Source organism: Tistrella mobilis (assembly GCF_039634785.1).
Taxonomy (GTDB): domain Bacteria; phylum Pseudomonadota; class Alphaproteobacteria; order Tistrellales; family Tistrellaceae; genus Tistrella; species Tistrella mobilis.
Genome location: NZ_JBBIAB010000004.1, coordinates 1 through 115,343, shown reverse-complemented (window position 1 = coordinate 115,343; position 115,343 = coordinate 1). Strand labels below are relative to the sequence as shown.

The 115,343-nt window shown below is 69.0% G+C and carries 96 protein-coding genes, 2 tRNA genes, 1 pseudogene and 1 riboswitch (1 of these 100 running past the window's edge); of the genes and pseudogenes, 61 read left to right on the top strand and 38 right to left on the bottom strand.

Features of this window, described 5'->3' with window-relative positions:
* Positions 1 to 235, top strand: the end of a protein-coding gene (locus tag WI697_RS07030) for an AraC family transcriptional regulator (protein WP_345957947.1). Its footprint begins 770 nt before the window's first position; 235 of the gene's 1,005 nt are visible here — the last part of the coding sequence; its start codon lies beyond the left edge, outside the window; its stop codon occupies positions 233 to 235.
* Here WI697_RS07030 and WI697_RS07025 read toward each other — a convergent pair.
* From WI697_RS07025 to WI697_RS07000, 6 genes are all read right to left on the bottom strand, one after another.
* Positions 225 to 1,133, bottom strand: a complete 909-nt coding sequence (locus WI697_RS07025) for a cation diffusion facilitator family transporter (protein ID WP_062763769.1) — start codon at positions 1,131 to 1,133, stop codon at positions 225 to 227. The genes WI697_RS07030 and WI697_RS07025 overlap by 11 nt on opposite strands.
* 204 nt (positions 1,134 to 1,337) lie before the next feature.
* On the bottom strand, positions 1,338 to 3,014 hold the full coding sequence (locus tag WI697_RS07020; protein WP_345957946.1) for a glycoside hydrolase family 17 protein: 1,677 nt from the start codon (positions 3,012 to 3,014) through the stop codon (positions 1,338 to 1,340).
* 83 nt (positions 3,015 to 3,097) lie between these two features.
* Positions 3,098 to 4,171, bottom strand: coding sequence for a threonine-phosphate decarboxylase CobD (gene cobD / locus WI697_RS07015; protein ID WP_345957945.1), 1,074 nt, complete (start codon positions 4,169 to 4,171; stop codon positions 3,098 to 3,100).
* On the bottom strand, positions 4,168 to 5,640 hold the full coding sequence (locus WI697_RS07010) for a cobyric acid synthase (RefSeq protein WP_345957944.1): 1,473 nt from the start codon (positions 5,638 to 5,640) through the stop codon (positions 4,168 to 4,170). Before WI697_RS07010 ends, cobD begins: the two co-directional genes overlap by 4 nt.
* Before the next feature lie 18 nt (positions 5,641 to 5,658).
* On the bottom strand, positions 5,659 to 7,554 hold the full coding sequence (locus WI697_RS07005; protein ID WP_345957943.1) for a TonB-dependent receptor plug domain-containing protein: 1,896 nt from the start codon (positions 7,552 to 7,554) through the stop codon (positions 5,659 to 5,661).
* A 105-nt stretch (positions 7,555 to 7,659) separates the two neighbouring features.
* Positions 7,660 to 7,881: riboswitch (cobalamin riboswitch) on the bottom strand.
* Positions 7,882 to 8,047: 166 nt separating this feature from the next.
* The gene (locus WI697_RS07000; RefSeq protein ID WP_345957942.1) at positions 8,048 to 8,635 is read right to left on the bottom strand and encodes a PRC-barrel domain-containing protein; all 588 of its coding nucleotides are present in this window, start codon (positions 8,633 to 8,635) and stop codon (positions 8,048 to 8,050) included.
* Positions 8,636 to 8,957: 322 nt separating this feature from the next.
* Between WI697_RS07000 and WI697_RS06995 the strand changes: the two genes are divergently transcribed.
* Complete coding sequence (locus tag WI697_RS06995) at positions 8,958 to 9,692, top strand: SIMPL domain-containing protein (RefSeq protein WP_296711796.1); 735 nt, start codon at positions 8,958 to 8,960, stop codon at positions 9,690 to 9,692.
* 8 nt (positions 9,693 to 9,700) lie between these two features.
* The gene (gene hrpB, locus WI697_RS06990) at positions 9,701 to 12,295 is read left to right on the top strand and encodes an ATP-dependent helicase HrpB (RefSeq protein ID WP_345957941.1); all 2,595 of its coding nucleotides are present in this window, start codon (positions 9,701 to 9,703) and stop codon (positions 12,293 to 12,295) included.
* 22 nt (positions 12,296 to 12,317) lie between these two features.
* Here the strand turns inward: hrpB and WI697_RS06985 are convergent, their stop codons facing one another.
* Positions 12,318 to 12,719, bottom strand: a complete 402-nt coding sequence (locus tag WI697_RS06985) for a rhodanese-like domain-containing protein (protein ID WP_062761001.1) — start codon at positions 12,717 to 12,719, stop codon at positions 12,318 to 12,320.
* A gap of 115 nt (positions 12,720 to 12,834) precedes the next feature.
* Between WI697_RS06985 and WI697_RS06980 the strand changes: the two genes are divergently transcribed.
* The 6 genes from WI697_RS06980 to WI697_RS06955 all read left to right on the top strand — a co-directional run bounded on the left by WI697_RS06980 (position 12,835) and on the right by WI697_RS06955 (position 20,500).
* Positions 12,835 to 13,704, top strand: coding sequence for a LysR substrate-binding domain-containing protein (locus WI697_RS06980; RefSeq protein ID WP_345957940.1), 870 nt, complete (start codon positions 12,835 to 12,837; stop codon positions 13,702 to 13,704).
* 114 nt (positions 13,705 to 13,818) lie between these two features.
* Entirely contained in the window at positions 13,819 to 15,216 is a 1,398-nt protein-coding gene (locus WI697_RS06975; protein ID WP_345957939.1) for an amidase, read from the top strand.
* Between the two features lie 130 nt (positions 15,217 to 15,346).
* Entirely contained in the window at positions 15,347 to 16,624 is a 1,278-nt protein-coding gene (locus tag WI697_RS06970) for an imelysin family protein (RefSeq protein ID WP_345957938.1), read from the top strand.
* A gap of 139 nt (positions 16,625 to 16,763) precedes the next feature.
* Positions 16,764 to 18,275, top strand: a complete 1,512-nt coding sequence (locus tag WI697_RS06965) for a di-heme oxidoreductase family protein (RefSeq protein WP_345958106.1) — start codon at positions 16,764 to 16,766, stop codon at positions 18,273 to 18,275.
* Positions 18,275 to 19,351, top strand: coding sequence for an imelysin family protein (locus WI697_RS06960; RefSeq protein WP_345957937.1), 1,077 nt, complete (start codon positions 18,275 to 18,277; stop codon positions 19,349 to 19,351). Before WI697_RS06965 ends, WI697_RS06960 begins: the two co-directional genes overlap by 1 nt.
* A 15-nt stretch (positions 19,352 to 19,366) precedes the next feature.
* The gene (locus tag WI697_RS06955) at positions 19,367 to 20,500 is read left to right on the top strand and encodes a DUF1513 domain-containing protein (protein ID WP_345957936.1); all 1,134 of its coding nucleotides are present in this window, start codon (positions 19,367 to 19,369) and stop codon (positions 20,498 to 20,500) included.
* A 103-nt stretch (positions 20,501 to 20,603) separates the two neighbouring features.
* On the opposite strand, the gene WI697_RS06950 is transcribed toward WI697_RS06955, so the two are convergent.
* From WI697_RS06950 to WI697_RS06930, 5 genes are all read right to left on the bottom strand, one after another.
* Entirely contained in the window at positions 20,604 to 20,894 is a 291-nt protein-coding gene (locus WI697_RS06950; RefSeq protein WP_014744887.1) for a putative quinol monooxygenase, read from the bottom strand.
* Positions 20,895 to 21,018: 124 nt separating this feature from the next.
* Positions 21,019 to 21,693, bottom strand: a complete 675-nt coding sequence (locus tag WI697_RS06945; RefSeq protein ID WP_345957935.1) for an HAD family hydrolase — start codon at positions 21,691 to 21,693, stop codon at positions 21,019 to 21,021.
* Positions 21,694 to 21,875: 182 nt separating this feature from the next.
* Complete coding sequence (gene mmsB / locus WI697_RS06940; protein WP_014744889.1) at positions 21,876 to 22,775, bottom strand: 3-hydroxyisobutyrate dehydrogenase; 900 nt, start codon at positions 22,773 to 22,775, stop codon at positions 21,876 to 21,878.
* A 107-nt stretch (positions 22,776 to 22,882) separates the two neighbouring features.
* Positions 22,883 to 24,034, bottom strand: a complete 1,152-nt coding sequence (locus WI697_RS06935; protein ID WP_345957934.1) for an isobutyryl-CoA dehydrogenase — start codon at positions 24,032 to 24,034, stop codon at positions 22,883 to 22,885.
* 97 nt (positions 24,035 to 24,131) lie between these two features.
* The gene (locus WI697_RS06930) at positions 24,132 to 25,628 is read right to left on the bottom strand and encodes a CoA-acylating methylmalonate-semialdehyde dehydrogenase (protein ID WP_062760986.1); all 1,497 of its coding nucleotides are present in this window, start codon (positions 25,626 to 25,628) and stop codon (positions 24,132 to 24,134) included.
* Positions 25,629 to 25,855: 227 nt separating this feature from the next.
* On the opposite strand from WI697_RS06930, the gene WI697_RS06925 reads away from it, so the two are divergent.
* The 12 genes from WI697_RS06925 to WI697_RS06870 all read left to right on the top strand — a co-directional run bounded on the left by WI697_RS06925 (position 25,856) and on the right by WI697_RS06870 (position 41,017).
* Positions 25,856 to 26,767 (top strand): LysR family transcriptional regulator, encoded by a 912-nt coding sequence (locus WI697_RS06925; protein ID WP_345957933.1) that lies wholly within the window; start codon positions 25,856 to 25,858, stop codon positions 26,765 to 26,767.
* A 134-nt stretch (positions 26,768 to 26,901) separates the two neighbouring features.
* Positions 26,902 to 28,182 carry a NupC/NupG family nucleoside CNT transporter gene (locus WI697_RS06920; RefSeq protein WP_372097457.1) on the top strand — a complete coding sequence of 427 codons (1,281 nt, stop codon included), beginning with the start codon at positions 26,902 to 26,904 and terminating at the stop codon, positions 28,180 to 28,182.
* 148 nt (positions 28,183 to 28,330) lie between these two features.
* Positions 28,331 to 28,431: transfer RNA gene (locus WI697_RS06915), tRNA-OTHER, on the top strand.
* Between the two features lie 94 nt (positions 28,432 to 28,525).
* Positions 28,526 to 30,553: a B12-binding domain-containing radical SAM protein gene (locus WI697_RS06910; protein WP_345957932.1), complete on the top strand. Its 2,028-nt coding sequence runs from the start codon at positions 28,526 to 28,528 to the stop codon at positions 30,551 to 30,553.
* A gap of 161 nt (positions 30,554 to 30,714) precedes the next feature.
* Positions 30,715 to 31,755, top strand: a complete 1,041-nt coding sequence (locus WI697_RS06905; RefSeq protein ID WP_345957931.1) for a phosphotransferase family protein — start codon at positions 30,715 to 30,717, stop codon at positions 31,753 to 31,755.
* A 51-nt stretch (positions 31,756 to 31,806) separates the two neighbouring features.
* Positions 31,807 to 32,583, top strand: a complete 777-nt coding sequence (locus tag WI697_RS06900; protein ID WP_345957930.1) for an SDR family NAD(P)-dependent oxidoreductase — start codon at positions 31,807 to 31,809, stop codon at positions 32,581 to 32,583.
* 11 nt (positions 32,584 to 32,594) lie between these two features.
* Positions 32,595 to 33,071 carry an acyl-CoA thioesterase gene (locus WI697_RS06895; protein WP_345957929.1) on the top strand — a complete coding sequence of 159 codons (477 nt, stop codon included), beginning with the start codon at positions 32,595 to 32,597 and terminating at the stop codon, positions 33,069 to 33,071.
* Positions 33,068 to 34,072, top strand: coding sequence for a zinc-dependent alcohol dehydrogenase family protein (locus WI697_RS06890; RefSeq protein ID WP_345957928.1), 1,005 nt, complete (start codon positions 33,068 to 33,070; stop codon positions 34,070 to 34,072). The genes WI697_RS06895 and WI697_RS06890 overlap by 4 nt, the downstream gene beginning before the upstream one ends.
* Positions 34,073 to 34,113: 41 nt before the next feature.
* On the top strand, positions 34,114 to 35,763 hold the full coding sequence (locus WI697_RS06885) for a class I adenylate-forming enzyme family protein (RefSeq protein ID WP_345957927.1): 1,650 nt from the start codon (positions 34,114 to 34,116) through the stop codon (positions 35,761 to 35,763).
* Between the two features lie 126 nt (positions 35,764 to 35,889).
* Positions 35,890 to 36,498 carry a TetR/AcrR family transcriptional regulator gene (locus WI697_RS06880; RefSeq protein WP_014744900.1) on the top strand — a complete coding sequence of 203 codons (609 nt, stop codon included), beginning with the start codon at positions 35,890 to 35,892 and terminating at the stop codon, positions 36,496 to 36,498.
* 90 nt (positions 36,499 to 36,588) lie between these two features.
* On the top strand, positions 36,589 to 37,737 hold the full coding sequence (locus WI697_RS06875; protein WP_082828135.1) for an efflux RND transporter periplasmic adaptor subunit: 1,149 nt from the start codon (positions 36,589 to 36,591) through the stop codon (positions 37,735 to 37,737).
* Positions 37,738 to 37,792: 55 nt separating this feature from the next.
* On the top strand, positions 37,793 to 41,017 hold the full coding sequence (locus WI697_RS06870; protein ID WP_345957926.1) for an efflux RND transporter permease subunit: 3,225 nt from the start codon (positions 37,793 to 37,795) through the stop codon (positions 41,015 to 41,017).
* A gap of 113 nt (positions 41,018 to 41,130) precedes the next feature.
* On the opposite strand, the gene WI697_RS06865 is transcribed toward WI697_RS06870, so the two are convergent.
* Positions 41,131 to 42,210: a zinc ABC transporter substrate-binding protein gene (locus tag WI697_RS06865; protein ID WP_345957925.1), complete on the bottom strand. Its 1,080-nt coding sequence runs from the start codon at positions 42,208 to 42,210 to the stop codon at positions 41,131 to 41,133.
* Between the two features lie 109 nt (positions 42,211 to 42,319).
* Between WI697_RS06865 and WI697_RS06860 the strand changes: the two genes are divergently transcribed.
* The 4 genes from WI697_RS06860 (at position 42,320) to WI697_RS06845 (ending at position 45,731) form a co-directional block, all read left to right on the top strand.
* The gene (locus tag WI697_RS06860; RefSeq protein ID WP_345957924.1) at positions 42,320 to 42,877 is read left to right on the top strand and encodes a transcriptional repressor; all 558 of its coding nucleotides are present in this window, start codon (positions 42,320 to 42,322) and stop codon (positions 42,875 to 42,877) included.
* Positions 42,874 to 43,749, top strand: coding sequence for a metal ABC transporter ATP-binding protein (locus tag WI697_RS06855; protein ID WP_345957923.1), 876 nt, complete (start codon positions 42,874 to 42,876; stop codon positions 43,747 to 43,749). The genes WI697_RS06860 and WI697_RS06855 overlap by 4 nt, the downstream gene beginning before the upstream one ends.
* A gap of 18 nt (positions 43,750 to 43,767) precedes the next feature.
* Positions 43,768 to 44,568 (top strand): iron chelate uptake ABC transporter family permease subunit, encoded by an 801-nt coding sequence (locus WI697_RS06850; protein WP_062760964.1) that lies wholly within the window; start codon positions 43,768 to 43,770, stop codon positions 44,566 to 44,568.
* A gap of 122 nt (positions 44,569 to 44,690) precedes the next feature.
* Positions 44,691 to 45,731 carry an alpha/beta hydrolase gene (locus tag WI697_RS06845; protein WP_345957922.1) on the top strand — a complete coding sequence of 347 codons (1,041 nt, stop codon included), beginning with the start codon at positions 44,691 to 44,693 and terminating at the stop codon, positions 45,729 to 45,731.
* Positions 45,732 to 45,757: 26 nt separating this feature from the next.
* On the opposite strand, the gene WI697_RS06840 is transcribed toward WI697_RS06845, so the two are convergent.
* The 4 genes from WI697_RS06840 to WI697_RS06825 all read right to left on the bottom strand — a co-directional run bounded on the left by WI697_RS06840 (position 45,758) and on the right by WI697_RS06825 (position 49,810).
* Positions 45,758 to 46,582, bottom strand: coding sequence for an ABC transporter permease (locus WI697_RS06840; RefSeq protein WP_345957921.1), 825 nt, complete (start codon positions 46,580 to 46,582; stop codon positions 45,758 to 45,760).
* A complete protein-coding gene (locus WI697_RS06835) occupies positions 46,579 to 47,463 on the bottom strand; it encodes an ABC transporter permease (RefSeq protein WP_041604866.1) in 885 nt (294 codons plus the stop codon). The genes WI697_RS06840 and WI697_RS06835 overlap by 4 nt, the downstream gene beginning before the upstream one ends.
* Positions 47,456 to 48,553: an ABC transporter ATP-binding protein gene (locus WI697_RS06830; RefSeq protein WP_062760958.1), complete on the bottom strand. Its 1,098-nt coding sequence runs from the start codon at positions 48,551 to 48,553 to the stop codon at positions 47,456 to 47,458. The genes WI697_RS06835 and WI697_RS06830 overlap by 8 nt, the downstream gene beginning before the upstream one ends.
* A gap of 81 nt (positions 48,554 to 48,634) precedes the next feature.
* Complete coding sequence (locus WI697_RS06825) at positions 48,635 to 49,810, bottom strand: extracellular solute-binding protein (RefSeq protein WP_296711889.1); 1,176 nt, start codon at positions 49,808 to 49,810, stop codon at positions 48,635 to 48,637.
* A 515-nt stretch (positions 49,811 to 50,325) separates the two neighbouring features.
* On the opposite strand from WI697_RS06825, the gene WI697_RS06820 reads away from it, so the two are divergent.
* Entirely contained in the window at positions 50,326 to 51,180 is an 855-nt protein-coding gene (locus tag WI697_RS06820; RefSeq protein ID WP_051045321.1) for a universal stress protein, read from the top strand.
* Positions 51,181 to 51,200: 20 nt separating this feature from the next.
* On the opposite strand, the gene WI697_RS06815 is transcribed toward WI697_RS06820, so the two are convergent.
* Positions 51,201 to 52,478 (bottom strand): MFS transporter, encoded by a 1,278-nt coding sequence (locus WI697_RS06815; protein WP_345957920.1) that lies wholly within the window; start codon positions 52,476 to 52,478, stop codon positions 51,201 to 51,203.
* 218 nt (positions 52,479 to 52,696) lie between these two features.
* On the opposite strand from WI697_RS06815, the gene WI697_RS06810 reads away from it, so the two are divergent.
* Entirely contained in the window at positions 52,697 to 53,434 is a 738-nt protein-coding gene (locus WI697_RS06810; protein WP_296711899.1) for an HAD family hydrolase, read from the top strand.
* A gap of 9 nt (positions 53,435 to 53,443) precedes the next feature.
* Here the strand turns inward: WI697_RS06810 and WI697_RS06805 are convergent, their stop codons facing one another.
* From WI697_RS06805 to WI697_RS06770, 8 genes are all read right to left on the bottom strand, one after another.
* Positions 53,444 to 54,238: a prepilin peptidase gene (locus WI697_RS06805; protein ID WP_062760952.1), complete on the bottom strand. Its 795-nt coding sequence runs from the start codon at positions 54,236 to 54,238 to the stop codon at positions 53,444 to 53,446.
* A gap of 38 nt (positions 54,239 to 54,276) precedes the next feature.
* Positions 54,277 to 54,948: an ABC-type transport auxiliary lipoprotein family protein gene (locus tag WI697_RS06800; protein ID WP_014744916.1), complete on the bottom strand. Its 672-nt coding sequence runs from the start codon at positions 54,946 to 54,948 to the stop codon at positions 54,277 to 54,279.
* Complete coding sequence (locus WI697_RS06795) at positions 54,941 to 55,939, bottom strand: MlaD family protein (protein WP_345957919.1); 999 nt, start codon at positions 55,937 to 55,939, stop codon at positions 54,941 to 54,943. The genes WI697_RS06800 and WI697_RS06795 overlap by 8 nt, the downstream gene beginning before the upstream one ends.
* Before the next feature lie 18 nt (positions 55,940 to 55,957).
* The gene (locus WI697_RS06790) at positions 55,958 to 56,809 is read right to left on the bottom strand and encodes an ABC transporter ATP-binding protein (protein WP_062760946.1); all 852 of its coding nucleotides are present in this window, start codon (positions 56,807 to 56,809) and stop codon (positions 55,958 to 55,960) included.
* Between the two features lie 4 nt (positions 56,810 to 56,813).
* Positions 56,814 to 58,007, bottom strand: coding sequence for an MlaE family ABC transporter permease (locus WI697_RS06785; protein WP_345957918.1), 1,194 nt, complete (start codon positions 58,005 to 58,007; stop codon positions 56,814 to 56,816).
* A gap of 125 nt (positions 58,008 to 58,132) precedes the next feature.
* Positions 58,133 to 59,668: an AMP-binding protein gene (locus tag WI697_RS06780; protein ID WP_345957917.1), complete on the bottom strand. Its 1,536-nt coding sequence runs from the start codon at positions 59,666 to 59,668 to the stop codon at positions 58,133 to 58,135.
* 44 nt (positions 59,669 to 59,712) lie between these two features.
* Positions 59,713 to 60,528 carry an enoyl-CoA hydratase-related protein gene (locus WI697_RS06775; protein ID WP_345957916.1) on the bottom strand — a complete coding sequence of 272 codons (816 nt, stop codon included), beginning with the start codon at positions 60,526 to 60,528 and terminating at the stop codon, positions 59,713 to 59,715.
* Between the two features lie 58 nt (positions 60,529 to 60,586).
* A complete protein-coding gene (locus WI697_RS06770; protein WP_345957915.1) occupies positions 60,587 to 61,273 on the bottom strand; it encodes a GntR family transcriptional regulator in 687 nt (228 codons plus the stop codon).
* A gap of 220 nt (positions 61,274 to 61,493) precedes the next feature.
* On the opposite strand from WI697_RS06770, the gene WI697_RS06765 reads away from it, so the two are divergent.
* The 11 genes from WI697_RS06765 to WI697_RS06715 all read left to right on the top strand — a co-directional run bounded on the left by WI697_RS06765 (position 61,494) and on the right by WI697_RS06715 (position 72,305).
* Positions 61,494 to 62,009, top strand: coding sequence for a TRAP transporter small permease subunit (locus WI697_RS06765; RefSeq protein ID WP_345957914.1), 516 nt, complete (start codon positions 61,494 to 61,496; stop codon positions 62,007 to 62,009).
* Positions 62,006 to 63,292, top strand: coding sequence for a TRAP transporter large permease (locus WI697_RS06760; protein WP_062760934.1), 1,287 nt, complete (start codon positions 62,006 to 62,008; stop codon positions 63,290 to 63,292). Before WI697_RS06765 ends, WI697_RS06760 begins: the two co-directional genes overlap by 4 nt.
* A gap of 78 nt (positions 63,293 to 63,370) precedes the next feature.
* The gene (locus WI697_RS06755; RefSeq protein WP_345957913.1) at positions 63,371 to 64,414 is read left to right on the top strand and encodes a TRAP transporter substrate-binding protein; all 1,044 of its coding nucleotides are present in this window, start codon (positions 63,371 to 63,373) and stop codon (positions 64,412 to 64,414) included.
* Positions 64,398 to 65,633, top strand: coding sequence for a CaiB/BaiF CoA transferase family protein (locus tag WI697_RS06750; protein ID WP_345957911.1), 1,236 nt, complete (start codon positions 64,398 to 64,400; stop codon positions 65,631 to 65,633). Before WI697_RS06755 ends, WI697_RS06750 begins: the two co-directional genes overlap by 17 nt.
* A gap of 49 nt (positions 65,634 to 65,682) precedes the next feature.
* Positions 65,683 to 66,477, top strand: coding sequence for an enoyl-CoA hydratase (locus tag WI697_RS06745; RefSeq protein WP_062760930.1), 795 nt, complete (start codon positions 65,683 to 65,685; stop codon positions 66,475 to 66,477).
* Between the two features lie 109 nt (positions 66,478 to 66,586).
* Positions 66,587 to 67,561, top strand: coding sequence for an alpha/beta hydrolase (locus WI697_RS06740; RefSeq protein ID WP_345957910.1), 975 nt, complete (start codon positions 66,587 to 66,589; stop codon positions 67,559 to 67,561).
* A 7-nt stretch (positions 67,562 to 67,568) separates the two neighbouring features.
* The gene (locus WI697_RS06735; protein ID WP_345957909.1) at positions 67,569 to 68,096 is read left to right on the top strand and encodes a hypothetical protein; all 528 of its coding nucleotides are present in this window, start codon (positions 67,569 to 67,571) and stop codon (positions 68,094 to 68,096) included.
* A gap of 34 nt (positions 68,097 to 68,130) precedes the next feature.
* The gene (locus tag WI697_RS06730) at positions 68,131 to 69,543 is read left to right on the top strand and encodes an amidase (RefSeq protein WP_345957908.1); all 1,413 of its coding nucleotides are present in this window, start codon (positions 68,131 to 68,133) and stop codon (positions 69,541 to 69,543) included.
* 158 nt (positions 69,544 to 69,701) lie between these two features.
* On the top strand, positions 69,702 to 70,640 hold the full coding sequence (locus WI697_RS06725) for a glutathione S-transferase family protein (RefSeq protein ID WP_345957907.1): 939 nt from the start codon (positions 69,702 to 69,704) through the stop codon (positions 70,638 to 70,640).
* 100 nt (positions 70,641 to 70,740) lie between these two features.
* Positions 70,741 to 71,349, top strand: coding sequence for a 2-hydroxychromene-2-carboxylate isomerase (locus tag WI697_RS06720; protein WP_345957906.1), 609 nt, complete (start codon positions 70,741 to 70,743; stop codon positions 71,347 to 71,349).
* Positions 71,350 to 71,471: 122 nt separating this feature from the next.
* Entirely contained in the window at positions 71,472 to 72,305 is an 834-nt protein-coding gene (locus WI697_RS06715; RefSeq protein ID WP_296711956.1) for an aldo/keto reductase, read from the top strand.
* Positions 72,306 to 72,360: 55 nt separating this feature from the next.
* Here the strand turns inward: WI697_RS06715 and WI697_RS06710 are convergent, their stop codons facing one another.
* Positions 72,361 to 73,020, bottom strand: coding sequence for a nitroreductase (locus tag WI697_RS06710; RefSeq protein ID WP_345958105.1), 660 nt, complete (start codon positions 73,018 to 73,020; stop codon positions 72,361 to 72,363).
* Positions 73,021 to 73,246: 226 nt separating this feature from the next.
* Between WI697_RS06710 and WI697_RS06705 the strand changes: the two genes are divergently transcribed.
* The 6 genes from WI697_RS06705 to WI697_RS06680 all read left to right on the top strand — a co-directional run bounded on the left by WI697_RS06705 (position 73,247) and on the right by WI697_RS06680 (position 80,591).
* Positions 73,247 to 75,190, top strand: coding sequence for a sensor histidine kinase (locus WI697_RS06705; RefSeq protein ID WP_345957905.1), 1,944 nt, complete (start codon positions 73,247 to 73,249; stop codon positions 75,188 to 75,190).
* A gap of 128 nt (positions 75,191 to 75,318) precedes the next feature.
* The gene (locus WI697_RS06700; protein ID WP_345957904.1) at positions 75,319 to 76,953 is read left to right on the top strand and encodes an ABC transporter substrate-binding protein; all 1,635 of its coding nucleotides are present in this window, start codon (positions 75,319 to 75,321) and stop codon (positions 76,951 to 76,953) included.
* Positions 76,950 to 77,996, top strand: coding sequence for an ABC transporter permease (locus tag WI697_RS06695; protein WP_345957903.1), 1,047 nt, complete (start codon positions 76,950 to 76,952; stop codon positions 77,994 to 77,996). The genes WI697_RS06700 and WI697_RS06695 overlap by 4 nt, the downstream gene beginning before the upstream one ends.
* Entirely contained in the window at positions 77,993 to 78,910 is a 918-nt protein-coding gene (locus WI697_RS06690) for an ABC transporter permease (RefSeq protein WP_345957902.1), read from the top strand. Before WI697_RS06695 ends, WI697_RS06690 begins: the two co-directional genes overlap by 4 nt.
* Positions 78,907 to 79,773, top strand: coding sequence for an ABC transporter ATP-binding protein (locus WI697_RS06685; RefSeq protein WP_345957901.1), 867 nt, complete (start codon positions 78,907 to 78,909; stop codon positions 79,771 to 79,773). Before WI697_RS06690 ends, WI697_RS06685 begins: the two co-directional genes overlap by 4 nt.
* The gene (locus WI697_RS06680; RefSeq protein WP_062760918.1) at positions 79,770 to 80,591 is read left to right on the top strand and encodes an ABC transporter ATP-binding protein; all 822 of its coding nucleotides are present in this window, start codon (positions 79,770 to 79,772) and stop codon (positions 80,589 to 80,591) included. The genes WI697_RS06685 and WI697_RS06680 overlap by 4 nt, the downstream gene beginning before the upstream one ends.
* On the opposite strand, the gene WI697_RS06675 is transcribed toward WI697_RS06680, so the two are convergent.
* The 5 genes from WI697_RS06675 to WI697_RS06655 form a co-directional block, all read right to left on the bottom strand.
* Positions 80,525 to 82,840: a molybdopterin-dependent oxidoreductase gene (locus WI697_RS06675; protein ID WP_345957900.1), complete on the bottom strand. Its 2,316-nt coding sequence runs from the start codon at positions 82,838 to 82,840 to the stop codon at positions 80,525 to 80,527. The genes WI697_RS06680 and WI697_RS06675 overlap by 67 nt on opposite strands.
* A gap of 63 nt (positions 82,841 to 82,903) precedes the next feature.
* Positions 82,904 to 83,923 carry a M14 family metallopeptidase gene (locus WI697_RS06670; protein ID WP_345957899.1) on the bottom strand — a complete coding sequence of 340 codons (1,020 nt, stop codon included), beginning with the start codon at positions 83,921 to 83,923 and terminating at the stop codon, positions 82,904 to 82,906.
* Complete coding sequence (locus tag WI697_RS06665; protein ID WP_345957898.1) at positions 83,920 to 85,893, bottom strand: TRAP transporter permease; 1,974 nt, start codon at positions 85,891 to 85,893, stop codon at positions 83,920 to 83,922. Before WI697_RS06665 ends, WI697_RS06670 begins: the two co-directional genes overlap by 4 nt.
* Positions 85,894 to 85,972: 79 nt before the next feature.
* The gene (locus tag WI697_RS06660) at positions 85,973 to 86,941 is read right to left on the bottom strand and encodes a TAXI family TRAP transporter solute-binding subunit (protein ID WP_345957897.1); all 969 of its coding nucleotides are present in this window, start codon (positions 86,939 to 86,941) and stop codon (positions 85,973 to 85,975) included.
* Between the two features lie 137 nt (positions 86,942 to 87,078).
* Positions 87,079 to 87,846, bottom strand: a complete 768-nt coding sequence (locus WI697_RS06655) for an IclR family transcriptional regulator (RefSeq protein ID WP_345957896.1) — start codon at positions 87,844 to 87,846, stop codon at positions 87,079 to 87,081.
* Between the two features lie 196 nt (positions 87,847 to 88,042).
* Here WI697_RS06655 and WI697_RS06650 point away from each other — a divergent pair, with 196 nt between their 5' ends.
* Positions 88,043 to 88,963 (top strand): DMT family transporter, encoded by a 921-nt coding sequence (locus WI697_RS06650; protein ID WP_296711991.1) that lies wholly within the window; start codon positions 88,043 to 88,045, stop codon positions 88,961 to 88,963.
* A gap of 45 nt (positions 88,964 to 89,008) precedes the next feature.
* Here WI697_RS06650 and WI697_RS06645 read toward each other — a convergent pair whose 3' ends face one another.
* From WI697_RS06645 to WI697_RS06635, 3 genes are all read right to left on the bottom strand, one after another.
* Positions 89,009 to 89,515, bottom strand: coding sequence for an acetone carboxylase subunit gamma (locus WI697_RS06645; protein ID WP_062760906.1), 507 nt, complete (start codon positions 89,513 to 89,515; stop codon positions 89,009 to 89,011).
* A 100-nt stretch (positions 89,516 to 89,615) separates the two neighbouring features.
* Positions 89,616 to 91,934 (bottom strand): hydantoinase B/oxoprolinase family protein, encoded by a 2,319-nt coding sequence (locus tag WI697_RS06640; protein WP_014744947.1) that lies wholly within the window; start codon positions 91,932 to 91,934, stop codon positions 89,616 to 89,618.
* 50 nt (positions 91,935 to 91,984) lie between these two features.
* Positions 91,985 to 94,162 (bottom strand): hydantoinase/oxoprolinase family protein, encoded by a 2,178-nt coding sequence (locus WI697_RS06635; RefSeq protein WP_062760902.1) that lies wholly within the window; start codon positions 94,160 to 94,162, stop codon positions 91,985 to 91,987.
* Positions 94,163 to 94,477: 315 nt separating this feature from the next.
* On the opposite strand from WI697_RS06635, the gene WI697_RS06630 reads away from it, so the two are divergent.
* Positions 94,478 to 96,412, top strand: coding sequence for a sigma-54-dependent Fis family transcriptional regulator (locus tag WI697_RS06630; RefSeq protein WP_345957895.1), 1,935 nt, complete (start codon positions 94,478 to 94,480; stop codon positions 96,410 to 96,412).
* A gap of 7 nt (positions 96,413 to 96,419) precedes the next feature.
* Here the strand turns inward: WI697_RS06630 and WI697_RS06625 are convergent, their stop codons facing one another.
* On the bottom strand, positions 96,420 to 96,896 hold the full coding sequence (locus WI697_RS06625) for a cysteine hydrolase family protein (RefSeq protein WP_345957894.1): 477 nt from the start codon (positions 96,894 to 96,896) through the stop codon (positions 96,420 to 96,422).
* 101 nt (positions 96,897 to 96,997) lie between these two features.
* On the opposite strand from WI697_RS06625, the gene WI697_RS06620 reads away from it, so the two are divergent.
* Both WI697_RS06620 and WI697_RS06615 read left to right on the top strand, forming a co-directional pair.
* A complete protein-coding gene (locus WI697_RS06620) occupies positions 96,998 to 97,951 on the top strand; it encodes a cation diffusion facilitator family transporter (protein ID WP_345957893.1) in 954 nt (317 codons plus the stop codon).
* Between the two features lie 147 nt (positions 97,952 to 98,098).
* Complete coding sequence (locus WI697_RS06615; RefSeq protein WP_345957892.1) at positions 98,099 to 99,913, top strand: AMP-binding protein; 1,815 nt, start codon at positions 98,099 to 98,101, stop codon at positions 99,911 to 99,913.
* Between the two features lie 13 nt (positions 99,914 to 99,926).
* Here WI697_RS06615 and WI697_RS06610 read toward each other — a convergent pair whose 3' ends face one another.
* A complete protein-coding gene (locus WI697_RS06610) occupies positions 99,927 to 100,733 on the bottom strand; it encodes a thioesterase II family protein (protein WP_345957891.1) in 807 nt (268 codons plus the stop codon).
* Between the two features lie 116 nt (positions 100,734 to 100,849).
* Positions 100,850 to 100,923 (bottom strand) — tRNA-Gln (locus WI697_RS06605).
* 287 nt (positions 100,924 to 101,210) lie between these two features.
* On the opposite strand from WI697_RS06605, the gene WI697_RS06600 reads away from it, so the two are divergent.
* The 13 genes and pseudogenes from WI697_RS06600 to WI697_RS06540 all read left to right on the top strand — a co-directional run bounded on the left by WI697_RS06600 (position 101,211) and on the right by WI697_RS06540 (position 114,968).
* Positions 101,211 to 102,533, top strand: coding sequence for a Ppx/GppA phosphatase family protein (locus tag WI697_RS06600; protein WP_345957890.1), 1,323 nt, complete (start codon positions 101,211 to 101,213; stop codon positions 102,531 to 102,533).
* 49 nt (positions 102,534 to 102,582) lie between these two features.
* Positions 102,583 to 103,401 (top strand): RlmE family RNA methyltransferase, encoded by an 819-nt coding sequence (locus tag WI697_RS06595; protein ID WP_062767897.1) that lies wholly within the window; start codon positions 102,583 to 102,585, stop codon positions 103,399 to 103,401.
* Between the two features lie 249 nt (positions 103,402 to 103,650).
* Positions 103,651 to 105,108: an IMP dehydrogenase gene (guaB, locus tag WI697_RS06590; RefSeq protein WP_062767895.1), complete on the top strand. Its 1,458-nt coding sequence runs from the start codon at positions 103,651 to 103,653 to the stop codon at positions 105,106 to 105,108.
* Positions 105,109 to 105,236: 128 nt separating this feature from the next.
* Entirely contained in the window at positions 105,237 to 106,589 is a 1,353-nt protein-coding gene (locus WI697_RS06585) for an RsmB/NOP family class I SAM-dependent RNA methyltransferase (RefSeq protein ID WP_345957889.1), read from the top strand.
* Between the two features lie 95 nt (positions 106,590 to 106,684).
* Positions 106,685 to 107,359: a hypothetical protein gene (locus WI697_RS06580; protein ID WP_345957888.1), complete on the top strand. Its 675-nt coding sequence runs from the start codon at positions 106,685 to 106,687 to the stop codon at positions 107,357 to 107,359.
* Entirely contained in the window at positions 107,356 to 107,991 is a 636-nt protein-coding gene (locus WI697_RS06575; protein WP_345957887.1) for a hypothetical protein, read from the top strand. Before WI697_RS06580 ends, WI697_RS06575 begins: the two co-directional genes overlap by 4 nt.
* Positions 107,992 to 108,073: 82 nt before the next feature.
* Positions 108,074 to 108,523, top strand: coding sequence for an MgtC/SapB family protein (locus tag WI697_RS06570; RefSeq protein ID WP_345957886.1), 450 nt, complete (start codon positions 108,074 to 108,076; stop codon positions 108,521 to 108,523).
* 207 nt (positions 108,524 to 108,730) lie between these two features.
* A complete protein-coding gene (locus WI697_RS06565; protein WP_345957885.1) occupies positions 108,731 to 110,422 on the top strand; it encodes a uracil-xanthine permease family protein in 1,692 nt (563 codons plus the stop codon).
* Between the two features lie 82 nt (positions 110,423 to 110,504).
* A complete protein-coding gene (locus WI697_RS06560; protein WP_345957884.1) occupies positions 110,505 to 111,362 on the top strand; it encodes an alpha/beta fold hydrolase in 858 nt (285 codons plus the stop codon).
* Positions 111,363 to 111,464: 102 nt separating this feature from the next.
* A complete protein-coding gene (locus WI697_RS06555; RefSeq protein ID WP_345957883.1) occupies positions 111,465 to 112,541 on the top strand; it encodes a DMT family transporter in 1,077 nt (358 codons plus the stop codon).
* A 124-nt stretch (positions 112,542 to 112,665) separates the two neighbouring features.
* Entirely contained in the window at positions 112,666 to 114,213 is a 1,548-nt protein-coding gene (gene guaA / locus WI697_RS06550) for a glutamine-hydrolyzing GMP synthase (RefSeq protein WP_345957882.1), read from the top strand.
* A gap of 292 nt (positions 114,214 to 114,505) precedes the next feature.
* Positions 114,506 to 114,655 (top strand): annotated as a pseudogene (locus WI697_RS06545) (Arm DNA-binding domain-containing protein); the annotation flags it as partial.
* Positions 114,582 to 114,968: a gamma-glutamylcyclotransferase gene (locus WI697_RS06540; RefSeq protein ID WP_345957881.1), complete on the top strand. Its 387-nt coding sequence runs from the start codon at positions 114,582 to 114,584 to the stop codon at positions 114,966 to 114,968. The pseudogene WI697_RS06545 and the gene WI697_RS06540, both read left to right, overlap by 74 nt.
* The last annotated feature ends 375 nt before the right edge of the window (positions 114,969 to 115,343 follow it).

Genomic DNA, 115,343 nt, shown 5'->3' with positions numbered 1-115,343 from the left:
GGGATTCGTGGCGCGCTTCGGCTGCACGCCCCATGACTATGGCAAGCGCCACCGCATGCAGGCGGCCCGGCGGATGATCCGCGAGGGCCGCCATGGTCTGGTCGACGTGGCGGCCCTGGTCGGATTCTCAGGCCAGGCGGCGTTCGGCCGGGCCTATACCGCCTTTTTCGGCCATCCGCCGGGCGCGGACAGGCGAGCGGGCGTGGACGGGCGAGGGCGTGCGATCAGGCCATGACGTGATGGCCGGCCGGCTGCGGCACCAGAACGATTTGCGCGCCCGGCAGGGCCTGGGTGAGGGCGGCGCGCATCCGGTCCAGGATGCCGGCGATCTGCGAGAAGGGGCGGTCACCTTCGAAGGTCAGCGTGATCTCGACCTCGGCACCATTGCCGAGCCGGCGGCTGCGGACCCGGATGATGTCGTCATATTCGTCGAAGAACTGCGCCAGGACCTTGTTGATTTCCATCTGCATCGGCTCTGCCAGAGAGCGGTCGAGCAGGTCGGGCATGGCTTCCTTGAGCATGCCATAGGTGGTGGTGAGCATGATGACGGCAACGACCGTCGAGCCGACGATATCGGCCCAGTAGGACAGCATCATGTCGCCGGCCAGCTGGTCCAGCGCCACGCAGCCGACCACCACCACCGAGCCGATGGTCTTGGCGATCCGGGCGCGATATTGCGACACCACGATGATCGAGGCGCCATCGCGGGCCGCGCGGCGCAGCGACAGCATCTGGGCGGTGTTCAGAAACAGGTTGAAGGTCACGAAGAAGGTGGCGAGATAGGCGGCATTGCCGGTTTCCGACGCTGCCGGCACCTTGGTCGCGATCTTGTAGATGATGAAACAGGCCGCCACGACCAGCATCATCGCGATCAGGATGGAGACCGCCTGTTCCAGCTTGGCGGTGCCGTATTCGAAATTGCCGGTGCGGCGGCGGTTGATGTTGCGCAGCGTGGCATAGGATACCAGCCCCACGCAGATCAGCAGCGTGCCGCGCACGCCGTCGGCGATCATGGTGAGCGAGCCCGACCAGATCGCAACCGCCACGAACGGCCCGCAAAGGGCAAGGTCTGCCAGAACTGCGATCGCAACCGCGCGTTCGCGTGCCCGCTCGGCTGGCGACATGATAGACATACTGACGTCTCCCGGTGAACGGGTCGTTGTTCTTCCGGCCGCCAGGGGATGCCGATCCCCACCGGCAGACCCCTGCGGTGCCGGCGAACCGGCCCCGGCGGATGGCCCCCCTGCCATCCCAACCGATGATGCGTCAAAAGGCGCGGTGGGCGAAAGCGCGAAGTGCGACGGGTTGATGACTGTTTCCCGCCCGGCGGGTGCGGCTCAGACGCTGTCGGACTGGCTGCGGCGCGGCGCCACGGCAACCGCCGCGGCAAAAACCAGGCCGATCAACGCCCAGAGATGCGCCTCGCCATTCTCGGGCCCTTCGCCGATGGCGACCGCAAGCGCGCCGCCGCCGATCATCAGCGCCAGCAGCGCCTCTTCGATCTTCAGCCGCAGCCGCGGTGTGCGCGCGCGGCCGGCCACCGGCATCAGCGCATCCACCGCCCAGCCGATCGCCGGGATCAGGAAGGTGACGATCGGGAAGTCCCGATAGCGCGGGTCGAGGGCGAGACCGATCATGGCGATGGCGACGGCCACCGCTGCCAGACCCTTGAGCAGGCCGAGGCGCAGCCCGCGGGGGCCGTCGCCCGCGCCCAGCCAGTCGATGCCGAGCGGGCGGCGCAGCGCGCGCAGCACCTCGATCACCGGGGCCGGCTGGATCCGGGCTTCGGCCGGCCCGGCCCAGCGGCGCGCCAGCACCACGGCGGTGACCGCCGAGACCAGCCAGAGGCCGATGCCGATCGCCCATTCCACCGGGCCGCGATTGACCAGCGACAGATGATCGATCGAGAGCAGCAGCGTGGCGCCGGCCAGCTGGGCGGCGGTGACCGCCGATACCCAGCCCGCGATTTCGCGGCCCAGATGCTCGTCGATTTCGTGATCGGGGATCCGCCGGCCGGCGGCGATCATCAGCAGGCCGGCAACCAGGATGCCGCCGGCCGCCAGCCAGTGCCAGTTCGGCATCTCGACCACCGGGCCGGTCAGCGGGAATTTCTGCTCGCGATATTCGTCGACCAGGCCCCAATGGCCGCCGACCGTGCCTTCCTGCACCCGTTTCCAGGGCTGGTCGAACGCCTCGATCAGGTTGTAATCGACGCCCAGATTGCGGGCGAGGGGGATGAAGTCGCGGATGAAGCTCGCCTGATTGACCAGGCTCGGCACCGCAGGGCCGCGGGTGCGGCCTTCGCTGGGCCAGCCGGTCTCGCCGATCATGATCGGCTTGTTCGGGAAGGCGGCCTTGACCTCGTCGATGATCCGGCGGAGATGCGCCATGGCATCGTCGATCGAGACGGGCTCGTCTTCCCAATAGGGCAGGATATGGACGGTGACGAAATCGACCTCGTCGGCGAGGTCGCGATTCTTCATCCAGAATTCCCAGACATCGGCATAGGTCACCGGCTTGTCGGTGCGCGCCTTCACCTCGCGGATCAGCTTGCGCAGGTTCTCCGGCGACTGTTCCCGGCGCAGCAGCACCTCGTTGCCGACGATGACCGCCTTGACCGCCTGCGGATTGCGCGCGACGACGTCGAGCGCCGCGTCGATCTCCATCTGGTTGTTCTGGGGATTGGCGCCGATCCAGATGCCCTGGAGCACGCTCATGCCCAGCTGGGCGGCCTGCACCGACACCTCTTCCAGCCCCTGGCGGGCGGAATAGAGCCGCACGCAGTCGGTGACCGATTTCAGGATCGCCATGTCCTCGGCGATCTGCTCGGGCGGGGCCACGAAGCTTTCGTTATGGGGCGTCTGGCGGCCCCGGAAGGGGGCATAGGAGGTGCAGGCGACGTGAGCGTTGGGAACGTCCGGCAGCTCCACGGGCGCATTCGCCCATGACCAGAAGCCCCAGGCGATCGCGGCGGTGACGACAAAGGCGACCAGTCCGATCAGGCGCGACGACATCGCTCGGCAGTTCTCCTAAAGGGCGGGGGCAGGACCGACCATGCGCCCCGACCGAACATCGTTAGCCGAAACCGGGTGTCTTGTCAGCCTTCCGTGTGTGACGCGGCATCGGCGAGCGCGCCTTCCAGCCGCGCCCATTCGCCGGGGCGGCCGTGCGCGTCGTCTTCGGCCGGGATGCCGAAGCGCAGCCAGCCGGCCTGGGCCGGGAGGGTGACGGGGCCCGGCCAGTCGCGGATCAGGATGCCGTGGCGGGTGGCGATCCGGTCCAGGATCGCCGCCGCCCGCGCCCGGCTGCCGGCATCGACGGTGACGAAAAGATCGGTCTGGCCAACCGGGACAAGGCCTCTGCGATGAAGCAGGCGCGAGAGCCGGTCGGCCCCTGCGGCGAGGCGGGCCCGGGTCCCGGTGATCCAGGCCGTGTCGTCATAGGCGCGTGCGGCCACCGCAAGTGCCGGGCCCGAGACGGCCCAGGGGCCCAGATGATCGGTCATGCGCAGGGCGGTTGCCGGATCCGCGATCGCAACACCCAGCCGCAACCCCGCGAGACCGAAGAATTTTCCGAAAGAGCGCAGCACCACCAGCCCGGGCCCGGCCAGATCGGCGACCGAGGCATCGGGCGTGATCTCGGCGAAGGCCTCGTCGACCACCAGCCGGCCGCCGCGATCGGCCATCAGCCGCGCCAGCCGGCGCAGCTCGTCGCGGCCGGTCACCCGGCCGTCGGGATTGTTGGGGTTGACGATCAGCACGGTGTCGATACCGGGTGCCGTCAGCCGGTCGGGATCGGTTTCGACCATAACGGCATGGCCGGCGCGTTCCCAGGCAGGCCCGTGCTCGTTATAGGTGGGGCCGAGCACGGCGACCCGACCCCGGGGCACGGCGAAGGGCAGGGCCTGGATCAGCGCCTGCGATCCCGGGCCGGCACAGAGATGGTCGGGGCCGGGGGCGCGGTAGAAGCGGGCGGCGGCATCGAGGCAGGGGCCGATCAGGTCGCCATCGGGCAGCCGCGTCCAGGCATCGGCCGGGATATCTCTTGGATCAAAGGGATAGGGGTCGCGGTTGATGCCGGTGCTGAGATCGATCCAGGGCCTGGGCGCCGCGGGATGGCTGGCCGCCATGGCTGCAAGCCGGCCGCCGTGATCGCGGTGCGCGGCGGTCATGGCAGCACCGGCCGGGCTGCGGCCGCGAACAGGGCCTCGATGTCGAGTGCCGCTTCCAGATGGTCGGCGAGGGCATCGAGGGCGGCCTCGACCGACGCCTCATAGTCGACCGGCACCGGCCGGCGGCCGGTCAGCGCCTCGATCAGGGCGGCGCGATAGCCGTCGGCGCCGAACAGGCCGTGGAGATAGCAGCCGGCGACCCGGCCGTCATGGCCGGTGGCGCCGTCGGGGCGGCCGTCGGCCAGACGCAGCATCGGCCGCGCCGTGCCGGGGCCGGTGGTGACACCGACATGCATTTCATAGCCGCGCACGGCCGCGCCGGTGGTGATCTCCGTACCCGTGGTCTCGATCAGCGCCTTGTCGCCGCCGAGCCGGGTTTCGACGTCGAGCAGGCCGAGGCCCGGCACAGCGCCCGCCGGCCCCTCGATGCCGTCCGGATCCTCGATCACCCGGCCCAGCATCTGATAGCCGCCGCAGATGCCGATCACCCGGCCGCCGCGGCGGACATGGGCGGCAAGGTCGACATCCCAGCCCTGGGCGCGGAAGAAGGCGAGATCGGCGATCGTCGCCTTGCTGCCGGGCAGCACGATCAGATCGGCCACCGGCAGGGGCTGGCCGGGCGGCACCATGGTCAGCGCCACCTGCGGTTCCAGCTTCAGCGGATCCAGATCGTCGAAATTGGCGATGCGGGCGAACATCGGCACGGCGATCTTCAGGCCCCCGGGCCCCGGATCGCGCGGCGTGTCCAGCGCCACCGCATCTTCGGCCGGCAGCCGCGCCGCGGCGGGCAGCCAGGGCACCACCCCGAAACTCTTCCAGCCGGTGCGGGTCTCGATTTCAGTCAGGCCGCCGTCGAACAGGCGGACATCGCCGCGAAACCGGTTGATGATGAAGCCCTTGATCAGCGACAGCTCATCTTCCGGCAGAAGCGCATGGCTGCCGACCATCTGGGCGATCACCCCGCCGCGATCGATGTCGCCCACCAGCACCACCGGCGCCCTGACGCGGGTCGCGAAGCCCATATTGGCGATGTCGCCGGCGCGCAGATTGACCTCCGAGACCGAGCCCGCGCCTTCAATCAGCACCAGATCGGACCGGGCGGCGAGACGGGCGAAGCTTTCCAGCACCTTCGGCATCAGCCGGTCGCGCCAGCCCCGATATTCGGCGGCGCGCGCCGTGCCGGCCATGCGGCCCTGCACCACCACCTGTGCGCCGATATCGGTCTGCGGCTTCAGCAAGACCGGGTTCATGTCGACCGAAAGCGGCACGCCGGCGGCACGGGCCTGCAGTGCCTGGGCGCGGCCGATTTCGCCGCCATCGGCGGTGACGGCGGCATTGTTCGACATGTTCTGCGGCTTGAACGGCAGCGCCTTCAGCCCGCGGCGCACCGCGATGCGGGCAAGCCCCGCCACCAGCAGCGATTTGCCGACGTCGGATCCCGTGCCCATCACCATCAGGCAGCTTGCCATCGGCGGCGTCTCCCAATGTCAGAAGGCGACCCGCAGGCCGAGATAGAGGCTTCGACCAGGGGTGGCGTAGCCGTCCACTTCCTGATAGTCCACGTCGAAGACGTTGTCGAGCCGGGCATAGGCGGTGACCGCGTCGGTCAGGCGGTGGTCGCCATTGATCCCCATGATGGTATAGCGGCGGATCTTGGTCGGCCGGCTGGCGGAATTGACCTGGGCGCCGACATGGGATGCCTCGATGCCGATCCGGGTGCCGTCCAGCGGATAGACATCGGCGGCGGCGAACAGGGTGTGGCGCGGACGGCGCGGCAGGGCCGCGCCGGTCTCCAGATCCGTCGTCTCGAGATAGGTATAGGCCGCCTGAAGCGTAAGCCAGTCGGCCGGCACCGCCTTCGCCGTCGCCTCCAGCCCCTCGGTGCGGGCGCGGGCGGTGTTGCGGTAGCGGCTGGCGGCGGAATCGAAGCTCAGCATATTGCGGATGTCGTTACGGAACCAGGTCAGCCCCAGGGTCAGCGCGTCGTCGACGAGGCGCTGTTCGATGCCGATATCCCAGCCCCGGCTTTTCTCCACCTCCAGATCCGCATCGCCATAGGTCGGGTGATAGAGCTGGTAGAGCGACGGCGCCTTGGAGCCGGTGCCCCAGCTGCCGCGCAGCGTGGTGCCGGTGCCAGGCACGATCCAGGCGCCGGTGAAGCGCCAGGTGGTGTGGGCGCCGAAGGCCGAATGATCGTCGCGGCGGACACCGGCGGTCAGATAGAGCTGGTCCCAGAGCCCGGCCCGGTACTGGCCGAAGATCGCGGTGGTATCGGCATCGGCCGAGAGCGTGTTGATCACCGGATCACCGGCCGCCTTCGCATCGCCGATCGAGGCGGCCTCGTGCTCGCGCGAGAGGCCGATGGTGGCCACGTCGTCATGGCCGTCGACGGTGATGTCGGTCTGATTCTCGATCCCGGTCCGCCGGCCGTCGAAATCGGTGCGGACCGAAAAGCGCGAGGTCGGGTCCTTCGAACTGCGGTCGAGCCGCGAGCCCGAGAGGGTGGTGCGGTTTTCAACCCGGCCGTCGAACAGGGTAGCGATGGCGGTCACCCGGCCGCTCAGGCTGTCGGCCTCGTTCTCGCCCGGTGCCTCGGGCTTACGCGACGGGTCGAAATCGGCCGAGGTGCGGGCGGCCGTGCCGGTGGCCTCGATCGCGAACTGGTCGCTCAGGGTCAGCCCGCCGCTGAGGCCGATCTGTGTGCCGGTGAAACCGTCATCCTCGCGCCCGCCTTCCAGGCGCGAAAACCCCTCGGTGCGGAAGTCGACGATGGAGACGGCGCCGTCCCAGCCTTCGCCGGCACCGCGCAGCGCCGCCGAATGCCGCCGGCTGCGATAGGCACCGTATTCCGCCGAGGCATCGCCCTCGACGCCGGTGCCGCCATTGCGCAGGCCGCGACGGGTGACGATGTTGACCACCCCGCCCATGGCATCGGCGCCGTAAAGCGCGCTCTGCGGGCCGCGCAGCACCTCGATCCGGTCGACATCGTCGGCGAGCAGCCGGCCGAGATCGAAGGCCCCGCTGGCGCTGGCCGGGTCGTTCACCTCCACCCCGTCGATCAGGATCTTGGTCTGGCTGTCATCGGTGCCGCGCAGCCTGAGATTGGTCGCGGCACCGGGGCCGCCGGTGCGGCTGAACGACACGCCGGGCGCGCGGCGCAGCGCATCGACCACGAAGACGGTGCCGGCACGGCGCAGCTCCTCGCCGTCGATCACCGTGACCGAACTGCCGACGGTGGCGGGGTCGACGGCCGTGCGGGTGGCGGTCACCACCAGCGGTGTCAGGGTCTGACGGGTTTTTTCGTCATCGGCGAATGCCGGGACGGCACCGGTGGTGGCGGCAAGGGCGGTGCCGAGCAGAAACAGGCGGACGGCGGCGGTCATGGGTCTGGCGTGGTCCCGCGATGGCTGGCGCACCGACGCGAACGGGATGGCCGGCACCTGTCCGGATCTCCCTGCCGCCGGTCATGCCCGCCCGACGACCGCGCGATACGCGGGGTGGCGACGGCAGGTCTCCTGGCTCGCGGGTCCAGGCCCGGACCCCCGGCCTTCCCGGCCTGTTACCGCCAGTGGCTGTCATGGGGGTGGGCTCACCGCCTACAGTTGCGGGTACAGCCGCGGCCTGGGCGCCCTGGCGCCGCACCGCGTTCCCTCTTCGCCGGCCGCCTTTCCGGGGAAAGGCGGCACGGAACCGTCGCCCCGCACCATAAAGACCGGGATGCCCCGGGGCAAGCGGCACGAAAGAAGGGCGCCATCCTCGCGGGGGGAGGATGGCGCCCGAAGTGATCAGGCAGGGAGACGTTCGGGAGGAAACGTCGGTGGTCCAGGGGAAGACCGTCGTCAGTCAGTCATGGTCGTCGTTCACGGTCGGCCCGGATCAGCCGCCCGAGGGGGCGGTGGTGGGGGCGGGGGTGGTGCTCATCGGCTGGGCGCCGGTGGCGGCATCAGCATCGCTCTTCACGGCTTCCTGCGACTTGAAGGCCGGCATCTGCTCCAGCTGCTCGGGCGTCACCGAGGCGACCAGGGCCTGTTCGGCCGGCTCTGCCTTCAGCTGATCCCAGGGCACCATCACTTCCTTGGCACCGAAGCCCAGCACGCCGCCATAGGCGAGCACCGCATGGGTGATCTGACCGTCGGTGCCGAAGATCACGCCCTGAAGCTCGGCAACTTCCTCACCATCCGGGGTCCGGACGACGGTGTCGCTGGAGAGCAGGGTATCCGAGGGCTGCGGATCCTCGGCCTCGGCCGTGTCACCACCGCTGGCCGGCGGGGTTGCGGGCATCGCACCCGACGGGGCCGCCGCGCTGCCGGCACCCATACCGCTACCGGCCGGGGCCTGCTGTTCCGTGGGGGCCGCACCCGGCGAGGCGGCCTGTGCCAGTGCGCTGCCGGCCGCGAGGGGGACGGCGCCCAGACCGACGATGATCGCAAGAGCCGAGGTCGTGCCGCGCATGGACTTGAACATGGTCAATTACTCCTGTGTTCGGCGATCCGGCAAGTTCTCTTGCCTTCTCCAATGATCTGGGAACTTGAGCGAAAATTGTTAAGTGCTGCGCTGTGGCATAATCATGTGAGGTTTGGTCTTCGAATACTGGTAGAAGATGATGAAGCAGCCCCCGGCTGTGAGCGGGCGATGTCAGAAGGGCCGGATCGGGCCTCCCCCGTGTCGGCATGGTGTCGCGGCCGTGCTTGACGCAGGCCGCGGCGCGTCGCAGGCTCCGGCGCAGGAGGGACGACGGCTGCCCGCAACCCCCGCGGGGCCGAATTTCTGCGCAGGAGATCTGCCGATGCGTATGGACGTTCTGGGACTGGCCGGTGCCGCGGTGATCGCGGTGGGCATTGCCGCCGGCGGCTGGCTGGTCGGCCAGGGTGTGGTCGAGGCGCGGCTCGGCAACCGCACCGTCCAGGTGAAGGGCCTGGCGGAGCGTGAGGTGAAGGCCGACCTGGCGGTCTGGTCGCTGCGCTATGTCGCTTCCGGCAACGATCTGAACGAGGTGCTGGGCCAGCTGAAACGCGATACCGAGACGGTGAAGCGCTTCTTCACCGATGCCGGCCTGCCGGCCGAGACGATCGAGATGCTGAGCCTGGAGGTGACCGACCAGAACGCGCAGCTCTATCGCTCGGGCCCGGTCGAGGTGCGTTATATCGTGGCGCAGACGGTGTCGGTGCGGACCACCGATGTCGACAAGGTTGAGGCCGCATCGCAGAAGGTGGGCGATCTGGTCGAGGCCGGGGTGGTGCTGTCCAACGACATGGGCGCCTGGGGCAGCGGCCCGTCTTATATCTTCACGAAGCTCAACGATCTGAAGCCCGGGATGATCGCCGAGGCGACCGCCAATGCCCGCGACGGTGCCGCGCAGTTCGCGACCGACAGCGGCAGCCATGTCGGCGCGATCCGCAATGCCTCTCAGGGGCTGTTCCAGATTCTGCCCGCCACCGACATCCCGAACATGCCCGAGAACCGCCAGGTGACGAAGACGGTGCGGGTGGTGACGACCATCGACTTCTTCCTGGAAGACTGACCCCCGCCTTGACGTCGGACGCGCCCCTGCCTGATTTCTCACTGCCCGACCGGATCGCCCGTGCGATCCGGTCGCTGCCCGTGGCGGAGCTTGCCCGCCCGATCCGCGAGGCCCTCCATCAGGGCCGCGATCTGGTGATCGAGGCGCCGCCGGGTGCCGGCAAGACCACCGCGGTGCCGCTGCTGCTGCTGGATGCCCCCTGGGCGGCAGAGGGGCGCATCCTGATGCTGGAGCCGCGCCGGCTGGCGGCACGCGCCTCGGCGGCACGGATGGCCGCGATGCTGGGCGAGGCGGTGGGGGAGACGGTGGGCTACCGGGTCCGGCTGGACCAGAAGGTCGGCCCCCGGACCCGGATCGAAGTGGTGACCGAGGGCATCTTCACCCGCCGCATCCAGGGCGACCCTGAGCTTCAGGGCGTGGCGGCGGTGATTTTCGACGAAATTCACGAACGCAGCCTGGACGGCGATCTGGGCCTGGCGCTGGCGCTGGAGGCGAAACAGGCCCTGCGCCCCGATCTGCGGCTGATCGCCATGTCGGCGACTCTGGATGCCGAACGGGTGGCGGCGCTGATCGGTGGGGCCGAACGGCTGCGGGCCGAGGGCCGGATGTTCCCGGTGACGGTGATCCATGACGACCGCCGGCCGGAGCTGCGCGACCTGGCCCCCGCCATGGCGGGGGCGGTGCGGCGGATGCTGGCGGCGGAGCCGGGCGACATCCTGGCCTTTCTGCCGGGGGCCGGAGAGATTGCGCGCACCGCCGAACTTCTGGCCGGCGCCGGCGGGCCCGCGGTCGATATCCTGCCGCTGGCGGGTGAGCTGACCGCCGAGGCGCAGGACCGGGCGATCCGGCCTTCGGCGCCCGGGCGGCGCAAGGTGGTGCTGGCGACCGCGATCGCCGAGACCAGCCTGACGATCGAAGGCGTGCGCGTGGTGATCGATGGCGGCTTCGCCCGCCGGCCGCGTTTCGACCCGTCGACCGGCATGAGCCGGCTGGAGACGATGCGGGTGTCGCGCGCCGAGGCCGAGCAGCGCCGCGGCCGCGCCGGCCGTGTCGCCGAAGGGATCTGCCTGAGGCTGTGGCCCGAGGCGGAGACCCGCGCCCTGGCGGGCTTTGCCGCCCCGCAGATCACCGTCGACGACCCGGCGCCGCTGGCGCTGGAACTGGCGGTCTGGGGCGTGGACGATACCCGCGCCCTGGCCTTTGCCGACCATCCCCCGGCGGCCGCCTGGGGCCAGGCGCGGGAGCTGCTGGGCCGTCTGGGGGCGCTGGACGAGGCCGGGCGCGTGACCGGCCATGGCCGGGCGATGGCCGAGCTGGGCCTGCATCCGCGGCTTGCCCATCTGGCGATCGAGGGGGCCAGGCGGGGGGCCGGGCGAGAGGCGGCGCGCCTGGCCCAGATCCTGGCCGAACGCGACCCGTTCAAGCGCGCCCGCGCCGATGCCGATCTTGCCCGGCGCTTGACCCTGGTGGCGGAAGGCCGCGACCCGATGGGCGGTGCCGATGGGGCGGTGGTCGACCGTGGCACGCTTGCCCGGCTGCGCGATGGTGCCCGGGCGCTGGAGCGGCGACTGCCGAAGCCGCAGGTGCCGGATGGGGCGGAACCGCCCTCGCTTGGCCAGCTGGTGGCGCTGGCCTATCCCGAACGGCTGGCGCAGGCGCGCGGGCGCGATGCGGTGTTCCGGCTGATGGGCGGCGGCGGTGTCGCGCTCGACCCTCTGGACCCGCTGGCGGCGGAAGACTGGCTTGCGGTCGCAACGACCGGCGGTGGTGTCCAGGGTGGGGGGGGCGCGCAGGGTGGGGGCGACGTTCGCGCCTTTCTCGCCGCCCGGATCACCCCGGCTGAGATCGTGGAGAGCTTTGCCGACGAGATCCGCACGGTGGACCGGGTGGAATTCGACCAGCGATCCGGCGGCCTGGTGGCGGCACGCGAACGGCGGCTGGGCCAGCTGGTCATCGATGCGAAGCCGCTGGCGAAGCTTGCGCCCGAGCATCATGCCGCGGCGGTGGCCGAAGGGGTGCGCGGGCTGGGCCTCGATCGGCTGGACTGGAGCGAGGCGGCGAAGGCGCTGAGGGCCCGTATCGCCTTCCTGGCCCGGATCGACGGGCCCGGGGCCGGCTGGCCGGATGTGTCGGATGACGGCCTGCTGGCGAGGCTCGACGACTGGCTGGGGCCGGATCTGGGGCGGGTGCGGCGGCTGGACGATCTTGCCCGGATCGACCTCAAGGGCGCGCTGCTCAGGCTGCTGGACTGGCGCCAGCGCAGCCGGCTGGATCAGGCGGCGCCGGAGCGGGTGACCGTACCGTCGGGCCGCAGCCATGCGGTGGACTATGCGAGCGATCCGCCGGTGCTGGCGGTGAAGCTGCAGGAGATGTTCGGCGCGGCCGAAGGCCCGCGGGTCGCCGACGGCCGGGTGGCGCTGCTGGTCCACCTGCTGTCGCCGGCGGGCCGGCCGGTCCAGGTGACCGCCGACCTCGCCGGCTTCTGGACCGGCAGCTACGCCCAGGTCAGGTCGGAGCTGCGCGGCCGCTATCCCAAACATCCCTGGCCCGAGGATCCGACCGGTGCGGTCGCGACCCATCGGGCCAAGCCGCGCGGCAGCTGAGCCGCGCGCGACCCGGGACGGATCAGCCCTTGGCCGGCCGGGGCACCACCGGCGCGCCCGCGGCCTTCCAGCCGCCGAAGCCGCCTTCCAGATGGGCGACGGGTTCAAGCCCCATCTGCTGCAGGGTGTCGGCGGCCAGCGCCGAACGCCAGGCGCCGCCGCAATAGAGCACGAAGCTCTTGCCCGAGGCGAAGACCGGCTTGTGATAGGGGCTTTCGGGGTCGACCCAGAATTCCAGCATGCCGCGCGGGGCGTGGAAGGCACCGGGGATCATGCCCTCGCGCTCCAGCTCGCGGACGTCGCGGATGTCGACGAACAGGGTGTCCGGGTCGTCGAGCAGGGTTTTGGCCTCGTCGATCGGGATGGTGCGGATGCGGGCGGTCGCCTCGTCCACCATCTGCTTCACGGTCTTCTTCAGCGCCATCGGGGGATCTCCTGGTGTTTCCGTGCCCGCAGCATAGCCCGTCCATGCCCGGCCGGGCTTCGATAAACCGACGGGCGGTGCTAAGGTCCGGGGATCCTGCATCCGGATGCCGCCGATGAAACCCCTGCCGCCCTTCCGATCGATCGAGGCCTTTGCCGCCGCCGTGGAGCTGCGGAGCCTGACCGCGGCCGCCGAGGCGCTGGGGCTGTCGCTGCCCGCACTCAGCAGGCGGATCCGAATCCTGGAAGAGCATCTGGGCGCGCCGCTGCTGGAGCGGCTGCCGCGCGGCGTGGTGCCGACCGCCCGGGGGGCCGCCTATGCCGCCGAGCTGCTGCCGGCGCTCGATGCCCTGCGCCAGGCGACCGAGCGGGCGCGTCAGGCCGATCGCCGGGCGGTCAGGATCAGCCTGATCCCGACCCTTGCGATGACCTGGCTGCTGCCGCGGCTGCCGGGCTTTCAGGTGGCCCATCCGGGCATCCGGCTTGATCTGCACGGCTCGGCCGACTGCGTCGAGCCCGGCGCCGGTGTCGCCGATCTGGCGCTTCGCCTGGGCGAGGGCGGCTGGCCGGGGGTGATGCGGGTGGCGTCGATGCCGCTGCATCTGGTGGTGGTGGCGAGCCCCGATCTGCCTTTGGGCCAGCCGCAGGATCTGCTGCATCTGCCGCTGCTGGGCCCCGCCCACCGGCCCGAATTCTGGCCCGAATGGGCGCGGGCGATCGGCATCGACCCCGCCCTGTTGCCGCCGGTGCGGGGCTTCGACAGCCTGCAGATGCTGTATGAAGCGGCAGCCCATGGGCTGGGTGTGGCCATCGCGCTGGATCACCTGGTGCGGCCCTGGATCGAGAGCGGGCGACTGGTGGCGCCGCTGGATCATCGGGTGGCGAGTTCGCGCGGCATCCATCTGCTGACCGCCAGCCGGCCGGCACCGCCGGTGCGGGTGGTGCGCGACTGGTTACGGGCGGAAATGACGCGCAGCGCCGCCTGAGCGGCCGGGCGCCTTCAGCTTTCCGGAAGGCCCGCGGCCGCAAAGCGAATTGTGGCGACATATGGCGGGGCCCAGGATCGGCAGGCCGTGACCACCTGCCCGGGAGCCCCCGCCATGGACGCCACCGATCTCTGTTTTCTGGACGCGACCGCGCTCGCCGCGATGATCCATGCCCGCGAGGTCTCGCCGGTCGAGGTGGTCGCGGCCCATCTGGAGCGGATCGCGCGGGTCGATCCGCTGCTGGGGGCCGCCGTCGAGGTCATGGCCGAGGCGGCCGGCGCCGCCGCCCGTGCCGCCGAGGCGGCGGTGATGGTGGGGGAGGCGGCAGGGCCGCTCCACGGCGTGCCGTTCTCGATCAAGGATTGCATCGACACCGCAGGCGTACCGACCCGGCGCGGCTCCAGGCTGTTTGCCGACCGGGTGCCCGGCCGTGATGCGACCGTGGTGGCGCGGCTGAAGGCCGCGGGTGCCATTCCGCTGATCAAGACCAATCTGCCCGAATTCTCGTACTGGACCGAGACCGACAACCCGTTGTCGGGGCCGACCCGCAACCCCTGGGACAGGCGCCGCATCCCCGGCGGATCGAGCGGCGGCGAAGCGGCGGCGATCGCGGCCGGGCTGTCGCCGCTGGGGCTGGGCAGCGATGTGGCGATCTCGGTACGCGGGCCCGCGGCGATGACCGGCATCCTGGCGCTGAAGGCGACCCATGGCCGGATCCCCGTCACCGGTCACTGGCCGGGGCTTCGGCGCTGGTGGCATGTCGGACCGATGGCGCGCAGTGTCCGCGACCTCGCGCTGGCGCTCGATCTGCTGGCGGGGCCGGATGGTGCCGACGGCTATGCGGCACGGGCGGCACCCCTGGCACGCGGCGACGCCAGCAGCCTGCGGATCGGCTGGATGGCGGCAGAGGGCTTCGGGCCGGTGGATCCCGAAATCGTCGCCGCGGTCGCCCTGGCCGCCGAAGCCCTGGCCGCGGCCGGACACCGGGTGGCGCCCGCCGGCATTCCGGCGCTGGCGGAGCACGACTGGACGGCGGCGAGTGCGGTGCTGCACGCGCCCGAGATCGGCCCGCTCTTCCGGGCGGTGGTCGGCGGGCGAATGGACGAGGTGCATCCGGTGATCCGTCATGTCATCACCCGGCCCGAGCCGTCGCTGGCGGATTACGTCGCCGCGGAACAGGCGGTGCAGGGGCTGCGGGATGACTTTGCCGGCTGGTTCGGGGCCCATGATCTGCTGCTCTGCCCGGTGTTGCCGGTGACGGCACCCTATCCGGGGCAGGTCGGGTACGAGGTGGCGGGGGCAAAGGTCCCGGCCCGCCATGTGATGCGCGCCACCGTGCCCTTCAATCTGACCGGCCTGCCGGCCTTGTCGCTGCCGTTCGGGTTGAGCCGCGAAGGCTTGCCGATCGGCGTGCAACTGGTGGCCCCCTGGTGGCGGGAAGACCGGCTGCTTGCGGCGGGCCGGCAGCTGGAAGCCTTAAGCCCGATGCGAAACCGGCGGCCGCCGCTCTGACGGGGCCGAAATCCCTGGACCGGCCGTCACCGCTCTGGACGTCACCCCCACCTCCGGTGTAGGAATGCAAGTCATTCGCACTTGCGGAATGGCATGTGCGGGACGGCACCATGGACCGAGGGAGCGACAGATGGTGGGCAAGACGGGCAGGCTGGGCGGCATGCTGCTGGGGGGCGTTCTGCTCGCCTCCGGTTCGGCGCTGGCGGCGACGGGCGGTGACGCCCGCGCGGTGGTGACCAATTACGCGAACATCGCCGAGGCGGCCTATGGCGACAGCCTGACCGCGGCGAAGACGTTGCAGACGGCCGTGAAGGCCTTCATCGCCAAGCCCGGCCCCGAGACGCTGGCGGCGGCGAAGGCCGCCTGGATCGCGGCCAATGTGCCCTATAAGCAGACCGAGGCCTTCCGCTTCGGCAATGCCATCGTCGACGAGTGGGAGGGGCAGGTGAATGCCTGGCCGCTCGACGAGGGCCTGATCGACTATGTCGACAGCTCGTATATGGGTGCCGAGGGTAATGCGGCGGCGGCGCTGAACGTGATCGCCAACAAGAGCTTCACGCTTTCGGGCAAGACGGTCGACGCCTCGAAGATCACCCCCGACCTGCTGCGCACGCTGCACGAGGCGGAAGGCGAGGAGGCGAACGTCGCCACCGGCTATCACGCCATCGAATTCCTGCTCTGGGGCCAGGATCTGAACGGCACCGGCCCGGGCGCCGGCAACCGCCCCTGGACCGATTACGACACCGCCAACTGCACCGGCGGCAATTGCGACCGTCGCGCCGCCTATCTTCAGGCGGCGACCGACCTGCTGGTCGAGGATCTGTCGTGGATGGCCGCCCAGTGGGGCAAGGATGGCGAGGCGCGCAAGGCGCTGGCCGATGTCAGCCCCGAAGCCGGCCTCAGCACCATGTTCACCGGCCTCGGCAGCCTGTCCTATGGCGAGCTGGCGGGCGAGCGCATGAAGCTGGGCCTGCTGCTCAACGACCCGGAAGAGGAGCATGACTGCTTCTCGGACAACACCCACAACTCTCACTATTACGACGCCGTGGGCATGTGGAACGTCTATACCGGCCATTATGTCCGCATCGACGGCTCGGTGGTCGAGGGACCGTCGCTGTCGTCGCTGGTGGCCGCGGCGGACCAGAAGGTCGATGCCGATGTCCGCGCCCATATGGCGGCGACGCTGGCGGCGCTGGGCTCGGTGAAGGCGACGGCCGAGGCCGGCACCCATTACGACCAGCTGCTCGCCCCCGGCAATGATGCCGGCGCGGCGCTGCTGAACACCGCCATCGACGCCCTGGTTCAGCAGACCCGCTCGATCGAGCGCGCGGTGACGGCGCTGAAGCTGGAGCCGGTGGCGATCGAGGGGTCGGACAGCCTGGACCAGCCGACGGCCGTGTTCAAGTAAGCGACCCACGTCCAGCCAGACGGCCGGCGGCGCTTTGCGTCGCCGGCCATTGGCGTTCAGGGACAGAGGCAGGTTTGGGGAGCAGGCAGGGGTGGTGAGGACCGGACTGGTCGCTCTGGCGGTGCTGGCCGGGGTGGCCGTGGCGAGCGATGCATCGGCAGGGGATGCAATTCCGTCCGATGTGCTGGAACAGCCCGACCCGCATCTGAACCAGGTGCCGCGCACGGCGGCAGAACGTGCCCGCATCCTGACGGTCGTGGAACCGACCCGCGATTTTACCCGGCCGGAAGATTACGAGCTGAACATGGGGGGGGCGGCCACGACGCGGGCGGCCGTCAATCGCGATGTCTTCTCGCAGTTCTCGGCCAACATGCCCTTTGCGCATGAGATGGACTTCAAGCTCGGCAACGGGCTGTTCCGCAAATTCTGGGTCTCCTCGCCATCCTCGACCAAGGCCTCCGACGGGCTGGGGCCGCTGTTCAATGCCCGGTCCTGCCAGAGCTGCCATGTCAAGGACGGCCGCGGCCATCCGCCGGCAAACCCCGACGATGACCGCATCTCGATGTTCCTGCGGCTGTCGATCCCGGCCGATACCGACGAGATGAAGGCGGCCATCGCCAGCCACCGGCTGATGGTGGTGCCGGAACCGGTCTACGGCACCCAGCTTCAGGACATGTCGATCCAGGGCATTCCGGCCGAGGGCCGGATGGAGATCACCTATGACGAGATCCCGGTCGAGCTGGCGGGCGGCGAGGTGGTGCATCTGCGCCGGCCGCGCTATGCCATCGCCGACCCGGCCTATGGGCCGCTCCATCCCGAGGTGATGCTCTCCCCCCGCGTGGCGCCGCCGATGATCGGGCTGGGGCTGCTGGAGGCGATTCCGGCCGAGGACATCCTGGCCCTCGCCGACCCTGACGATGCCGATGGCGACGGCATTTCCGGCCGGCCCAATTTCGCCTGGAGCCCGGAATACGGCCGGGTGATGCTGGGCCGCTTCGGCTGGAAGGCCGGTACCCCCACCGTGCATCAGCAATCGGCCGATGCCTTCGCCGGCGATATGGGTATCTCCAACCCGCTGCATCCGGCGGGCTATGGCGACTGCACCGCTGCCCAGACCGCCTGCCGCGCCGCCCCGGACGGGGGAGACGCGCCCGGGACCGACGGGCTAGAGATCGATGCCGCGGCGTTGGATCTGGTCAGCTTCTATGCCCGCAATCTGGCTGTGCCGGCGCGGCGCGACCTGGACGATCCCGTCGTGCTGCGCGGCAAGCAGCTGTTTGTCGAGGCGAATTGCATCGCCTGCCACCGGCCGAAATTCGTCACCGCGCGGTTGAAGGACCGCCCGGAACAGAGTTTCCAGCTGATCTGGCCCTATAGCGACCTGCTGCTCCACGACATGGGGCCGGGCCTGGCCGATGGCCGGCCCGAAGGCATGGCCGACGGCCGCGAATGGCGCACCGCGCCGCTCTGGGGTATAGGTCTGACGGCAAGCGTTGCCGAACCGGCCAGCTATCTCCACGACGGCCGGGCGCGCAGCCTGCTGGAGGCCGTGCTCTGGCACGGCGGTGAGGCGGAGGCCGCGAAACAGGCGGTGGTCGCCCTGCCGAAATCCGATCGTGATGCCCTGATCCGCTTCCTGGAGTCGCTCTGATGCGCCGCCCGATCCTGTTCGCCACGCTGGCCGCCGTGCTTGCCGCCACTCCGACACTGTCTGCTGCCATGGCGGCAGACACACCGGCCGCGGCAACGGCCGAGGCGGCCGGTCCGGACCATGCGGCGCTGACCGCACGCGCGCTGGACGGCTATATCCGCCCCGAATTCGACCGCTTCGTGGCGGCGACCCGGGCGCTTGCCGACAAGGCCGAGACCGACCAGAGCCCCGAGGCGCTGCTGCCGCTCTATGACGCCGCCTATGACGCCTGGATGCGGATCTGGTTCTTCCGCTTCGGTCCGCTGGAGGAAGAGGGCCGGCGCTTCCGGCTGGAATTCTGGCCCGAGCGCAGCGGCATCGCCTATCGGGCGATCGGCGCCCTGGTCAAGGCGAAGAACCCGATCGTCGACGATCCGGAGGCCTTTGCCGGCGCCTCGGCCGGGGCGCAGAACCTGGTGTCGATGGAACGGCTGCTGCGCCCGCGCGAGCCGGTGCCCGCCGCCGGCACGCCTGCGGCCGAGTATCGCAACCGGCTGATCCGGGCGGTGGCCCGCAATCTGGCCCGGATGGCGGTCTCGGCGCGCGAGGGCTGGGAAGGACCGGAAGGGGCGGCACATGTGCTGACCACGGCCGGCGACGACGAGAACCAGATCTATCTCTCGGCCGACGAGACCACCTTCGCCTTCTTCAACGCCTTCCACGGGGCATTGCAGGAGCTGGAGGAACTGCGCCTGGCGGCCATCACCGCGGATCAGACCGGCGGCAGCCCGCGGGCTGCGCACGAGCGGGCGGGCGCGTCGCTTGAGAACATCCGCGCCGGCATCGGCGGGCTGATCGATTTCGAACGGGTGGTCTTCGCCCCGGCGGCCGGCGATCAGGTGGCGCAGGTCGACATGGCCGCGGCGCTGGAGAAAGCGGCTGCGGCCGCGGATGCGGCCCTGGCCCGCGGCCCGGGCGATGCCGAGGCGATGAAGGCGCTGAAGACCGCGCTTGCCGCCGCCCGCCGGCTGGCGGTGGCCGAACTCGCCCCGGCGCTGGGCGTGCGGGTCGGCTTCAATTCCTTCGACGGCGATTGAGGGGGGAGAGGGATCATGACCGGCACCATCACCCGCCGCACCATGCTGCGCGGCCTAGGGCTGGCCGCGGGGGCCGCCGCCGTGCTCAGGCCCGATCATGCGCTCTGGGCGGCGCCGGGCGCCCCTGACTTCCTGGCGGCGGCGAAACACACCGATGGGACCCATGCGCTTCACGGGCTGATGCGGAGCGGCGAAATCCGCTTCACCATCCCGCTCGGCCAGCGGGGCCATGGCGGCGTCGTCCACCCCGCCCGGCCCGAGGCGGTGGCCGTTGCCCGCCGGCCCGGCCGCGAAGCCGTGGTGGTGGACTGTGCCGCAGGGCGGGAGCGGCTGCGCTTCACCCCGCCCGAGGGCCGGGTGTTTTATGGCCATGGCGCTTTCTCGGCCGATGGCCGGACCTTCTTCACGCCCGAGAATGATTACGAGGGCGCGCGCGGCCGGATCGGCATCTGGGATGTGGAGGCAGGCTATACGCGGCTGGGAGAGGTGTCGTCGGGCGGGGTCGGCCCGCACGAAATCCGGCTTGAAGCCGGCGGCGCCACCCTGCTGGTCGCCAATGGCGGCAATGCCACCCATCCCGACATGGGCCGCGAGGTGCTGAACCCCGGCACCATGCAGCCCAATCTGACCCGGATCCGCGTCGCGGACGGGGCCGTGATCGATGCGGTGGAGAACGAGCCGGCGCTGCGCATGAACAGCATCCGCCATCTCGCCACCCGTCCCGACGGGCTGGGCGCGGCGGTGATGCAGTGGCAGGGCGACGGCCATGAACGCCCGCCGCTGATGATGCTCCATCGGATGGGCGAGGCCGTGCGGCTGCTCGCGGCCCCCGAGCCTGCCCATGCGGCGATGCGCAATTATGCCGGCTCGGTCGCCTTCAACCGCAGCGGCGATCTGGTGGCGATGACCTCACCGGTCGGCGGGCGGCTGCAGGTGTTCGAAACCGATACCGGCCGCTTCCGCGCGGCGCTGGTGGCCGCCGATATCTGCGGCCTGGCGGCGGATCCGGATGGCGAGGGCTTCATTGCCACCGACGGCCGCGGCCGGGTGCTGGCGGTGGTGGCCGATCCGGCGGCGGAAGCGGGCTTCCGGCTGAAGCTGCGCGCCACGCATCCGGTGGCTTGGGATAATCATATCGTGGTGCTCTAGGAGAGCACGGGCATATCGTGGTGCTCTAAGAGCACGGGCATACAGCCGTGCTCCAGGAGCACGCGGCCCGGCCGTCGGGGAGGCGGACCGGGCCGGCCTGCGGTCAGGCGATCTGCTTCAGGCGGATCACCTCGAACTTCGCGATGCCCTTCAGCGCCCGGCCCAGGGCGCGGAAATGGTCGGACTTGCCATGGGCGACGGTGGCCGCCTCGTCGGTCCATTCCTCGAGCATCACGAAGCGATGGTCGTTGGTGACGTCGACATGCAGGTCATAGCGATGGCAGCCATCCTCGGCGCGGCTGGGACCCGTGCATTCGGCCAGGGCGGCGCGCACGGTCTCGGCATGGCCGGGCTCGGCGGTGATGATCGCGGTGATGACCAGATTGGGGGTCATGGGAACGTTTCCTCCGGTGTGTTCTGGTTGGCGGCTCAGACTACAGCAATCCGTAACTTGACGCGACGGATTGCTGGTCTTCACGCTATTTCACCGTTTCGATCAATGTTTGAATGACGACTTGTCAGAGCCGGCGTGCCATCGCATCGATCGCCTCGGCCAGATCTCCGGGCTCATCGACCAGGCCATCGGCTCCGGCGCTCTCCAGCTCCTCGCGTCCGCCATAGCCCCAGAGCACACCCAGCGCCCTGACCTTGTTGGCATGGGCGCCCGAGATGTCGTAGCGCCGGTCGCCGACCATGATCGCGCGGGCGGGATCGATCCCTTCGCCCGCGATCGCCCGGGCGATCACCTCGGGTTTTTCGCCGCCGGTATCGTCGGCATTGGCGCCATAGGTGCCGGCGAACAGCCCCATCAGCCCATGGCGTTCCAGGATCATCCGCGCGGCGGGCAGGGCCTTGGAGGTGGTCAGAACCAGCCGCCGGCCCTCGGCGCCGAAGCGGTCCAGCACCTCGCGGATGCCGGGGAAGAGCGGGCTTTCCGCCAGCACCAGCTCGTCATGGTGGCGCTGAAACACGGCAACGCCTTCCGCCACCCGGTCGTCGCCATGCCGGCCCAGCAGCAGTGCCATGGTGTCGGTCAGCGGCGGCCCGATCGTCCAGCCCAGATCCTCGGTCCGATCCGCCGGATGGCCCATTTCCTCCATGGTCATATGGATGCAGCGGACCACGGCGTCGTGGGAATCGATCAGCGTGCCGTCCATGTCGAGCAGGACGGTGATATCGGCAGGTGCAGCCAAGACGGATACTCCGGACATTCGCGAACCGGTGGCCGGTTCTGGTTCTGAGGTGCGGCGGTCCCGCAACGCAGCATCGCCCGCACATCCGAGTTCTACGCCCCACGGCCCCGGGGGACACGTGAAAAAAATGCGGCCCTCCCGTTCGGGGAGGGCCGCATTGCAGAATTGCAGGAGGATCCGGATCAGGCCTTGCCGGCCATCTCGCGCAGCATGCGGACGATGCCCGAGAAGTCGGCGCCGCCCTGGCCGGCGTCGGAGTACTGCTGGTAGAGGGCTGCGGCGGCGGCGCCCAAGGGCGTCGCGGCGCCCGAGGAGCCGGCGGCGTCCTGGGCGAGCTTCAGGTCCTTCAGCATCATGTCGACCGCAAAGCCCGGCTTGTAGTCGTTATTGGCCGGCGAGGTCGGCACCGGGCCCGGGACCGGGCAATAGGTGGTGAGCGACCAGCACTGGCCCGAGGCGGTCGACGAGATGTCGAACAGGGTCTGGTGCTCGACGCCCAGCTTTTCGGCCAGCGCAAAGGCCTCGCAGACGCCGATCATCGAGATGCCGAGCAGCATGTTGTTGCAGATCTTGGCCGCCTGACCGTTGCCGGCGCCGCCGGCATGGACGATCTTCTTGCCCATCTTCTGCAGGTAAGGTTCGGCCGCGGCGAAGGCGGCCCCGGTGCCGCCGACCATGAAGGTCAGCGTGCCGGCGGCCGCGCCGCCGACGCCGCCCGAGACCGGTGCGTCGACCATCGGCCGGCCGGCGGCTTCGGCGGCCGCGATCACCTCGCGCGCGCTGTCGACGTCGATGGTGGAGCAGTCGATGAAGAGGGTGCCGGGGCGCGAGGCGGCGATGATGCCCGCATCGCCCAGATACACGCCCTTCACATGGCGCCCGGCGGGCAGCATCGAGACCACCACGTCGACATCCGTCGCGGCCGCGACGGCGCTGTCCGCCTTGCTGCCGCCGGCATCGACGATGCGCTGCACCGCCTCGTCGGAGAGGTCGAAGCCCTTCACCGCATGGCCGGCCTTGAGCAGGTTGAGCGCCATGGGGCCGCCCATATTGCCGAGGCCGATGAAACCGATGGTCGCCATCTTCGGAACGTCTCCCTGAAGTCGTCGATCTTGTGTGATCGGGTCGATCTTGTCTGATCTTTAAGGTCGTGCAGCCTGTGGTCGCGCCGGTCCGGTGCGGGCCAGGCTCAATCGATCGCCATGCCCTGAAGCAGGCGGCGGGCGATGATCACACGCATGATCTCGTTGGTGCCTTCCAGGATCTGGTGGACCCGGGCGTCGCGCAGATAGCGTTCGATCGGATAGTCCATCAGATAGCCATAGCCGCCATGCAGCTGCAGCGCCTCGTTGCAGATCCGGAAGCCCGCATCGGTGGCGAAACGCTTGGCCGATGCACAGATCGCGGTCTTTTCGGGGTGCTGGCTGTCCAGCGACCAGGCGGCGCGGCGGATCATCAGCCGGGCGGCCTCGAGCTCCGTCATCATGTCGGCCAGGCGGAACTGGGTGGCCTGGAACTCGGCCAGTGCCTTGCCGAACTGCTGGCGACCCTGAACGTATTCCCGCGCGGCGTCCAGCGAGGCGCGTGCGGCACCGATCGAACAGGCGCCGATATTGATGCGGCCGCCATCCAGCCCCATCATCGCGATCTTGAAGCCGTCGCCCTCTTCGCCGAGGCGATTTTCCACCGGCACGCGGCAGTCTTCGAAGATCACCGCCGCCGTCGGCTGGCTGTTCCAGCCCAGCTTGCGCTCGTTGGCGCCGAAGGACAGGCCGGGCGTGTCCTTTTCGACCACGAGGGTGGAAATGCCCTTCGGGCCGTCGCCGCCGGTGCGGACCATCACGACATAGATGTCGGAGCGGCCGCCGCCCGAGATGAAGGCTTTGGAGCCGTTGAGGACATAGTGGTCGCCGTCGCGCACCGCCCGGGTGCGGAGCGAGGCCGCATCGGAGCCCGCGCCGGGTTCCGTCAGGCAGTAGCTGGCGAAATGCTCCATGGAGCACAGCTTCGGCAGGAAGCGGTTGCGCTGCTCGTCATTGCCGAAGCGGTCGATCATCCACGCGGCCATGTTGTGGATGGAGATATAGGCCGCCGTCGAGGTGCAGCCGGCGGCCAGCTCCTCGAAGATGATCGCGGCGTCGAGGCGGGCAAGGCCCGAGCCGCCGACGTCGTCGCGGACATAGATGCCGCCGAAACCGAGGGCGGCCGCCTCGCGCAGCTCCGCCTCGGGAAAGATCTTCTTCGCGTCCCACTCCGCGGCCCCGGGGGCCAGCCGGTCGGTCGCGAAACCGCGGGCCATCTCCTGGAAGGCGCGCTGGTCTTCGGTCAGGGAGAAATCCACGGATGTCACCTCCACGATCTTATTGCACCCCACCGCCCCGCGATCCGGAAGATCCGGTCCGCGAGGCGGTGCGGCGAAAGCCGGACGCGACGGGCGATCAGCCCATGGTCGGGATGTGGAAGTCCGCACCCGAGCGGATGCCGGTCGGCCAGCGGCTGGTCATGGTCTTGATCTTGGTGAAGAACCGCACGCCCTCGGGGCCATGCTGGTTGGTGTCACCGAAGGCCGAGTTCTTCCAGCCGCCGAAGGTGTGGAAGGCCACCGGCACCGGGATCGGCACGTTCACGCCGACCATGCCGACCTGGACGTTGCGGGCAAACTCGCGGGCGGTGTCGCCGTCGCGGGTGAAGATCGACACGCCGTTGCCGAATTCGTGATCGGTGGGCAGGGCCGCCGCCTCGTCGAACGACTTCGCACGCACGATGCTGAGCACCGGGCCGAAGATCTCTTCCTTGTAGATGCGCATCTCAGGGGTGACGCGGTCGAACAGGCAGCCACCCATGTAGAAGCCGTTCTCGTAGCCCTGGATGTTGACCTCGCGGCCGTCCACGACCAGCTCGGCGCCTTCCTGCACGCCCAGATCCACATAGCCGCGGACCTTGCGCAGGTGGTCGCCCGAAACCAGCGGGCCGAAATCGCCGTCGGCCATCGAGGGGCCGAACTTGAGGTTCTGGACCCGCGGAACCAGGCGCTCGCGGAGGGCTTCCGCGGTCGCCTCGCCCACCGGCACCGCCACCGAGATCGCCATGCAGCGCTCGCCGGCCGAGCCGAAGCCGGCACCGATCAGCGCGTCGGCCGCCTGGTCGAGGTCGGCGTCGGGCATGATGATCATGTGGTTCTTGGCGCCGCCCATGGCCTGGACGCGCTTGCCGTGCGCCGCACCGGTCGCATAGACGTACTTCGCGATCGGGGTCGAGCCCACGAAGCTGATCGCCGGCACGCGCGGATCGGTCAGGATGGTGTCGACCGCTTCCTTGCCGCCGTTGACGACGTTCAGAACGCCGGCCGGCGCGCCCGCTTCCATCATCAGCTCGGCCAGACGCATCGGGACCGAGGGGTCCTTCTCCGACGGCTTCAGCACGAAGGTGTTGCCGCAGGCGATCGCCACCGCGAACATCCACATCGGCACCATGGCCGGGAAGTTGAACGGCGTGATGCCGGCGCAGACGCCCAGCGCCTGACGCATCGAATAGACGTCGATGCCGCGGGCGACGTTCTCGGAATACTCGCCCTTCAGCAGGTGCGGGATGCCGCAGGCGAAATCGACCACGTCGAGGCCGCGGGTGACGTCACCCTTGGCGTCGGTGAAGGTCTTGCCATGCTCGCTGGACAGCAGCTCGGCGAGGCTGTCCATGTTCTGCTCGACGAGCTGCTTGAACTTGAACATCACCTTGGCACGGGCCATGGGCGAGGTGTTCGACCAGATCGGGAAGGCTTCCGCCGCATTGGCGATGCCGGCCTCGACCTCGGCCTTGGTCGCCAGCGCGACCTTCGCCGACAGCTCACCGGTCGACGGATTGAACACGTCGCCGAAATTGCCGCTGGTGCCCTCGACGATCTTGCCGCCGATAAAGTGATGGATCTGCTTGACCATCCCGCGTTTCCCCAACGTTGCGAGGGTGTAGGACCGAGCCCGTTCCCCGGCTTGAACGGGGGGTGAGGCTTTCGGGCCCGCACCGCCCTGATTGTGACGCCGCCGGTAACCCGGACAATCTCTGTCCGGACGGCTTGGTGACGCTACGATAACGATGTAAAACTGCACGGCCAGCCCAAAACGCGCAGAGGCCGTCTGCGCGGATGCACACCTGACACGAGGCCCGGATGTTCGACTGGAACGACCTCCGCTTCTTCCTGGAAGTCAGCCGCCGCGGCCGGCTGGTGACCGCTGCGCGTCATCTGGCGGTCGATCATACCACCGTCAGTCGGCGCATCCAGGCCCTGGAAGAGCGGATGAACACCAAGCTGTTCGATCGTACCCCCGCAGGCTACAGCCTGACACCGGCGGGCGCGCAGCTGGTGGAATATGCCGAGGCGATGGAAACCACCGCCTTCGCGATCCAGGAAAGCATCGCGGGCCAGGATCTGCATCTGTCGGGCACCGTGCGGGTCGGGGCGCCGGAAGGCTTCGCCACCGCCTTTCTGGGGGCCCGGCTGCAGCCCTTCTTCGCCAGCCATCCGGGCATCCAGATCGATCTGGTGGCGGCGCCGCGGTATCTCAGCCTGTCGAAGCGCGAGGCGGACCTGGCCATCGGGCTTGCCCGGCCGACCTCGGGCCGGCTGGTGGCGCGCAAGCTGACCGATTATCGCCTCTGTCTTTATGCGACGCCCGCCTATCTGGAGCGCGCCGGCACGCCGCGCACGCTGAAGGAGCTGGAAGGGCATGATTTCATCGGCTATGTCGACGACCTGATCTTCGCCCCCGAACTGCGCTATCTGGACAAGCTGGTCCGGGCGCCGCAGGTGGTGATGCGATCCACCAGCCTGGTGGTGCAGCGCGATGCGACGCTGGCCGGGCTCGGTCTCTGCATCCTGCCCTGTTTCGTGGCGGCGACCGTGCCCGGCCTGGTGCCGGTGATGCCGCGCGAGACCAGCATCCAGCGCAGCTTCTGGCTGGTGACCCATGCCGATCTGCGCGACATCGTGCGGGTGCGCACGGTCGCCGAATACATCCGCGATCTGGTCCGCCGGGAACAGGATCTGCTGATCGGCCGCGGGCTGGACGAGACGCCGTGACCGGCCCCGCACGGTTGTGGACCGCCGGGCCGGTTTGCGCCTAGAGTCGGCTCCATGACGGGGTGTCTCGCGTTTCGGTTGGGGGCCGGGCGCAGAGCTGGCACAAGACACGACGGCAGTGGGGGCAGGGGCATATGGACGGAGTGACCGGAGCGTCGTTCGGCGGCGTTGCGCAGAGCGCGTTCGGGGTGCTGGCGCTGGTGGCGCTGGCCTGGATGATCGGCCGGGCGCCGAAGGGGGTGCCCTGGCGGGCGGTGGGCATCGGCATTGTGATCCAGGTGGTGATCGCGCTGATCCTGCTGAAACTGCCCCCGGTGCAGGCGGTGTTCGTCTGGATCAATCAGGCGGTTTCGGCCCTGGTCGCCGCCACCAAAGCCGGCACCTCGGTGGTCTTCGGCTATCTGGGCGGCGGTGCGGCCCCGTTCGAGGCGACCAATCCGGCCAATTCCTTCGTGCTCGCCTTTCAGGGCCTGCCGCTGATCCTGGTGGTGGGCGCCATTGCCGGGCTGCTCTATCACTGGGGTGTGATCCCGTTCTTCGTGCGCGCCTTCTCCAGGCTGCTGCGCCGGACCATGGGCATCGGCGGTGCGGTCGGGGTGTCGACCGCGGCCAATGTCTTCGTGGGCATGGTGGAGGCGCCGCTGTTCGTGCGGCCCTATCTGGCCCGGCTGTCGAACCCCGAGCTGTTCATGGTGATGACGGCGGGCCTTGCCACGCTGGCCGGCAATATGATGGTGCTTTATGCCGCCTTCCTGACCGGCACGGTCGAAGACCCGATCGGCCAGTTGCTGACGGCATCGCTGATTTCGGCGCCGGCGGCGCTGGTGGTGGCGATGGTCATGATGCCGCCGGTGGCCGGCGCCCGGGCTGTGGACGATGATGCGACCGCCCCGCCATCGGATGCCGCGACCAGCCTGGAAGCGGCGGTCATGGGGGTGATCAACGGCGTCAACCTGCTGATCAGCGTGGTGGCGATGCTGATCGCCGGCATCGCGCTCGCCGCCCTCGCCAACATGATCCTGGGCCTTGCCGGTGACGTCTGGGGCGCGCCGCTGACGCTGGAACGGATGCTGGGCTGGATTATGGCGCCGGTCGCCTGGGCGATGGGGATGAGCTGGCCCGAAGCCCTGGCGGCGGGCCCGCTGCTCGGCACCAAGGTCGTGATCAACGAGCTGGTCGCCTATCTGCAGTTCACCGCCGACCCCTCGGCCTTCAGCCCGCGGGCCCGGTTGATCCTGACCTATGCCCTGGGCAGCTTCGCCAATATCGGCAGCCTGGGCATCATGATCGGCGGCATGGTGGCCATGGTGCCCGAACGCCGCACCGACATCGTCCGGCTGGCGCCGCTGTCGCTGGTGTCGGGCACGATCGCGACCTGCATGACCGGCGCGGTGGTGGGGCTGGTGGTCTGGTGATCTTGAACTGCGATATGTCTGCAAAGATTCTGCAATTTTTGGTTGATGGTGATTGGTGATTCAAAATATCATCATCCCAAGACGATGGCCTGTCGCGCCAAAGACGACAACGGTCAACCGCTGACCATCATGCGCCATCGGACCTGATGCCGGAGTGGTGAAACTGGCAGACACCGGAAGTGCGGCCCTGGTCGTTCTTCCGTCGGGGCCTCCGTGTCCTTGCAGGTTCAAGTCCTGCCTCCGGCACCACCTTCCTCTTCCGCTCAAGTGCTGCCCTGATGATTGTGCCGTCCTGCCGACGGCCGATGGGGCACCCCTGCGTCGATTTCGAGGAACGTGCCCGATGACCGATGCCGTGCTGGTCTTCCCGCCCTCCTATTACCCATGGTTCGTGGCGCCCGGCCTGTCGCACCTCACCGCCTGGTTGCGGTCGCGCGGTTGGCAGGTGGTGCAGCGCGACGCCAACATCCCCGCGATCGAACATGTGCTGCGCCCCGAAGCGCTGGCCCGTGCCGGCGCACCGGCCGAACTGGTGTCGGGGATCGGCCCGGCGCTCGCCACCATGCGCGACTGGCAGGCGCATCACGCGCTTGAACCCTATCTCGCCGCCAAGCAGGTGATCGAACAGGCCTCGCTGGTGATCGATGCGGCGGTGCCCGACACCTTCCGCATCTTCCGCAACACGCTGCAATACATCTCGGCCCATGATGCCCGCCGGCGGGCGGGGGTGATGGCGGCGGTGCGCGACCGCGAAACCCATCTCTTCCACGACTATTACCGCGATGTCGAGGTGCCGGCGATCCGGGCGCTGCAGCCGCGGCTTGTCGGGCTGTCGGTGAACGACCATCACCAGCTGATCCCGTCGATGGTGCTGGCCTCGATGCTGCGCGAGGCGCTGCCCGACACCCATATCACCATCGGCGGCAATCTGATCGCGCGACTGAAGACTTCGCTGGAAGCCGACGAGCCCGAGACCGCGGCGCTCTATTCCGTGGTCGACAGCTTCATCCATCACGAGGGTGAACAGCCGCTGGACCAGCTGCTTCAGGAACTGGTCCATGGCCGGGTCGCCAACCGGCCGGTGCCGCAGGTGATCCGCTTCGACGGCGCCCGGCCGGTTTCCGGCCCGCCTTCCATGCCGATCGCGCTCGACCGCCTGCCGCGGCCCGACCCCGAGGCCTATGCGCCCTGGACGCCCGAGCCGGTGACGGCGCTGAACATCTATCGCGGCTGCTATTACTCGGGGATCTGCAGCTTCTGCGACATTAACGAGGGCTATGACAGCGTCACCCACGAGACCCAGCCCGACGGGGCGGTGAAGGTGAAGTTCCGCAAGCGCCTCCGGCCGATCGAGATGGTGGCCGAGGATCTGGCGGTCTGGCATGGCGAGACCGGCCGCACCCGGTTCAGCTTCACCGATGAATGGTTCCGGGTCTCGGAAATGCTGGAACTGGGGGAGCATCTGGCCCGGCGCGGACTCTCGGACATCCACTGGGAAGCCTATGCGCGGTTCGAGCGGGCCTATCTGGAGCCCGATACCTGCGTGCAGATCCGCGAGGCCGGCGGGCGTTTCCTGCAATTCGGGCTGGAGAGCATCGCGCCCGCCACATTGAAGGCGATGAAGAAGGGCAACACGCCCGACGAATATGCCCGCAGCCTGGCCAACACCACCGCGGCGGGCATCTGGAACCATGTCTTCTTCATCGTGGGCTATCCGGGTGAGCCCATCCATCATGTCCTGCCGCTGTTCCGCTTCCTGACCGAGAAGGGGCGGGACGTGCTGACCGTGAAGCCGACCCGCTTTCAGCTGGCCCGACGCGCACCGCTGATCCACACCCCGCCCGAGGGTATCGAGGTGGTGCCGGAAGAGGCGTGGGACTTTTTCATCAACATCCCGTTCCAGTACACCCAGAGCTGGTGGTGCAAGCGCTGCCGCACCGAACTTGCCGAGGATGCCATGGTCATGAAGCAGGGCCGGCCGAAATGCGCCGCCTGCAACAGCTGGGCCGAACGCTGGGCGCCGCTCAGCCGCAAGGCGGTCGACGGGATCTATACCCTGTCGGAAGTGCTGTGCGAGCGGCACTGGTCGCATCCCGCCACCAGCCTGTTCCCGTATGTGGCGCGGCTGTTCCTGTCGGAGGCCCAGATGACCGACTTCGCCGCCCGGCTGCCCAGGCTGTCGACGGTCGATGCGTCGGCAATCGATCAGGCGCTGATCAAGGTCCGCGGCGCACTTGCCCGCGAGGCCGAGATGATCGACGGCATCGGCCGGGTCTATGCCGAGAGCGGCCTGAAACTGCCGAAAAAATTCGAGGGCTATGACGATTTCCTGGGCCATTGCATGGCCTGGACCGAGGCGGCGGCGGCCTGACCCTGCGCTTGATCAGTCGACGCAGGCTCAGCTGTCGGGCAATATGCGCGGACAGACGTTTTGAACGAACGTCTGAATGACAGAGCCGCCGCGCATCTTCCGGCAGGGCATCCGCCCGCCGGGCGGGCCGAGGCGGCCGCCCAGCGGAGGAATGCCCGTCGATGACCGCCGATCCCTTCGACCTGGCCCGGCCAGAGGTGCAGGACCGCCTGACCGCCCATCTGGAACAGGCGGTGCCCGGCTTTCGCGGCCCCGTGCGCCTGCATCGCTTCACCAATGGCCAGTCGAACCCGACCTTCCGGCTGGATACCGATGGCGGGTCCTATGTGCTGCGCAAGCAGCCGGCCGGCAAGCTGCTGCCCAAGGCCCACCAGATCGATCGCGAGTACCGGGTGCTGTCGGCGCTGGGGCCCACGCCTGTGCCGGTGCCGGCGGCGCTGCATTACTGCACGGATACCGGGATCCTGGGCACGCCCTTCTATCTGATGGGGCATGTGGCGGGGGCCACCTTCGGCGATATGCGCCTGCCGGAGCTGACGCCTGATCAGCGCCGCACGGTGTGTTTCCGACTGATCGAGACGCTCGCCGCCCTGCACGAGGTGGATGTGGCGGCGGTCGGGCTGGGCGATTACGGCCGGCCGGGCGGGTTCTACGAGCGGCAGATCGCGGTCTGGACCCGCAATTACCGCGCGGCCGAGACCGACCGGATCGAGGGTATGGAAGCCCTGATCGCCTGGCTGCCCGCCAATATGCCCAAGGACCCCGAGCGCACCACCCTGGTCCATGGCGATTTCCGGCTGGAAAACTGCATCGCGGCCGAAGACGGCTCCGGGATCCGCGCCGTGCTCGACTGGGAGCTGTCGACGCTGGGCGAGCCGCTGGCCGATCTGGGCTATCATCTGATGCACCACTACATGCCGGCGGATGACTTCGGCGGCTATGTCGGCATCGATATCGCAGCCCTTGGCCTGCCGGCTGAGGCCGAGCTGCTGGACCATTACGCCCGGCTGACAGGGCGGCCGGCGATCAACGACTGGACCTTCCACGTCGCCTTCGCGCTGTTCCGTTCGGTCGGCATCCTGCAGGGGGTCTATGCCCGCGCCCTGCAGGGCAACGCCTCGTCGCCTTACGCACTTGAACGCGGCCGCAAGGCCCGGCTGGTGGCCGATGTCGGCCGCCGGCTGATCGAGGCGCGCGGCTGACCTTTGCCTATGCGTTCCGCTTTCCAAAACGACCAGACCCGGGAACCGATGATGACCACGCCCACCCGCAACACCTTCGACGTCGCCGGCCGCGGCATCCTGATCACCGGCGCCAGCCAGGGGCTGGGGGCGAATTTCGCCCGCACGCTTGCGGCCCATGGCGCGAAGCTGGTGCTTGCCGCCCGCCAGGTGGCGAAACTCGAAGCGCTTCAGGCCGAGATCGAGGCGGCCGGCGGCAGTGCCGCAACCGTGGCCATGGACGTGATCTCGGGCGCCGCTGCCATCGATGCCGCGATCGCCGAGACCGCGGAGAAGCTGGGCGGGCGGATCGACGTGCTGATCAACAATGCCGGCATCGCCGTGTCCAAGCCCTTCCTGAAGCTGACGGAAGAGGATTGGGATGCGACGGTCGACACCAACCTGAAGGGCGCCTTCCTGGTCGCCCAGGCGGTGGCGAAGCGGATGGTCGAGACCGGTGGCGGCAGCATCGTCAACATCGCCTCGGTGCTGGGAACCGAGGTGATGGGCAATCTGGTGCCCTATTGCGCGTCGAAGGCCGGCGTCAACCACATGACCCGGGCGATGGCGCTGGAGCTGGCCCGCTACAACATCCGGGTCAATGCGATCGCCCCCGGCTATATCGAAACCGACATCAACGCCTCGTTCTTCGAGACCGAGGGCGGCCAGAAGCTGCTGCGCAAGGTGGCCCAGCGCAAGCTGGGGGCGGCGGTCGATCTGGACGGCGCACTGCTGCTGCTGTCGTCGGATGCTTCGGCCTTCATGACCGGGTCGGTCGTCACCGTCGACGGCGGCTTCGGTCTGGCGTAATCTCTGGTCCCATGTCACGGGCCGATTACACATATGTCCACCCCTTCGAGGTGCGCTTCTCCGAGGTTGACATGCATGGGCATGTCTTCAACGGCCGCTATCTGGATTTCTTCGACACTGCCGTCACCGGCTTTCTGGTGGCGCGCGGCTGCGACGAGATCCTGGCGGTGACGGGTACCGAAGGCGGGGAGGGCGATGCAGGGGCTGCCGATCCGGCGGCCCCGGTCTATTTCGTGCGCCGGGCGGCCGTGGATTTCCTGGCCCCCGTGCGCTTCCGCCACAGCATCGAGGTCGGGGTGGGGATGGCGAAGCTCGGCCGGTCCTCTCTGGCCTTCGCGCTCGAGGTGTTCGGCGCGGGCGAGGATGTGCCACGCGCCCGGGGCGAACTGATCTGGGTGGCGGTGGATCGCAGCACCGGCCGCAGCGCCGAACTGCCGGCCAGCCTGCGCGCGAAGCTTGAACCCACGCTTCTGCCGGGCGGCGCATGACCGCGATGACGGGTCGGGCCCTGATCTTCCGACGCTTCGGCGACCCGGCCGAGGTGCTGGCGCTGGAGGCGCAGCCCGCACCGGCACCGGCTGTCGGAGAGGCGGTGGTGGCCATGACCCATCGCTCGATCAATCCGTCGGACCTGATCCCGATCACCGGCGCCTATGCCCATCGCGTGGCGCCACCGCGCATTGCCGGATACGAGGGCGTGGGCATCGTCGAGCGGGCTGCGGACGGATCGTGCCTGTCCCCCGGCGACCGGGTGCTGGCGCTGCGCGGCAGCGGTACCTGGGCCAGCCGGGTGACGGCGCCGGCATCGTTCTGCGTGGCCGTGCCGGCGGACATCCCCGACGAGGCCGCGGCCCAGGCCTATATCAACCCGCTGACCGCCTGGGCGCTGCTGGTCCACGAACTGGCCCTGCCGGCCGGTGCGGTGATCGCGATCGACGCCGCCGGATCGGCCTTCGGGGCCTGCGTGCTGGCCTTTGCCCGGCGGCATGGCTGGCAGGTGGTGGCGGTGACCACGGCGGCGGCACGAACGGGTGCCCTGCAGGCGGCCGGCGCTGCCGCTGTGGTGGTGACCGAAGCGGGCGAGCCGGCGGTGGAGCTGGCGGTCCGGCTGCGCCGGGCCGCGGGCGGGCGGATCGATGCCGGGCTGGACGCCGTGGGCGGCGAGATCGGGACGGGCGTGGCGCTTGCCGTGTCGCCGGGCGGCGCGTTCCGCTTCTATGGCCTGCTTTCCGGCCGCAGCCTTGGGGCCGGTCTTGCCGGAGAGGTCGCATCCGGTGTAACGGTAAGACCGTTCTGGTTGCGGCATTGGCAGGATCAGGCCGGCGCCGATGCCTGGCGGGATGGCTTTGCGGAGATCTTCGATGCCATCCGGTCGGGCGATCTGTGCCTGCCGGCCGAGGCGGCCTTCGCGCTCGACGACTGGCGGGCGGCGCTGGCCGCGGCCGGGCGCCGCGACCGTCGGGGCAAGATCCTGCTGACGGGCGGCTGACATCGCCCGCGCGGCCTGCCCCATCCGAGGGGAGATGCGCAATGCGGGCCAGCGGCAACACACGGCACCACGCCATGTTTCAGGCCTTCGTGGAGCGCGCCCGGGCCCGCCCTGCCGACGAGGCCCTGGTGCTGGGCCAGGTCCGGCTGGATTATGGCCGCCTGCTGAGCCGCGGCCTGGCGGTGGCGGGCGCCATTGCCGGCCTGCCGCGGCCGTCGCCCTCTGCCATGGCGCGGCGGCCGCGCCCTTTGCGTCCATTGCGGCTGGTCGCCCTGGTCGCCGGCAACCGGATCGAGTTCGTCGAAGCCTTTCTCGGCACCGTCATGGCCGGCGCGGTGGTGCTGGTCGTCGACCCCAAGCTGACCACCGCCCAGGGGCTGAAACTGTTCGAGCGGCTGGCACCGGATCTGGTGATCCACGACCCCGCCGTCGCCGGCTGGGTGTCGAGCCCCGAGGCCGGGCTGCTGGCGGGCGGATTTCTGGCGCTGACCGGCGGCATGGGCTGCCCCTACCGGCTGTGGCGCGACCGGGCGATGGGGGAGCAGCCTGCAACCGCAGATCTGCCGGCCGCGGTGGCACCCGATCAACCCTTCCTGATCGCCACCACATCGGGCACCTCGTCCGAGCCCAAGGCATTCATCCGCGATCACCAGAGCTGGGCCGAGAGCTTCCACAACAGCATCGCCGAATTCGCCATCGCACCTGGCGAGACGGTTCTGGCGATGGGGCCGCTGGTCCATGGCCTGTCGCTCTATGCGACCATGGAGGCGCTGGCCGCCGGCGCAACGGCGGTGCTGCTGGACCGGTTCGACGCGACCCGCGCCGCCGCGGTGGCCGCGGCGGAACGCGCCGATCTGCTGGTCGGCGTGCCGACGATGTTCGAGGCGCTGGGGCGGGGGCTGGACCAGGCGCGCGCCCGGCTGCCGGGCGTGCGGGCGGTGGTCTCGGCCGGGGCGAAGCTGCCGCCGGCGCTGGCCCGAAGCCTTGGCGCCGCCCTGCCGCGTGCCGAGATCCACGAATATTACGGCGCGTCGGAGCTGAGCTTCGTGACCCTTGCCCGCAGCGGCCGGGGCGACCCGGCCGAGTCGGTCGGGCGTGCCTTCCGGGGCGTGGAGCTGCGCATCACCGGCCCTGCGGGCGAGGCGCTGCCGGCGGGCGAGGTGGGGCGGATCGACATCCGCAGCCGCATGGTTTCGGCCGGATATGTGATGGGGGGCGAGGACGGCAGCGGCTTCGTGGCGCTGGAGGAGGGCTGGTCCACGGTGGGCGATCTGGGCCGGCTGGATGCAGACGGGCATCTGTACATTCTGGGCCGGGCCGGCGGCATGATCATCACCGGCGGGCTGAATGTCTATCCGGGCGAGGTGGAGGCGGCGATCGCCGCCCTGCCCGGATTGGGAGAGGCGCTGGTCTTCGGCGTGCCCGACCCCTATTGGGGCGAGGCGGTGGCCGCCGTGCTGCGGGCCGGGCCGGAGACGCCGCCGGTCGATCTGATCGAGCTGCGCAGCCGGCTGGCCGGGCGGCTGGCGCGCCACAAGCTGCCGCGGATGCTGTGGCATGTGCAGGACTGGCCGCTGGGCAGTTCCGGAAAGATCGCCCGCGGGCGCGTGCGCGCGGCGATCGCCGCCGGCGAGGCCGGGCCGCCGCAGCTGCTGGACGAGGGCGCGGCGGGGGGCCTGCCCACCCGCTGACCCCCAACCCGGTGACCACACATCGAGATTTCGGCGACGGCTCCATTGACGCCTGAAGACTGACGAATTATCTCTTTCGTCAGGAATCAGTCGTCAGACCCGGAGATTGAGGCTCGCCCGCACGCCATGGCCCCCCGCACCGACCACGACGAAACCCGCGTCCGCATCGCCGACGTCGCCGAAGAGCTGTTCCGGCGGCTGGGCTATGCCAAGACCACGGTCGCCGACATCGCCGCCGAACTCGGCATGTCGCCGGCCAATGTCTATCGCTTCTTCCCGTCGAAGGGCGCGATCGTCGAGAGCATCTGCAGCCGCTATCTGGAAGAGGTGGTGGTGCTTTGCGATCGCATCGCCGACCGGCCGGAGCCGGCGGCGGCACGGATCGAGGCGCTGGTGCTAGGCGTGCTGGACTATCACCGCCGGATCGTGCTGCGCGAACAGCGCATCCACGATGTGGTGGTGATCGCGATCCGCGAGAACTGGCAGGCGATCCTGGCCCATAAAGACCGGATCCGCACCGTGATGGCCCGGATTCTGGCCGACGGCGTCCGGCGCGGCGAGTTTCCGGGCCTGGATGCCGAAGATGCGGCCTCTGCCTTGTTGAGCGCCGGGACCCGCTTCTGTCATCCGATGATGATCGCCGACCACCTGGACGACGATCTGGATGCCGAGGCAAGGCAGATGTTGCGCTATCTGCTGGCGGGCTTCGCAACCGCCGGACGCCCTGCCGGTTGACAACCGGACTCGCGCTGCGGCCGCCCCCCCACCGGCCGTGGTTCATAAAGCCTGACCGCCGCAGAGCGCGGCCGAGGAGCCAGACGATCCATGAACCGCACCGAAACCGGGCCTGCACGCCCTGACCTCGCCCGTTCTGCACGGCGCCCGGCCGTCCTGTTTCGCAGCGTGTCCGCCGCGGCGCTGATCGTGGCGGCGGTGGGGCTTGCCGGCTGCAAGGAGCAGACCCGTGCCGATGCCCCGCCGCCGGAACGGCCGGTGAAGGTGGCGACGGTGCGTTATGCCTCCACGGCCGAGACCCGCGATTTCGTGGGCGTGATCCGTGCGCGCACCGAAAGCGCGCTGGGCTTCCGGGTGGCGGGCAAACTGGTCGAACGGCCGGTGGATGTGGGCGACCGGGTGACGGCGGGGCAGGTGGTGGCCAGGCTGGACCGGACCGATCTGGCCCTGCAGGTGCGCAGCGCCGAGGCCGAGCTGGATGCGGCGCGGTCGAACTACACCCAGGCCAAATCCGACGAGGCGCGCTATGCCAGCCTGCGCTCGCGCGGGTTTGCCCCGGTGGCCGAATACGAACGCAAGAAGGCGGCACTGGACGCCGCCGCCAGCCGGGTTGAACAGGCCCGCCAGTCGCTGGATCTGGCCCGCAACCAGCTGGCCTATGGTGACCTGGTCGCCGATGCCGACGGCGTGGTGGTCTCGGTGGGCGCCGAGCCGGGGCAGGTGGTGGCGACCGGCCAGACGGTGGTGACGGTTGCCCGCGACGGCCTGCGCGAGGCCGAGGTCGCCCTGCCGGAAAGCTGGCTGGCCGAGGCACGGCGCGCCCATGCCGCCGTCAGTCTCTGGGCCGACCGGGGCGAGGCCTGGCCCGCCAGCCTGCGCGAACTCGCCCCCCAGGCCGACCCGGTGACCCGCACCTATGCCGCCCGCTTCACCATCGATGCGGCCGGGGCCGAACTGCCGGCCTTGGGCATGACCGCGACCGTGACGCTGGCCCTGCCGGGCAATGGCGAGGTGGCGCGCCTGCCGCTGGCGGCGGTGATGAATGATGGCTCGGGCCCGTCGGTCTTCGTGGTCGACCCCGATACCTCGATCCTGCATCGCCGCAAGGTGGCGCTGCGCAGCTTCACCGAAGAGGTGGCGCTGGTCGAAGCCGGGCTGAAGCCCGGCGAACAGGTGGTGACGCTGGGCGTTCACCAGCTGCGAGACGGCGTGGCCGTCCGGACGCTGAAGGACGGCTGAGCCTCCGCTTCGCCGCCGTCACCCGCTGCTGAAGGCCCGCCGTCGAGAGGCCCCGATGTCCGAAGAGACGCCGCACCGCACCTTCGGTGCCGACGCCCCCTCCACCCACGATTCCCCCTCTGGCCATGATGCTGCACCTGCCCAGGATCAGGGGCCGGTGCGCTTCAACCTGTCCGCCTGGGCGATCAGCCACCGGGCGCTGGTGCTGTTCATGATCCTGATCCTGGGTGTGGGCGGGATCTGGTCCTATATCCAGCTCGGCCGGGCCGAGGATCCGTCGTTCACCATCAAGACCATGGTGGTCTCGGCCCGCTGGCCGGGGGCGACCACGCTGGAGATGCAGTCCCAGGTCGCCGACGAGATCGAGAAGAAGCTCCAGGAACTGCCCCATCTCGAACGGCTGGACACCTATTCCCAGCCCGGCGCCACCTTCGTGCAGGTGACGCTCTCGGATGCGACCCCGCCGCGCGACGTGGCGGGGCTGTGGTATCAGGTGCGCAAGAAGGTGGGCGATATCCGCAACCGCCTGCCGTCGGGCGTGCTGGGGCCGTTCTTCAACGACGAATATGGCGACGTCTATTCGGCGCTCTACATGATCACCGCCGACGGGCTGGACCCGGCCGCCCTGGAAAAGGTGGCCGAGGGCATGCGCAGCCGGCTGCTGAAGGTGCCCGACGTCACCAAGGTCGATGTGATCGGCAACCAGGATCAGCGGGTCTGGGTGGAATTCAGCCACACCCGGATCGCGACGCTGGGCATCACCCCCCAGGCGATCTTCGAAAGCGTCGCCCGGCAGAATGCCGTGGCGCCGGCGGGCTCGGTCGATACCACCGCCGACCGGATCTATCTGCGCGTCACCGGGGCTTTCGATGCGGTGGAGCGGATCGCCGCCACGCCCATCCAGGCCGGTGGCCGGGTGTTCCGGCTGGGCGACGTCGCCGATGTCCGCCGCGGCTATGAAGACCCGGCCGATTTTCTGGTCCGCCAGGGCGGCAAGACCGCGGTGGGTGTGGGCGTCGCCATGGAAGACGGCGCCAACATCCTGACGCTGGGGGAAAATCTGGCCGGCGCCATGGCCGACATCCGCGCCGAACTGCCGGTCGGCATCGATGTGGTCCAGATCGCCGATCAGCCGCATGTGGTGGATGAATCGGTCGCCGAATTCGTGAAGGTGTTCATCGAGGCGCTGGTGATCGTGCTGGCGGTGAGCTTCCTGTCGCTGGGCCTGCGCACAGGCATCGTCGTCGCTTTCTCGGTGCCGCTGGTGCTCGCGATCGTCTTCCTGGTGATGTTCGCGATTGACATGGACCTGCACCGCATCTCTCTGGGGGCGCTGATCATCGCGCTCGGCCTGCTGGTCGATGATGCGATCATCGCCATCGAGATGATGGTGGTGAAGATGGAACAGGGCTGGAGCCGGGCGCGCGCCGCCACCTTCGCCTGGACCTCCACCGCCTTCCCGATGCTGACCGGCACGCTGGTCACCGCCGCGGGCTTTCTGCCGGTCGGTTTCGCCAAATCCAGCTCGGGCGAATATGCCGGCGCGATCTTCTGGGTGGTGGGCATTGCGCTGATCGCGTCCTGGTTCGTGGCGGTGATCTTCACGCCCTATCTGGGCTACAAGCTCTTGCCCGATTTCTCGAAGAAGAAGGGTGCCCATCACGACCCGGATGCGGTTTACGACACCCGGATCTATCGCATTCTGCGCCGGATGATCGGCTGGTGCGTCGGTCACCGGATCATCGTCATCCTGCTGACGGTCGGCATGTTCGCGGCCTCGATCGTCGGCACCGGCATGGTGCAGCAGCAGTTCTTCCCGACATCGACCCGGCCGGAACTGTTCTTCGAACTGCGCATGCCCGAGGGCACGGCGATCGGGGTGACCGATGCCGCCGCGCGCACGGCGGAACGGCTGCTGGTCGGCGACGAGGACATCCTCTCGTACACCACCTATGTCGGCCAGGGCTCGCCGCGCTTCTGGCTGGGCCTGAACCCGGTGCTGCCCAACACCGCTTTCGCCCAGATCGTGATCCTGACCCGCGACACCGAGGCGCGGGAACGGGTGAAGGCGCGGCTCGACAAGGCGATCGAAGAGGGCGCCGTCACCCAGGCGCGGGCCCGCGTCGACCGCTTCGTCTTCGGCCCGCCGGTGGGTTTCCCGGTCCAGTTCCGGGTGGTGGGCGACGACCCGCTGAAGGTGCGCGAGATCGCCTATCGGGTCCGCGATGTGATGCTGCAGAATGACAAGGTCGTCGACCCGCATCTGAACTGGAACGAGCAGCAGAAAAGCCTGCGGCTGGTGGTGGATCAGGATCGCGCCCGGGCGCTGGGCATGACGCCGGCCGACATTTCGGAATCGCTGCGCACCCTGCTCGACGGCTACACCATCACCCAGTATCGCGAGGGCAATGATCTGATCGACGTCGTCGCCCGGGCGGTGCCCGAGGAACGGCTGGATCTGGACCATCTGGCGGGGCTGACGATCGCCACCCGCGACGGCGTGCCGGTGCCGCTGGATCAGGTGGTGCGCATCGACTATGTCTTCGAAGAGCCGATCATCTGGCGCCGCAACCGCGAGATCGTGCTGACGGTGCGCGGCGACGTGATCGATGGCGTCCAGCCGCCCGACGTCACCAATGAACTGCTGCCGGCCCTGGCCGGGCTGAAGGCGGAGCTGCCGGCCGGCTACCGGATCGACACCGGTGGCTCGATCGAAGAGAGCGCCAAGGCCAACAAGGCGATCGCGGCGGTGATGCCGGTGATGCTGATCGTGATGCTCACCATCCTGATGGTTCAGCTGCAGTCGTTCTCGCGGCTCATCCTGGTGATCCTGACCGCACCGCTGGGGCTGATCGGTGCGGTGGGGGCGCTGCTGGCGACCAACCAGCCCTTCGGCTTCGTCGCCCTGCTGGGGCTGATCGCGCTCGCCGGCATGATCATGCGCAACACGGTGATCCTGATCGACCAGATCGAGGCCGATGTCCGCGCCGGACACAGCCGCGCCCAGGCGATCGTCGATGCCACGGTGCGCCGCTCCCGGCCGGTGGTGCTGACGGCGCTGGCCGCCATTCTGGGCATGATCCCGTTGTCGCACAGCGTGTTCTGGGGGCCCCTGGCGCTGACCATCATGGGCGGGCTGATGGGTGCCACCGTGCTGACCCTGCTGGCGCTGCCGGCCATCTATGCGCTGTGGTTCCGGGTGCCGCGCACCGAGGTGAAGGCGACCGTCCAGGCCGAGAACCAGGCGGCCCGCGAGCATGGCGGACATGATCACGGCTGAAGACCGGAGACCGACGAAAGAGGCCCCGCCTTCCGAAGGGAAGGCGGGGCCAGTCGCTGCTCAGGCGGAGCAGAAGCGGAAGCGTCAGGAACCGACTGCTCCCACCCGGCGCTTCAGGCGCCGGGGGCGAGGCAGTCGGTCATGGAACGCGCAAGAGCGGTGATCAGTTCCGGATAGGCGTCGGGGCCGGGGGTGAGATCGGCGCCGACCGGGTCGAGCACGGCGCTTTTGGCCGATGTGCCCTCGGTCAGCGTCTTCACCAGGCGCGGATCGAATTGCGGTTCTGCGAAGACGCAGGCGACGCCGCCATCGGTGATCCGCTGGCGCAGCTCGGTGATACGGCGCGCACCCGGCGGCTGCTCCGGATTGAGGGTCACCGAGCCGACGCCGGCCAGGCCATAGGCGGTTTCGAAATACTGATAGGCATCGTGGAAGACGATGAAGGGCCGCGTTTTGACCGGCGCCAGTTCGGCCGTGACTGTCTGGTCCAGCTTTGCCAGACGCGCATCATAGGCAGCGGCGTTGTCGCGATAGCGCGCGGCATGCTCCGGATCGGCTTCGGCCAGCACATGGGCGATTTCAGCCACCATCGCGCGGGCATTGGCCGGCGACAGCCAGACATGGCCGTCCATGGCGCCGTGATCATGGTCGTGATCCCCGTGCCCATGGTCGTCGTGCCCGTGGTCGTCGTGCCCATGGTCGTCGTGGGCATGGTCGTCATGGTCATGCCCGTCGTCGGCATGCCCATGCTCTTCATGCCCATGCTCTTCATGATCATGATCGTCGTGATCACCATGGGCGTGCTCATGCGGTTCCCAGACCCCGCCTTCGCGGATCGGCAGGGGCTTCACCCCCGGCGCGTCGATCATGGCGAGCGTGCGGGCCTTGCCGGCCAGACCGTCGACGATCCGGGGCATGAAGCTTTCGACCCCGGGGCCGGCCCAGATCACCACGCCGGCCCGGTCGAGCAGGCGGGCATCAGAGGGCTTCAGCGCATAGTCATGCGGGCTGGCGGCGCCCTGGACCAGCAGGTCGGGCGTGCCCACACCGGCCATCACGCCGGCCGCCAGCGCGTGCAGCGGCTTGATCGTCGCCACAACCACCGGCACGTCAGCCCGTGCCGAAGACGCACCACCAAGGGCGGTTCCGGCCAGCAGCAGGGCCGCTACCGCGGTTGCCTGCACACCCGTCATGCCTTGCATAGGCCCTCCTTGGATCTGCCCGGGCTGGCAATGATCCGGGCATCGATATAACATAACTCACTGAACCCGCAGAGTACGGAATGTTATAGCGTAGCGCAAGATGGCCAATCACGCTCACGACCACGCCCATGCCAGCCCGCATCCCGCACCCGCCGAGGGCGCGGCGGAGGCTTTTCCGCAGGGCGACCATGATCATCACGCCTGTGTCGCCACCGCGCTGGATGCGGCGGAGCGGATCTGTGCGGCCAATGGCGCGCGGCTGACCGATCTGCGCCGCCGGGTGCTGGAGCTGGTGCTGGAGGGGCACGAGCCGGTGCGCGCCTATGACGTGCTCGACCGGCTGAAGGACGAGCGCAGCGGCGCCGCACCGCCCACGGTCTATCGGGCGCTGGATTTCCTGCTGGAACAGGGGCTGGTGCATCGGATCGAGTCGATGAACGCCTTTGTCGGCTGCGGTCTGGCCGGGCGCAGCCATGCCGGCCAGTTCCTGATCTGCGATGCCTGCGGCCGCGTGGCCGAGGTGACCGATGCCGGCACCAGCGACCGCCTGGCGGCGCTGGCCAGGGCGGCCGGCTTCACGCTGAAGCGGCAGATGGTGGAGCTGCACGGGCTTTGCCCCGCCTGCACCACCGCGGCCGGCGAAGGGGATGCCGCATGACCGCGGTCGGCCTGATGTCGGACAGCCGCGACAGCCGCCCGGCGACCAGGCCCTCAGGGCCGCCGCTGGTTGAGATCCGCAACCTGCTGGTCGAGCGCGACGGCCGCCGGCTGCTGGACGGCATCGACCTTGCCATCGCCCCGGGGCGGATCGTCACCCTGATCGGCCCCAACGGGGCCGGCAAGTCGACGCTGGTCAAGGCGGCGCTCGGCCTGGTGGCGCCGTCGGCCGGCACGGTGGTGCGGCGGCCGGGGCTGCGGATCGGTTATGTGCCGCAATCGCTCGCCGTAGATCGCACCCTGCCGCTGACCGCGCGGCGCTTCATGACGCTCGCCGATGTCCATGGCAGCCGGCCCAGGGCGTCCGAGATCGCCGAGGCCCTGGCCGAAGCCGGGGCGGAAGGCCTGGAGACCCGGTCCTTCCACAAGCTGTCGGGGGGCGAGGCCAAGCGGGTGATGCTCGCTCGCGCCCTGTTGCAGCAGCCCGATCTGCTGGTGCTGGACGAGGCGGCGGCCCATCTGGACATGCCCGGCCAGATCGCCTTCTACCGCACACTGCGGGCGATCCGCGACCGGCGCGGTTGCGGCATCCTGATGGTCAGCCATGATCTGCATCTGGTGATGTCGGCGACCGACCATGTGCTGTGCCTGAACGGCCATGTCTGCTGTTCGGGCCACCCCGACGACGTCAGCCGCGACCCGGCCTTCCTTGCCCTGTTCGGGCCGCTGGGGGCGGATGCGCTGGCGCCCTATCACCACGCCCATGATCATGTGCACGACCATGTCCACGGGCCCGGGGGGTGTACCGCAGGCTGCGGGCCGGACGAGGTACCGCATGATCACGCTGCCGCCGGCCACCACCATCACCACTGACCGGACCCTGTCCCCCCGATGATCTTCGACGCATTCCTGCTCCGGGCGCTTGCCGGCGGCATCGGTCTCGCCCTGGTGATGGGGCCGCTCGGCTGTTTCGTGGTCTGGCGGCGCATGGCCTATTTCGGCGACACGCTGGCCCATTCGGCGCTGCTCGGCATCACGCTCGGCACCGTCACCGGGCTCGGCTTCGGGCCGGGCATCGTGATCGCCTGCCTGTCGGTCGCGGTGCTGCTGGTGATGATGAAGCGTCGCCAGGCCCTGGCCGAAGACACGCTGCTGGGCATCCTGGCCCATTCGGCGCTGTCGCTGGGGCTGGTCGCCATGGCGCTGGCCGGCAATCCGCGGGTCGACCTGATGGCCTATCTGTTCGGCGATATCCTGGCGATCCATGGCGGCGATCTCTGGTCGATCTGGCTGGGCGGCGCCGCCGTGCTGGCGGTGCTGGCGCTGCTCTGGCGCCGGCTGCTGACCATCACCGTCGACGAGGATCTGGCCCGGGTGGAGGGCGTGCCGGTGCTGGGCGTGCAACTGGCCTTCATGGCGCTGATCGCGCTGGTGATCGCACTCGCCATGAAGATCGTCGGCGTGCTGCTGGTGACGTCGCTGCTGGTCATCCCGGCCGCCGCCGCGCGGCGGCTGGCGCCAACCCCTGAGGCGATGGCAGTGATTGCGGCCCTGACCGGCGCCGTGGCGGTGACGCTGGGGCTGGGCGCCTCGCTGCTCTGGGATCTGCCGTCGGGGCCCGCCGTGGTGGTGGCGGCGGCCATGATCTTCGGCCTGGTCACCCTGCTGCCGCAGCGGCTGGTGGCGCCATAGCCCCCAAGGCGCGCCGCACCACCCTGACGTTCGGCATGCGGCAACACCACACGTCTTGATTTTTATGTGCGCCGATCTGAACCTCTCTTCCATCACGGCCGACAGGGAGAGGGGCGAGGCTGATGGCGACCATGATCCATTTCGCGACCAACCGCAAACCGGCACCGAAGACGGTGTTTTCGGAGAGCTTCAACGACGACCCGGACGAGCTGCGCTTCGGCACCGCAAGCTTCGACGGATCCGCGCTTTATCGCGCGCCGCTGGACGCGGTCGCCGCCAGTGCCGAGGTGACGATCCGGCCCGAGAATCTGGCCCGCAATCGCCTGGGCAGCACCGATGCCTTCGCCGCCATTCGCCAGGCCGTTTCCGGCAATCGCGATGTGCTGTTGTTTGTGCATGGTTACAATCACAGCTTCCGCGAGTCGCTGGGGCGGGCCGTGCAGATCCAGCAATGGCTGGCCGATGGCGGGCGGGACATGGTGATGGTTCTGTTCGCCTGGCCGTCGCTCGGCCGCGGGGTCAGCGGCCGCACCTATCGGGACGAGCGCGGCCGGGCGCAGATGTCGGGCCCGGCGCTCGGCCGGCTGCTGCTCAAGGCCGCCGATTTCCTGCGCGCCGGCCCGGGCGGAGCGGGGGATCCCGGGGCGGTGTGCACCGCGCGGATCCACCTTCTGGCCCACAGCATGGGCAACTGGGTGCTGCGTGGGGGCATCGGCCATATGCGCACCTTCGTCGGCGACAACATTCCGCCGCTGTTCGACGAGGTGATCCTGACGGCCGCGGACGAGGACGACGACACCCTGACTGCGCCGAAAAAACTGGCGCCGCTGCTGCGCGGCTGCCGCCGGGTGACGGTCTATTACAATCAGCAGGATCTGGCGCTGAAGGCGAGCGATGTGGCGATGGGCAATCCCGACCGGCTGGGCCAGTCGGGTCCGCTCAGGCCCGACACCCTGCCGGCCAAGATTGCCGCGATCAACGTCTCGCCGGCCATTCTGCGCAATCTGACCGGGGATCGCGCCTGGGAGGACGACCCGACCGGCCACCAGTATTTCCGCAACAATGCCGTGGTACGTGCCGACATGCTGCATGTGATGACCGGCGCGCTGGACGAGGACATCCCGAACCGCAGCCGCCGCCCGGGCTGGTGGCGGCTGGGGTAGGGGCGGGTCGGGGTCGGGACGGGCGATCAGCCGGCGGGGGCGATGCGCTTCGCGGCCCGCCGGCGGTTCAGTTCCCAGATCACCGCGCCCAGAATGGTGAGCGCGATCAGGATCAGCCCCAGCGCATTGACCGCGGGGGTGACACCGGTGCGCACCTTGCTGGCGATATAGACGGTGAGCGGCGTATCGAAGCCGCGCACGAACAGGGTGGTGTTGTAGTTCTCGAAGCTCTGCAGGAAGGCGATGAAGGCGGCGGCCAGCATGGTCGGCGCCAGAAAGGGCAGGGTGATGCGGCGGAACGAGGTCCAGGGGCTGGCCCCCAGATCGCGCGCGGCTTCCTCCAGCCCGCGGTCGAAGCGCTGCAGCCGCGCCTGGACCATCAGCATCACATAGGCCGCGATATAGGTGGACTGGGCGACGATGATCAGGAACAGCCCGCCGCCGACCTCGACCTGACGCCAGAAGACCAGGGTCGAGATGCCGATGATCACGCCCGGCGTCAGCAGGGGGGAGACCATCAGCGCGAAGCCGAAGCTGCGCGCCCGCCCGCGCAGCCCGTCGAGCAGCAGGGCTGCGGCGGTGCCGACCGGCACCGTGACCGCGACCACGCCGGCCGCGGCCAGCAGGCTGGTGGTCAGCCCTTCCCACATCTGCCTGTCGGACCACAGGGCGTCGAACCATTTGAGCGTGGTGCCGGCCCAGGGGGTGATGGTGGGCAGGCGGCTGTCGTTGAAGGTGGCCGCCCCCATCACGATCAGCGGCAGGAAGAGGTAGAACAGAAACAGGCCCAGATAGAGCCGCATCATCATGCGGCCCAGACGGTCTTCGCCGGTGGCGGTTCCGGTGCTCATCTTGCGATGTCTCCCACGCCGACCTTGAACACCCGCATCATGATCATGATGAAGCCCATGCAGATCAGCAGCAGCACGAAGGCATAGGCAGCGCCCATATGCCAGTTGCCACCCTCGAAGAACCAGTCATAGATGATCTGGGTGAACCAGCGGCTGCCGGGCGAGCCGAGCAGGGCCGGCACGGCATAGGAGCCGGCGGCGAGCATGAAGGTCATGATGCAGCCGGTGGCGATGCCCGGCTTGGCATGGGGGATCACCACCCGGCGGTGGATGCGCGGCCAGCCGGCCCCCAGATCGCGGGCGGCTTCGATCTGTGCCCGGTCCAGGCTTTCGATCGCGTTGTAGATCGGGAAGACCATGAACAGCACATAAGCATAGACCATGCCGACCAGCACCGCGCCGTTGCCGTCGATCCAGCGCACCGGCTGATCGATGACGCCGAGGCCGAGCAGAAGGCCGTTCAGCGGCCCGTTCAGCGCCAGGATGATGTACCAGGCGAAAGTACGCAGCACCTCGTTGATCCAGAACGGAATGATCAGGATCAGCATCACGGTCGCCGCCCGCCTGCGGGTGGCGACCTGGGCCAGGTAATAGGCGATGGGGTAGCAGGCGACCAGGGTCAGCAGGGTGACCAGCGCGCTCGCCCAGATCGTCTTGATGAAGATGGCGAAATGGATCTGGTTCGAGAACAGCGCGGCATAGTTGGCAAAGCTGCGGATGTCCTCCGGCCCGCCGACCTTCGAGGGCGGCAGGTTGGGGCGCAGCGAATAGTCCAGCATCCAGAGCTGCGGCAGCACCACCAGGATCAGCACCCAGACCGCGCTGATCCCCAGAATGGCGAAGGCGAGGGCCGGGCCGCGCCGGCGGATCATGTCACCCATCGGCCAGCACCACCGCATCCTGCGGCCCGAAGGCGAGGCCGATGCGCACACCCGGCGCCAGCGGCGGCAGATTGCCGTCATTGACCAGCTGGGCCAGAAATTCGGCCGGCAGCCCCGGGCCATGGCCTTCGGGCCGGGCGACCAGATGCAGAAAGGCGCCTTCGAAGCGCTGATCGGTCACCACCGCCGGCAGGGCGCCGATGGCGGAGAGCCCCTCGGCGGCGGTCAGGCGCATGCGTTCGGGGCGCACGAACAGGGCGGCCGGCTGGCCGGCCTTCAGCGGCGCGGGCGCGATGCCGGCCATCGGGCCGAAGGCGGTGTCGACCACCGCCTCGTTGCCGTCCATGCCGGTCACCCGGCCGGCGATGCGGTTGGCCTCGCCCACGAAGCCCGCGACGAAGGCGGTGCGCGGCCGGTCGTAGAGTTCGGCCGGGGCCGCGACCTGCTGGACGCGGCCGGCGCTCATCACCGCCACCTCGTCGGACATGGCCAGCGCCTCGCCCTGATCATGGGTGATGTAGATGAAGGTGACGCCGGTGCGCTGCTGCAGGGCGCGAAGTTCCGCCCGCATGTGCTGGCGCAGCTTCAGATCCAGCGCCGAAAGCGGCTCGTCGAGCAGCAGCACCTGCGGCTCCACTGCCAGCGCGCGGGCGATGGCGACGCGCTGACGCTGACCGCCCGAGAGGTCGGTGACCTTCTTGTCGGCGATGCCGGGCAGGGCGATGACGTCGAGCAGCTTCTCGACCCGCTTGCGACGCTCGGCCGCGGCGATGCCGCGGACTTCCAGGCCGAAGCCGATATTCTCGGCCACGGTCATCAGCGGGAACAGCGCCAGGTTCTGGAAGATCATGGCGGTCGGCCGCTGTTCGGGCCGCTGGCCGGCCATGTCGCGGCCACCGATCAGCACCCGGCCGGAGGTCGGCTCCAGGAACCCGCCGATCATGCGCAGCAGCGTGGTCTTGCCACAGCCCGAGGGGCCCAGGATCGAGAAGAAATGGCCGGGGGCAATGGTCAGGTCGACGTCGTCGACGGCCGCGGGGCCGGCGCCGAAGCGCATGGTGACGTGTTCAAGGGTGACGCCGTGGCTCATGGGATGCCGTTTCGTCTCCGGTGGGTGGACTCCGAAAGCGGCGCCCCCGGGCCCGGGGGCGCCGCTTCAGGCCGTTCCGGCTCAGGCGGACAGGAACTGGTCCTGATAGCCGTTGCGCTTGGCGACGAACCAGCTTTCCTGCACCGGCCACCACCACAGCTTGTCCAGCGCGTCGCCCGGATAGGCGGCGGCGAAGAAGGCCTTGTTCTCGGGCGTCAGCAGCGCGTCGGCGCCCTTGACGGTGGAGTTGTAGCCCATGTGGTTGGCCAGCATCGCGCCCGCTTCCGGGGTCAGCAGCCAATTGATGAAGGCATAGGCGTTGTCGAGGTTCGGCGCCTTCGAGGTGAGGCACACGCCTTCCATCCAGGCCAGCGCGCCTTCCTTGGGCGCCACATAGCCGAAGGGCAGGCCTTCCTTGGACAGGGCCAGCGACGACGAATCCCAGGTCTGGCCGATCACGCAGCCATTGGCGCGGAAGGCGCCCTGGGCCTCGTTTTCGTTGCTCCAGAACTGGCCGACATTCTTCTTGTGCTTGATGGCCTCGGCGATGATGACGTCGTAGTTCTTCGTCATCGTGGCCTCGTCCTTGAAGCTGTCGCGATAGGGCGCGGGCAGCTTGCCTTCGGATTCGAGCCAGAGACCCAGGCCGGCCAGGGCCGAATGGGCGCGGACGGTGACCTTGCCGGCGAAGTCCGGCTTCCACAGATCGCCGAAGCTGGCCTTGCCGTATTCCAGCGGCGCCTGCTGCTTGTGGAAGGTCAGCGCCTCGGTGCCCCAGTCGACCGGCACGATATAGCGCTTGCCGCCGATCACGCCGCCCATGCCGGCCGAGCCCGAAATGGTGGCGGGCAGCAGGCGGTCGAAGGCGACCTTGCCCTCGTCGATCGGCTGCACCAGCTCGAACTCGACATAGTTGGGCACGCGGTCGACGGTCGGCCAGATGATGTCGAAACCGCCGCCCTGGCTGGCGCGGAGCTGGTTCAGCAGCTCGTCATTGGTGCCGTATTCGGTGCGCACCGGGGTGATGCCGGTGGCCGACTTGAAGGCGTCCAGCATCTCGTCGGTGACATAGCCGGCCCAGGCGAAGATCCGGACCTCGCCACCCGCCGCGCGGGCCGGGTTCAGGATCGCCGGGCCCGTGAGGGCGAGGGCGGCGCCGCCGAGAGCCGAGGCCTTGAGCAGGCCGCGGCGGGTGAAGGCACGGGCCGCGGCGGCGGTCCCGGCCGCCACGGAGTTGGCATCGACCTTGTCGGTCATCGTCGGCTCCTCTCGAACGCAGTCTGGATCCGGCACCGGGGCGTATCGCCCGACCCGGAGGGCTTCTCAGGCAGGGGCTGCGGAGGGTGACGTCGCGACCGGTGCAGATCTCCCGTCGACGGACTGCCGGTGTAGGCCGGCTCTCCCGCTCCCCGAAACGCCGTACGCTGCGCCCGATAGCATCGCACGTCACCGATCATTCGCAAAGTCGGGACCGCACCACCTGTGGTGGTGGCTGCTCCCGGTTGCGTCAGACGTCCGTCCCGCTCCCTGATCTGGCGCACCATAATCCGATTGCGTGTCGCTTTTTTGACGACCCGGTATCGATCCGTGACACCGCGGCGAATTTCGGCTTCCGCCGTGGCGCGGGGCCGGTCCGGGCGCTAAACTTCGGCTCCGGAGCCTGCGGCCCGCCGCGCGGATCGTGCATCTGCGGTGCCAGGGCTCCGGCGCGCGACACCGGACGTTCCGGGGTCCCGGAGCGTCTGACACCTTGGAACGAGGGAAGCCGGCCGATGAAGACGATACTGGTCCCCATGCATGGCGACGATGGCGACGCCGTGGCGCTCGAGACCGCCCATTCCGTCGCGCAGCATTTCAAGAGCCATATCGAAGCCCTGCTGATCCGCCACGACCCGCAGATCCTGGCCGGTGACGGCCTGGTCATCCCGTCGGACTATCTGGTCGAGATGGGCAATCGCTGGCAGAACATGGCCGAGCGGGTGCGCAAGGTCTATGAGGAGACGGTCACCCGGCTGGGCATTCAGAAGGCCGAGATCGATGCCGGCGGTGCCGCACTCGGCTGCCCGACCGCATCCTGGCGCGAGCTTTCGGGCCAGGAAGCCGAGGTGGTCGGCCATCAGTCGCGGGTCTTCGATCTGACCATCGTCGCCCGCCCCGACGATCCGGCGCGCGACCTCTGGCGGGTGACCGCCGAGGCGGTGCTGTTCGATGGCGGCCGGCCGGTTCTGGTCACCCCGCAGGCCCCGCGCGCCGAGCTGGGCCGCAAGGTGCTGGTCGCCTGGAACGGCAGCACCGAGACCGCGCAATGCGTGGCCATGGCGATGCCCTGGCTGACCACCGCCGACGAGGTGCTGGTGCTGGCGGTGAAGGGCGGCATGGTGCCCGGCCCCTCGGCCGAGGAACTGGCGCGGCATCTGGCCCGCAACGGCGTCGCCGCCGGCGCGCGCACGCTGGACGAGGGCGACCGCAGCGTCGCCGAGGTGATCATCGCCGAGGCCCATGCCATGGGCGCCGACCTGATCGTGAAGGGTGCCTATACCCAGAGCCGCTTCCGGCAGATGATCTTCGGCGGCGTCACCAACGACCTGCTGCACCGCTCGCCGCTGCCGGTGCTGTTCGCGCATTGATGTCGGAACCGGGGCGAGGCTCAGCCCTCGCTCCGGCCCGATGCGGCACTTTCTGCAAGGCCGGCCTCGATCCGCGGCAGGCGGGTCCAGGCGTATGCGGCCCCTGCCGCCGCGATCAGGGCGGCCGCGAGCAGGGGCAGGGTGATGCCGACCAGATCGGCGGCGCTGCCGATGGCGAGCGCGCCCAGCGCCGGCACGCCGCGCATGACGACGAGATAAAGCCCGATCACCCGGCCCCGGCGGTCGGGCGGCGCATGCAGCTGCAGCAGGGTCTGGATCGAGATGCCGTTCGAGGTGATGGCAAAGCCGACCAGGGTCAGCAGGGCGATCGCCACCGGTTCGGTGGGGGCAAGGGCCGACAGCGCCGTACCGGCGGCGCCGAGGGCGGTGGCCACCACCGCCACCTGAACCAGGCGTCGTTCGCCTGCGCCAATCGCCATCCACAGCCCTGCCGCCAGCGCGCCGATGCCGATGGCGGCGGTGAAGGCGGCATATCCGCCGGCGCCGGCACCGAAATGGCCATCGGCCAGGGCCGGCAGGATCTCGGGCAAAGCGCGGGCGCCGAGGCTGGCGAAACAGAGCAGGGCGAGCAGCGGGCCGATGCCGCCATGGCGCAGGGCGAAGGCCAGACCGTCGCGGAAATCGGCGATCAGCCCGGGGCGGGTGGCGGTGCGCGCGCGGCCGCTGCCGGCATCTTCCGCCACCGGCACGCGCAGGCGGATCAGCTGCACCAGGAACAGGATCAGCGTCAGCGGATAGGCGGCGAAAGCGGCCGTGCCGTCCTCCAGCGCCAGCAGCGGGGCGGCGATCGCCGGGCCCAGGAAGCGCGCCAGGTTAAAGAGGCTGGCATTCAGCGCGACCGCGGCGGGCAGATCGTCGCGCGGCACCAGCTCAGGCACCAGCGCCAGACGTGCCGGCTGACCGAAGGCCGTGACCACGCCCAGCACCAGACCCAGCGCCACCAGCCAGCCGATGGTGATCAGCCCGGTCGCCACCAGGGTGAAGGCGGTCAGCGACTGGACCAGCATCAGGCCCTGGGTTGCGATGATCAGCCGGCGTCGGTCCAGCCGATCGGCCAGTGCGCCGACCGCGGGGCTCAGGATCACCGTCGGCAGCAGCTCGCACATGGCGAGCACGCCCAGCCAGGCGCCGGACCCCGTCAGCTTCCAGGCCATCCAGCCGATGGCGAGGCGCTGCACCCACATGCCGATCAGCGAGGTGGCATTGCCGATCGTATACTGGCGATAGGCGGGTGCGGCGAGCGCACGGAAAAGCGGCTTCAGCCGGTTGCGGGCCATGGGGGCGTGGGTCCGGGAGCGGTTGGTGCCGGACGGTCACGCCCGGGCAGGTATGCCCCGGGATTGTGGGCCGGCCATGGCGGGGATCGCAAGCCCGGTGACGGGGGCGGCCCGCAGCCATGCGCAGGACGCAGGCTTGATCCCGCCGCCCGGCTCGGGCATGGTCCGGCGTCAGGACGGGAACCAGGACGGGAACCAGGGGGGAGAGGGCAGCTGCCATGACCATCGGGGCGGAACGGCCCAGGATCGAGGCGATCCTGTTCGACAAGGACGGCACGCTGGTCGATTTCGATGCCAGCTGGGGCCCTGTCAATCGCCGGGTCGCCGAGCGTCTGGCGCGGGGCGATCTCCGTCTGGCTCATCGCCTGCTTGAAGCGGCCGGCCACGACCCCGAAACCGACCGGGTGCTGCCCGGATCCCTGTTTGCCATGGGCGACAGCATCAGCCTGGCGCGGGCCTGGTCGCCCTTCCTGCCCGGCCAGCCCGATGCGCTGCGGCTGTCGCGAGAGATCGACCGCATGTTCGTAAGCTTCGGCGCCGGCGCGGCCCAGCCGGTCTGCGATCTGCCGGCACTGTTCGGCGCATTGCGCGCCGGCGGCCTGCGGCTCGGCATCGCCACCAATGACAGCGCCGCAGGGGCCGAGGCCCTGGTCGCCCAGTGCGGGCTGCACGCCCATCTGGATTTCGTCGCCGGCTATGACAGCGGCCATGGCGCCAAGCCCGGGCCGGGCATGCTGACCGCCTTTGCCGCCACGATCGGCCGGCCGGCTTCGGTTGTGGCCGTGGTGGGCGACAGCCTGCACGACGTCGCCCTGGCGCGGGCGGGTGGCGCGGGACTTGCCGTGGTGGTGAAGGGCGGGGCGCGCATCGACCCCACGGTTGCCGCGGCCGCCGATCTGGTGCTGGACCGGCTTGAGGACGTGACCGGGCTGGTCCCGAAGCTCGCGGCCGGCTGAGCGGTCGGCTCACCCGAGGGCGGGGGCCGCCAGAAACAGGATCACCATCCCGGCCGCAAGCCCCGGGCCGAAAGGCAGGCGGCGGTCGGCCGAGACCTTGACCGCGAGCAGCCCCGCCAGGGCGACGGTGAGTGCGGCCCCCAGCGCCAGCCCCCAGGGCAGCGCCGCGCCCAGCCAGGCGCCGCCGGCGGCCGCCAGTTTCACATCCCCCATGCCGATGCCGTCGCGCCCGCGCCCCAGGCGATAGGCCATGGCGACCAGCCACATGCCGCCGAAGCCCGCGGCTGCGGCAAGCGCGCGCTCGCCCAGTGCGGCATCATCGGGAGAGGCGAGCAGGCCCAGGATCAGCAGCCCCCAGGTCAGCGGATCGGGCAGGCGGCCCTGGAGCAGATCGGCCGCGCCGAGCGCAGCACAGCCGGCGGCAAGGATCGCGACCTGTGCAGGCGGTGCGGGAGATCCGATCAGCAGGCCGACCAGAACCGCCAGGGCGGCGAGCAGCCCGGCGCCCAGGGCGGCACGGCCGGGGGCAGCCGGCGGCGTCCAGCCGAAGCCGTCTGCCTCGGGTGCGATCGCCCCTGCATCCTGCCGGTTCCGCTGATGCCGCCAGGCCTCGGCATCCTCTTCGGCCGTGGTGGCGCGGCGGCCGCGGGTGATCAGGCGGCGGAGATGATCGACGCGCGATCTGACGGGGCCGGCGCGGCCTTCATTGCGGGCGATGGCGGCGGCGATGGCATAGCGGGCAAGGCCCCAGCCACCCGCGGCAGCGGCGAGCGTCGGAACCAGGCCCTGGATCATGCCGCTCATCGCCACCTCCCCATCACAGGCTACATCATCGGCATCGTTCAGCGTGGCGGCAGGGCCGCCGTGCCGGCATCGATCGCCCAGACCACCAGCTCCTGCAGGAACCGGTCCGTCGCGGCGTCGAAGGCGTTGATCACCGGCTGCACGCCGTCGGTCACGGCCGGCTGGCGGATCTCGAACCGCTTCTGGGCCACGATCCGCCGGTCGGGCATGGTGACCAGCCGGGTATTGACCTCCAGCCGGATCACCGGTGCGCCCGCGCCTTCGGCCGGGTACTGCGCCTGATAGTTCAGCAGTTCCGACTGGAGCGTGAAATCGGGCCTGAGCCCGACCGAGGCCGGCGCCACCGAGACATGCGAGCGGGCATTCAGGAAGGCATCGACCATCAGGGACTGCATCATGCCGGTGGTGCGGTCCGTCCAGTTGGCCTTGGCGAAATAGCCGATCTCGGACCGTCCGCGCTGCAACACCACCCGCGAGGTGTCGAGGGCGGCGGAGGCCGTGGGCCGTTCGACCGACAGCTGCCAGTCCGGGCCGCCGGTCGCCACCCCCGGGATCTGTTCGGGCGCCGTCAGACGATAGAGCTGCGGCGGATCGCCGAGCAGCAGCGAGCCCGGCGAGCAGGCGGAGAGGACGAGCGCCGCGGTGGCGGCGAGCATGCCGGTCCGCAACACGGCGCGACGGTTGATCTGGGGTGCGGTCGCGTCAGTCACCGGGGGTGTATCCCTGTTGCTGGCCGCCGAGCAGGAAGCGCTGCGGGTCGCGCTCGATCTGCACGGCGAGGCTGTTCAAGGTGGTGACGAGGCTGCGGGCCTCGGCCAGCAGCGCCGTCAGTTCATAGAGGCCGTTGGACGTAAAGTCATTGATCGGCGTGCGGTTTTCGTCGATCAGGCTGTTGAGGTTGCGGTTGGTGCCGCGCAGTTCGGTGAGCAGCTGTGTTGCCCCCTGATCGACATTGCCGACGGTGGTCCGCAACTCGGTGAGCGTCCGGCTCAGCTGACTGTCGAGATTGCCGGCGGTGCCTTCAAGCTTCGTCATCATGCCGTCGAAGCGCTCGGCAGCCGCGCGGGCGGCGGTGACCGTCGCCTCGGCATCGGCCATGACCTTGTCGAGCCGTTCGGGGTTCTGCGCGATCGCGCCGCTCACCGTCTTCAGATCCGACAGGGTGGCGGTGATCATCGCCCGGTTTTCGGGCCCGAAGACCTCGTTGGCCTGATCGAGCAGGGTGATGGCGCGCGAGATCAGATCGGGGGCGCCGGCGATGATCTGGTCGATCCGCGAGGCCTTGGACGGGATCACCCGATGACCGCTCGGGCTTTCGGCCCGCACGCCGGTGGCCGAGAGCGCACCGGAATCATCGGTGTCGAGCAGGATATAGGCGCCGCCGGTGATGCCCTGCAGGGCGAGGGTCGCCACGGTATTGGGACCGATCGGCGTGGTCTCGGCGATGTCGGCGGTGACCAGGATGTAATCCGGGTTCTGGGGCGCGATGCGGATCGAGGAGATCTGCCCCACCGGAATGCCCCGATAGCTGACCGGATCGCCGGTCCTGAGGCCGGTGATCGCCTGGGCGAAGAAGATGTCGTACTGGGTATAGGACTGGTCGGAGCGGCTGCCTGCCACCCAGAGCACGAAGCCCACGAGGCCGATGAGCAGGACCAGCACGAAGCTGCCGACGATCAGATGATTGGCACGGGTTTCCATCGGTGTCGTCCCCGGTGTTCAACGGGCCGGCGGCGCATCCGGCCGCGCATCGGTCGGGGGATTGCCGGCGGTGGCCCGCGGCATCTCCGTCGCCCTGAGCGCGGCGCGGCCGCGCGGCCCGCCGAAATAGGATTGCAGCCATGGATGCGGGTCGCGGGCAAGCTCGTCGATCGGCGCGATGCGGATCTGCTTGTCGACGAGCGCTGCGACCCGGTCGCAGATGGCGTGCAGGGTGTCGAGGTCGTGGGTGACCAGCATGACGGTCACCCCCAGCGCATGGTTGAGGTCCAGGATCAGCTGGTCGAAGCCCTCGGCCGAAATCGGATCGAGGCCGGCGGTCGGCTCGTCGAGCAGGAGAAGCTCGGGGTCGAGCGCCAGCGCCCGGGCAAGGCCGGCGCGCTTGCGCATGCCGCCCGAAAGTTCCGAGGGCAGTTTGCCGCCATCCCCCGGCTTGAGGCCCACGAGCACCAGCTTCTCGATCGCGAGCCGGTGCGCGGTGTCGGCCCGGACATTGGCATGTTCGATCAGCGGCATGGCGACGTTCTCCGCGATGGTCAGCTGGCTGAACAGCGCGCCGTCCTGGAACAGCATGCCCATGCGCCGCTGGCGGCGGCTGCGCGCGGCGTCGTCGGAGCCGGTGATCTCTTCGCCCAGCAGGCGGATGCGGCCCTCGGCCGGATGGATCAGGCCCAGGATGGTCCGCAGCATCACCGACTTGCCCGAGCCCGAGCCGCCGACCACGCCCATGATCTCGCCGCGATCGACGGTGAAGCTCAGATGATCGTGGATGACGGTGCTGCCGAAGCGGGTCACCAGACCGTCGACCTCAACGATGGGTTCCCCGGATGGCTTGCGTGTCGAACCGGTCATGTCCTCACACCCCCAGGATCGAGAAAAGGACCGAGAACAGCGCGTCGAGCAGGATCACCACGAACACGCCTTCGACCACCGAGGCGGTGGTCGCCCGGCCGACGGCCGCCGCCGAGCGGCCGACCCGGAGGCCCTGGAAGCATCCGATCACCGCGATCATGGCCGCGAAGATCGGCGCCTTGACCATGCCGACCAGGAAGGTGGTCAGCGTGATCGCCGTGCCGAGCTGGCGGAAATACTGCGAAAACGAGATGTCGAGGGCGAGCAGCGCCATCACCGCGCCGCCGAAGATGCCCATCATGTCGGCGAAGAAGGTGAGCAGCGGCAGGGTGATCATCAGCGCCAGCATGCGCGGCATCACCAGCAGGTCGACCGGGTCGAGGCCCAGCGTGCGGATCGCATCGACCTCTTCATTCAGCGTCATCGAGCCGATCTCGGCGGTGAAGGCACTACCCGAGCGGCCGGCGACGATGATCGCCGTCAACAGGATGCCCATTTCGCGCAGCACGCCGACGCCGACCAGATTGACGGTGAAGATCTCGGCGCCGAACTGGCGGAGCTGGTCTGCACCCTGATAGGCCAGCACCACGCCGATCAGAAAGCCCAGCAGGCCCACGATCGGCATGGCATCGAGGCCGGTACGCTCGATATGGCTGACCAGCGCCGTCCAGCGCATCCGCCTTGGCTGGAAGACGGTGCGCAGCAGCGCGATGGTCACCAGGCCGATGAAGGCCACCAGGTCGCGCGCTTCCTTGAACGCCCCGATCGTGGCGCGGCCCAGGGTTTCGACCATGCCGAGGAAGCCGCCGGCACGGCGGCGGGTGCCGCAATCGACCGAGGCCGCCGGCATCAAGGTCTTCAGCAGGTCGCGATGGCGGTCGTCGCCGCCGGCGACTGCCAGCCTGCCGTCGGTTTCTTCAGGGGCTTCCGAGACACCGGCGAGGGTCAGCAGCATCAGCCCGCCATTGGCGTCCATGGCGGTGACGTCGCCGATATCGATCTCGCCGGCCGGCGGTTCCTTGCCCCGCCGGATCCGCTCGATCCGGTCGAGCCTTGCGGTCGTCCAGTCGCCGCGGACCACCAGCCTGCGCCCGTGGGGGCCGTCGGTCCAGCTTGCCTCGGGCCAACGGGTCTCGGGCGAATTGGTCTGTGTGATGTCGGAAGCGTCGGATCGACGCGGTCCGGCGCCTGTCGGCATGCACCTCTCCCGGCTGATTGCCTCACATCCGCGCCAACTTAGTCGGTTTCCGGGTGGAAGGCCAAGCCGGCGCGACGTGACTCAATCATGTTACACGGGATCGGACTGTCCGGATGCGCCACACATCACTTTTTTTGCGCCGCAGTGTAAAGCCCGGCATGCTCGCTCCGCAGTCGCGCCTTTTCGATCTTGCCCATGGTGTTGCGCGGCAGCCGGTCGACCACCAGCACCCGCTTCGGACACTTATAGGCGGCGAGGCCGGCGCGCAGGGCCGGCAGAATCCGGGCCTCTTCCGGCCGCGGGGCTCCCTGGGCCGGCTCCACCACCGCCGTCACCGCCTCGCCGAAATCGGCATGGGGCAGGCCGATCACCGCGCTTTCGCCCACCCCCTCCATGTCGTCGAGCAGGATTTCTACTTCGCGGGGGTAGACATTGTACCCACCGGTGATGATCAGGTCTTTGGACCGGCCGACGATGGACAGCCGGCCGTCGGCGTCGGCGCGGGCGAGATCACCGGTGCGGAAGAAGCCGTCGGCGGTGAAGGCCTCGGCGGTCGCTTCGGGGCGGCGCCAATAGCCGCGGAACACCGCCGGCCCGCGGATCTGCAGCTCGCCGGTCTCGCCGGCCGGCAGGGGCATGTCGCCGGCGTCGGCGATTCGCGCCTCGATGCCGGGCAGGGGATAGCCGATGCTGCCCGGGCGGCGCTCGCCGTCGAGCGGGTTGGACACCACGATGCTCATCTCGGTCGCGCCATAGCGTTCGAGGATGGCATGGCCGGTCGCGGTCTGGAAGCGGCGAAACAGATCGGGGCCGAGCGGGGCGGAACCGGCGGTGGCGAGCCGGAGCTTCGGACAGTCGGCGGCCCCGAAACCCGGCAGGTCGAGCAGCCGGGCATAGAAGGTGGGCACGCCCATGAACACCGTCGCTTCCGGCAGACGGGCCCGGACCGTCTCCGCGTCGAAGCGCGGCAGCAGGATCATGCTGCCGCCGGCGGCAAGGATGGTGCCAGCGGCGACGAAGAGGCCATGGGCATGAAACAGCGGCAGGGCATGCAGCAGCACGTCGGACGAGGTCATGCCCCAGGCGGTGCAGAGCGTCTCGACATTGCTGCGCAGGTTGTCGTGGCTGAGCAGCGCGCCCTTGGGCCGGCCGGTGGTGCCCGAGGTGTAGAGCATGGCCGCCGGATCGTCAGGCCCGAGATCGGGTGCCGGTGCCGTCACGCCGCCCGCGATGGCGGCATCGGCCGCGGCGGCGAGGTCGCCCTCGCCCCGGGTGCCGAGGGTGCGAAGCGCGGCGCCCTCGGGGATTGCCGCGCGGCATTGATCGACCGCCGCCGGGTCGGTGACGAAGATCCGGGGGGCGGCATCCGCGAGCAGGGGGCCGAGTTCGGCCGGGGTGTAGGCGGTGTTGAGCGGCAGGAACACCGCGCCCGCCCGCAGCGTGCCGAGGAAGAGGGCGATGGCATCGACGCTCTTCTCCACCCGCACCGCCACCCGGTCGCCGGGCTGCACCCCGGCCGCGGCCAGGGCGGAGGCGAAGCCCTGCGCCCGTACCCCAAGCGCCCGCGCGGTCACCGTGCCGCCATCGCCGGTCCGGATGGCGATGGCGTCGGGGCTGCGGGCAAGGCCCGCATCGATCAGGGCGTGCAGGGTCGGGGTCATCGGCTGAGGGCTTCCGGTGGTGATGCGGGTGAAGGCTGGGGGTATCAGTTGCCGGTGAAGGCGGGCGCGCGGCGCTCGGTCAGCGCGGCCAGACCCTCGGCATAGTCGGCGCTGCCATTGCAGGCGGCGATCGCCATGCGGGCGGCGGTGACGGCGGCGGCGTCCTCGGGGCGGGTGGCGGCGCGGACCGAGTATTTCGACGCCCGGATCGACAGCGGCGCGTTTTCGCGCAGCGTGTCGAGGATCGCCTCGACATGGCCGTCGAGCGCGTCGACGGGCAGCACGGCATTCACCAGCCCCATCGCCTTTGCCGCGGCGGCGTCGTAGCGCTTTGCGGTCATCAGCAATTCGCGGGCGGGGGCGGCGCCGATCGCATCGACCAGCCGGCGGACGCCGGTTTCATGATAGCCGATGCCGAGCCGGGCGGCCGGAATGCCGAAGGTCGCGCGCTCGTCGGCATAGCGCAGATCGCAGGCCAGCGCGACACCCATGCCGGCGCCGATGCAGGCGCCGTGGATCAGCGCGATGGTCGGCACCGGCATCGCTTCCAGCGCCGCCGAGGCGGCTTCCACCGCCGCATCGTACCGCTTCGGCCCCTCGGTGCCCGACCGGGCCTCGTTGAACTCGCTGAGATCGGCGCCCGACACGAAGGCGCGCTCGCCATGGCCGCGGACGACCACGGCGTGCAGCTCGCCCGGCTTCATGTCGCGCAGCCCGGCCAGATGCTCTGCCATCGCCACCCACATGCCGTAGCTGACGGCATTGCGCTTGGCCGGGTTGCGGATTTCCAGCACGGCAACGCCGCGGTCGAGGGAAAGCGTGACCGCCGGGGTGTCGGCGGCCTGGGTCTGGTCGGTCATCTGTCTGCCTTCCGGGGAGGGGATCCTGAGGGGTGTGACGTCCGGGTCGAGCGAAAACTCAGCCGGTCTCGGCAAGGCCGGGCGGCGGGCGAAGAATGAAGTCGCGCAGCACATCGCCCTGGATGACGACATGGGCGCGCATCAGATCGGCGGCGCGGTCGGCCTCTCCGGCCAGGATCGCGGCCATCACCTCGCCATGCTCGTCGTCAGACCGGCCGAGCCGGCCGGGGCTGCGGCCCTGATGCAGGCGATAGGGCCGCAGCCGGTCGCGCAGTCGGCGGGTTTCCTGTTCCAGATAGCGATTGTGGGCGGCTTCGTAGATCAGCTCGTGGAAGCGCTCGTTGACCTCGTAATAGGCGTTCACATCGCCCTTCACCGCCTGGGCATGGGCGTCGGCGCAGGCCTGCTGCAGGGCGGCGCGGCCGCGCTCGGTGATCCGGCGGGCGGCGAGGCGGGCGCAGAGCCCTTCCAGCTCGGCCATCACCTCGAACATTTCCAGCACCGACGACATGGTCGGCCGGGCGACCACGGCCCGCTGACGGGGGCGGGTCTCGATCAGCCCGCTTTCGGCCAGCCGCCGCACCGCCTCGCGCACCGGCGTGCGGGAGACGCCATAGCGGTCGGCCAGATGGGTTTCCTCGATGACGGAACCTGGCGGCAGCTCGCCCGACAGGATGTCGTCGGCCAGGCGCTTCTGAACGCTTTCCGCGATCGTGGGGCGGCGTGGGCTGGTCTGCTCGGTCATCGGGTCCCGGATCCGGTTTGCGGGTGCATGCGTCTGCACATTCTAGGGTGCAGTCGTCCAAAGTGTCGCGGCTTCGGGTGCGGCGCAACAGTATTCCTTTTGCAGTGCAATGCATCCCGTATTTAGAAAAGTATATACACTTTGATCGGCGCCGCCTACACTGATGTTCATCACGAAGCCGGCCGGGCGAACCGGCGGCGATCCCTCGGGGAGGACCTTCATGAAAGTGATCCTGGCCGGCGCCGACCGCCTGGCCCGTGCCGCCTTTGCACTCTCGGCCGTGCTGGTGATGTGCCTGGCGGTGTTCGTGTTCTACGAGGTGGTCGCCCGCTATGTCGTCGGCCGGCCGACCATCTGGGTGAACGAGGTCAGCGGCTATCTGCTGGTCGCGACCACCTTTCTTGCCGGTGGCTGGGTCCTGCGCCAGGGCGGCCATGTCCGCATGGAGATGCTGGAAGAGATAACCGGCCCGCGGGGCCGGGCGGCGCTGGCGCTGTTCGGCAACCTGATCGCCAGCGCCGTGGGCGCCGCCATGACGTGGACCGGCGCCTGGATGGCCTATGACAGCTGGGATTTCGGCTGGGAAAGCCCCACCATGCTCGCCACACCGCTCTGGCTGCCGCAGGCCGCGATCCCGGTGGGGGCGGCCGTGCTGACCCTGTCGGCGCTTGCCGGGGCGCTGGATGCCGTCACCCGCCTGACCGGTTCCGCCGCGGCACCCGAGGTGCGGTCATGACCGGTGGCGTCGTCGCTCTTATCCTGCTGCTGGGCTTCGTCTTCTTCGCGGTACCGATCGGCTTTGCGCTGTCGGGCGCGACGCTGGCCGGGCTGCTCGCCTTCGGCGATGCGGGGGCGCTGACCGCGCTTTCCAACATCAGCTGGGGGGCCACCTCGGAATTCGTGCTGACCGCGGTGCCGCTGTTCATTCTGATGAGCGAAATCATCAGCTTCACCGGCATCGGCCGCGACCTGTTCCTGGCGATCGAGCGCTGGCTGGGCCGGCTGCCCGGGGGGCTTGCCATGACCGGCGTGGTGGCCTGTGCCGCCTTCGGCGCCGTCGCCGGTACCGGCGTCGGTGTGGCGGCGGTGATCGGTGGCGTGGCCATCCCCGAAATGGTCCGCCGCGGCTATACGCGCGAGATGTCGACCGGCACGGTCGCCGCCTCCAGCGCGCTCGGCATGATCATCCCGCCCAGCCTGCCGCTGATCCTTTATGGCGTGGTGACCGAAACCCCGATCGCCGATCTGTTCCTGGCCGGCCTGGTGCCGGGGGCGCTGATCATCGCCGCCTTCTGCCTGTACATCATGGTCGCCGTCTCTCTCGGCCACGGCATCGAGCCCGACGCGCCGCGGCCGCGCTTCACCTGGGCGGAACGCCTGGCCTCCATCCGCCTGGCGGGCCCGACGGTGGTGCTGATCGTGGCGGTCATCGGCAGCATCTATGCCGGCATCGCCACGCCGACCGAGGCGGCCGCCGTGGGCGTGATCGGCGCGCTGCTGCTGGCGGCCGTGTCGGGCAAGCTCAGCTGGCCGGCCTTTCGTACCGCGCTGGTCAATGCCACCCGCACCTCCTGCATGGTGATGTTCGTGCTGATCGGCGCCATGCTGTTCGGCTATCTGCTGGGCCTGCTGCGCGTGCCCCAGGGGTTGAGTGACTGGGTGCTGCATATGGGCCTGTCGCGCTGGGCCGTCTTCGCCCTGCTGATGGCGGCCTATTTCGTGCTCGGCATGTTCCTGGAGGTCACCTCGATCATCCTGATCACCATGCCGATCGTGTACCCGACCATCATCAAGCTGGGCTTCGACCCGGTCTGGTTCGCGATGGTGCTGATCGTGAACATGTCCTTCGCCGTGATCACGCCGCCGGTCGGGCTCTGCCTGTACGTCGCCAAATCCTGCCTGCCCGGTACCAGCATCTCGCAGGTCGTGCGCGGCACGCTGCCCTTCATGGGGCTGCTGGCGGCGGTGATCGTGGTGCTCTGCCTTTTCCCCGAACTCGTCACCGGCTTCATCCGCTGACGCCTGCCGGCCGGCGGCCCCGTGACTGCCGGCCCAAAACCTGATGACAGTCGAACTCGTCCCAAGGGAGGACACGCCATGCCCCTGTTCCGGACCAATGCGCGCCGCCCGCGGCTGCGCGCCCGGCTCGCCGCCGGTGTCGCCGCGGCAACCCTTGCCCTGATCTCGGCCGGTGCCGCGAGTGCCGCCGAGGTGACGCTCCGCTTCGGCCATTATTTCGCGACCGAGGATTTCCGCGGCCGCACCGCGCAATACCTGGCCGACCGCATCCAGACCCTGTCGAAGACGATCAAGGTCGAGGTCTTCCCGGCCGAGAGCCTGGTGAAAGGGCGCGAAGGGCTGCAGGCCACGGCCCAGGGCACCGTCGACATGTATTCCATCTATGCGGGCTACATCACCGGCCAGGCCAAGCTGCTGAACATCTTCACCCTGCCGTTCCCGCCGGCGAGCTATGACGATGCCGCCCAGGCGAAGTTCGCGTCCGATCCGGAGGTCCGCGAGGTCATCGACCGCTCGCTCGGCCGCTTCGGCGTGCGCATGCTGGGCGTGATCAACAGCTCGGGCGATGTCGGCATGTTCATGCGCGACCCGATCGAGAGCGTCGCCGACCTGAACGGTCGCAAGATCCGCGGCGCCGGCGGCCTGTCCGACGAGGCGCTGCGCGCCATGGGCGCCTCGATCGTGTTCATGAGCGCCGCCGAACAGTTCCTGGCGCTGCAGACCGGCACCGTCGACGGCATCGCCACCACCTGGTCGTCCTATGTGAACAACAATCTCGCCACCGTCGCACCGGTGCATGTCAACGCCAATCTGGTGCGCTCGCCCTATCTGCTGATCATGAACGGCCGCAAATGGCAGGCGCTGGATGCCGAGCAGCAGAAGGCGGTGGAACAGGCGGTGGCCGAGACCATCACCTGGTCGACCGAGAACTTCAAGGCCGAGCAGGACAAGCTTTATGCCGAGATCAAGAAGCTGGCCAAGGTGAGCCAGGATCTCTCGGCCGAGGATCGCGCCCGCATCGACGAACTGATGAAGCCGATCTATCAGGGCTATGTCGATGCCCATGGCGAGGATGGCGCCAAGCTGATGGAGCTGTGGAAGCGCTATGCCGGGGTCTCCTGATCAGGATCAGGCGGGCCGGACGGCAGGCGAGGGGGCCCCGCGCGGCCCCCTTGCCGGGCTGACCGTGCTCGACCTGTCGCGGGTGCGTTCGGGCCCGGCGGCGACGCGACTGCTCGCCGACTGGGGTGCCCGGGTGATCCGCATAGAGCCGCCCGAGACCGCTTCGGGCGGCGACGGCATGATGGGGCGCGAGGGCAGCGATTTCGCCAATCTGAACCGCGGCAAGGCCAGCATGACGCTGGATCTGAAGGCGCCGGAAGGGCTGGATCTCTTCCGCCGCCTGGTCGCGCGTGCCGATGTGGTGATCGAGAATTTTCGCCCCGACGTGAAACAGCGCCTCGGCATCGCCTGGGAGGATCTGAAACCGATCAACCCGGCCCTGGTGATGGCCTCGATCTCGGGCTTCGGCCAGGACGGGCCCTATGCCGGGCGCCCGGGTTTCGACCAGATCGCCCAGGGCATGGGCGGGCTGATGTCGGTAACCGGGCTGCCGGGGCAGGGGCCCGTGCGGGCCGGCATCCCCGTGGCCGATCTGACGGCGGGGATGTTCTGCGCGCTGGGCATCCTGGCGGCCCTGCTGCATGCGCGTGCGACCGGCGAGGGCCAGTGGCTGCACACCTCGCTGCTGGAAGCCCAGGTCTTCATGATGGACTTCCAGGCCGCCCGCACCCTGGTCGAGGGCGAGGTGCCGGCCCAGGCCGGCAACAACCACCCGACCTCGATCCCGACCGGCGTTTTCCCGACCGCGGACCGGCCGATCAACCTGGCGGTGGCGGGCGAGGTGATCTGGCAGCGCTTCTGCAAGGTGGCGGCGCTGGAGCATCTGGCGGCCGACCCCGATTTCGCCGATCGCGACGCGCGGCTGGCCAATCGCGACCGGCTGAACGCCCTGATCGCCGACCGGCTGAAGGCCCGGTCCGCGGAAGACTGGACGCGGGTGTTCAACGAGGCCGGCGTGCCGGCCGGGCCGATCAACGACATGGCCCAGGTCTTCGCCGATGATCAGGTCCGCCATCTGCGGCTCGCAACCCCCGTCGACCTGCCGGGGCACGAGACGGGCAGCACGGCGCTGCTGCGGCTGCCGGTCACGCTGACCGCAACCCCGGGCGGCATCGCGGGGCCGCCGCCAGCGCTCGGCGCCGATACCGATCGGGTGCTGAGCGATCTGGGTCTTGCAGCCGATGCGATCGACGGCTTGCGGGACCGGGGCGTCATCTGATCTGATCTGACCGGTCCGTCACCGTCCTCGATCGAGGGGAAACACGCCTATGTCCATGCCCGAAGCCGGGCGCATCCGCGTCGACACCCAGGGCGCGGTCGCCACCCTGGTCATCGACAATCCCGACCGGCGCAATGCCATCGGCCTGCACATGTGGCACGCGATGGCCCAGGCGCTGGACGAGCTTTCGGCCGATACCAACATCCGCGCCCTGGTGATCCGGGGCGAGGGCAGCCGCGCCTTTGCCTCCGGGGCCGACATCTCCCGCTTCGACCAGGAACGGTCGGAACCGGCGGGCGTGCAGGCCTATGCCGAGGCCACGAGGTCGGTGCTGCATCGCATCGCCCGCAGCCGGCTGCCGGTGATCGCGATGATCCACGGCGCCTGCGTCGGCGGCGGGCTCAACCTTGCGCTGGCCTGCGATATCCGGATCTCCGACGAGCATGCGGTCTTCGCCATTCCGGCGGCGAAGCTGGGCGTGGGCTATGGCCGCGAGGCGCTGGCCCGGCTTGCGGCCGCGGTCGGCCCGGCCCGGGCGCGGGAGATGGTGGTCTCGGCCCGCCGGCTGGAGGCGAGCCAGGCCTTGGCCTGGGGGCTGGTCTCGGATGTGGTGCCGCATGTGGCGCTGGCCGATGTGGTCACCGAACGGGCCCAGGTGCTGGCCGGTCTGGCGCCGCTGACGATCATGGCGGCCAAGCTGTCGGTCGAACATGTGCTGCTGGGCGACCCGGCCATGGCTCAGGCCGCCGATCTGGCGGTCGATGCCTGCTTCGCCAGCGACGACTATGTCGAGGGTCGGCGGGCCTTCGGCGAGAAGCGGGCGCCGGTCTTCGACGGCAGATAGAGGCACGGAGCGTTCCCTTAATGCGGCGAGGTTGCAGACTGCCGGCTTGACGCCGGAGGCGACCTCGCCGGATCATCGGCGGGTCACGCGACCAGCCAGGGGAGTGCCGGTGTTCACTTTCGACGGCCTGCATCCGCAGGCGCAGCTGTTCATCGACATGCTGCGCGCCAGCCCGCCACCGCCCTACGACCAGATGGCGCTGGGCGAGGCGCGCGCCCTGTTCCGCGACACCATGCTCCGCTTTCGCGGCCCCGTGCAGGGCGGTGTGGCGGTGAATGCCCTGGTGCTGAAGGGGGCCGCCGGCGACCGGCCCGCGCGCATCTATCGACCGGATGGTCGCGCCGGAAGCCCGGCGCCGGCCCTGCTGTTCCTGCATGGCGGCGGCTGGGTGCTGGGCGATCTGGACACCCATGACGACATCTGCCGCCGGCTGGCGGTCGGATCGGGGGCCGTGGTCATCTCGCTCGATTACCGTCTGGCCCCCGAACATCCGTTTCCGGCCGGGTTCGACGATGCCGTCGCGGCCTTCCGCGATCTGGCGGAGCGGGCGGGCGCGCTGGGGCTGGACCCGGCCCGGCTGGCGATCGGCGGCGACAGTGCCGGCGGCAATCTGGCGGCGGCGGCCGCAATCGCGCTCCGCGATGCCGGCGATACGGTGCAGCCGGTCTTCCAGCTGCTGATCTATCCCGCAACCGATCTGGGCACCGGCGAAAAGCGCGAGAAGAAGCCCGGCGAGGGGCTGTTCCTGACCGAGCGGCTGCTGCGCTGGTTCCGCGCCTGCTACATCCCCGATCATACGGTTTCGCTGGAAGACCCGCGGCTGTCGCCGATCCACGCGCAAAGCCTGGCCGGGCTGCCGCCCGCCCATATCCTGACCGCGCGTTTCGACCCGCTACAGAGCGAGGGAGAGGCCTATGCCGCGGCGCTGAAGGCCGCCGGCGTTGCGGCCGACCACCATTGCGCCGAAGGCATGTTCCACGGCTTCCTGCACATGACCGCCTGGTTCGCCGATGCGCGCAGCGCCATCGACGGTCTGGCCCGGCGGCTGGCGCAGGGGCTGGCTGTCGCGACCCCCGGGAGATGAGGCGGTGATGCCTGGCCTGCCGCAGGTTCTGCTGGTCAGACCCGAGGGCGATGCCCTGGCCGCCGCCGGCTGGCGGACCGGCCTTGCCGCCGTGACCGCGGCGCCGCCGATCGAGGTGACGGCGTCTGATCTGCCCGGATGCCTGGCCGATCATCCGGGCCTGCTGATCGTGATGCCGCTGCGCCGGCCGCTGACGGCGGCCGAGGACGAGATCCGCGCCCTGCTCGGGCGGCTGCCGGCCCGCCGGCTGCTGGTGGTGGCGGCCGAAGGCGACCGGCCGCCGGCGGTGCTGGCCGCGGGCCTGCTGGCGGCCGGGGCCGCCGGTGTGCTGGATGATCCGGGCACGCCCGAGGCGCTGTTCGCCGCGGTCGCCCGCAGCCTGCTGCGGATCGCCGATGGCGGCCGGGTGCTGCCCGACCAGCCCGACGCCCAGGGCCCGGGCGCCGAGCTTGCCGGCCGGATCGCCGCCGAAATCGCGGCCATCGGCTGGCGCCGCCCTGCGGCCGACGAGGACGACCCCGAACCGGTTTCCTGAGCGCCTTCCTCTCCCCCCTGAAAGGCCGACCATCATGAGCCTGCCCGACGATCTCTGCTTCGCCGACGCATCATCGCTGGTCGAGGCCTATGCCGCCCGGCGGGTTTCGCCGGTGGAGGTGGCCGAGGCCTGCCTTGCGCGCATCGCCGAGGTTCAGCCCGAGCTGAACCCCTGCGCCTTTCTCGATCCCGAAACCACCCGGGCCCAGGCACGGGCTTCGGAACTGCGCTGGATTGCGGGGGAGCCGGCCGGGCCGCTCGACGGCGTGCCGGCCACCATCAAGGACCTGCTGCTTTCGGCCGGCTGGCCGACGCTGCGCGGCAGCCGCGCGGTCGACCCCGGGCAGGACTGGGACGAGGATTCGCCGGCCGTGGCCCGGCTGCGCGAAACCGGGGCTGTGTTCACCGCCAAGACCACCACGCCCGAATTCGGCCATAAGGGGGTGACCGACAGCCCGCTTGCCGGCATCACCCGCAATCCCTGGGACAGCGACCGCACCCCCGGCGGCTCGTCGGGTGGGGCGGCGGTGGCGGCGGCGACCGGGCTGGGCGTGCTCAATATCGGCACCGATGGCGGCGGGTCGATCCGCATCCCCGCCAGCTTCTCCGGCATTTTCGGCCTGAAGCCGAGTTTCGGCCGGGTGCCGGCCTGGCCGGCCAGCCCGCTGTCCAGCGTGTCGCATGTCGGGCCGATGACCCGGACCGTGCGCGATGCGGCGCTGATGCTGGCGGTGCTGGCCCGGCCCGATGCGCGCGACTGGTACGCGAAACCCTTTGCCGTGGAGGATTTTACCGCCGGGCTGGAAGAGGGTGTGCGCGGGCTCCGCATCGGCTATGCGCCGACCATCAATGACGAGCCGGTCGACGACGACGTTGCCGCCGCGGTCGATGCCGCGGTCGGCGTGTTCCGTGCCGAAGGCGCGGTGGTCGAGCCGATGACGGTGGATCTGCCCGAAACCCGCCGGATCTTCCAGATCATCTGGACCACGGGGGCAGCCCTGATGGCCGCGGGCATGAGCGACGACCAGCGCCGCCGGCTGGACCAGACCCTGATGGCGGCGGCGACCATCGGCCAGGGCTTCGACGCGGTGACGCTCGCCCAGGCGCAGTTCCGCCGGGCGGGGCTGGCGGCGCATATGGCCGGGCTGCATCGGCGCTTCGACGTGATCCTGACGCCGACCCTGCCCGATACCGCCTTCAAGGCCGGGCGCAACCACCCGGGCGATCCGGCGGCGACAACCTGGAACGACTGGACGCCCTTTACCTACCCCTTCAACCTGACCGGCCAGCCGGCGGCGTCGATCCCCTGTGGCTTCGATCGCGACGGCCTGCCGGTCGGGTTGCAGATCGTGGGGCCGGTGGGGGCGGATGCGCTGGTTCTGCGGGTGGCACGGGCCTTCGAGCGGGTGCGCCCGATCCCCCTGCCGCCGCGCAGTGCCGCGGACTGAGCCCCGCCGTCACTGGCGGCAAAATAAACCATGGGTATAATGATCGCCGGATAGAGTTCTCGGAACGAGAAGAGTGCCAGAACGAGACTGGTCCGGACGCTCAGACCTGCGGCGGCCCGCGCCCGGTGGCCGGGATGTCGCGCAGACAGGAGAGGACGATGACGGAGATCATCCTCCATCACTACGACTCGTCGCCTTTTGCCGAGAAGGCCCGGCTGATGCTGGGCTTCAAGGGGCTGACCTGGAATTCGGTGGTACAGCCGATCTGGGCGCCGAAGCCGAAGCTGACGCCGCTGACCGGCGGCTATCGCCGCACGCCGGTGATGCAGATCGGGGCCGATGTTTATGTCGACACCAATCTGATCGCCGAAGAGCTGGAGCGCCGCCATCCGCAGCCGACCCTGTTCCCCGAGAACGGCACCGCCGCCGGCGGCTGGGGCGGCCTGCTCGCCTTCTCGCTCTGGGCCGAGCGGATGCTGTTCTGGCCGGCGGTGCGCTATGCCATGGCGTTCAATGCCGACAAGCTGCCGCCGGAACTTCTGGAAGACCGTGCGCGGATGAACGGTGCGCCGCGGGCCGATGTGGAGCGGATGAAGGCGGCCGCGCCGATGTTCAAGGAACAGCTCCACAATGCGCTCGCCGTGCTCGACGATGCGCTGGGGCAGGGCACGCTCTATCTGTTCGGCGACGAGCCGAGCCTGGCGGATTTCGCCGCCTATCATCCGATCTGGTTCCTTGAGAACAACGGCCGCAAGGTTGGCGGGGTGATGGCGGAATATCTGAACGCCCAGGCCTGGAACGGCCGGGTGCGGGAGTTCCGCCACGGGACCCGCATCGAGATGGAGCCGGATGCCGCACTCGCCATCGCCCGCGAAGCGACCCCGCTGCCGCCCGAGACGGTGGGGGAGACGGACGACAACGCCCCGCAGCCGGGCACGAGCGTGACGGTCACGCCCGAGGATTTCGGCAAGGACCCGGTGGCCGGCGAGGTGACCGCGATCAGCCGGCGGCGGATCAGCATCCGGCGCGAGGATCCCGAGCTGGGAGAGATCGCCGTGCACTTCCCCCGCATCGGCTACGTTGTCCGACCCGCCTGAACGGTATACCGTAAGCGCCGCCTGCCGGATGCCGCCCGCGAGCCCGCTCGCGGGCGGCATCGTCGCGACGGCCGCCCCCATCCCTTGCCGGAGCCGTTTCATGACACGGATCGTCGACTGCTACCTGCCGCTGATGTCGCCCTGGGCCTATCTGGGCCATGACCGCTTCGTGGCCATCGCCGATCGTGGCCGCGCCGTCATTCGCTGGCACCCGGTGGATTTTGCGAAGATCTTCGCTGCGTCGGGTGGCGTGCCGGTGAAACAGCGCCCGGTGCAGCGCCAGACCTATCGCATGTACGAGTTGAAGCGCTGGCGCGACCGGCTGGGCGTGCCGCTGGAGCTGGAGCCGCGCTTTTTCCCGGTCGACGACACCCGGGCGGCGCATCTGGTGCTGCAGGCCATGGCCGAGGGTGTGGATCCCGCCGGGCTGATCGGCGGCGTGCTGGGCGCGGTCTGGGCCGAGGGGCGGGACATCACGGATGCCGAAACGCTGGCCGACCTGCTGCGGCGTGAGGGGCTGGATGCTGAGCTGCTCGATCGCGCCGATGCCGCGACCGCGGATCTGGCGGCGAAGCGCGCCGCCATGACCGACAATGCCATCGCGGCCGGCGTGTTCGGCGCGCCCACCTATATCTTCGACGGCGAACCCTTCTGGGGCCAGGACCGTCTCGATTTCCTGGCCGAGCGCCTGGGCGTCACGCTGGATTGACGCCCGCCGCCGCCGGACCATCTCTCCCCCCGCATCGGGGGCAAACACAACAAGACGTCCTCCCCTGCGCCGCCCGCGTGCCGACGCGGCGGACCCTATCCTTCCGCTTCCGGAGATGAGCCATGCCTGACCAGACCATCATCGACGTCAAGGGCGCCCGGGTTCCGGCGCTCGGCTTCGGCACCTGGCAGATCACCGGCCGGGCCTGCGTGCGTGCCGTGCGCACCGCGCTCGACCTCGGCTACCGGCATATCGATACCGCGCAGATCTATGACAACGAGGCCGAGGTCGGCGAGGCGATCGCCGAGTCCGCGATCGACCGCTCGGAAGTCTTCCTGACCACCAAGGTCTGGTATGAACGACTGGCCGCCGGCACGCTCGAGGCGTCGGTGGAGGAGTCGCTGAAGAAGCTTCAGGTCGATCAGGTCGACCTGCTGCTGATCCACTGGCCGAATCCGAAGATCGATCTGGCCGAGACCATGCGCGCGCTTGAAGGCGTGAAGGCGGCCGGCCGGGCGAAGCTGATCGGCCTCAGCAACTTCCCGGTCGCGCTGATGAAGCGCGTGGTCGAAGAGCTGGGCGTGGACGTCGCCGCCGATCAGGTGGAATACCACCCCTATCTGAACCAGGATCCGGTGCTGGCCTATGCCCGCGCCCATGGCATGATGGTCACCGCCTACAGCCCGCTGGCCCGCGGCAAGGTCGCCGACGACCCGGTGATCCGCGAGATCGCCGAGGCGCACGACGCCTCTCCGGCGCAGGTGGTGCTGCGCTGGCTGATCGATCAGCCCATGGTCAGCGCCATCCCGAAGGCCGGCAGCGAAGCCCATATCCGCGCCAATCTGGCAGCACTCGACATCCGGTTGAGCGATGCCGAGCGGGCGAAGATCGATGCGCTGCGCGGCAACGGCCGGATGATCAATCCGTCCTTCGCACCCGAATGGGACGCGGCCTGATCAGCCGTGGCGGCCGGCGCAGGGCAGGGGCTGCCCGCGCGCCGGCCTCCGTATTTCAGTCCGCGAAACCCTGGAAGGTTGCGAAGCCTTCCACCGGTTCACGCGGGGTCTGGAGCCGGGCGGTCACGTCGTCGGGGTCGCCATGGCCGATGGCGATGCCGCAGACCACCTGTTCGGTTTCGGGATAGCCGATCTCGTCGCGCAGGATGCCGTCATACATGGCGAAGGCCGCCTGCGGGCAGGTCTGCAGGCCCATCGCTTCGGCCGCCAGCAGGACCTGACCGACGAAGATCCCGACATCCACCCAGGATCCCTGTTCCATATCGCGGTCGATGGTGACGATCAGCCCGACCGGGGCGTCGAAGAACGCGAAGTTGCGCCGCTCCTGCGCCTGCATGCGGTCCTGATCGCCCTTGCCGATGCCGAGCAGGCTGTAGAGCGACCAGCCGAGCGCCCGACGGCGATCCTGATAGGGCGCCCGCCACTTCACCGGATAGTATGTATAGCCCCAGGCGGCACGCGGGGCGCCGGCGGCGTGGTCTGCGGTCAGTGCAGCCACCACGCGCGCGCGGGCGGCACCGGCCAGAACGTGGACTTTCCAGGGCTGGATGTTCGATCCGCTGGGGGCGCGGGCCGCCAGTGCCAGGATCCGTTCCACCGTTTCCCGCGGGACCGGATCGGGTCGGAAGGCGCGGGTGCTGCGCCGGCCGGCCATGGTTTCTCCCACGCGGCGCGATGCAGCCGCCACGGCTGCGGCGATACGGGCCGGATCTTCTGAATTCGTCATGGGCTCCGTCCATGTTTCCTTTACTCTCCTCGGGCAGAATGCCATGAAAACTGGTCCGTTGCGCCCTGCCCGACGCGCTTCGGAACCATGCGTGGCGCGGCGACGACGTTCGCGCCGGGTTTCCGGTGACGGCCTTCGGAAGGGCGGCTGACATATGTTTCTGGAGTTCGCCCACGACGCTGGCGGGCATTATGCCGAAAGCGGTTACGATACGCGGCTGGTCGTGCTGTCGGTCGTGGTCGCGCTGTTCGCGTCCTACGCGGCGCTGCAGACCGCCGGCCGGATTCCGACCGCAGGGCCCCGGATGCGCACGGTGTGGATCACGGCCGGCAGCGTGGTGCTGGGCGGCGGCATCTGGTCGATGCATTTCATCGGCATGCTTGCCCATGAACTGCCCTTTCCGGTCGATTACGACCTGGACCTGACCGTCGGTTCGCTGATCATCGCCGTGGCGATGACCTGGCTGGGGCTTGCCTGGGTATCGCGGGCCGGGAACCACCCGGGGGCCCTGCTGGGCGCGGGGCTCGCAACCGGCACCGGTGTCGTGGGCATGCACTATATGGGCATGGAAGCCATGCACATGCCCGCCCGGCTGCTCTACGAGCCCTGGACCTTTGCGCTGAGCGTGGTGATCGCCCTGGTCGCGGCCACCGCAGCCCTGGCCATCGCCCGGCGAGAGGTCTCAATCCCGGCCAAGCTGGGGGCCTCGGTGGTCATGGCGGTGGCGATCTGCGGCATGCACTATACCGGCATGGCGGCGGCGCGGTTCGAGCCGGCCCAGACCATCGCACTCGGCCGGCTGCTGTTCCTCGAAGCCTCGGCCCATGCGGTGCATCCCCAGGTCATCGCCGTGCTGGTGGCGGTCGGCGCGGCACTGGTGGTCACCATCATCATCGCCTCGGCCACCATCGACAAACGCTTCGCCTTGTCGGCCGCGCGCGAGGCGGAGACGCTGCGCCTGGGCAGCCGGCGGATGTCGGCACTGCTGGCCACAGGATCGGATCTGATCGTGGTTGCCGATGCCGATCACGCGATCAGGGATGTGGTGGGCCCGGCCGATCTGGTTGCGATCGCCCGCGCCCGGCCCCTGGCGCGGATGGTGGTCGCCGAGGATCGGGATCGCCTGCGCGCGCTGTTCGAGCGTGTGCTGACCGGTGGCGAACGCACGGCGACCGAGGAATTGCGTGTCGATATGGGCGCCCGAGGGGTGCGGGCCTGCGACGTGAAGCTCCGCGACCTGCGCGACGAAGCGGCGGTGGCGGCCCTGGTGGTGACCTTCCACGATGTCGAGGAACGCGCCGCGGTGCAGGCGGCGCTTGCCGAGGCGCGGGATCTGGCCGATGCGGCCAGCCGGGCGAAGTCGCGCTTCATCTCGATGATGAGCCACGAACTGCGCACGCCGCTGGCGGCGGTGCTGGGCTATGCCGATCTGATGACGGCGCGCCTGCACGGGCCCCTCGGTTCCGAGGTGTATGACGGCTATGTCGACGAGATTTCCCGCGCCGGCCGGCGGCTGATTTCGGTGGTCGACGCGATCATCGGGCTCGGCCGGATCGACGGCGGCGAAGAGCGCTGCGAGCTGCGCAGCTTCGATGCCCAGTCCGCCATCCGGTCGGTGATGCGCAGTGCCGCAGATCGGGCGCGTCGTGGCGGTGTCCGGCTGGACCATGTCGATGACGGACCCGTGGAGGTTCTGGGCGATCCGCGGCTGGCGGTACGGGTGCTCGACTATCTGATCGACAATGCCATCAAGTTCACCGAGGCCGATGGCGAGGTGGTGCTGCTGGTGGAGCGGCGCGAGGACGGCACCGGCGCGATCACCATCACCGACAGCGGGTCGGGCATTCCGGCCGACAGCCTGGACCGGGTGACGGACGCCTTCTTCCAGGCCGATGACGGCCTCTCGCGGCGCTTCGAGGGCGCCGGCCTTGGCCTGACCGTCGCCAAGGCCCTGGCGGAACTGCAGGGCGGGCGGATCGAGATCGAGAGCACCTACGGCTTCGGCACGGTCGCCCGGCTGGTGCTGCCGCTCTCGGACGATGCCGGGCCCGACGGCCCGGCCGGTCCGGACGCCGAGGTGGAGGATGCCCTGGGTTGACTGCCGTGGCGGGCGGGCTTGGCGAGGGCGGCCCAGTTGCTTCATGATGCGTGACAGATGCGGCCGGCTTCGGCCGCAGCCCCTTCACGCCGGGAGTGACGACCGTGATCCAATCGACGACGGCCCGAATGTCGGCGCCCGCGACGCTGCGTCATCGGCTGCGCCATGGTCTGCTGAGGGCCTGTGCCGCCCTGGCCATCGGCCTTTTCGCAGCCCAGGGGCTGCCGGCCGGAGAGGCGCGGGCGGCCACGCCGCCCGATACATTGGTGATGGCTCATTATATTGATGACGTAACAAGTTTCGATCCGGCGGAGAGCTTCGAGCTTGCGACCGGCGAGATTCTGAACAACGTCTATCTGCGCCTGACCGTGCCCGATCCGGACGATTTCACCAGGATCCTGGGCGGGGCGGCCGAGAGCTGGACGATCTCGGACGACGGGCTCACCTACACCTTCACCATGCGGCCGGGGGTGAAATTTCACACCGGGCGGCCGCTGACCGCCCATGATGCCGCCTTCTCGTTGCAGCGGGTGGTGAAGCTTGCCAAATCGCCGGTCTTCATCCTGAACGCGCTGGGCTGGACGCCCGAAAACGTCGACCGGATGGTGGTGGCCAAGGACGACGCCACCCTGGTGCTGACCATGTCGGAGCCCTTCGCGCCGAGCTATGTGCTGAACAGCCTGTCATCCAGCGTCGGTGCCGTGGTCGACCGCACCGAGGCGCTGGCGCACGAGACCGATGGCGATCTGGGCAATGGCTGGCTGAAGACCAACACCGCCGGCAGCGGCGCCTATCGCCTGGTGACCTGGCGGCCGAAAGAGGCCGTGGTGCTGGAGGCGAACCCGGATTTCTACATGGGCGCGCCGAAGATGAAGCGGGTGATCATCCGCCATGTGCCCGAGCCCACCGCCCAGCGGCTGCTGCTGGAGAAGGGCGATGTGGATATCGCCCGCCGGCTCGGCACCGAACAGCTGAAGGGCATCGCCGGCAATCCCGATCTCAAGGTCGAAACCGAGCCCAAGGCGACGATCTATTATCTGGCGATGAACCAGAAGGTGCCGGCGCTGACCGAGCCCAAGGTGCGCGAGGCGATCCGCCGGGCGATCGACTATCAGGGCATCGCCGCGAACCTGCTGGAAGGGCTTTACCGGCCGCATCAGTCGATCCTGGGCGCCGGCAGTTTCGCGGCGCTCGACGATCTGCCCTATACCCGCGATGTGGAGAAGGCGAAGGCGCTGATGGTCGAAGCCGGCCATCCCGACGGGCTGGACCTGACCATCGACGTCTCGGGCACGGCGCCCTATCGTGACATCGCCCAGGCGCTGCAGGCCAATCTGGCCGATATCGGCATCCGGCTGAAGATCGTGACCGCCGATACCCGGCAGGTGCTGACCAAGTACCGGGCGCGCGGCCACGAGCTGCTGCTGATGTACTGGTCGCCGGATTATGGCGACCCCAATTCGACGGTCGACTATTTCGCCCGCAACCCCGACAACGTCGATACCGGCACCGCCAAGACCATCGCCTGGCGCAATGCCTGGAAGAATGACGAGCTGGGCGAGATGGCCCGCGCGGCGGTGCTGGAACGTGACGATGCCAGGCGGGTCGAGCTTTATCACGACATCCAGCGCCGACTGCGCGAGGAGGGGCCGGTGGCGGTGATGTTCCAGCAGACCGAGCCGACCGCGATGCGCAAGCCGGTTGAAGGCTGGATCTCGGGCCCGGCCTTCGACACCTATATCTACTGGCGGATCACGAAGTGAAGGCAGCGCCTGCGGGGCTGCGCATGGTGCGGGTGACGGCCGGCTTCATGGCCGGCCTTGCCGTCACCCTGCTCGGCCTGATCGTCGTCACCTTTCTGATCGGCCGGGTGGTGCCGATCGATCCGGCCCTGGTCGTCGCCGGCGACAGGGCCAGCCCCGAGGCCTATGCCGCAGCCCGCACGGCGCTGGGGCTGGACCTGCCGCTGTACGAGCAGCTGGCGGTCTATGTCTGGAATGTACTGAACGGCGACCTGGGTCGATCGACCATGACCGGGCTGACGGTGGCCGAGGATGTGGCACGGGTCTTCCCGGCCACCATCGAACTCGCGGTTGCAGGCACGCTGATCGGTGTCGGGCTGGGGGTGCCGCTGGGGGTGCTGGCGGCGGCACGCGCCGGCCGGCTGGCCGATCACGTGGTGCGGGCGGTGGCCCTGGTCGGCTATTCGGTGCCGGTGTTCTGGCTGGGGCTGGTCGGATTGCTGATCTTCTACGCCCGGCTCGGCTGGGTGGCGGGGCCCGGCCGGCTGGATGTCGCCTGGGCCTATACCATCCCCGAGGTGACCGGCTTCGTGCTGATCGACACGGCGCTGGCGGGGGAGCCCGAGGCGATGGTGGACGCCCTGCGCCACCTGATCCTGCCCGCTTCGATTCTGGGTTATTTCTCGATGGCTTATGTGGCGCGGATGACCCGATCGCTCATGATCGGAGAGCTGTCGCAGGATTATGTCGTCGCCGCCCGGGCCAAGGGCGTGCCGGAGGTGCGGATCCTGTGGGGCCATGCCTTCCGCAATGTCGCGGTCCCGCTGGTGACGGTGATCGCGCTGACCTTCGCCCATCTGCTGGAAGGTGCGGTGCTGACCGAAACCGTCTTCGCCTGGCCCGGCATCGGGCTCTACATCACCCAGGCGCTGTTCGCGGCCGACATGCATGCGGTGCTGGGCGGCACGCTTGCCGTCGGGCTCGGCTTCGTGCTGATCAATCGCGCGGCCGACCTGATCCACCGCCGGCTGGATGCGCGGATGCGGCAGGAGGTACGGGCATGATCGGGGTCGCAGCCCTTGCCCGCATCGCCGCCCGCACGCCCCGCAGCCGGGCCGAGGCGCGGCGCTATGCGGCGGCGGGTTTCCTGGCCCGGGCGCTGGCCAATCCGGCGACCGTGATCGGCACCCTGATCGTGCTGGCCCTGATCCTGGCGGCCGCCCTGGCGCCGGTGCTGGCACCCTATGATCCGATCGATCAGGTGCTGAACGACCGGCTGCAAGCCCCTGGCGCAGAGCATTTTCTGGGCACCGACCATCTGGGCCGGGACATCCTCTCGCGCATTCTGTACGGGGCGCGGATCACGCTGGCCGTGGTGCTGTCGGTGGCGGTGATCGTGGGGCCGGTGGGGCTTGCGATCGGCATTGCGGCCGGGTATTTCGGCGGCCGGATCGATGCGGTGCTGATGGGGCTGACCGACATTGTCATGGCCTTTCCGCGGCTGGTGCTGGCACTGGCGCTTGCCGCGGTGCTGGGCCCCGGCATCGGCAATGCGGTGGTGGCGATCGCGGTCACCGGCTGGCCGGCCTATGCCCGGCTGGCCCGGGCCGAGGCGAAGCTGGTGCGGGAGCGGGAATTCGTCCAGGCCGCCCGGCTGGCCGGGGCCTCGGATCTCAGGATCCTGGTGCTGCATGTGGCGCCGCTCTGCCTGTCCTCGGTGATCGTGCGGCTGACGCTCGACATGGCCGGCGTGATCCTGATCTTTGCCGGGCTGGGCTTTCTGGGCCTGGGCGCCCAGGCACCGGCGCCGGAATGGGGGGCGATGGTCGCGACCGGCCGCGACTACATCATCGATCAATGGTGGGTGGCGACCCTGCCCGGGGCGGCGATCTTCGTGGTCAGCATGGGCTTCAACCTGCTGGGCGACGGGCTGCGCGACGTGCTGGACCCGCGCGCCCAGACCGGGAGGGCGGCATGAGGGAGGCCGGGGGTACGAGGGAGGAGGCCACCCTGCTGGAGATCCGCAACCTGGCCGTGTCGTTCCCGGGGCCCGAGGGGCCGGTTCGGGCGGTGCGCGAGGTCTCGCTGTCGCTGGCCCCCGGGGAGCGGCTGGCGATCGTGGGCGAAAGCGGTTCCGGCAAGTCGATCTCCATGCGGGCGGTGATGGGGCTGCTGCCGCGCCAGGCCCGCATGACCGCCGACCGGCTGGCCTTCGACGGTATCGATCTGATCGATGGCGGCGAGCGGGCCATCCGGCGCCTGCGCGGCCGGCGCATCGCCATGGTGATGCAGGATCCGAAGGCCGCACTCGATCCGGTAATGACCGCGGGCGCGCAGATCGCCGAGGGTCTGCGGCTGCATCGTGGCCTCGGCCGCCGTGCGGCCGGGGCTGCGGCGCTGGACCTGCTGGCCGCGGTGCGCATCGACCGGCCGGAACGGGTGCTGGACCTGCATCCGCACCAGATGTCGGGCGGCATGGCCCAGCGGGTGATGATCGCGATGATGCTGGCGGGAGAGCCCGATCTGCTGATCGCCGACGAGCCGACCTCGGCGCTCGACGTCTCGGTGCGCGGCGAGATTCTGGAGCTGATCGACGGGCTGGTCACCGAGCGGGGCATGGGGCTGGTGCTGATCTCCCATGATCTGGATCTGGTGGCGGCCTTTGCCGACCGGGTGGCGGTGATGTATGCCGGTCGGGTGATGGAAACCCTGGCCGCCGGCGCACTCGATCATGCCGGCCATCCCTATACCCGCGGGCTGATCGGCTGCCGGCCGCGGCTGGATGCCCATGTGGCGCCGCTGCCGGTGCTGGTCCGCGACCCGGCGTGGAAGGACGGATGATGATCGAGGTCCAGGGGCTGACCGTGCGCTTTCAGGGCCTGGCCGCGGTCGACCAGGTGTCGCTGAGCGTCGCTCGGGGCGAGGCGGTGGGCGTGGTCGGGGAAAGCGGCTCTGGCAAGTCGACCCTGCTGCGGGCGATCGCGGGCCTGCTGGCGCCGGATGGCGGGCGGGTGATGTTCGATGGCCGGCCCGTGGTCACGGCCGGACGCCAGAGCCTGACCGACCGGCGGGCCCGGGCGCGGCTGATGCAGATGGTGTTTCAGGACCCCTCCACGGCCCTGCATCCCCGCCACACCGTCGACCGGATCCTGGCCGAGCCGCTGGTGATCCACGGGGTGGGGGAGGCGGAGCGGCGGATTGCGGCGGCGATGGCGGCGGTGGGGCTGGATGCGTCGCTGCGCTTCCGTTTTCCGCACCAGCTGTCAGGCGGCCAGCGCCAGCGGGTCGCGATCGCCCGGGCGCTGATCCTGGAGCCCAGGGTTCTGCTGCTCGACGAGCCGACCTCGGCGCTGGACGTGTCGGTCCAGGCCGAGGTGCTGAACCTGCTCGACCGGCTGCGCGCCGATCATGGCCTGACGCTGCTGATGGTTGGCCATGATCTGGCGGTCGTCGCCCATCTCTGCACCCGGGCGCTGGTGATGCATCGCGGCCGGGCGGTGGAGGAACTCACCCGGGCGGATATTCATGGTGCAAAGGCGCGGGATCCCTATACGCAGGCACTGCTGGCGGCGGCCAGGGATCCGCGCGCGGCTCATTCGGCGGCGATGTCGGCGACGGGCGGATCGAAGGCGGTCACCTCGGGCAGCGCTCCGCGATAGGGTTCGATCTCGACCAGGGTCGAATGGGCGGTGGGGGCCTGGGACACGGCCGAGGTCGGGCGATCTGCCGTCAGCACATTCGGGTTGCCGTGCTTGTCCAGGCTGCCCCGGGCCGCCGGGTCCGCCGGATCGTACCAGGCGCCGGTGGCGAGGCGGATCACCCCCGGCATGACATCGGCGGTGACCACCGCGCCGGCGAGCGTGGCGCCGCGATCGTTGAAGACCCGCACCACCATGCCGTCGCTGATGCCGCGCCGGGCGGCATCCTCCGGGTGGATATGGACCGGCTCGCGACCATGGATCTTGGCGCTGCGGCTGAGTTCGGCCGAATCGAGCTGGCCGTGCAGCCGGGTCCTGGGCTGGTGGCTCAACATGTGCAGCGGGTAGCGGGCGGCCAGCGGCGCGCCCAGCCATTCATCGGGTTCGATCCAGACCGGATGGCCGGGGCAGTGCGGATCGCCGAACGAGGCGACCCGGGCCGAGAACAGCTCGATCAGCCCCGAAGGCGTGTTGAGCGGGTGGGCGGCCGGGTCCTGGCGCAGATCGCCGAACATGGTGAAGGGTTCGTCGAGGGGCGGCACCTCGATATGGCCGGCCGCCCAGAAGCTGTCGAACTCCGGGAAAGGCATGCCGCGGGCGGCATTGGCCCCGGCCGCTTCGGCATAGATCCGGCGCAGCCAGCCCATCTCGTCGAGCCCTTCGGTGAAGGCCTCTTCCAGGCCCAGCCGCCGGGCGAGGGCGGTGAAGATGGCGAAATCGTCCCGGGCCTCGCCCACCGGGTCGATCGCCTTGTGCATCGCCAGGATGAAGCGGTCGCGGCCGCTGGCGCCGATGTCGTTGCGCTCCAGCGTCGTGGTGGCCGGCAGCACGATGTCGGCATGGCGGGCGGTCGCCGTCCAGTACTGTTCGTGGACGACCACGGTCTCGGGCCGGCGGAAGGCCTGGACCAGCCGGTTCAGATCCTGGTGATGGTGGAAGGGGTTGCCGCCGCACCAGTAGACCAGGCGGATGTCGGGATAGGTGAGGTCCTCGCCGTCATAGCGATAGCGGCCGCCGGGGGTCAGCATCATGTCGGAGATGCGGGCGACGGGGATGAAGCTGCCGGTCGGGTTCATCCCCATCGGCAGGCGCGGTGAGGCCATGCCCCGCCGCGGCACGCCCATATTGCCCAGCGAGGCGAGGCCGAGGGCGAAGCCGCCACCCGGCAGCCCGACATGGCCGGCCATGCAGGCCAGCGCAATCGCCGCCCAATAGGCCTGTTCGCCGCGATCGGCACGCTGCAGGGACCAGGAGGCATTGATGAAGGAACGCTCGCGCCCGAGGCCGCGGGCCAGCGCCCGGATGGTGTCGGCGTCGAGGCCGGTGATCGCCGCCGCCCAGTCCGGGGTCTTGGGCACACCATCGGTGCGGCCTTCGACATAGGCGATCACCCGGTCGGCGCCGACGGTGCAGCGGGCCAGGAAATCATGGTCGACCGTCCCGTCGCCGAGCAGGACATGGATCATGGCCAGCATGGCGGCGGTGTCGGTATTGGGGCGGATGGTCAACCATTCCGCACCATCCGGCACGTCTTCCTTCGACGGCGTGATGCAGACCACGCGGATGCCGGCATCCAGGATCTTCTGCAGCCAGTCGCGGCCTTCATGGGCGCCCATGCCGCCGGCTTCGATCTGCATGTTGATCCGCGGCAGGCCGCCGAAACAGACCATCAGCCGGCAGTTCTGCAGGATCCCGTCCCAGGACGAGACCGGCCCCTGCACCGCATCGATCGATCCCAGGATATGAGGAAGGATCGTGATCGCAGCGGCATAGCTGTAATTCTGCACCTGGGTGGTGAAGCCGCCACCGACATTCAGGAAGCGGTGGAGCTGAGACTTCGCATGATGGAAGCGCCCGGCCGAGGACCAGCCATAGGATCCGCCGAAGATCGACTCATGGCCGTGTTCCCGCCGCACCCGGGCAACCTCCGCCGCGACCATGTCGAGCGCCTCGTCCCAGGGGACGGCGACGAAATCCTCCGCGCCTCGGCGCTCGCGGCCACGATCGGGCGCATTGCCGAGCCAGCTGCGGCGCACCGAGGGGCGGGCGACCCGCGCCCGGTTGTGAACCGCGTCCGGCATGGTCCGAACCATGTCCGAGGGGTAGGGATCGCCTTCGCGCGGAATGGCCTCGACCAGACGGCCATCGCGGACGACGGCGGTGAAGGCACCCCAATGGGAGGCAGTCGGAACACGGCGGATATCGGACATGGCGGACACGGTTCTCGGTTCTGATGGCCCGGACGCGGGGGCAGGATGAGGTGGGCAGAGTGGTCAGGCGCTCTGGAGGGTCCGGGACTCCCAGGCGGTGGCGACGAAGCCGATGCGGTCGCCGGTCGCCACGACGGGATCGCGGCGGGCGGCGATGACCAGGACCGGCTCGTCGAAGGTCACGCGGTCGACGATATCTCCGAAAATGTCGGTGATCACGCCCAATGGCGATCCGGGCTGAAGAATGTCACCGGGCGTGCAGGCGGCCCGGAACAGACCGCCGGTATCGGCCGTGACGTGGCGACGCTTCAGAACCTTGCGCAGCGTGCCGCCGGGGGCCGGGCGATCCTCGAACATCCCGATCTCGGCGGCGGTCCGGCGCAGACCCGCCGAGCCCTGTTCGACATAGGGCCATTCGATCCGGCTGCCGGCACCCAGCTCGACCATGAAGGCGGTCTTGCCGAGCGCCTGGAACTGGTAGTCGATGGCGCCCGAGATGTTGCCCGGCAGCTCGCCCGCGGCCTTCACGGTCGGCATCAGGCAGGCGACGCTGGGGTCGTAGAAGGAGAGGTGGCGCAGCAGCACATCCTCGGCCACCGGGCCGTCGGGATGCAGCTTGTAGACGCCATAGGGCTTCGCCTCGAAATGGGCGGTGAGCGTGTGCAGGCTGACCAGACAGTCGCCCGCGCGCTCGATCTCGCGCCAGAGCCGGTCGGCGACCCGCTGGGTGGTCAGCCCTCCGGCGGCGCCGGGGAACTGCTGGTCGATGTCGAGCCCGTCCTGCGGCGCCGTCTTGGCCCGGGCATCGAAGGCGAGCGGGTTGGCGGCCGGGATCACCACACAGGCGCCGCGCATGGCGGCGAGGTCGAGATTGCGGACGAAATCGAGCGCCGCCAGCGTGCCGTTGACCTCGTCGCCATGGACGGTGGCGGTGACCCAGAGGGTCGGGCCGTTGGCTGCACCGCGGGCGGCGATATAGGGGATGGAAATCTCGGCGCCGGTGGCCGTGGAACCGGCGACCAGGCGGCCCTGGCCGCGGCTCGCGGGGGCGAGCCGGGCGAGATGATCGGTGATGATTGTCACGAGGCGGGGTCTCTTCCGTGGGGGGAGGCGGTTCCGGCCGGTGCGGCCCCGGCCTTGCGGCGAAGATCCAGGGTGTAGCACAGCCAGAAGAGGGCGAAGCTGCCGGCCAGGATGGTGATCTGATAGATCAGGCCGACATGTTCGGAGGGCAGCAGAAGCAGCGCGAAGAGCAGGGCCGCCGCACGGGTCGCACGCGACAGCGGCACCTTCAGCCAGCCGATCGAGGCGACCGAGATGGCGAAGATCGCGATCGCCATCAGCAGGCAGACATAGGCGATCTCGCCGATCGTGCCCTGGGCCAGGAATTCGGGGTGATAGATGAAGACATAAGGGATCGCGAAGACCGGCAGGCCCAGGCGTACCGCATGCATGCTGGTCCGCCAGGGATCGGCATTGCCGACCGCGGCTGCTGCGAAGGAGGCGACGGCGAGCGGCGGTGTGATGTTGGAGATCACGGCATAGTAGAAGATGAACATATGCACCGCGATCGGCACGACGCCGAAATCGACGAAAGCCGGGGCCAGGATCACGGCCAGCACCACATAGACGGCACTGGTCGGCATGCCCATGCCCATGATCACCGCGACCACCATGGTGAGCGCCAGCGCGAGCGGCAGGATGCCGTGCGAGGTTTCGATGATGATCGTGGCCATGCGATAGCCGAGGCCGGTCATCGACACCACGCCGACGATGATGCCGCCGACCGCACAGGCGGCGGTGATCGGCGCGATCAGCTTGGGCGCGTTGATCAGGGCGTCGGCGAAGATCCGGGCGAGACCGCGCACGCCCTTGCGGCGATCGAAGATCACGATCATCGCCGCCAGCATGCCGATGGCCCAGACGCCGGCCCGTGCCGGGGTGTAGCCCGAGACCAGGGCCCAGACCATGAAGATCACCGGGACCAGCAGATAGCCGCGCGAACGCAGAACCGGCCAGACCTTCGGCATTTCCTCGTCTTCGGCGGGCCGCAGGTTCAGCCGCCGGGCTTCCAGATCGACCATCACGAAGACGGTGGCGAAATAGAAGATCGCCGGCAGGATCGCGGCGATCATGATGTCGCCATAGGGGACGCCCAGCGTCTCCATCATGATGAAGGCGGCAGCGCCCATGATCGGCGGCATGATCTGCCCGCCCGTGGACGCCACGGCTTCGACGCCGCCCGCGAACGAGCCCGAAAAGCCGCCGCGTTTCATGGCCGGGATGGTGAAGCTGCCTGTTGTCACCACATTGGCGGTGGAACTGCCCGAAAGCATGGAGAAGAAGGCGGAGGAGACCACGGCGGTCTTGGCCGGCCCGCCGACGATCCGGCCGGTAAGGGCGCGGGCCAGATCGGTGAAGAACTCGCCGGCGCCCGAGGCGACCAGCAGCGAGCCGAACAGCACGAACAGGAAGATGTAGCTGGCGGTCACCGCCAGCGGCACCGTCCAGATGCCGTCGACCGTGAGGTACATCTGCTCGATGACCCGGTCGATGGAATAGCCCCGGTGCCAGAACGGATAGGGCAGGCTGTCGCCCACCTGGGTGTAGACCAGGAAGACGAGGGTGATCACGACCATCGGCCAGCCGATGCTGCGCCGGACGACATCCAGCACCACCAGCAGCAGCAGGGCGCCCAGCACGCGCTCGGCGGTCAGCAGCCGGGTCATGTATTCCATGCGTTCGGAAATGCGGGTCTGGTCGAAGACCAGGAACAGGGTCGAGGCCAGCACCGCGATCAGCATCGCCGTATCCCAGGCAAGGCCGATCCAGCGCTTCGCGCCGGTCTCCGGCGCCCGCATCGAGGCGGCGGTCAGCAGCAGCACCGCGAAGGCCAGCGCCAGATGGATGGGACGATAGGCCAGCGCCGGCGCTTCGCCGAAGATGCCCGCATGGATGTGGAAGAGCGACATGCCGATCGCGACCGCGTGGGCGGCATGGCGCAGCACGGTGCGAAGGCCTGAGCCCTCGCCCGCTGCGGAGACGGTGGTCATCCTGGATCTTCTTCCGGACGAGGATGCGTCGGACGGGCGCGGGCGGGGCCGGGGTCACCGGCCGCCCGCGCCGCTCACCTCACTTCGCGAGGACGCCGGCTTCCTGATAGGCGCGCAGCGCACCCGGATGGATGGTGATACCGGGCATGGCGGCCATGTCGGCCGGCTCCAGCCGGGCCAGGGCGGCATGGGCGCCCTGCAGACGCTTGAACTTTTCGATCAGCGTCTTCGTCAGCCAATAGGCCTCGTCCTCGGGCATCTCGTCCGAGGCGATCATCATCATCGAGGTGCCGACGGTCGGGATCGCGGCATCCTGGCCCGGATAGGTGCCGGCCGGGATCGCGGCGCGGGCATAGCCGGGGTTCAGCTCCTGAAGCTTCGCCGCCAGCGCGTCATCGATGGTCAGGAAGCGGATGTCGGAGGTGCTGGCAAGCTCGGTGAAGAAGCTGGCCGGATAGTTCGCGACCGAGACCATGCCCACCGAATGGTGGTCCTTGATCTGGTCGGTCTGGAAGCTGAGACCGCCGCGGACGATGTCGATCTTCGACGCATCGGTGCCGGTTGCGGCAAGCAGGTCGTCGAAGATCAGCGCCGTGGCCTGGCCCACCGGCTGCGAGGCGAAGCGCTTGCCGGCAAGGTCGCCGATCGACTGGACGTCCGAATCACCCGCGACCGCGATATGGGCCAGCATCGAGGTGAACGAGGCGATGCCGCGGACATTGGTGATCGGCTCCTGGAAGGGCGGCTTGCCGGCGGCGGCGACGCTGGGCACGATGCTCATGGTCAGGCCCAGCTCTCCCGTGCCGCGCGAGACGCCGACGACGTTGGAGGTGCCGCCGCCCATTTCGGCATTGGCGCGCACGCCCTCGTCGCCCAGGATGGCGGCGACGCCGGCGGCGGTGGCATAGAACGAGCTGCCGGTCGGGCCGGCGAGGATGGTGAGCGATTTCGGCTTGCCCTCGTCGGCGGCGAAGCCGGGGGCTGCGTGCAGCATCAGGGCCGCGACGGCGGCGGCGCCGAGCATGCGGCGATCGATGGTCCGGAACATGTAGCCTCACGTGTTTCTTGATGGGCTGCGTCTTGCGCGGTGGCAGTGCCCGCGGGGGCGTGGCACCGGCTTTGCGCGGCGGGTCTCCATCCGGCGGCGGATCTCTGGCGGATCCGTCCGACCGGGATGTGTCGATGTCAGGCGGTGCCGAAGGGATAGGTTTCGGCACCCAGGCGGAAGGACAGGCTGCGCGCGGCAGCCTGCAGATCCGCCACATGGGCCTCGGCCGCGTCGGGCTCGTAGCCCTGAAGCGGCATGATGAAGCTGAGGGCGGCACGGATGTGTTCGTGCTCGCCGAAGACCGGAACCGCGATCGCCACCAGGCCGGGCGCGCTCTCGCCCGCGGTGACGGCGGCGCCGGCGGCGCGAACCTCGGCCAGATGGTCGGCAAGGCCGGCCGGATCGGTGATGGTCTTGGGCGTGATCTGGGGCAGGCCGTGGGCCGCGATCAGCCGGTCGAGCACTTCGGGCGCGTCGAAGGCGGTCAGGATCTTGCCGGCCGCGGTGGCGTGGAACGGCACCGACATGCCCACGCGCCAGCGGCTGTCGACGAAGAACGGCCCTTCCACCGCCAGCAGATGGAAGACGGTGTCGCCCTCGCGCACGCTCAACACCGCGGAATGGCCGCAGCGATCGACCAGCTCCCGCATGATCGGCAGCGCCTGACGGGTGAGGACGTGCGTATGGGCATAGGCGACGCCGACCAGAAAGCTCATCGGCCCGACCCGGTATTTGCGGGTGACCGGATCCTGATCCAGGAAACCCTGCTCGCGGAAGGTGGCCAGCACCTTCGAGACCTGGCTTTTGGCAAGCCCGGTCCGCTCGCAGATGTCGGTGATGCCGAGCGGCTGACGTGTGGTGGAGAAGGCGCCGTAGATGGCGAGGGCCGAGGTCAAAGACTTCATCAAGAAGTTTCCTATTGGGAAACCATGTTTCCAAATAAGCTTAAGCCCCTCATTTCCCGCCCGTCAATCATGTTCTGCATGCATGGGTCGGCCGGGTTGCCCCTGGGTGGAATTCCGCGTATGACCAGAAGACACAATGGTTTACCGGCAACGCACCGGTGGCCCGAGGAACCGCCCGAGGAGATCCCCCGTACCGATGGCGAGCGTGAGCGAGGCCGGCTGCCGGCCGGTGCAGCCCAACCGGCTGGATGCCGGCGCGGCGCTGATGATGGTGGTGCTGTGTGCCTGTTGGGGCCTGCAGCAGGTGGCCGTGAAGATGGCGGTCGCCGATGGGGCCGCCCCCATGGCCCAGGCGGCGCTGCGATCGATCGGTGCCACGGCCATCGTCGGCGTGGTGGTGCTGGCGCTGGGGCGTCGTCGCGGCGTGATCCCGGCGGGCACGCTCTGGCCGGGGATCGGGGCAGGGCTGCTCTTCGCGCTGGAATTCGCGCTGCTCTATACCGGGCTGTCGCTGACCACCGCGTCGCGGGCGGTGGTGTTCCTGTACACCGCCCCCTTCGTGGTCGCGATCGGCGGCCATCTGCTGATCCCGGGTGAGCGGCTGGGCCGCTGGCAGGTGATGGGGCTCCTGGCGGCCTTCGGCGGCATCGTCGCGGCCTTCGCCGACGGGCTGGTCGAAGGCGGCGGATCGATCGCGGGCGACCTGCTGATGGTCGCGGCGGCCGTCGCCTGGGGGCTGACCACCCTGCTGATCAAGGGCAGCGTGCTCTCGCGCACGGCGCCACTGGTGACGCTGCTCTATCAACTGGGCGTCTCGGCCGTGGCGCTGGTGGTGCTGGCACTGGTCATGGGCGCCGATCTCGCCATTCCGCTGACCGATACGGTGATCGGCGCCATGGCATTTCAGATCGTCGGCGTGGCCAGCCTGTCCTATCTGGGCTGGTTCGTGCTGATCTCGCGCTATCCGGCCTCCAGGCTCTCGGCCTTCAGCTTTCTGACCCCGCTCTTCGGTGTCGGGGCTGCGGCGGCCGTGCTGGGTGATGCACTGACGCCCGCCTTCGCGATCGCACTGGTGCTGGTCGCGGGCGGGATCTGGATGGTGAACCGGCCGTCCTGAGCGGACGGCCGGCAACCGGTCAAACGGTCAATTGATCATTCAGTCTCAGGCGCCGGCCCGTTCGGGGACCGCAAGCCCCAACCAGTCGCGATAGAAGGTCGGGATGTCCGGCTCGAAATCATGCAGCACCGGATACCAGGGCGTCGGCGCCTCGACGTCCAGCAGCACGCCGCAGTCGGGGCAGCAGTATTCGCGATAGACCTGCCAGGCCGGATCGGGGGCCATCAGCTTCGGGTAGACCTCGTTCAGCGCCTCTTCGGTGTCGCGGACGCAGACCAGCGCTTCCAGCTTCCAGTTCCGGTCATGATCGCAGAAGACATGGCCGCAGCTGCACTTGATCTTCCAGTGCTTCGCTGCATCCTGAACGATGAACAGATGCGGCCCCAGCGGCAGCAGGATCCGGTCCGGCCAGGCGGCGCGCGACTGCAGCACCTCGATATATTTCACGAACCGGTCGGCATCCTTGGGCATGGAGAGCATGCGATGGACGACATCGGGGTCCAGGCGACCGTCGACCAGATCGGCGACCTGTTTCGGGGTATAGCTCGACATCTGCGGATTTCCTTATAAGAGATTGTGATTTCGGGAAAATGAGGGGGCATCGCCGGGGCGGGCGCCGGGGGAGGAAGACCGGCCCGGCGATGCCCGCGCCTCACTCCTCCACCAGACGGATCGTGGTCACGTCGGGCAGGGCCGAAAGGTCCATGCGGTGCTTCGAACCGAAGGAGGGGATGCCCAGTTCGCTCTCCTCGATCGTCCAGTCGGCCGGCAGGTCCCAGAAGCTGCGGAACTGGTCGAGGAACTTGCCCGAAAGCCCGAAGCTGGTGGCATACATGTGCCGGACCGGCAGCGATGCCTCCTTGGCCAGGATCCGCTCCCGCTCTTCCGCCATCCACGCGCGGGTCGGGCGGCTGCGGGCGATGCGTTCGCGGCGGATCTCGGCGCGGCGCCGGGCGGTCGCCTCGCGGTCGACCTGCCAGCGGCCGCCGGCGACCTTCGTCGCCACGGCGCCATGGACCGAGGCGGCATAGCGGGGCAGCAGGGCGCGCTCGTTCAGATCCTGCTCGATCGCCGCCGGGTCGCGGTCCAGCGGGTCGCCGAAGCCCGGCCCGCCGCGGATGTAGTTCAGGTAGAGATCGTGGTTCTCGAACACCGCCTCGGTGGTCATCGCCTGATGGTCGCGCTTGACCCGGGCGCTGCGATCGATGCGGGTTTCGTATTCCGGGTGATCGGGGTCGAGATCGGCGCCGAAGGGCAGGGGCTCGCCAGCGGCGATCCGGCGGGCGATGCCGGTGTCATGGGCCTCGAAACGATAGCCGGTGGCGGAGGGATAGCCGCCCATCAGCCCCCAGTCGCTGACCATGTAGCCATTGCCCATGAAATACATGGTCCAGTCTTCGGCCTTCCAGACCATGCGCAGGGTCTCGAAGCCGCAGCCGCCGCGGTATTTGCCATAGCCGCCCGAATTGGCCTTCACATTACGGCCCAGATAGATCAGGGGCTCGGCCAGCTCCCAGATCTCCATGTCGCCCATATCGCCTTCGGGGTTCCAGATCGCGGCCGCATGGTTCAGCCCGTCGCGGATCGCCGAGGCGCCGGTGCCGGTGGCCGCGGTCTCGAAACTGTTGACCGCATGCACCTCGCCGTCCTGGTTGATGCCGCCGCCCTGCAGCCAGTTGGAGGTGTTGCCGTTGCCGGCATTGACCTCTTCCAGATAGCCGCGGCCGTAATAGGCGGTCGACACGCCGCGCCAGAGGGCGCTCCAGCTCGACACCAGGAAATGCCAGGCATAGGCATGGCCGGTGCGCCGGTCGTCGGGGTTCATCCAGGTGCCCTTGGGCAGCCGGAATTTCGTGCCGTAATAGGCGCCGTCGTTGATCCGCTCGGTCGGCACCAGGGTCTGGGTCATCATCACCCAGATGCCGCTGGTGAAGGCGACCTGATTGGCATTGTAGGTGTGCCAGCCCCAGCGGCTCGCGCCCTCGAAATCGAGCCGCCACGAGGCATCGGCATTGATGGTCATCTCGACCGGCGCATGCATGATGCTGTCGATCTTGGCGAAGGCCGAGGGGCAGCCGATGTCTTCATGCGCATAGGGCACGTCGACGAAGGCGACCTTGCGATAGGTGCCGGGGATGGTCATCGCCTTCACCCGGCTCTGCAGGCCGCGGCGGCCTTCCTCGATCACCTCGTAGGCGAAGCTTTCCCAGTGGTCGACGCCGTGTTCTTCCAGCACCTCTTCCACCAGATCGCGGATCATGTGGCAGCCGGCGATGCGGGTGCGCTCGTCCAGGATCCAGTATTTGGTGGTGCGCACCGAGCGCTGGCTTTCATGCAGCCAGTCGCGCAGCGGCACGTCGTTGATGCCGGTCTTGCGGCAGGTGATCTGATAGCCGTCGCCGAAGCGCTGGATCTGGCCGGTGGACATGGAGCCGGGGCCGACCGATCCGGTGTCGATCACATGGGTGACGCCGCCCACCCAGCCGACCAGCTTGTCCTGCCAGAAGATCGGCACGATGGTCGCGATGTCGCAGGGGTGGACATTGCCGATCGAGCAGTCGTTGTTGGTGAACATGTCACCGGGGGAAATGCCGGGATTGGTCTCCCAGCCGTTCTCGATCATGTATTTGATCGCCGCCCCCATGGTGCCGACATGGATGATGATGCCGGTGGAGGTCAGCACGCAGTCGCCGGCGGCGTTGTAAAGGGTGAAGCACAGCTCGCCCTCCTGCTCGACGATGGGCGAGGCGGCGATCTTCTTGGCGGTCTCGCGGGCATGAACCAGGCCGCCGCGGAGCTTCGAGAACATCTTCTCATAGCCGATCGGGTCGGACTGCTTGAGCGCCAGGGTCTCGAGCCCGGCGTAATGGCCGGTTTTTGCTGTGAGATCGAGCACCCGGGCCCGGTTCTCCTTCAGGGTCAGGCCGCCGCGGACCAGGCCCTCGCGTCGTTCGGACGACATCACGTTCATCTGATGCAGGTCCTTCGTCTGATGAGGTTTTTCGGGGAAGCGGGCGGCGGTCAGCCGCGGCCGGTCTCGATCAGGTGGAACAGCCGGTGGCCGTCGAGCCGGGTGGCGAAGCCGCGGGGCAGCACGAAGGTGGTGGCCGGGCTTTCGATGATGGCGGGGCCTTCGATCCGGTTGCCGGCCTTCAGGTCTTCCATCCGCCAGATGGTCGCGTCTTCCCAACGGCCGCTGCGATAGAAGCGGCGGGTGCCGAGGCGCGCATCCTCGGGCGGCACCGGCCCGGCCTCGGGCTCTTCCGGCAGGACCGGCTTGGTGGTGGTGACCACGCCGCGCATGATCGCGCCGGTGACGCTGAAGCCGAGTTCGGGCGAGCGGGCGGCATCGGCATAGACCCGGGCATAGGTCTCGTCGAAGGCATCGACCAGCGCATCCCAATCGGCGGGCGTGGCGGCGCTGGTGATCGGCGAGATGATTTCCAGATCGTTGAGCTGCCCCAGATACTGCATGCGATAGCCCGGCCGGAGCATCACGTCCTCGGGCTTGAAGCCGTTGATCGCGAATTCCTCGATCACCCGGTCGGCCAGCTCTGCCCAGGCCTGCTGAAGCGTGGCACAGGCGCGGGTCTTGGCCTCGTCGTCGGCGACCGCCGGGATCGCCACATCGACGCTCTTGTCATAGCGGTATTCGAAATCGGCGGTCGCACAGCCGAAGGCCGAAAACCCGGCGGCCCAGGCCGGGACCACCACGTCGCGGAAGCCCAGCCCTTCGGTATAGCCATAGGTGTGCACCGGGCCGGCGCCGCCATAAGAGAAGCACACGAAATCGCCCGGGCTGTAGCCCTTGGCGCTGATCGTGGCGCGGAGGTAGTCGCGGAGCGACAGATCGAGCAGTTCGATCACCCCGGCGGCCGCGGCTTCGACCGTCAGCCCCAGCGGTTCGGCAAGCTGGCGGCGGATCGCCTCATGCGCGCGGGCGACATCCAGTTTGACCGCCCCGCCCAGGAAGTTGTCGGGGTTGAGATAGCCCAGCACCACATGGCAGTCCGAGACGGTGACCGTGTCGATGCCGCTTTCGGCCCAGCACACGCCGACCCGATAGCCGGCACTGTCGGGGCCGAGCTTGATGGCGCCGGTATGGGGGTCGAGCCGCACGAAACTGCCGGCGCCGGCGCCCACCGAGTCCATCGCCACCAGCGGCAGCGACAGCACCAGACGGGCCATGTCGGGGTCCGAGGCGATGGCGAAATTGCCCTTGGTGATCAGCGCCATATCGAAGCTGGTGCCACCGATATCCGAGCAGGCGATGTTGTCGTAGCCCAGCATCTGGCCCAGAAAGCGCGCGCCGATCACCCCGCCGATCGGCCCCGAGACCAGGGTTCGGGCCAGTTCCTTGGCCTTCCAGCTGATCGTGCCGCCATGGCTGGCCATGACCCGCAGGTCGAAACGGCCGCCGACCTCGCGCATCCGGTCGCTGATCTTGGTCAGCGTGCGGCGCGAGGGCTCGGCCGCATAGGCCTCCAGAATGGTGGTGTTGGTGCGGTGGCTTTCCTTGCGCACCGGGTAATAGTCGACCGAGGCGAAGACCGGCACATCCGCACCCAGCTCGCGGGTGACCTCGATCGCGATGTCGCGGACGCGCCGCTCGTGAGTGCCGTTCTTGTAGGAATGCAGCAGGCTGATCACCAGCGCCTTCGCCCCCGCCGAGACCAGCTCGCGGACGGCGGTGCGGACCTCGTCTTCCCGCAGCGGGATGACGACCTGGCCCTGGCTGTCGATCCGCTCGGTCACGCCGCGGGTCCGCTCGGGCGGCACCAGGGGCTGGTCGTAGCGGTGGGTGTTCAGGTGAATGCGATCTTCGAAACCATAGCCCAGATAGCTCTGGATCGCCCGGCCCATGCGGTGATGGTCTTCAAGCCCGCGGTTGACGATCAGCCCGACCTCCAGCCCCTTGCGCTGAACCACGCGGTTCAGCATCGCGGTGCCGGAATAGACGCAGGTGACGAGTTCGTCATAGACCTCTTCCACCCCGCGCGACCATTGCTCCAGCGCGTCGGCGGAGCTTTCCATCACCGCGCGGGCCTCGTCCTCGGGATTGCTCTGCGCCTTGCCGACCACGAAATGGCCGTCGGCGCGCACGAAGAAGGTGTCGGTCATCGTGCCGCCGGCATCGATGCCCATCACCTGCACCGGAACCGGGGTCCGGGCGTCCTCCGTCGTCTGTGCGCGTGTCATGTGTCCTCCCAGGATCTGTCGTTGGCGGGGGCGATCGGCGTCGCCCTCAAGGACATGAATGGCAAGCCGCGTGCCAGACGGGCGAAATCTTCGCAAAGCCTTATGGCATATCGGATTGCGGATTCTGTTGCGGTGCCGTTTCGCGGACGCACCGGTCGCGTGCGGCCGTCCGGATGTCGGTCGGGCGTCCGGAAACCGGACGCCTCTCGCGCGGATGGGTGCGCCCTGCGGTATCGAGGCGGGTGGACAGGTCGTGGGAGAGTGGTGCAAGCTGCTGTCCCAACGATAAAAATCCGTGTTGGGGAGGACGCCGTCATGCAAGGGGAAACCCAACCCCCGGGCGATCCGCCGTCCGTGCCGTCGGTTTTCGACGCCTGGGAGACGCTGGTCACCGGTGATGCCCGCGCCGTCGCCGGGGTGCGGGATCTGGTCGAAAACAGCTGGCGCCGCTGCCTGAAGACCGGCGTCGACCCGGCCGGACGCGAGGCGCCGCTGGTCTGTTCCGAAGACCGGCTGGGCCTGCGCCGGGAGCGTGCCGAGGATCTGCGCGGTGCCGCCGCCCCGGTGATGGGCGATGCCCGCGCCTTCCTGGCTGAGACCGGCACCATGATGGTGCTGGCCGATCCCGACGGGGTGGTGCTGGATGTCGAAGGCGATGGCCGCACCCGCGACCGGGGCGAGGTGATCCGTCTGATGCCGGGCGCGGACTGGACCGAGACCGCAAGCGGCACCAATGCGATCGGCACGGCGCTGGCCCTGGGGGCGCCCGTGCAGATCCATGCGGTGGAGCATTTCTGCGCCGGCATCAAGCAGTGGACCTGTTCGGCGGCGGTGATCCGCGATCCGGTGGACCGCACGGCGCTTGGCGTGCTGGATATCTCAGGGCTTTCGGGCGCCCATAACGCCCATTGCCTGGCGCTGGCGGTAACGGCGGCGGGGCGGATCGAGGGGCGGATCGCCAAGCGCGATCTGAACCTGCGCGCCCGGCTGATCGAGGCGGTGTTGAGCGAGGAGCGCTGGCCGATGGACCGGCTGGTGGTTTTCGATCATCGCGGCCGGCCGGTGCGGATCGGCGATCGCGCCCGGCGGCTGCTGAAGGAGATGGCGCTGGATCCGGCACGGACCGCCACCGGCGGCACGGCGCTGCCCGACTGGCTGAAGATCGAAGCCGCCGAGCCGGTTTTCGATGCCGCGCGCCGGATCGGGGCGGTCTGTGTGGTGCCGCAGGGCCGGCCGCATCTGCCCGGCGGGGCGCGGGCGCGCGATCTGGCCCCGCCCCCGACCTGCGAGCGGCCGGCCGACCCCTTCGACGAGGTGATCGGCGACAGCCCGCCGATGATCAAGGCAAAGGCCACCGCCCGGCGCCTGGCCGGGGTGGAGGTTCCGGTTCTGCTGACCGGCCCCACGGGCACCGGCAAGGAGGTCTTCGCCCGGGCGATCCATCGGGCGAGTGCGGTGGGGCAGGGCGCCTTCGTTGCGGTCAATTGCGGCGCGCTGGCCCGCGATCTTCTGGCGACGGAGCTGTTCGGCTATGCCGAGGGCGCCTTCACCGGCGCGCGCAAGGGCGGCATGGCCGGCAAGTTCGAGGCGGCCCATGACGGCACGCTGTTCCTGGACGAGATCGGCGAGATGCCGGCCGAGCTGCAGGCCCATCTGCTGCGCGTGCTGGAGCAGGGGGCGGTGGTCCGGGTGGGGGAGGCGCATGAGCGGCCGGTCCGCGTGCGGCTGATCGCCGCCACCCATCGCGACCTGCCGGCCGAGGTCGCGGCCGGGCGGTTCCGCGCCGATCTCTATTTCCGGATCGCGGTCACCGCCATCACCCTGCCGCCGCTGGCCGAACGCGGCCCCGACATCGCCCGGCTGGCCTGTCATTTCGCCGCGTCGGCCGCCCGGCGCCACGGGCTGGTCCGCCATCCGCCCTCGGACGAGGCGCTGGCCAGGCTCGCCACCCATGACTGGCCCGGCAATGTCCGCGAGCTGCGCAATGTGATCGAACAGGCGACCATCCTGACCCTTGCCGACCGGATCGAGGCCGCCGATCTGCCGGCCACGATCGGGGCCGGCCATGTCCTGCGGCCGCAGCCGGCAGAGACGGCGGTCAGCCTGGACGAGGCCGAGGTTCAGGCGATCCTGGCCGCGGCGACCGAAACCGGCTGGAACCTTGCTGCGACCGCCCGCCGGCTGGGCATCGCCAAGAGCACGCTTTACGAGAAGCTGCGCCGCCACGGCATCCGGCGGCCGGGCGGTTGACGAGGGCTCAGGGCAGGTCGGCCGGATCGTCGATGACCTTGCGGAAATGATGCACCCAGAGCTTGCGGGCCATGGCGGCATCCGGATCGGCCGACGAACCGCGAACCGCGAAGCTGAGCAGGGTGGGGTGCAGCCCGGCATCGAACAGCCGGAAGCCCGCGGCCATCACGCAGGTATCCGCCTGGATGCCGGCCACCAGCACCTGCGCGGGCTTCAGCGCCGCCAGATGCCGGATGGCGGCATCGGGCGGCAGATAGCCATGTTTCACGAACACCCGGTCGACCGGAACCAGACAGCGGTCGCTGGTCTGCGGTGTCCAGCCGATCTGGGCCGCGAACGGCACCTGCGTTTCGTCGTGGAGTTCGATGGTCGCAACCGACGGGTAGCGGCGGGCAAGGGCGGCGATCCGGTCGACCAGCGCGGCCGAGGGCGCGAAGGTTTCCTGGACGTCGACGACGAGCAGGGCGGCGGACGGGTTGGACATGTTGACGGCCGTTGATCTTTCTGCACTCTGGGCGGGTGTTCGACCGTGCGATGATCGGCTAATGAGCGCGGAGCTGTAAACCCGGGGGACGTGCCATTTCCGTGACGACGACATCTTCGGCCGATCAGGCCCCGGACGCACCTCCGGTATCCGCCACCCCTGTGACGGTCGATCGCCTGGCACTGCGGGAGCGGGTGGCCCGGGCTGCGATCATCTCGGCCCTGCCGATGCTGGCGCTGACCGCGGTGGCGGCCTTCGGCTCGTCTTCGGTGGCGCTTCTGGCCGATTTCCTGCTGTCGATGCTCGATACCGCCTCGCTGGCGGTGGCCTGGACCGTGGCCCGGCTTGCGCGGCAGGGGCGGCCGATCCGCCTGGAACACGGGCTGGAGCGGCTGGAAAGCCTGGCGGCCGCGGGGACCGGCATCTTCCTGGTGCTGTCGATGATGCTGGTGATCACGCTGGCGGTCATCGATCTGGTCGAAGGGGCATCGGCCCCGACCGGCCCGGCGGTGGCGCTGGGGCTTGCGGTCAACGGCGTCTATCTGGTGGTCAACGCCACCATTCTGGCCCGGTTGCGCCGGGCAGTGACATCCGACCCGTCGCCCTTGCTGAAGGCGCAGGCCCGCCTGTTCGTCGACAAGGTGACGTCGAACCTGCTGATGGTCGTGGCACTGGGCCTGGGTTGGGCGATGGCCGGCCATCCGGCCGGGGGCTGGATCGATCCCGTCGCCAGCCTGCTGATCGTGGCCTCCATGGCCTGGTGGGGGTTCCAGATCATGCGCAATGCGCTGGGCGAGCTGATCGATGCCGCCTGCGGCGAAGAGGTCCACATGCCGGTGGTGACGGCGCTGGCCCGGCATTTCGACCTGTATGACGATCTGGGCCGCATCCGGACCCGGCGGGCCGGCGGTCAGGCGGTGGTGGAGATCGAGCTTGGCTTCGCCGCGGATCTCTCGATCGGCGAGATCGCCGCCCGCACCCGCCGGATCGGCGCAGAGATCGAGGCGATGGTTCCGGCAAGCCGGGTGACCATCCATCCCTTCGCCGTCGACTGATCGATGCCTGTTGCATTTTGACGCAGTGCGGAAATCTTTTTCGCATTTGCGGTAGATATACCCTCGCATATTCCGCGGAAAATCACCGGCATAAAAGATCATTGCGCGTGCCCGGGGTGGCGGTAACACTGTTTTCAGAAGAACGAGGTGACGGCCATACGCGATGCCGTCCCCGCCCGCGAGGAAACCCCAGCCGAAGAGGGCCGCATGACGCAGTCGTCCCGTCATCCCGAGACCACCGGCGCCAATGTCCCGGTCACCGACGAGCCTGTGCCCTATTGGGCATCGAGCTATCCGCCGGGCATCGACTGGCGGCTGCCCTGGCGGCCGCGGGCGGTGACGACGGTCCTGGCCTCGGCCGTGGCCGAATTCGGCCCGAAGCCGATGGTGTCCTTCGGCGAGACCAGCTTCACCTATGCCGAGATCGACCGGCTGTCGGACCGTGCGGCGGCGGGGCTTGCGCGGCTGGGGGTGGGGCCGGGGCGGCAGCTGGGGCTTTATCTGCCCAACACGCCGGTCTATCCGATCATGTTCTTCGCCGCGATGAAGCTGGGCGCGATCGTGGTGAATATGAGCCCGCTCGACGCACTGCGCGAGCTGCGCCACAAGGTGGAGGACGGCGAGGTCGCCGTGCTGGTGACCCTGGCCCTGCCGCCCTTTGCCGAGACCGCGCTGAAGCTGGCCGACGAGACCGGGCTCGGCACGCTGGTGATGGCCCGGCGACCCGACGGTCTGCCCGGCGACGGGCCGGTCCCGCTGCCAGACGACCCACGGGTGCGTGACTATCAGGACATCATCGCCTGTACCGATCCGGTGACGCCGGCCGTGATTGCCGATCCGGCCGAAGAGGTGGCGGTGCTGCAATATACCGGCGGCACCACCGGCGTGCCCAAGGCCGCGATGCTGACCCACGCCAATCTGATGGTGGCGACGGAGATGCAGCATGCCTGGACGATGACCGGAGAGGATGCGCTGCTGAAGCGCGGCGAAGAGACCATGCTGCTGGTCCTGCCGCTGTTCCATATCTACGCGCTGTCCCCCTGCTTCCTGCGGGCGGTCGATGCGGGCTGGCATGTGATCCTGCATCCGCGTTTCGACGCGGCCACGGTGCTGCGCGATCTGTCTGCCTGCAAGGTGACCATCTTCCCCGGCGTGCCCACCATGTACACCGCCATGCTGGCGCTGCCCGAGTTCCGGCAGACCGATCTCTCGGCGCTGAAGACCTGTGCGTCGGGTGGGGCGCCGCTGCCGGTCGAGGTGCGGGATGCCTTCGAACGGGCGACCGGCATTCCCGTGCTGGAAGGCTGGGGGATGACCGAAACCTCACCCGCCGGGACCGCCAGTCAGGCGCGGGACGGCTATCGCACGCCACGCGGGTCGTGCGGCCTGCCGCTGCCCGGGCTCATCCTGGAAATCGTGGACCTGAACGATCCGGACCGGCTGCTGCCGCCCGGCCAGACCGGCGAGCTGTGCATTCGCGGCCCCAATGTGATGAAGGGCTACTGGAAGCGCCCGGACGCCACGGCCGAGGCCTTTGCCGGCGGCCGCTTCCACACCGGCGATGTCGGCTATATGGACGAGAAGGGCTATCTGTATCTGGTGGACCGCAAGAAGGACATGATCCTGTCCGGCGGCTTCAACGTCTATCCGCGGGTGATCGAAGAGGCGATCTACGAGCATCCCTCGGTGTCGGAGGTGATCGTCATCGGCGTGCCCGATGCCTATCGCGGCCAGTCGGCCAAGGCCTTCGTGAAGCTGAAGCCCGGGGCGGAGGAGATGGATATCGAGGGCTGGCGCAGCTATCTGGCCGACAAGCTGGGCCGGCACGAGATGCCGGCGGCGGTGGAATACCGCGAGGAACTGCCGAAGACGCCCGTGGGCAAGCTGTCGAAGAAGGAACTGGTCGCCGAAGAGAAGGCGAAATGGGACGCGGCCGGCGGCGACACCCGGGCACGCGCCTGACGCCGCGTTCTTGTCAGTCGGCCGGGTTCCTGGCCGCCGCCAGGATCCGGGCCACTGCCGGACGCGGCCATTCGATGGCGAAGAAGTGGCCGCCCGGCAGGGTGACGGCGCTGAAACCGCCGGCCGTGAATGCGGCCCAGCCGGCCATCGCCGCCGGCGGGGCCGCCCTGTCGTCGGCGCCCGAAAGCGCCAGGATCGGGCAGGGCAGGGGCGGCCGGTCGATGGTGGCTGCCGGCAGCCGGCTGCCGATGGCGAAATCGGCGCGCATCAGCCGCAGATAATGGGCCCGCAGCGATGGATCGTTGCGCACCGCAACCGGCGTTCCGCCGTAGAGCCGGTCGACGGTATCGAAGAAGCCGTCGTCATCCAGGTCGAGCAGGGCTGCGGCACGGCTGGCCTGATCGGGCGGGATCCGCGCACCCACCGCCAGCAGCCGTGGCGTTCGGCCGGCGGCGTGAAGCCGGTGCGCCACTTCCAGGGCAACCAGTGTCCCCATGCTGTGGCCGTACAGCACCAGGGGCAGGCCGTCGTCGCAGGCGAGCAGTGCAGCCGTCACCGCATCGGCGGCGGCGGTGATCGATGCCACCGGCGCTTCGGCCGCCCGCTGTTCGCGGCCCGGCAGCTGGACCGCCATGACGGCGGCATCCTGACGCGCGACCAGGGCCCAGGGCCTGAAGGCGGCGGGCCCGCCGCCGGCATGGGGAAAGCACACCAGGCGGAGACCGGGTGGCGTGCCGCCGTCAGCGGCGAGTGGCCGGACCAGCCAGCCGGCGGGATCGACACGGGCCCAGCGGGCCGGTGGCGGACGCAGAGCAATCACGGGGCGCAGCCCTTCCCTGGACAACCTTCCCTCGACGACGAGGTGCCCGATATCATGCCGCAGTTGCGACATGAAATGCAAAAGGCCCAGTTCCGAAGAACCGGGCCTTTCAGTACTGGCTGGGGGACTAGGATTCGAACCTAGGCTGACGGAGTCAGAGTCCGTAGTCCTACCGCTAGACGATCCCCCATCAGGATTGCGGTGTCGCTTTCGCGTCCGCCGGGCAGTGTTTTGTACCGCCCTCGTCGTGTTGGGGAACCTAATAAGACGGCTTCGTGATGTCAAGCGGGCTTCGCGCATTTTTTGCCCGGGCCTGAAACCACGCCGCGGCCGGCGCCGGCCCCATGGCGGCGCTTTCAAAGCGGATGGAAAGGCGGTAGAACGGCAGGGACGGCCGGTTCATGACGGATCGGCGAGATATTTCTTTCAAGTCAACGACGCGGAGCCGGGATCCGGTTTCCGCGGACGGGAAGAGCAGTGACCGAGACACCTGACGACCGTGCCGCGCGACAGTCGCGGCGGCGGAGGCGGGCGCGTCGCGGCCGGCAGAAGGCCGCAGCAGCCGGCGCCCCGGCGACCGTGCCGCCGCCCCCGCCTGCCGTGCCGCCGCCTGCCGCCGCGCCCCTGCCGCCTGCCGCCCCGGTGGCGGAGCCGGTACGGGCGCGTCCGAAACCCGCAACGTCATCACCGCAAAAGGCAGCACGGGTCGATGGTCAGAAGGCGGCCCCGCCGGCGGCGCCCTCTCAGGCGGGTGACCTGCGGCATGACCGCGGCTATCCGGCGGCGCGGCCGTCGGTGCCGCCCTTCGCGGCCCTGGACCTTGGCACCAACAACTGCCGCCTGCTGATCGCGCGGCCGTCCGGCGAGGATTTCGTCGTGCTGGACAGCTTTTCGCGCATCACCCGGCTGGGAGAGGGCGTAGAGGCGGGCGGGGTGCTGCTGGAGGCGGCGATGGACCGCACGCTCCGTGCGCTCAAGGTCTGTGCCGCCAAGCTGCGCCGCTGGCCGCTGGCCGGCGTGCGGCTGGTCGCGACCGAGGCCTGCCGCCGGGCCGGCAATGCCACGGAATTCCGGGCGCGGGTGCGCGACGAGGCTGGGCTCGATCTCGAGATCATTCCCGCCGACGAGGAAGCCCGGCTGGCGGTGATCGGCTGCGCACCGCTGATCGATCGCGGCGCCCGGCGGGTGATCGTGGTCGATATCGGCGGCGGCTCTACCGAACTGACGGTGATCGCCCCCGATCCCGAGGCGCCCGGCGGGCTGCGTCGGGTGGACTGGGTGTCGCTGGCGTTGGGTGTGGTCACCATGGCCGATCGTTTCGGCGGCGGCGACGTGCCGCCCGACACCTATCGGGCGATGCGCGCCGAGGTCTCGGGCCGGTTGGCCGAGCTGGTCGCGCGGGTCGACCTGGACCGTCATATCGCCGATGGTGCCGTGCAGCTGGTGGGCACCAGCGGCACGCTGACCACACTTGCCGGCGTGCATTTCGATCTGGCGAGCTATGATCGCGATCAGGTCGACGGCCGCGAGGTGGCGGTGGCGGCGATGCGGGAAACGGCCGAGCGGCTGAGGGCCATGGACCTTGGCGATCGCGGGCGGCATCCTTGCGTCGGGCGCTCGCGCGCCGATCTGGTGGTGCCCGGGGCGGCGATCCTGGAAGGCGTCTGTGATGCCTTCCCGGTGGCGTCGCTCACCGTCGCCGATCGGGGCCTGCGCGAAGGCATGCTCTACGAGATGATCGCGGCCCATCGGGCCAGCCGCCGCCGGCCGGGGCGGCGTGGCGGGCGGCACGGCCGCTGAACCGGATATCGGCTGCCCCCTGGCAAGGCATAACGGGAGATCCATCCCCATGACGACGGGCAATGGCGGCCGCGGCGGCCGTAACGGATCGGGACGCGGCGGTACCGGCCGGGCCGGACGCAGTGGCGGCGGCGGCGGCGATCCGATCGCCGGCCAGCGCATGGTCAAGCAGCGGGTCCGCACGGCCGGGCGGCGGTCGGCCTCGTCCACCCGCTGGCTGGAGCGGCAGCTGAACGACCCCTATGTCGTGGCGGCGAAGCGCGAGGGATACCGCTCGCGCGCGGCCTTCAAGATCCTGCAGCTGGACGAGAAATACGGGCTGCTGAAGCCGGGGCAGCGGGTCGTGGATCTGGGCGCCGCCCCCGGCGGCTGGACCCAGATCGCCGTGGACCGGACGAAGGCGGGCCGCGCGGGCGGTGGCCGGGTTGTGGGCATCGACCTGCTGCCGGTGGAGCCGATCGAGCATGCGACGCTGATCCAGCTCGACTTCCTGGACGATGCCGCCCCGGACCTTCTGAAACAGGCGCTGGGCGGGCCGGCCGACCTGGTGCTGTCGGACATGGCGCCCCAGACCAGCGGCCATCCGCAGGTCGATCATCTGCGGATCATGCATCTGCTGGAGATCGCGCTGGATTTCGCCGCCGAGGTGCTGGCGGAAGACGGCGCCTTCGTCGCCAAGGTCTTCCGTGGCGGTGCCGAGGGCGAGCTGGTGAAGCGCATGCAGCGGCTGTTCCGCACGGTGAAGCACATGAAGCCGGCGGCCAGCCGGCCGGAAAGTTCCGAGATGTATGTGATCGCCCAGGGTTTCCGGCCCGAGGTCGCCGCGGCCGAGCGGGCGCGCCAGGGCGGGGGTGCCGCCGAGGACTGAAACGATCGTTCCGGGTGCATGCGCCGCACGAAGGGCGGCCCTGCGTCCGGCGGAACAGAAACCGGCTTCAAGCGCGGCCGCATCGGTGTATATTGCGCGCCCATACACGGTACGCGCTGTTCACCCCGCCACACTCGGCCCGATCACGGTCTGCCCGGCCTGATCGATCCGGGTTTTCCGCGTACCCGCCGGGCCGGCGCGCGTATGCCGGCCGGGCGCCCACGGCCGAGAACGCGAGGCTGGAAACCGATGACCATTCGTGAAGCCCTCACCTTTGACGACGTCCTGCTCGTTCCGGGCGAATCGGACGTGCTGCCCGCTCAGGTGCAGACGGCGACCCGCCTGACCCGCAACATCGAACTGGGCATCCCGCTGGTTTCGGCGGCCATGGACACCGTCACCGAGAGCGGCCTTGCGATCGCCATGGCGCAGCTGGGCGGCCTGGGTGTCATCCACAAGAACCTCGACGTCGACGCCCAGGCGGGCGAGGTGGCCAAGGTCAAGAAGTTCGAGGCCGGCATCGTCGTCAACCCGGTCACCATCCGCCCGGATGCGCGCCTGGCCGATGCCCACGAGCTGATGAACCGCCACAAGATCAGCGGCATTCCGGTCACCGAGGCCTCGGGCAAGCTGGTCGGGATTCTGACCAACCGCGATGTGCGTTTTGCGACCGATCCGCGCCAGCCGGTGCACGAGCTGATGACCCGCGAGAACCTGGTCACGGTCACCGAGAACGTGACCCGCGACGAGGCCAAGCGCCTGCTGCACCGCTACCGGATCGAGAAGCTGATCGTCGTCGACGACCAGTATCGCTGCGTCGGCCTGATGACGGTGAAGGATATCGAGAAGGCCCAGGCCTTCCCGAATGCCTGCAAGGATGATCAGGGCCGGCTGCGCGTCGGTGCCGCGGTGGGTGTGGGCCCCGACGGCGTCGGCCGCGCCGAGGCGCTGATCGCCGCCGGCGTCGACCTGCTGGTGGTCGATACCGCCCATGGCCACAGCCGTGGCGTGGTCGAGGCGGTGAAGCGCATCCGCCAGATGAAGGGCGATTTCGACGTCGTCGCCGGCAATATCGCCACTGCCGCGGCCGCCGAGGCGCTGATCGCCGCCGGTGCCGATGCGGTGAAGGTCGGCATCGGCCCGGGGTCGATCTGCACCACCCGTGTGGTGGCGGGCGTGGGCGTGCCGCAGCTGACCGCGATCATGGATTGCGCCGAGGTGGCGAAGAAGCGCGACGTGCCGGTGATCGCCGATGGCGGCATCAAGTTCTCGGGCGATCTGGCCAAGGCGCTGGCCGCCGGTGCCAATGCGGCCATGATGGGCTCGCTGCTGGCCGGTACCGACGAGGCGCCGGGCGAGGTGGTGCTCTATCAGGGCCGGTCGTACAAATCCTATCGCGGCATGGGCTCGGTTGGTGCCATGGCCCGCGGCTCGGCCGACCGCTATTTCCAGCAGGAAATCAAGGACACGCTGAAGCTGGTGCCGGAAGGCGTGGAAGGCATGGTCCCCTATAAGGGCCCGGTCGCCGGCGTCGTTCACCAGCTGGTCGGCGGTCTGCGCGCGGCGCTGGGCTATACCGGCAGCCCGACCATCACCGATCTGCAGGAGCGGGCGAATTTCGTCCGGATCAGCGGCGCGGGCCTGCGCGAAAGCCATGTCCATGACGTGACCGTCACCCGCGAGGCGCCGAACTATCGCCAGGGCTGACGTTATCCGGTCACCCGACTGACGACTTTTCCAATCGGGGCGGGCGGCCGATGGTCGTGCGCCCCGATCGGTCATTCATTCCCTGCCTGTCATCGTCCCGCCGTCATCCGTTCAGGAGCCAGAGCCCCATGACCCCCGCCGCCCGTGTCGATGCCGCGATCGAGCTTCTGGACACCGTTTTGCGCGAAACCCGTCCTGCCGATCAGGTCATCGCCCACTGGCTGCGCGGCCGGCGTTATGTCGGCTCCAAGGATCGCGGCTGGATCGTCGAGGCGGTCTATGCCTCGCTGCGCGAAAAGCAGCGGCTGGAATGGTGGGCGGCGCGCGTCGGCCTGCCGGCGCGGGCGCGCAGCCTGGTGATCGTGGCGCTGATGCTGATCGACCACCGCACCGGCAACGAGATGCCGACCCTGTTCGACGGCTCGACCCACGGCCCCTCGAAGCTGTCGGACATCGAACAGATGGCCGTGCAGATGCTCCATGGCCAGGATCTGGCGGTGGAAGGCCAGCCCCGCGCCGTGCGCCTGAACCTTCCGGGCATCGCCGCCGACCGGCTGATGGCCCGGTTCGGCGACCGGCTGGAAGCGCTGGGCGAGGCGATGAATACGCCGGCGCCGGTCGATCTGCGCGCCAACGGCATCAAGGCCGATCGTGACGAGGTGGCGAAGCAGCTGGCACGTGAAGGCGTCGAGGCCGAGCCGACCCCGTTCTCGCCGATGGGCCTCCGGCTCGCCCGGCGCATGCCGATCTTCCACACCCGCGCCTTCAGCAACGGCCTGGCCGAAGTCCAGGACGAAGGCTCGCAGCTGGTGGCCCTGCTGGTCGATGCCCGGCCGGGCGATCAGGTTGCCGATTTCTGCGCCGGCGCCGGCGGCAAGACGCTGGCCATGGCCGCCACCATGGCCAATAAGGGCCGGATCATGGCGCTCGACATCTCGGAAGCGCGGCTGGAGCGGATGTCCGAGCGCATGCGCCGTGCCGGCGTGCACAATATCGAGCGCCGCGCCCTGAAGCACGAGCGCGACCCGTGGGTCCGCCGCCACAAGCTGAAGTTCGATCGGGTGCTGGTCGATGCCCCCTGCACCGGCTCGGGCACCTGGCGCCGCGCGCCCGATGCCAAGTGGAAGCTGACCGAGGAAACCATCGCCGAGCTGACCGAGCTGCAGGGCCGCATCCTCGAAAGCGCCGCCCGGCTGGTGAAGACCGGCGGGCGGATCGTCTATGCCACCTGCTCGCTGCTGCCCGAAGAGAACGAGGCGCGTGCCGAGGCCTTCCTCGCCAGCCATGGCAGCGAATTCCGCCGGCTCGACGCCCGCGAGATCCTGCCCGCTGATCTGGCCGCCGCGCTGAAGCTCGACGGCCCCGATCTCGCGCTCGACCCCGCCACCCACGGCACCGACGGCTTCTATGCCGTCGCCTTCGAACGCATCGCCGACCCGGCGCCGACCGAGGCGGTGCAGGGGGAGGCGGCGGGCGGCTGAGCGCCCGGTCGGCCCATTTTTTGCCATGATAAGATTACGAGGGAATAGCTGCGCCTCTGCAAAACTATAAGTAGTTTTGGTTCCAGAGGCGTATCATGGAAAACGATGCTACTGAAATTGCGGTTCCTCCGCTGCACGGCGAAATACCGGCAGCTCTGGGGATCGGCGCCGCGATCCGGATCCCGATCCCGGCTACTCATGGGCTAGCCGTAGAATTCAGACCGCGGTGGCCAACTCAATGGCGGCCAAAAGGGGGCACTACGTCGAGCATCCATTTCCAGGACCGCACGGGTCGCAGGCATCTCAGGCTTGACTACGGCTACAATGCCAGAAGCAAATCATGGGAGTTTCACTGGAATCAGAAAGGCACGAAAGCTGTATTCGGCATCGAGAATCACGTCCCGCTTGGAGAGTCTGGAAGGACATTTTATTTAGCTACTAAGTCTTATAAATATTTTGGGCGCGTACTGGTGCTGGTTGGTGCAACATTGGATGGCATATCGATTGTGCAAGCCTCTCAACCAATAAGACGTGCGACAGAGGTTGTATCCGCTTGGGCTCTTGCCTGGGTCGGCTGCAGAGTTGGGGGCAGCGCTGGTGCAGCTCTGACATTGGCAGCAGGGCCGGCGGCGCTGGCCGCAGGCGGTATAGGCGGGTGCATTATTGGAGCGGGCCTGAGCTACCGGGCCGGTGCCGCATTGGGTGCGCGGGTGTATCAGTGGCTTAATGGCACCAGCTTTCGATCCTTGCCGGAGATGGTGCAGGGATGACCCGGATCGTCTCCGTCTCCATCCGGCAGCTTGCGGCCGGAGATGACCACTGGCTGCAATGGCAGATTGATCCACCGCCGCCGGATGCCGGTCTTCCGGCGATCGTGGCCGCGGTGCTTGCGGAAGGGCTGGTTCGCCACGCCCGGGTGACGTTGATCGGATGGCAGGACCCTACCCCATCGGGGCATGGCTGGGTGCAACTGCCGGGCGGCGATCTTGCCGCTGCAATGCCGGAAGGCCGGTTTCAGCGACTGGTCGATCGACTGCGTGGTTTGCCACGGCCGGTGTGTCGGTCGGCCATGGATGCCGATGTCGTTGCCGACATCATCACCCGCGATGCATCCTGGAGTGACGGTGCCCAGATCTGTTTTCTGTCGGCGCGGAATGGTCCGCCGCCATCGCCGCGCATCTTTCGCGTCCTGGGGCCGCGGGAAGGGCTGACGCCTGATCGGCGGCAGGTGTTGGTGTCGGAAGGCGTCATCGCGGTTGTCCGCCCCGAAGACGAAGGCCGGGCATGCCGGATTGTCTCGATCAGGCCGGGCGCCGGCGCAGCCGTGCTCGATGATGTGGGAACAATTGCGCGGGCGGCGGGTTTCGTGGTGGAGACAGGGTCGGATTCTGCTGCCACATGATCCGCAGGTGACGGCGACCGGCCCGGACATTCCAGGATCCGTGAAGCGGTCCGCTATCCGGCCGCCTGTCAACGCCGTCGTCATGGACACCTCAGAAATCATCCTTCGCCTCGGCATCGCCACCGCCGCCGGTCTGCTGCTGGGCCTCGACCGCGAATTGCGCGGGATTTCGGCCGGCATCCGTACCCATGCGCTGGTGGCGATGAGTTCGGCGCTGATCACGGTGTCGGCGCTGATCCTTTACGACGACCTGCGGGCCTCGGGGCAGCCCGATCTGGACCCGCTGCGCGTGGTTCAGGGGCTGGCCCAGGCGATCGGTTTCGTGGCCGCCGGGGCGATTTTCGTCTCGAAATCCGCCGTCCATAACCTGACATCGGCCGCCAATATCTGGCTTGCCGCGGCCATCGGCATCGCCTCGGGCGCGGGGCAGATGCGGCTGGTCGCCGTCGGCGTGGGGCTGGGGGTGGTGATCGTGACCCTGGTCCGGATCCTGTCCAGATTCATCCCCGGCAGCGACAAGGAAGAACAATAGCGCGCCGACACCCCTCGATATCCGTTGCCCGGCGGTCTTCCGGGGCTTGCCAGCCGTGCCGACTCCCGATCTTCTGGTAAAAAATGATCAGGGGGTGGCAAATGGTCCGGATCCGGCAACGAAACCGGGATAGCCGGTGGCGGGCAAACGCAACCTGGCGGGCAACCGAAACCGCGCGGCGGGCGGAAGCGGGGGAGGGCCGGTCCCATGGTCTATGACCGGCTTGCAAAACCGCCGCTGCCCGTGGTTCTGGCCGCCGCCGCCCAGCATATGGGGCTGATGGCCGTGACGCTGGTGTTTCCGCTGCTGGTCGCCCAGGCGGCGGGGGCCGATGCCGCGATGCAGGGCCATTACATGCAGCTCTGCATGCTGGCGATGGGGGTGGCGACCCTGATCCAGGCCTGGGGCGGGAAGCTGTTCGGGCGGACCGGGATCGGCAGCGGCTTTCTGCTGCCGGCGGTGTTCGCCGCAGCCTATCTGCCGCCGGCGCTTCAGGCGGCGCGTATCGGCGGGCTCGAGGCGGTTGCCGGGCTCACGATTGCCGCGGGCCTCGCCCAGATCGTGCTCAGCCGACTGATCGGCCGTCTGCGGCCCTATCTCTCGATCGAGATCGTGGGTCTGGTGGTGTTCATGATCGGCATCATCCTGGGCATCGTTGCGTTCAAGCTGATGACCGGGATCGGCCGGCCGCAACCGCTTGAACCGCGCGGCACCGGCACGGCGGTTCTGGGGCTGGCGGTGATGGTGGGGCTGTCGGTCTGGGGCGGGGCGCGCCTCCGCAATCTGGCCGTGCTGATCGGGCTGGCCGTCGGAAGCATGGCCTATTTCGGCGCCAGCTGGATCATGGGGCTGCCCCTGGCCGATAGCGTGGCCCCGTTTGAAATGATTCGCTGGCCGCTGGTGGTGCCCGACTTCGAGATCACGGCCCTGCCGGGCTTTCTGGTCGGTGCACTCGCCTGTACGCTCAGGGCCTTCGGTGACATCGTCGCCAGCCAGAAGGCCGGCGATCGCGACTGGAAGCGGCCCGACTATCCCAATATCGAGGCCGGCGTCCTGGCCGACGGCATCGGCAGCGTGTTTGCCGGGCTGATCGGGACGTTCGGAACCAACACCTATTCCGCCAGCGTCGGCCTTTCGGTCGTCACCGGCATTCGGGCGCGCCGGGTTGCCGTGGCCGCGGGGCTGGGTTGGGTGCTGCTCGCCTTCCTGCCCGGCTCCGCCACCTTCGTGCTGGCGATTCCGCCCGGCGTGCTGGGGGCGGCGCTGCTCTTTGCGTCGTGCTTCGTGGTCCTGGCGGGGATCTCCATCCTGGGCCAGCGCATGCTGGACGCCCGGCGGACCCTCGTCATCGGCATCGGCCTGCTGCTCTGGGTCTCGTTCGATCAGATGCCCGGCTTCTATGCCGACAATCTGCCCGAGATTTTGCAGCCGGTGGTGACCTCGTCCCTGGTGCTCGGCCTGCTGACCGCGCTGGTGTTGAATGCGGCCCTGCGGATCGGCAGCCGGACGACCCGGCAATTCGCCTGGCAGCCCGCCGACGGCTTCGCGCCGCTGCGTGATTTTCTGCGCGAAAGTGGCGAGGCCGGCGGCGTGCGCGCCGATGCCATGCTGCGGCTCGTCCAGCTGGCCGACGAATTCAGCCATGCAGCCCCGGCGCTCGCCGGCGCAAGCCCGATCGCGGTGACCACGCGCATGGATGAATACCGCCTGGAAGTGTCGCTGAGCTGGACGGGGACGGCGCTCGAACCCGGACCGCAGCCGAGCCTCGAGGATCATGTCGACGAAGACGGGGTGATGAACGGCGTCGTGCTGGCGCTGATGACACGCCTCGCCGACCGCCTGGTCCGCCGGCGCCTGCCCGACGGCCGGCATGAAATTCTGTGTGTCGTGGAACAGTGAGGGTCGCGCTCGTACAATCGGACATGCCCTGATGACAACCAGGCCCACTCAACGGGCCGCAGGGAGGCGGGAGGGAAAGTCCATGCACAAATCCATGCTCACCTCGGATGGCGCCACCATCCGCTATGTCGACGAGGGGGCCGGCGAGGTGCTGATCCTGCTGCATGGCTGGGCGCAGTCGGCGGCGATGTTCCGGCATCAGATCGCGGAGTTCGCCGGCACCCGGCGGGTGATCGCGCCCGATTTTCGCGGGCATGGCAGCTCGCCCGACTGTGCCCACGGCCATCGTATCTACCGTTTTGCGGCCGATCTGGCCGAGTTGATCGAGCGGGAAGACATCCGGCGGGCGACTGTTCTGGGCTGGTCGATGGGGGCCTCGGTGCTCTGGGCCTATGTCGATCTTTTCGGCACCGGGCGGATCGACCGCTGCGTCTTCGTCGACGAACCTGCCTCGGTGATGCGTCAGGCCGGCATGACCGACGACGAAGCGGCCGATGCCGGCGCCCTGTTCGATGCCGCGACCATGATCGGCATCGCGAGCCAGCTGGCGGGGCCCGACAGTGCGGCGGCGCGGGAGGCCTTTCTCGACGGCATGATCACGCCGGGGATCCCGTCGGAGCTGCGGCGTTTCCTGCTGGACGAAAATCTGAGGCCGGTGGCACGCAGCATCGCCGCGCTGTTCGCGGATCATTGTTCGATCGACTGGCGCGATGTGTTCGCGCGGTTCGACGTTCCCGTGCTGGTGATCGGCGGCCGGGTCAGCCATGTCGACATCCGCTCGCAGATCTGGATCTGCGACCGGCTGCCCGAGGCCGAACTGGTGATCCTTAACGAAGCCGATGGCGGGGCGCATTTCCCGTTCATCGAGGCGCCGGAGGTTTTCAACGCCGTGCTCGCAGGCTTTCTCGGCACCCCGGCCGCCACCGCCGGGGCAGCCTGAACGGGTACAACCGTAGTCGATCGATCGCAAGGAACACTCGGTTTCGCTGTTCGTTGCTCCCGACCCGATGCCACTCCCGGTATCGGCGATCGAGGAGGTTTCATGACGGAGGGAACCGGCCGGAAGGCGGCCACGCGCGCCGCCGATCCGCAGGGTGACCAGGCATCGGGCAGCACGCGGCGTGCCCTGGCGGAACTCGCCCTGGCGATGGTCCTGTTCGGCTCGGCGACGCCGGTCGCCCGGATCGTGACCGCGGCGATGCCGGTCTTCGTGGCCGGCAGCCTGCGGGCGGTGATCGGCGCCCTGCTGCTGTTGCCGGTGATCATCCGGCGACGCAAGGCGCTGGCCGCGATCGACCGGCGGAGCTGGTGGCTGATCGTCTTCATTTCGGCTTTCGGCATGGTCGGCTTTACCGTCTTCATGCTCTACGGCATGCAGATGGTCTCAGGGATCGAAGGCTCGGTGGTGATGAGCACCACGCCCGCGGTGACGGCGCTCGCCTCGGTTCTGGTGCTGAAGGATCGGGTGAGCTGGCGGACGGTGGTTGCGGTGGCGCTGGCGGTGGCGGGCGTCCTGGTGCTGCAGCTGGGCGCCGGGGGTGTCGCGGGCGAGGGGGCCGGTGGCGGCGGCCAGGGCGGCCAGGGGGGCAATGGCGGTAGTGGCGGGCCGGGCTGGATCGGCATGCTGCTGGTCTTCGCCGCCGTGTGCTGCCAGGTCGCCTATACCCTGCTCGGCAAGCTGGCGGCGCAGCGGGTGGATCCGGTGCTCGTCGCGGCGCTCTCGGCCTGGATGGCGCTGATCGTCTTCCTGCCGCTGGCGCTCTGGCAGCTGCCCGATTTCACCCCGCGCGCGGTGGGGGGCGAGGCCTGGGCGGCGGCGGTCTGGTACGGTGCCGGCACCCTCGCCATGGGCAACTGGCTCTGGTATGCCGGGCTGGCCCGGGTGCAGGGGGCCGTGGCGGCGGGCTTCATGGCGCTGATGCCGGTCTCGGCGCTGGTACTGTCCTACATCCTGCTGGGGGAGCCGTTCCGCATGGTGCATCTGGCCGGCTTCGTCGTGGTGCTCGCCAGCGTGCTGATGATCTCGTGGGAGCATGCGCGCATGGCCCGCCGGGCGGTTGCCCGGGCCGCGTGCGCAGATCGTGCCGGCGATGAGGAGAGCGAGGTGGTCCGCGGCTGAGCGCATGGGCCGCCCGCGCCGTCTGCGCCCTTGCCAAACCGGCCCGGTCGTGGTTCTCTCCGCTCCACCGGGCGGTGGCCGGCGCGATGGTCCGGCGGCACCGCCCCGACCCTCAGGAGGCGCGATGACCGACCGCATCCTGATCCTCGACTTCGGCAGCCAGGTGACGCAGCTGATCGCGCGCCGTGTGCGCGAGGCGGGGGTCTATTCCGAAATCAAGCCGTTCAGCGTCGATTCCGCGTGGATCGAGGCTTTCACACCCGCAGGCGTGATCCTGTCGGGCGGCCCCGCATCGGTGACCGAGGCGGCGACGCCGCGTGCGCCGGACGTGGTCTTCCGCCTGGGCGTGCCGGTGCTCGGCATCTGCTATGGTCAGCAGACCATGGTCGATCAGCTGGGCGGCCGGGTGGAGGCCGATGATCACCGCGAATTCGGCCGCGCCTATGTCGATGTCCGCGATGCCTGCCCGCTGTTCGACAGCGTCTGGGCGCCGGGCGAGCGCCATCAGGTGTGGATGAGCCATGGCGACCGCGTGACCGCGCTGCCCGAGGGCTTCCGCGTGGTCGGCACCTCGGACGGCGCGCCCTTCGCCGCCATCGCCGACGATGCCCGCCGCTTCTTCGGCGTGCAGTTCCACCCCGAGGTGGTGCACACCCCCGATGGGGCGAAGCTGATCGGTCATTTCGTCCGCGACATCTGCGGCTGCCCAGGCGACTGGACCATGGCCGCCTTCCGCGAGAGCGCGATCGCGCGCATCCGCGAGCAGGTGGGCCGCGAGCGGGTGATCTGCGGCCTGTCGGGCGGCGTCGACAGCGCGGTTGCGGCCAAGCTGATCCACGAGGCGATCGGCGACCAGCTGACCTGCGTCTTCGTCGACACCGGCCTGCTGCGCTCGGGCGAGGCCGAACAGGTGGTCGACCTGTTCCGCGGCGCCTTCAACATTCCGCTGGTCCATGTCGATGCCGGCCCGCTCTTCCTCGAAAAGCTGGCGGGCGTGGACGATCCCGAGCGCAAGCGCAAGATCATCGGCGCGACCTTCATCGACGTGTTCGAGGCGGAAGCGAAGAAGATCGGCGGCGCCTCGTTCCTGGCCCAGGGTACGCTCTACCCCGACGTGATCGAATCGGTCTCGTTCACCGGCGGCCCGAGCGTGACCATCAAGTCGCATCACAATGTCGGCGGCCTGCCCGAGCGCATGAACATGAAGCTCGTCGAGCCGCTGCGCGAACTGTTCAAGGACGAGGTCCGCGACCTCGGCCGCGAACTGGGCCTGCCCGACGGCTTCGTCGGCCGCCATCCCTTCCCGGGACCGGGCCTCGCCATCCGCGTGCTGGGCGCCGTGGCCGAAGACCGCCTCGCCATCCTGCGCAAGGCCGACCGGATCTATCTTGAAGAGATCCGCAATGCCGGCCTTTACGACGCGATCTGGCAGGCTTTCGCGGTGCTGCTGCCGGTCCGCTCGGTGGGCGTGATGGGCGACGGCCGCACCTACGACAATGTCTGCGCGCTGCGCGCCGTCACCTCCACCGACGGCATGACCGCTGACAGCTACCCCTTCGACCACGCCTTCCTGAGCCATGTGGCGCACAGGATCATCAACGAGGTCAAGGGCATCAACCGGGTGACCTATGACGTGACGTCGAAGCCGCCTGGAACGATCGAGTGGGAGTGATTTTTGCCCATCCGGGCATATCCGAAGCTACGCTAGGGTGCGATCTAACTCCCTGATAAAATAAATATTCTGTCGGCATCTATCGATGCCTGTCGGTGGACAAAAGTCGCGGCCGTCGGCCCCGTTGACGGGCCTCGGCCATATTGATCGCGGCGAGACTTGAAAGTACCGTCAGGGCAGATGAGGCTCCTGACGGTACTTTTTTTACGCTAAGTTGCTGACAATACGGAGGCTTTTCCGACGAGAGCCCCCCAAAAAACGCCTGACGGTGCTTTTTGGGAGGTGGTATAGCATGTTGACGAATACAGCGATCAAAGCGCTGAGACCAAAAGAGAAAATGTACAAGGTGACGGACCACGACGGCATGTATGTGCGCGTTGCGCCATCTGGCGTGCTCTCGTTCAGGTTGGGCTATCGGTTTAATGGTCGACGCGAGACGGTCTAGCTTGGTGAGGGTCGTCAATGACAAGGGACGCAGGCGGAAGGTCCCGACCTATATCGCCTCGAACGAAGCGATCGACGAAAGCCTCAAGCCCTACAGTTGGTATAAGGATCACATCTTGACTGGCGGACGGGAGCACGGCCTGCCGCAGGACTATAACGATGAATGCGTCGCAAACGTTGAAGCTGTCGAGGATGCCCCCGTCGCCCGAGTCCCGAGGGAGCGAATGGCGCGTTCCGTGATCGGGCAGCCCAATTTATGCAGCTATCCTCGCCATGCGGGTGGCCTCCAGACTTATGCAGGACTGAATTAGATGCGAAGCGATTGGAAGATATATTTGTTGGGACCATCGGAAACAACGATCAAGAGGCTCTTCGCACTTTCAGGAAATCTCTGTGCTTTTCCGGGGTGCTCCCTGCCTATCGTGGAAAGTGTCGGCACCATTTGTACAGAGAGGGTAATCACCTGACAGTTCCGCCTCGGGAGCCGGGTTAAGCGGAGGTTGCCGTTGTGGCTTTCGGAGTGGTGGATTTCACCCTCGACTTTTACTCCCCTTGAGCTGGTCTTCTAGTACTACAGTTGCGTTTTTAGGAAAGCCGTGATTCTCTGCGTTCCAGCATGGGGAGGCAGGGCCAATGACGGTTTCCGAGTGGTCAGGAACGCTGATCAAGTGGCAAACAGCGCTTGA

Coding starts and splice junctions, on each gene's coding strand:
- WI697_RS06715 (WP_296711956.1), top strand. CDS start 71,472: ATGCCTGACCAGACCATCATCGACGTCAAGGGCGCCCGGGTTCCGGCG.
- WI697_RS06725 (WP_345957907.1), top strand. CDS start 69,702: ATGACGGAGATCATCCTCCATCACTACGACTCGTCGCCTTTTGCCGAG.
- WI697_RS06575 (WP_345957887.1), top strand. CDS start 107,356: ATGACCCGGATCGTCTCCGTCTCCATCCGGCAGCTTGCGGCCGGAGAT.
- WI697_RS06680 (WP_062760918.1), top strand. CDS start 79,770: ATGATGATCGAGGTCCAGGGGCTGACCGTGCGCTTTCAGGGCCTGGCC.
- WI697_RS06710 (WP_345958105.1), bottom strand. CDS start 73,020: ATGGCCGGCCGGCGCAGCACCCGCGCCTTCCGACCCGATCCGGTCCCG.
- WI697_RS06790 (WP_062760946.1), bottom strand. CDS start 56,809: ATGACCGGTTCGACACGCAAGCCATCCGGGGAACCCATCGTTGAGGTC.
- WI697_RS06995 (WP_296711796.1), top strand. CDS start 8,958: ATGCGTATGGACGTTCTGGGACTGGCCGGTGCCGCGGTGATCGCGGTG.
- WI697_RS06625 (WP_345957894.1), bottom strand. CDS start 96,896: ATGTCCAACCCGTCCGCCGCCCTGCTCGTCGTCGACGTCCAGGAAACC.
- WI697_RS06830 (WP_062760958.1), bottom strand. CDS start 48,553: ATGAGCCACGGCGTCACCCTTGAACACGTCACCATGCGCTTCGGCGCC.
- WI697_RS06865 (WP_345957925.1), bottom strand. CDS start 42,210: ATGACGGGTGTGCAGGCAACCGCGGTAGCGGCCCTGCTGCTGGCCGGA.
- WI697_RS07020 (WP_345957946.1), bottom strand. CDS start 3,014: ATGTCGTCGCGCCTGATCGGACTGGTCGCCTTTGTCGTCACCGCCGCG.
- WI697_RS07025 (WP_062763769.1), bottom strand. CDS start 1,133: ATGTCTATCATGTCGCCAGCCGAGCGGGCACGCGAACGCGCGGTTGCG.
- WI697_RS06635 (WP_062760902.1), bottom strand. CDS start 94,162: ATGACACGCGCACAGACGACGGAGGACGCCCGGACCCCGGTTCCGGTG.
- WI697_RS06685 (WP_345957901.1), top strand. CDS start 78,907: ATGAGGGAGGCCGGGGGTACGAGGGAGGAGGCCACCCTGCTGGAGATC.
- WI697_RS06690 (WP_345957902.1), top strand. CDS start 77,993: ATGATCGGGGTCGCAGCCCTTGCCCGCATCGCCGCCCGCACGCCCCGC.
- WI697_RS06815 (WP_345957920.1), bottom strand. CDS start 52,478: ATGGCCCGCAACCGGCTGAAGCCGCTTTTCCGTGCGCTCGCCGCACCC.
- WI697_RS06910 (WP_345957932.1), top strand. CDS start 28,526: ATGACCGATGCCGTGCTGGTCTTCCCGCCCTCCTATTACCCATGGTTC.
- WI697_RS06775 (WP_345957916.1), bottom strand. CDS start 60,528: ATGACCGACCAGACCCAGGCCGCCGACACCCCGGCGGTCACGCTTTCC.
- WI697_RS06785 (WP_345957918.1), bottom strand. CDS start 58,007: ATGCCGACAGGCGCCGGACCGCGTCGATCCGACGCTTCCGACATCACA.
- WI697_RS06875 (WP_082828135.1), top strand. CDS start 36,589: ATGAACCGCACCGAAACCGGGCCTGCACGCCCTGACCTCGCCCGTTCT.
- WI697_RS06580 (WP_345957888.1), top strand. CDS start 106,685: ATGGAAAACGATGCTACTGAAATTGCGGTTCCTCCGCTGCACGGCGAA.
- guaA (WP_345957882.1), top strand. CDS start 112,666: ATGACCGACCGCATCCTGATCCTCGACTTCGGCAGCCAGGTGACGCAG.
- guaB (WP_062767895.1), top strand. CDS start 103,651: ATGACCATTCGTGAAGCCCTCACCTTTGACGACGTCCTGCTCGTTCCG.
- WI697_RS06560 (WP_345957884.1), top strand. CDS start 110,505: ATGCACAAATCCATGCTCACCTCGGATGGCGCCACCATCCGCTATGTC.
- WI697_RS06730 (WP_345957908.1), top strand. CDS start 68,131: ATGAGCCTGCCCGACGATCTCTGCTTCGCCGACGCATCATCGCTGGTC.
- WI697_RS06970 (WP_345957938.1), top strand. CDS start 15,347: ATGGTGGGCAAGACGGGCAGGCTGGGCGGCATGCTGCTGGGGGGCGTT.
- WI697_RS06925 (WP_345957933.1), top strand. CDS start 25,856: ATGTTCGACTGGAACGACCTCCGCTTCTTCCTGGAAGTCAGCCGCCGC.
- WI697_RS06890 (WP_345957928.1), top strand. CDS start 33,068: ATGACCGCGATGACGGGTCGGGCCCTGATCTTCCGACGCTTCGGCGAC.
- mmsB (WP_014744889.1), bottom strand. CDS start 22,775: ATGGCGACCATCGGTTTCATCGGCCTCGGCAATATGGGCGGCCCCATG.
- WI697_RS06840 (WP_345957921.1), bottom strand. CDS start 46,582: ATGAGCACCGGAACCGCCACCGGCGAAGACCGTCTGGGCCGCATGATG.
- WI697_RS06640 (WP_014744947.1), bottom strand. CDS start 91,934: ATGAACGTGATGTCGTCCGAACGACGCGAGGGCCTGGTCCGCGGCGGC.
- WI697_RS06795 (WP_345957919.1), bottom strand. CDS start 55,939: ATGGAAACCCGTGCCAATCATCTGATCGTCGGCAGCTTCGTGCTGGTC.
- WI697_RS06780 (WP_345957917.1), bottom strand. CDS start 59,668: ATGACCCCGACCCTGCACGCCCTGATCGATGCGGGCCTTGCCCGCAGC.
- WI697_RS06555 (WP_345957883.1), top strand. CDS start 111,465: ATGACGGAGGGAACCGGCCGGAAGGCGGCCACGCGCGCCGCCGATCCG.
- WI697_RS06675 (WP_345957900.1), bottom strand. CDS start 82,840: ATGTCCGATATCCGCCGTGTTCCGACTGCCTCCCATTGGGGTGCCTTC.
- WI697_RS06750 (WP_345957911.1), top strand. CDS start 64,398: ATGCCGGGGTCTCCTGATCAGGATCAGGCGGGCCGGACGGCAGGCGAG.
- WI697_RS06645 (WP_062760906.1), bottom strand. CDS start 89,515: ATGTCGAGCTATACCCCGAAACAGGTCGCCGATCTGGTCGACGGTCGC.
- WI697_RS06665 (WP_345957898.1), bottom strand. CDS start 85,893: ATGACCACCGTCTCCGCAGCGGGCGAGGGCTCAGGCCTTCGCACCGTG.
- WI697_RS06565 (WP_345957885.1), top strand. CDS start 108,731: ATGGTCTATGACCGGCTTGCAAAACCGCCGCTGCCCGTGGTTCTGGCC.
- WI697_RS06660 (WP_345957897.1), bottom strand. CDS start 86,941: ATGTTCCGGACCATCGATCGCCGCATGCTCGGCGCCGCCGCCGTCGCG.
- WI697_RS06755 (WP_345957913.1), top strand. CDS start 63,371: ATGCCCCTGTTCCGGACCAATGCGCGCCGCCCGCGGCTGCGCGCCCGG.
- WI697_RS07010 (WP_345957944.1), bottom strand. CDS start 5,640: ATGGCAAGCTGCCTGATGGTGATGGGCACGGGATCCGACGTCGGCAAA.
- WI697_RS06920 (WP_372097457.1), top strand. CDS start 26,902: ATGGACGGAGTGACCGGAGCGTCGTTCGGCGGCGTTGCGCAGAGCGCG.
- WI697_RS06745 (WP_062760930.1), top strand. CDS start 65,683: ATGTCCATGCCCGAAGCCGGGCGCATCCGCGTCGACACCCAGGGCGCG.
- WI697_RS06810 (WP_296711899.1), top strand. CDS start 52,697: ATGACCATCGGGGCGGAACGGCCCAGGATCGAGGCGATCCTGTTCGAC.
- WI697_RS06975 (WP_345957939.1), top strand. CDS start 13,819: ATGGACGCCACCGATCTCTGTTTTCTGGACGCGACCGCGCTCGCCGCG.
- WI697_RS06770 (WP_345957915.1), bottom strand. CDS start 61,273: ATGACCGAGCAGACCAGCCCACGCCGCCCCACGATCGCGGAAAGCGTT.
- WI697_RS06900 (WP_345957930.1), top strand. CDS start 31,807: ATGACCACGCCCACCCGCAACACCTTCGACGTCGCCGGCCGCGGCATC.
- WI697_RS06895 (WP_345957929.1), top strand. CDS start 32,595: ATGTCACGGGCCGATTACACATATGTCCACCCCTTCGAGGTGCGCTTC.
- WI697_RS06650 (WP_296711991.1), top strand. CDS start 88,043: ATGGCGAGCGTGAGCGAGGCCGGCTGCCGGCCGGTGCAGCCCAACCGG.
- WI697_RS07005 (WP_345957943.1), bottom strand. CDS start 7,554: ATGACCGCCGCCGTCCGCCTGTTTCTGCTCGGCACCGCCCTTGCCGCC.
- WI697_RS06705 (WP_345957905.1), top strand. CDS start 73,247: ATGTTTCTGGAGTTCGCCCACGACGCTGGCGGGCATTATGCCGAAAGC.
- WI697_RS06850 (WP_062760964.1), top strand. CDS start 43,768: ATGATCTTCGACGCATTCCTGCTCCGGGCGCTTGCCGGCGGCATCGGT.
- WI697_RS06630 (WP_345957895.1), top strand. CDS start 94,478: ATGCAAGGGGAAACCCAACCCCCGGGCGATCCGCCGTCCGTGCCGTCG.
- WI697_RS06760 (WP_062760934.1), top strand. CDS start 62,006: ATGACCGGTGGCGTCGTCGCTCTTATCCTGCTGCTGGGCTTCGTCTTC.
- WI697_RS06845 (WP_345957922.1), top strand. CDS start 44,691: ATGGCGACCATGATCCATTTCGCGACCAACCGCAAACCGGCACCGAAG.
- WI697_RS06835 (WP_041604866.1), bottom strand. CDS start 47,463: ATGGGTGACATGATCCGCCGGCGCGGCCCGGCCCTCGCCTTCGCCATT.
- WI697_RS06930 (WP_062760986.1), bottom strand. CDS start 25,628: ATGGTCAAGCAGATCCATCACTTTATCGGCGGCAAGATCGTCGAGGGC.
- WI697_RS06655 (WP_345957896.1), bottom strand. CDS start 87,846: ATGAAGTCTTTGACCTCGGCCCTCGCCATCTACGGCGCCTTCTCCACC.
- WI697_RS06950 (WP_014744887.1), bottom strand. CDS start 20,894: ATGACCCCCAATCTGGTCATCACCGCGATCATCACCGCCGAGCCCGGC.
- WI697_RS06570 (WP_345957886.1), top strand. CDS start 108,074: ATGGACACCTCAGAAATCATCCTTCGCCTCGGCATCGCCACCGCCGCC.
- cobD (WP_345957945.1), bottom strand. CDS start 4,171: ATGACCGCCGCGCACCGCGATCACGGCGGCCGGCTTGCAGCCATGGCG.
- WI697_RS06805 (WP_062760952.1), bottom strand. CDS start 54,238: ATGAGCGGCATGATCCAGGGCCTGGTTCCGACGCTCGCCGCTGCCGCG.
- WI697_RS06905 (WP_345957931.1), top strand. CDS start 30,715: ATGACCGCCGATCCCTTCGACCTGGCCCGGCCAGAGGTGCAGGACCGC.
- WI697_RS06720 (WP_345957906.1), top strand. CDS start 70,741: ATGACACGGATCGTCGACTGCTACCTGCCGCTGATGTCGCCCTGGGCC.
- WI697_RS06820 (WP_051045321.1), top strand. CDS start 50,326: ATGAAGACGATACTGGTCCCCATGCATGGCGACGATGGCGACGCCGTG.
- WI697_RS06870 (WP_345957926.1), top strand. CDS start 37,793: ATGTCCGAAGAGACGCCGCACCGCACCTTCGGTGCCGACGCCCCCTCC.
- WI697_RS06955 (WP_345957936.1), top strand. CDS start 19,367: ATGACCGGCACCATCACCCGCCGCACCATGCTGCGCGGCCTAGGGCTG.
- WI697_RS07000 (WP_345957942.1), bottom strand. CDS start 8,635: ATGTTCAAGTCCATGCGCGGCACGACCTCGGCTCTTGCGATCATCGTC.
- WI697_RS06980 (WP_345957940.1), top strand. CDS start 12,835: ATGAAACCCCTGCCGCCCTTCCGATCGATCGAGGCCTTTGCCGCCGCC.
- WI697_RS06885 (WP_345957927.1), top strand. CDS start 34,114: ATGCGGGCCAGCGGCAACACACGGCACCACGCCATGTTTCAGGCCTTC.
- WI697_RS06700 (WP_345957904.1), top strand. CDS start 75,319: ATGTCGGCGCCCGCGACGCTGCGTCATCGGCTGCGCCATGGTCTGCTG.
- WI697_RS06540 (WP_345957881.1), top strand. CDS start 114,582: ATGTGCGCGTTGCGCCATCTGGCGTGCTCTCGTTCAGGTTGGGCTATC.
- WI697_RS06880 (WP_014744900.1), top strand. CDS start 35,890: ATGGCCCCCCGCACCGACCACGACGAAACCCGCGTCCGCATCGCCGAC.
- WI697_RS06765 (WP_345957914.1), top strand. CDS start 61,494: ATGAAAGTGATCCTGGCCGGCGCCGACCGCCTGGCCCGTGCCGCCTTT.
- WI697_RS06960 (WP_345957937.1), top strand. CDS start 18,275: ATGCGCCGCCCGATCCTGTTCGCCACGCTGGCCGCCGTGCTTGCCGCC.
- WI697_RS06735 (WP_345957909.1), top strand. CDS start 67,569: ATGCCTGGCCTGCCGCAGGTTCTGCTGGTCAGACCCGAGGGCGATGCC.
- WI697_RS06855 (WP_345957923.1), top strand. CDS start 42,874: ATGACCGCGGTCGGCCTGATGTCGGACAGCCGCGACAGCCGCCCGGCG.
- WI697_RS06860 (WP_345957924.1), top strand. CDS start 42,320: ATGGCCAATCACGCTCACGACCACGCCCATGCCAGCCCGCATCCCGCA.
- WI697_RS06585 (WP_345957889.1), top strand. CDS start 105,237: ATGACCCCCGCCGCCCGTGTCGATGCCGCGATCGAGCTTCTGGACACC.
- WI697_RS06595 (WP_062767897.1), top strand. CDS start 102,583: ATGACGACGGGCAATGGCGGCCGCGGCGGCCGTAACGGATCGGGACGC.
- WI697_RS06985 (WP_062761001.1), bottom strand. CDS start 12,719: ATGGCGCTGAAGAAGACCGTGAAGCAGATGGTGGACGAGGCGACCGCC.
- WI697_RS06825 (WP_296711889.1), bottom strand. CDS start 49,810: ATGACCGACAAGGTCGATGCCAACTCCGTGGCGGCCGGGACCGCCGCC.